We start from the raw sequence: 115,343 nt of genomic DNA on the forward strand, positions 1-115,343 counted from the left end.
GCCGCACTTCATCCTGTCGATTCTGCCGTTGCTGACCGTGTTACTGACACTCAACTTGCTGCAATGGGACGTTGTCACCGCATTAATCGCAGGAATTCTTTTAATTATGCTGTTGAACATCACCTTATTCAAAAAGTTCGTCACATCCATCAACAAAGGGGCGAGCGGATCGGTCATCGCCATCATCAATACCAGTGCCGCCGTCGGCTTCGGGACCGTCGTCCGCGAAGTGCCCGGCTTTGAGAAGCTCACGCAGATCCTCGTCGGCATCAAAGGCAACCCGCTCATCTCCGAAGCGGTCGCCGTCAACGTCCTCGCCGGTGCCACAGGTTCCGCCTCCGGCGGCCTCGGCATCGCCCTTGAAGCCCTCGGCTCCAAGTATTATCAGATCGCTCAGGACACCGGCATCAGCGCCGAAGCGTTCCACCGCGTCGCTTCCCTGTCCTCCGGCGGCCTCGACGTACTGCCGCACAACGGAGCGGTACTCACGCTGTTTGCGATCACCGGCATGACCCACAAGGACAGCTACCGCGACATCTTCGTCGTCGCGCTTCTGATCCCGGTCATCTCTGTTGCGGTCGTCATTCTGTTGAATACGATTGGCATTCTATAAAGAGAGAGAAAGATTTGTCATGGTGATGGTCACGTTCCGCTTATCGGTGGCTGCTTGCCGCGGGCACGACCTCAGCTAACTCGGGCAGAAAAACCATCTGCCCAAGTGGATCTTCGGTCCGTGCTGTTCCCGCAGGCGTCACCACCGAACGCTGCTCGTGACCTTAACTTAAAAGGGAGTAAACACTCTCTACAGCTTGAACGAACACCACAGGTATCCTGTGGTGTTTTTCTGTTCTTGGAATCGTCATGGTAAACTAGAGGAAACAGAACGTACGGGAGGAACCACCATGAAATTAACCATTGTCACGGTAGGGAAACTGAAAGAGAAATACTTGAAGCAGGGGATCGCGGAATACGTAAAGCGCCTTGGACCCTACGCCAAGGTCGAAGTCGTCGAAGTGCCCGACGAAAAAGCTCCGGAAAACCTAAGTGAAGCGCAGATGCTTGAAGTGAAACAGAAGGAAGGCGAGCGTATCCTGAGCAAGATCTCCCAGGACACCTATGTCATCACACTTGAAATTGAAGGGAAGCAGCTGACGTCTGAGAAACTGGCCAAAAAGATGAACGAGCTTGCGACTTACGGAAAGAGCAAAGTCGCATTCGTGATCGGAGGATCCCTGGGCTTGAGTGATGAGGTGCTGGAGAGAAGTGACTTCGGACTGTCATTTTCAAATATGACGTTCCCGCACCAATTGATGCGGTTGATGCTGGTGGAGCAGGTGTACCGGGCGTTTAAGATTAATCGCAATGAGCCGTATCATAAGTAATGATGCAGTAAGTTAGATCAATGCACAAATTAAAACTAATGAATTAGCAAATCAAAGACGGTCAACTCGATAAACGGGATGGCTGTCTTTTTTATTCTACGGGGAGTGTGTTTGATGTTTATCAGACAACAACGACTACACCAAATCCGAGAAAGAATTTCAGACGGACGGAAATGACAGCATATACTGTGGCCTCTTATTTCAATATTGATATCAGTGGCTACTCAATAGACCAAAGATCATTAATTTAAAGACCATGAATGCTTATTACAAGAGGTTCAGTCAGCAGCTAAAGAATTTATTACAACCATTGAAGAATCATTGGGCCAAGAAAAGGAAAGAGAGAAAATAATGAGTGTTAAAGGACAAAAACATGAAATGGAAGAAGAGAAACAAGGAGTGAAGATGTTACCTTCAGAAAAGCTTCGAGGTATGTACCGAAGCAAGGTTGAGAAGGATAACTGGCCATTTGGTATAGAGGAAAGAGCCGATGAGGAATATTCTCATGAAGGATTTAAAGATGCTTTTAAGAAGGAACTCATGAACTTTATTGAACCCACAGTCGGAAAAGAATTGGGTAAAGAAGAAAACAACGACCGCCAAGATCGCTTAAATCTGATGCGAGCTTTTCAGGAGTCTCACAGTAAGGAAGAGGTGTACCAACTTAAGAAAGAATCTCTCCAAGAGTTAAAAGAACTACCATTGACGGATCGTGGAGAGCAGCGACTGTCTCAAATAGAGAGTAAATTGGACCGAGAGTGCTGCTTGCTCTTGAACTGGATATTCCGATTATTCTATTGTCTCAGCTATCCCGTAATGTGGAGCAGCGTCAGGACAAGCGCCCGCTTTTATCTGATCTTCGTGAATCAGGAAACATCGAACAGGATGCAGATGTGATTGCTTTTCTATACAGGGAAGATTACTACAAGTGGCACCAGAACAATAATAAAATCGAGTTGATCATTGGAAAGCAGCGGAATGGTCCTGTTGGGAAAGTCGATCTTCATTTTGAGAAGGAGCATGGGAAGTTTACGGGGAAGGTGCCAGAGTTAATACAAAGCTAGTTAAAAAGGATGAGGGAGACCTCGTTCTTTTTCTTTATTCTATTGCTTATCTACTTTAATGTTATATATATCCAGGTGTGGTACATACCTAGTTTTTAAAGATAGATATAAAAGTAGATTAATAGGATGGAGGGTTATGATGGAATCCATTATTGAGCAGTTACAGAATTCCTTTCATAAGGGATTCATTGACCGTGAATTCTCAACTTCGACTCGTTTTCGGCCCGAACTGTTAGTGAATAATCAACAGCAACGTAAGGACGTTCTTACGTCATTAGTGGATGAACTTAAAAATTGTCGCTCGTTTATGTTTTCTGTAGCTTTTATTACGGAAAGTGGATTAGCGACTCTGAAATCACACTTATTGGATCTGAAATCAAAAGGTGTGAGAGGCAAAATACTAACCTCTACGTATCAAATGTTTAATAAACCTAAGGTGTTTAAAGAGTTACTAAAGCTCGACAATGTGGAAGTGCGAATTGCTGATGTGGAAGGTTTCCATTCAAAGGGATACATCTTCCAACATGACACTCATGTCTCTCTTATTGTAGGAAGCTCCAATCTCACAACCAATGCTCTTAAAGTTAATTATGAATGGAACATTAAGTTAACCTCTCATGAAAATGGGGAGATTATTCATCACTTTAATGACCAATTCCAAGTCATGTGGGATCAAGCGGATCATCTTTCAATGGCTTGGATCATGGCGTATGAAGAAAGTTATCAGCCTCCTCAGTTCTTCAAGGTTGCTGAAAAAGCAGCGCCATATGAGCAGAATAAGCTAGGCTATTCTCTATCCATTCAGCCTAACCAAATGCAGATGGCTGCATTGGAAGGCATTCAGCAGGTAAGAGCTGAGAATGAAGAAAAGGCTCTGATCGTATCTGCCACGGGTACAGGGAAGACGTATTTATCCGCTTTTGATGTCCGTAGAGCACGACCCAAACGGATGTTGTTCATTGTGCATAGAGAACAAATTCTACATAAAGCGAAAAGTGACTTTCAGAAAGTACTGGGCGGTGAGGATAAAGACTTTGGAATCCTTTCAGGTACTAAGCGCGAAACAGATGCTCGTTATTCATTTGCGACAGTCCAAACGATATCAAAATCCAATGTCATGCGATCTTTTGATCAAGAAGAATTTGATTACATACTAATTGATGAGGTTCATAAAGCGGGTGCGCAGTCTTACTTGAAACTGATCGACTACTTTAAGCCCCAATTTCTGCTTGGTATGACGGCTACTCCTGAGCGTACGGATGGTTTCAACCTTTTTGAGCTGTTTGATTATAACGTGGCTTATGAAATTCGCCTCCAGGAAGCGCTAGAAGCTGATATGCTAACACACTTTCACTATTTTGGGGTAACTGATCTTTCTATTGAGGGCCATGGGTTTACAGAAAATGAGATGTTTACCTACCTAACAGCAGATGAGCGGGTTGATCATGTTTTGGAGAAGGTAGAATACTATGGCTATTCAGGTGACCGGGTAGCTGGATTGATTTTCTGTAGTACGAAGAAAGAGGCTGAACAGCTTTCACTTCTTATGAACCAGCGTGGCTATAACACCAACTTTCTCACAGGCGATCACTCTCAAGAAACAAGGCAAGCAGCGGTTCAAAAGCTAGAAAACGGTGCCTTGGACTACATTTTAACAGTAGATATTTTCAATGAAGGGATCGACATTCCCTGCATCAATCAAGTTGTTATGTTAAGACAAACACAGTCCAGTATTGTATTCATTCAACAACTTGGACGAGGCCTTAGGAAGCATGATACAAAAGACTTTGTTACTGTCATCGATTTTATTGGGAACTACGAAAACAACTACCTGATTCCCATTGCCTTGTCTGGGGATCATTCGCAAAACAAAGATAATATCCGAAGAAGAGTCATCGATACGAGTTATATTCAAGGAAAATCCACAATCAATTTTGAAGAAGTAGCTAAAGAGAGAATTTACGAGTCCATTCGAACAGCTAACTTAACGCAAATGAAGGTGTTGCGTGATGCTTATAAAGAACTGAAGAATAGGATCGGTCGTATGCCAATGCTAGTAGACTTTCAGAAGCACCACTCTATTGATCCTCTCGTTTTAGTGAAAAAAGGGAACTATGTAGAGTTTTTGGAGGGAGTTAAAGAGGAAGTTGGCCACCTAACCCATAGGGAAAGACAAATCCTAACCATGCTCTCTCAGGAAGTGTTAAATGGAAAAAGAATCAACGAGCCCTTATTGTTGCGTTTGCTATTAGATCACTCGTCTATCTCCTATTCAGAGTACAAAGACAAAGTATTAGAGTGCGGGGGACGAGTGGATGAACAAACGCTACACTCTGTGGAGCGTTTGTTTAGTCTGGAATTCTTCAAGATTACCGATCAAAAGAAATATGGAAACAAGGCTATTGTTACCTTTGATGGGGATCAAATTATTTGGGAAGAAGAGATTTCAACATCCTTGGATGTAAAACCCATTTTCCGTGCCTTTGTTCAGGATATTGTGAATGTTGCCATGACGAAGAGTAGAGGCTATTCTCCAGCACAACCCTTTACTCTTTTTGAAAAATACTCTCGTAAGGATGCGTGTAAGCTTCTAAATTGGGAGAATGATGAAAGCTCAACGGTCTATGGATACAAGCCTAAGTATGGAACATGTCCGATCTTTGTGACTTATCATAAGCCTGAAGAAGTGGAGTCTAGTGTGAACTATGAGGATGAATTCTTAAATCCTGAAGTTCTCACGTGGTATTCCAGAAGTAAACGGACCTTACAATCCAATGAAGTCGTCCAAATCGTTGAAGCGGAGCAAAGAGAGAATGATCTTCACATTTTTGTGAAGAAGGATAACGGGGAAGGTAGTGATTTTTATTACCTTGGGCAAGCGATCCCGGACCAAAACACGGTGGAACAAACCACAATGAATAATGGGGATAAGGAAATTCCTGTAGTTCGCATGAATATGAAACTTGAACATCAAGTGAATCAAAAAATTTATGATTATCTTCATGAGTAATAAGAAATCCCCTTCATACAGAAGGGGATTTCTTATTACTTATTATTCATCAATAGTTCAACAGCCGGTATGTCGGCAGGAGCCCACTTTAACGAAGGTAAATTCTCTCTATGTAGCCATAGGAGCTTGGAGTGCTCTTGAGCTGTAGGATTGCCTTCAATCAGTTTAGCTCGTAAAGCAATCAATTGGATGATAAAGGAGTCATACTCGTGTGTGTGATCTTTAATTACATCCTGAGCTTGGATTTCACAGGATAACTCTTCTTGAATTTCACGCTCCAATGCTTCTTGTAGGTCTTCGCCTTCTTCTACTTTTCCACCAGGGAACTCCCACATGTTTGGAATCGACATTTCTGGTGAGCGAAGGGCGCAAAGTATTTCATTTTCTTCATTTTCAATAACAGCAGCCACGACTTTAACGGTTTTTTTCATTGAAGAACGTCCTTTCCAACTTGATCTACGATTATCGTAGCATAGTGACTATTCATATCCATCCAAATCTTTTACTGTTAGAATAACATACCTTAAAAAGAAGCTATTTGATGAGTAATAAATTGCGATAACTCTGATAGAGGATACACTATTAATTACTCATGAACCAGAACTATTGAGTTATAAAGAGGAGAAAATGGTCCACCTGTATGACTACTCTATTCAAAATGGATACGATAATGTGTGGCTTCCTAGTTAATCATTTTGAACTGGAGTAAAAAGAATAAATATGGCTTAACACTTTAAAATTGTTAAGCCATATTTAAATGGTAATTTTATCGACATTATGGAACAGTGGAGTTATAGATGTGTCAGATACGTGCTAATACTATTTCCTCTCTACTTACCTACTAATTAGGATAGTCTTGGTTGGCTTCATCCATAAGTATTGTTCCCTCACCAAGAACTAACCCTGATTGAACAAGCGCTTCTAAATTTTGATATTCGACCGCCTCTTTAAGCATGGTTATGCCTTGGTTATACATATCCATTGAATTAGTTAGTTGCTCGTGCGATTCACTATACTTAGTAGGAACAGATTCTATTGTAAAAAAATCATCAATCATTACTTGGACTTCTTCAGCTGTAGTAAGAATAGTTTCGTGCCATGTTGGATTAGACATTACACTACTATCTTCACCTGCCATTAATATAAGCTCATAGAGGTCATTTACAGTAGCATCAAAGTGCTCAAAAGTGGAAAGTATATCTATACTATATTTAACAACACCAAGTTCTGAATCAACTTCATCTTGAACAGCAGCCTCTTGAGCTTCTATATCTTTTTTTCGATCATTCCACTCAGCAGCTTTAGCTGCTACTTCATCTTGTCTGGATTTGAATTCTTGAGTAAGTTTGTTATCAAAATCTTTTTGAGATATAGCTACAGATGTTTCTTGTGATGAATTAGAAGAGGTATCATCCTTGTTTCTATAAGAGGAAGCTTCCTCTTCATTACTGCCACAACTGATTAATAAAGGAATAAGTAATAAAAAAAAGAAAAATGTTTTCATTAAAAATCATCTCCTTTTATTTATTGACTATATGAAGGATGAGGAACAATTTTAACTCTTTAATCTAAAAAACTTCATTTAAAACAAAGTTACCCCCTTTCTGAGAGTCCGTATTTCTATATGGAGAAATAAAATTGAAAAAAACACACAATGAAAAGTCTAAAGAGGGATTATCTTTAAATAATTCCATGAATAGTTATATAGATGGTCGTTGAGAAAAAATGTAAAGTGTAGTAGAGAAAGCAACTTTATTATTGGCAGGAGAGTGTGTAAAGCAGAGAGTGTTTTACAATATGTGAATTGAAATACCTTTTTAAGTGGGGTCTTGGAGAGAGCATTATAAATGTTTAACAAGTCTTAACTCATATAATAGATAAAAAGGTAGTGGTAGTAAATATGCAATTCCTACAAAGTCACCTTTACTAATTAACTTTATCCTGAAATTGTATGTGTCGGAATGATTTTATGTATTTTTTTAGACGCTATAATTTTCAATAAATTTAGATAAATATCCACAAACCCCTTGTAAAACGCTTACACAAAACCTATAATACAACTAAATCGTTTTACTAAACCGATTTAGTAAAACAGAAATGTGGAGATTCCAATGAAAAAGATAACCATCGCAGACGTTGCGAAACAAGCAGAAGTATCTAAAAGTACCGTTTCGCAGTATTTGAATAAACGCTATGACTACATGGGAGAAAAAACGAAGAACCGCATCCAGGAGGCCATTGAGGAGCTTGGCTATCAGCCGAACTTCGTGGCACGGAGCCTGAAGCAGAAGTCGACGAAGACGATCGGCGTGATCGTGGCGAACATCCTGCACAACTTCACGACAGAAGTGACGAGGGCGATTGAAGACGCCTGTCACGGCGCAGATTTTCATACGATCATCTGTAATGCGGATGATGATCCGGTGAAGGAGAAGCACTACATTGAAATGCTCCGGGCCAAGCAGGTGGACGGGCTCATCATTTTCCCTACCGGAGATAACCGCGACTTGTACCAGCAGATGCTGGACGCGTCCTATCCGGTCGTCTTTTTGGACAGGAAGGTGGAGGAGATGCCGGTGACCGCCGTTATGCTGGATAACGAAAGAGCGGCAGAGCTTGCGGTCGACCACTTCGCTGAGAAGGGATACGAGCGGATCAGCATGGTGACGACATCGATTTTCAATCATGTCACGCCGAGGATGGAGCGGATTGAAGGGTATAGAAGCGCCCTCCGAAAAAACGGTCTGTCCGTGGAGGAGGAATACATCGTCAGCGCCGATCAGGATGAGATGCAGGAGGCATTGGAGAAGCTCCTGCAGACGGAACAGCCGCCGAAAGCGATTCTTGCCGGAAACGATCTCGTGCTGATCGAAGTATTGAAATATGTGAAGCACAAAGGTCTACGCGTGCCGGAGGATCTCGCCATCATCGGCATCGATGACGTATCGTTCGCAAGCTTCTATACGCCGTCGATTACAACGGTCGCCCAGCCGACGTTCAAAATGGGACGCATGGGCGCAGAGCTTCTGCTGGATAAGATCGAGAAGAAGGATAAACAGATGAGTCCGTTCTACCGCTTCGAGCCGAAGCTGATGGTCCGGGATTCCGTCTAATGAGTCTACAGGGAGGAGGAATGGACATGAACGACGTGATGACGATCGGGGATGCGATGATCACCTTCGATCCAACAAAGAACGGCCCGCTGCGGCATGTGCATACATTCGAACGAAAAGCAGGAGGGGCGGAATTCAATGTTGCCATCGGCTGTGCCCGCCTTGGTTTGAAAACGGGGTGGATCAGCCGCCTCGGAAATGACGAGTTCGGCCGCTACATCCGCAACACGGCCCGTGGGGAAGGCATCGATATTTCTGCGGTCAAGCTGATGGACGGCTATCCAACGTCCTTGAACTTTAAGGAAATCAAGGAGGATGGCAGTGGGAGTACGTTTTATTACAGGCAGAACTCCCCGACGAAGACACTGACTGAGCAGACGCTCGACATTGAAGCCCTCCGCAGGACGAAGGTGTTACATATTACAGGGGTGTTTGCGGCCATTGAGCCGGAGAAAAACATACCGCTGTTGAAACGGGCGATGACCGTCGCCAAAGATCACGGTGCTCTCATTTCCTTCGATCCGAATATCCGTCTCAAACTGTGGAGCCGTGAGGAAGCGAGAAAAGCGCTGACGCAGCTGCTGCCTTACGTCGATATTATGCTGACGGGCGTAGAGGAAGCGGAACTGCTGCTTGGTGTGGAGCGTGAGGAAGAGATCGTTGCCGCGTGCCAGCGCTACGGCATTTCAACGGTTGCGATCAAGCAGGGGAGTGAAGGAGCGTTCGCTTCGATGGACGGAGAATCACTGCGGCTGGCCGCGGTCCCTCCGAAAAAGGTCGTCGATACGGTTGGTGCAGGAGACGGGTTTGATGCCGGCTTCATTTACGGCGTCCTGCACGGCTGGTCGTTGAAGCGGACGTTGCAGTTCGCCAACACGATTGGATCGATGGTCGTCAGTGTGTACGGAGATAATGAAGGCCTACCGGAACTGGAAGATGTCCTTGTTCAATTAGGGGAACGGGAATTAGTGGAAAGGTGAGGTGAGAAGATGAACCTGCAGCTGGCCCTCGACCGCCTGACTAGGGAAGAATGCTTCCACATTCTTGATGAAACCGCTTCAACTATTGACTGGATCGAAGTTGGAACAGGGGTCATCAAGGAATACGGGATGGCGGTCGTTTGTGAGATCAAAGACAGATACCCGGATAAAACGCTCGTCGCAGATATGAAAACGTGTGATGCAGGAAAACATGAAGCTGCCCAGGCGTTCCGCGCCGGTGCTGATATTACGACAGTCATGGCGTTTTCCGCCGATCAGACGATCGTCGATACGCTGAAGGTAGCGGAAGAAACAGGAGGCAGAATCATGATTGATCTGCTTGGCGTCACCGACCCGGGACGCATTAAGGAGCTGACCGGACTGGGTGTCGATTTAGTCAGCCTCCATTTCGGTAAAGACATGCAGCAGACCGATGATATGAAAAAAGAGGATCTGTTTTCGCTCGTAAAGGAACACCCGGATTTGGAAGTCGCGGTCGCCGGCGGGATTAACGCCAATTCCCTTCCCGGGATTTTGAAGGAAGGACCGGATACGATTATTGTCGGAAGTGCGATTACGAAACAAGCCAACACGAAAAAAGCGGCGGAGTCCCTGAAAGGAGCCATGAATGACTATGAAAACCACCATCAGTACAGTCAGCGGTGAAATCCAGGAAGTGCTGGCCAATGTAGATGAATCCCAGGCCGGAAATCTGGCGGATCAGCTGCAGAAAGCGAAGCGGATTTTCGTTTCCGGCGAAGGGCGGTCCGGCTTGATGGGCAAAGCCTTCGCGATGCGTCTCATGCACGCCGGCTATACCGTCTACGTTACCGGAGAGACGATTACACCGAACATCGAAGCAGATGACCTGCTTGTCGTCATTTCCGGATCTGGAACGACCGGGTCCTTGAAATCCTTTGCCGAAAAAGCGAAGGAAGCAGGGGCAGCCATTGCCGCCGTGACAACCAATCCAACGTCCCCCATCGCTGAGCTCAGTGACTCGACGCTTGTCATCCCGGCAGCTACGAAGAAACGGCTTCCGGAAGAACCGGCAACCATTCAGCCGCTCGGCAACCAGTTCGATCAATCGGTGCATCTGTTGCTGGATGCCGTGATCATTCAGGCGGTATCGGATCAGGAAGATTCCAACGAACAAATGACGGCACGCCACGCGAATTTGGAATAGGAGGGAAAGCCAATGAATACAGCAGAACGTTTGAAGCAGGCCCGGATCATCCCGGTCATCCGCCAGGCAGATGAAACGAATATCCTGAAGATTGCTGAAGCTCTCGTCAACGGCGGTATCCAGGCGATTGAAATCACCGCAGAAACGAAGGGTGCGGCGAAGCTTATCCGTAAAACGGCCGATGCTTTTGAAGGGAAGCTGCTCGTTGGAGCAGGAACGGTGCTTGATCCGGAGACAGCGAGAGAAATGATTGCAGCCGGTGCGGCCTTTGTCGTTGCTCCAACACTGAATGTGAAAACCATCGAGCTCGTCCACCGATATGGTCTGCCGTGTATTCCAGGCGTTTTGACACCAACGGAAATCCAGACCGCGCTGGAAGCAGGAGCCGGAATGGTGAAAATTTTCCCCGCGGGCACAGTCGGTCCTTCCTATATCAAAAATGTGCTCGGCCCGCTCCCGCAAGTGTCCATCATGGCGACCGGCGGCATCCATCTCGAGAATATGGAAGAGTACTTCGCCAATGGAGCCGGAATCGTCGGCATCGGAAGCCAGCTTGTGAAAGCTTCTGCACTGAAGACCGACAGCGATTATCAGGCACTCCAGGAAAAAGCGGAAATGTATGTGGATCGTGCCCAACAGTTTTACGAGCAATTGGCGCTTCATGTGTAAGCGGATTCAAATATAAAGGAGGACGTAAAAAGTGAAAAAGACCTTATCTCTATTGTTGTTCATGTTGTTCGCCGGGGTATTCGTTTTAGCGGGATGCAGTGGTGGCGAGGAGGAAGCGAGCGGAGAGACGGGTGACGGAGACAAGCTGAAAATCGTCGCCGCCCACAACCAGACGTCTCCGGAGAACCCGTATCAAGTGGGAATGGAAGCCTTTAAGGAAACGGCTGAAAGCGCGGACGCCAACATCGAAGTGGAAGTTCACGCCGGAACTCTTGGAACGAGTGAATCGGAACTTGTTGAAAAATTGAAGCTCGGTGCAGCAGATGTTGTGCTCGTATCTCCAGGCTTCATGTCCAAGACGGGCATCGAGGAAATCGATCTTTTCGCCCTTCCTTACGTCTTCGAAAACTATGACCACTGGGAAAGTGTCGTGGACGGGGAAGTCGGTGAAACGATGGCCGAGACGATCAATGAGAAATCCAACAACGACTTCAAACTGCTCGGCTACTGGTCCGCGGGTGTCCGTCACTACTACGGCAAAAAACCGCTCGAATCCATGGCTGATCTGGAAGGGATGAAATACCGCACACAGACGTCCGGTGCCGTCGCGAACTACTGGGAAGAAACCGGTGCTGTTCCGACATCTGTCGCCTGGGGTGAATTGTATCAAGGTCTCCAGCAGGGGGTTGTCGATGCAGCAGAAAACTCCTACCCATACTTCGTGCAGCAGAACCATCACAAAACAGATAACGGCAAATACATCACAGAAACCGGCCACGACTATACGACACGCTTTCTTTTGATCAACGGCAAGAAGTTCGAGAACTACAGTGACGAGCAGAAGCAGGCGATCATGGATGCTGCTGAGGCGTCTGTAGAAAAAGAACGTGCTGAGGTGAATGAGCAGGAAGAAGCATACAAACAGCAGGCGATCGATGACGGAGCAGAAGTGAACGAAATCGACCGTGAGCCGTTCATGGAGATTGCTGAACCGATCCAGGATACACGTGCCGAAGAAATCGGCGTGACCGATCTTTTAGAGAAAATCAGAGAAATAAAGTAAAGAAGGGAAGCCCGGGCACGGTCGCTGTGCCCTTTCCTTTTATCTTCTTTGAACCAAGGAGGTTCTGATATTGATTAAATGGTTAGAAAGAATTCAGCTGACCGTCGGCGTCCTGTTTCTGATCACCTTTTTCGTCACCATCATCATCCAGGTGGCCACCCGGTTCATGGGGGTTTCCGCTGTCTGGACAGAAGAAGTCGCCACGTATTCATTCATTTGGTCCGTCTTTATGGGAGCAGCTGTCATGTTGAACAGAAGAGAGCATTTCCAATTCGACTTCCTGTTGAAGAAGCTGAAAGGAAAGGGGAAAAACAGTCTTTACCTGCTTAATGATCTCATTCTTCTCGTATTCAGTATCGCCATTTTCTATTACGGCATCGAAGCGTGCCAGAATTTCTGGAACTACAACTGGGTCTCCCTGCCACAGGTGAAAATGGGCTACGTCTGGATTTCCGTTCCGATCATGGGTGGTACGATGGCCATCTACACCCTCGCCCATATCATTCGCAATGTTAAAAACTTCAACACAGAGGAGGTGGCAGAATGATTGGTCCTATCTTAGTCTTATTGTTCGTCCTGTTGATGATTATCGGCATTCCGATCGCCTTTGTCATCGGAATCGTCGCCATGACCGGGATCATCAACGTGCCTTACATTCCTGAAGTCACCGTCCCTGTCAAAATGTTGAACGGACTCGATTCCTTCGTGCTGCTGGCGGTACCATTGTTCATTCTCGCCGCGAACTTGATGAACAGCGGCCAGATCTCGCAGAAGCTCATCGACTTTTCACTGTCGATGGTCGGTCACATCCGCGGAGGGCTTGCCCACGCCAATATTCTAGTATCGATGCTGTTCGCCGGTGTATCCGGAGCGTCCCAGGCGGATACCGCGGGTGTCGGAAAAATTTTGATTCCGAATATGAAAAAGCAGGGGTATGACACAGGCACCGCAGTCGGTGTGACCGCTGCCTCCTCAACGATCGGAGTCATCATCCCGCCAAGTATTCCGATGATCATTTATGCCGGGCTGACGAACGTGTCGGTCGGAGCGTTGTTCCTTGTCGGGATCATCCCAGGCGTGCTCATCGGGATCAGCATGATGGTCATCGTCTACATACTGGCGCTGAAACGCGGGTATCCGACGTATCAGAAAGCATCGATGTCCAACTTCATGAAGCAGTTTCTCGACGCTATTCCTGCACTGATGACGCCGGTCATCTTGATTGGCGGCATCATCACAGGGGTTTTCACAGCGACCGAAGCGGCTGCATTCGCCTCCATCTATACAGTCATCGTCGGGATGTTCTATTATAAGACGTTGAAGCTGAAGGATTTCCCGAAAATCCTGGTCGATACGCTCACATTGAGTTCCTTGTCCCTGTTCGCTCTGGCGGCTGCCAACGCCCTCGGAGAATTGATGAGCTACTACCAGTTGTCCATGTGGGCCGAGCAGTTCTTTGCCAATAACATCGACAGCAAGTGGGTCTTCCTGCTGATCATCATCGCTTTCTTCCTGTTCGTCGGTACGTTCATGGATGCGATACCAGCCATGATCCTGTTCATTCCTGTTGTGCTTCCAGTGGCGCTGACGTTTGATATCAGCCCTGTCCTGCTAGGGATCATAACGATCATGACGCTCGCCGTCGGCCTGGTGACGCCACCGTATGGGCTGTGTCTGCTGTTGGCAGCGAAAATCGGAAAACTGCCGATTGAACGGTCGTTTAAGGCTGTCGTTCCGTATATTACGGTCGTCGTCATTGTCCTGCTCGTCGTCGCGTTTATTCCGAGTGTCGCGTTCTATATTCCGGAGATGATTAATCCGGGGATGTTTTGAATGAAGAGGTGGAGAATTTTCTCCACCTCTTCTTTTATGAGAATAACCATATCCATGATAAAAGGGAGAAGAGGACAGGTCCTTTTCTCCCTTTTTGAATTTTAGTAGAGTCTCACTCTCTGGCCAGCCCTCGTTCAAATGCAGCCAGGTGATTCACAGACGCATTGCGCAGCTGGGTGAAGACAAGGCGGGCATCCTGGGGGATCGTCAAACTCAGAAACCTGTCATACATCGCTATGTTGTCGATTTCCCCCTGCACTCCCGCAGCATAAGCCGCCTTCAAATTTTCCGGAGTTGTAACATAGGAGGCGGACACATCCGCCGGCACAGGCACCTGATACCGTTGGAAAAGAGGTTGGAGTGCATTGATGTGCCGCAGTTCGGCTTCTTTAATCCGAGCAAATGTCCGTACATTCCCGAAATTAGCGAGAACATCATCATACCTCGCCTGGGCGAGATACTCATCCTGAATAGCGTAGGTGAGCATTTGCGGAAAAGTTAAGGACGATGCGTTCAAGGCGCCTCTCGCTCCATAGTCCTCTAGTTGTCTATGAGCGGGGCGGGCATCTGTATGTTTTATAAAGGATAAAAACCAAACGGCATGATTTTGTTCATCAGCGGCGGCTCTCCGGAATCGGTCTTTTGTCATGGGATCCTGCGCGTTATCGGCGATGTCCAGGTAAAAATCTACGGCGCCCTGTTCATCCTTGAAGGCATAGTCGACCGCTTCCCTGTATTCATCGGGGCATTCTTCGGTCATTTGGTACGACGGCTGCTTTCCTGTCAGGCGGGCATAAATGGCTGTAAATTCCGCAAGGTGCCTCATTTCATCTCTGCGTATCTCGAGAATCCTTTTTCTCTCTTCCGGATCAGATGCCATTTTTGCCATTTTCTTATAGCAGGCTACAGCACTATATTCGGCATTGACGGCTTCCTCGATATCCTTTAATAGCTGAGAATCAGTCCCGGTTCTGTAAAAAGCATAAGGATTTGGATACATCGTTGTCTCCCTTCACTTATATAATGACTTTATCTTATGTATATGGGGGAACAGGATGTACATGACGTAAGTGCCGGTGATCGTTTATGACCTGCATGTCTTTTAGGAATTTCTCAACAATTTGAATCTATTTTGACATGGGGATCTGATTTTTTCGTAGGAAGCTGAAAAATAAAAAGCATCCGGCTCAGCGAATGCTTCCACATGTAGATATTCTTCTCATTACGCAGGAACAGCGGACTTTTTCCTACGTAAAAGGCTTGCTCCAACGACGATGAACGTCAGCATGATCAACACCCACATCGTGTCGCGGTATGTAGACAGGGTGAGGCTCTGGATGATGGAGTGATAACTCTCGAGAAGCAGCCAGCCAATCGGCAGAATAGGAGCGGCGGTGGCCATCGACTTGTTGAGGACTTTCTTTCCCTGTTCGGTTCTTCCTGCTTTTCCCCACGCAAAGGTAAACAAAATGACGAGAAAATAGACGAAAATCGGAATCAAAACTACACCTGTAATGAACATCCTTCACCCTCCTTACTACGTATACGGATAATCACCTCTTTTGTTTCAATAAATTCCCAATGTAAAAATAATGCTTATACGATGGTCCGAACCCACCTTTCTTAGTTACCCCTTCACGCCTATGAATCTTGATGATACGGTTTAAGGAGTTTTCATACATAAGAAGCAGGGAGGTAACAACGTTTGAAACACGGCCTATGTTCAGCTTTTATTTTTATTCTGCTTACGGGTTGTCAGCATCAATCTGTGGAAGACGTGATTGAAACTGGACACAGTTCGTCTATGGAAGTGACGGAAGTTGTGGATGTGACAGACTTTGGAGATGCGAAAATGGTTTTGTATCTTACTGATCAGGAAGGAGTAAATATCAAGGTCAGTGCCCTTGTTAAGAAGTGGCATGGCTGGGACTTAAGGAGCTCCACAGGTTTTTCTGCCTCGGAGAACGAATTGTACGCAAGGCACAGCAGTTGGCGCGTGCTGGATGAGGAGGATCCCTTCAATGTTCTATATGGAATGGTCAACAGCAGGGAGATCGATTCCGTTGAAGTGGAAACGGATGATGGCTTTATACAAATCCATCTGCATGACACGGGGATGGGGAGGGTTTTTTATGCCCCGAATACCACCTCACCCGTGAGGGCACTCGATCAAGAGGGAAACGTTCTATACGAGGAAGACTTATCAGGGTGACTTCACTTGTATGATGGATGAAGATTCTTTTAAACGGTTTTGGGAGAGATTTCAGCACAGAGCTTATCTGTCAGATGCGTTGAGTCATCACCAATAATAAATGACGGTAAAAGTAATGGAGGTACAAAACTTGAAGAAATTATTTTTCTATTTGTTTATCGTGACGTTTGTCATGGCTGGGTGTACAAACCAAACCATTAGGTTGTCAGGTGAATCCAGCAGCTGGGAGGGAGAATACTCGGCAGATAACGGACCTGATACAGAATATGGAGAATTTACGTTCCATTACGATAAAGAGGAAGAATTGAAAGACTTGAAAATTACGATCAATGAGGGAGAAACTGTTCAAACATGGGCAGCATTGGATAAAAGAACAGTGACGATCTCTTCTCAATGTTCAGGCTGCACGCCTGAATCAGGTGAACCTATACAAGTAGAAATTAAATGGGGCTGTCCACAGCAAACAGAAAAACTAACACTGGAGTAGATTTTAGCGAGCTCAATTTTAGAATTATGGATATTAGAATCATATGTTAAATGTTTTGCATCTTTAACTAATGAAATTGACCTTTGAACCCCCATCAGCATCGAATGCTTACAAGCCGTCGATGCTGATGGGGGTTCAATATTGGTAAGTGTCTAATGTTCTAACACCACTGGTTTTTTGCTAATCTTGAAGACTCAACTTCCTTATATTGGGTATTTTGAAACTAAATTGGAGAAGTATCGTATGAGTAATATGAGAAGTTTCAATATAGGTGAACGAGGATAACTATCGTACTTCTAAAATGGAGGTGTTGGAACGTTATGAATACTGGAAGCCGACATAAACTGTTCAATATTTCTATAGCCAACAAACAAAACATTGAAGGTTATCCTATTGAGTGGGGGAAAGAAAATGAACATTAAGGTGGTACTCTTAACGCTTCTTCTTTTCCAACTCTTATATTTATCGGTAAAAGTTAAAAATGATAAACATATCAAACATTATATACCTGCCTTTATTATAAGTGTAATTACAGCTTGGTCTATTTATAAAACCTTTACTCTGAGTGGGTTTGAAGGTATCAACTCAGCTATTTTTTCTGCTGTTGGACTATTCGTTTCATTTGTCTTTACCAAACATCCTCCGTTTTTAAAAGCCAAAATATAATGTCTTGAAACTGACCCTAAAAGAAGCGATTTTTAAATATGAGCAATCGATTCTTTAAAGGTCAGGTTATTTGAAGAGCCTGATTCCAGATATTCTTTTTAGATGTATTTCGTATAGACTTGAGTTGAAAATAATTATTTGAAATAATTGGAATTGGTTTATAAGTTGCTCATTCTCTACATATGGGGAGGTAGAAGAAGTTGCTAAAGTCTGAGTTTGCCAATAGATTTATAAGTTTACTTGTTCTTTGGGGGTTAGTGACTTTTGTGTTAGTAAATGATAACGGTATATCTGTAGATAACACGGCTTTACTAATCCTTACCATTGTTTTAGCGATTTTGGGCACAACTTATCATTTATATAAATTATTTCTGAACAAGGAATAAGTATTGAACATCTTGAAACCAAACCTTCCTGTTACGTTGGATTTACTGTAGCAAAGGAAAACGTCTCTTTTACCAAAGCCAGAATGTATAACTCAACTGTTAACGGGGGAGATCAAGTTGAAAGTACAAAGGATAAAAGCAGAACAAACTTATCATCTCCGACACAAAATACTTAGACCTCATCAACCGTTTGAGGCATGTCAATATCATACAGATCATGACGATGATGCTTTCCATATCGGGGCGTTTAATGATAAAGGTTTGATAAGTGTGGCTTCTTTTTATCTTGAATCCCATCCTGAATTTCGAAGCTCTCACCAATATAGATTAAGGGCTATGGCTACTGTGGAAGAGTTTAGAGGTATGGGAGCGGGGAGGGAGGTAGTGAATTTCGCCGAGAGGGATTTGAGAGAACGTAAAGTTGACTTTCTTTGGTGTAAAGGAAGAACTTCTGTCCAAAAATATTATGAAAGGCTGGGCTTTAAGCCTTTTGGAGGAGTTTTTGATTACCATCCAATTGGTCCCCATGTCATCATGTATAAAGTTATAAAATAGAAAGTTAAGAACTATTTATCCAATATTCACCTATAATTTAAGTCTTAAGCTGACGGGTGATCCTATGTCTGAAGAGAATGAAAAAGAAATCTTACATGAAATGAAGAAAATGAATGAAAAGCTTGATAAATTAAATGAACCTAGTCCATCCACAACGCCGGTTATAATTGTAGTCGGCATTGCCGGACTTTTACTTTTGGCACCATTGTTAGTCGATGTGCTCGTATCTATCCTATAGAATGGAGTACCGCAGCGATGGAAGTATCGCGAATTTTATTCTCCCTGTAACAAGGACGTTTGTTCAATTAAAGCCATTGTCCTATATTCTTAAAATGAATTGACTCAGTATAAACATTACAAGTAATAGACCAATGCCTAACACACTGTATCCAAGATGTTTACGTTCTGACAAGTACTCCCCTTTAACAGCTTTCCAGTCTGGATAAAAAAAGCTGATCACTCGGACAGCTATTATACCAATCATAACTAAAACAACAGCTAATACTTCCACTCATTTACCTCCTTTTACATACCAGTATCCTTTTCCTTTTTGTGTAAAACTAAGTGGGGGATGTTTGTTGTCGTTTATAAATGTATCTTGTAATGGAGTTTTATAAAAACGGGGCGATTATTCAAAATATAATCGCTTTTTTTATCTGAATATAGGCCCGGGTTGTGCAAGACTCGGTGGCGGGAAGAATAAGCATACAATTAATATGGGTTATTTTTCCATAAAACTGCATATTTGGTATGATACATTTACATCATATTGATTCATTCATCAAATCACTTTGAAAAATGAAGTGAAACCACAATAGCTGAGAGAGGGGAATGCAGATGTTTTCAAAGGGGAAAACCACAACGGGAAAATGGCTGGCTTATTTAGGGTTATGGATGTTTGCTGCGGGATTTGCATTTAGTGAAATTATAGGAATTGAAGGTACTCCAAGTTTGTTAAGGTCTGCATCCATCCCAATGATTGTAATAGGAATATTGATGTTAATCATATCAAACTTCTTCAATGAGGAACGTTATAAAAATGAAGGATAGCAAAAGGTGGGATATCTCACGACTAAGTCTTCAAGGATTGGAGGCATTAGTTGAATAACCCAAATAATAAAAGAGGAGAACCGATAAGGTTCTCCTCTTTCGTCTGATTAAGAAATCGTGAATCCTTCTTCTTCCTTTATGCCGCCTTTTTCCTCGAACTCATCCAGAAGCGCACGTACCTCATCCGTAGAATGGGTGCCCATCAGCTGATTTCTCAGCTCACCGGCTCCACGGAATCCGCGGACATAAATTTTGAAGAAGCGGCGGAGCGGTTTGAAAAGACGCGGCTCCAGCTCTTCGGAATACTTGTCGTGAAGATCCAGCTGCAAACGTAGAAGGTCCAGCAGTTCATCACTTGTGTGTTCCTTCTTCTCCACTTCGAAGCAGAATGGATTGTGGAACACACCGCGTCCGATCATGATGCCGTCGACGCCGTATTTTTCAACGAGCTCCAGTCCCTTTTGACGGTCAGGGATGTCTCCGTTGATCGTGATCAGCGTGTTCGGAGCCACTTCATCGCGAAGCGCCATAATATCAGGAATCAGCTCCCAGTGGGCATCGTAGTTACTCATTTCCTTCTTCGTACGAAGGTGGATGGACAGGTTGACGATGTCCTGTTCCAAGAGGTGCTTCAGCCATGGACGCCATTCGTCGAGGTTCGTGTAGCCAAGACGGGTCTTCACGCTGACAGGCAGTCCGCCGGCTTTCGCAGCATCAATGACTTCAGCAGCCACTTCCGGACGGCGGATCAGTCCGGAGCCTTTTCCATTTCCGGCTACGTTCTGAACCGGGCAGCCCATGTTGATATCAATCCCACGGTAGCCCATCTCCGCCATGCCGATACTCATCTCGCGGAAGTATTCAGGTTTGTCTCCCCAAATGTGGGCGACGATCGGCTGTTCATCCTCTGTGAACGTCAGGCGTCCGCGCACGCTGTCCTTCCCTTTCGGATGGCAGTAGCTTTCTGTATTTGTAAACTCAGTGAAAAACACATCAGGTCGTGCCGCTTCCGTCACCACATGACGGAACACAACATCTGTCACGGCTTCCATCGGCGCTAGAATGAAAAACGGCCGGGGCAGCTCATGCCAAAAATTATCTTTCATAATATATCTGAACCCTTTCTTTATGAGAAGTTTGATTCCCAAAGCTAAAAAGCGACGCTATCTATATCCATTACCATATTGAATGGATTTCAACCAGTATATACTTTAATAGTATCTTACGAAAAGTGCAAGGGAACGAGATGGTTTGGCTGGGTATAAATGCACATGGAGTCATATTCTGTGTAATGGGTAGAGGGGTTCTTTTTTATGGAATAGGTCTTACTCCAAATTCCTGCACATCAAATTCCTTAATATGGTAAAATTTATGCATGAGTAATCCGGAGGGGCAGGAGGAAACTTATGAATAAAGCGGGGAAATGGATTCTAATCACGATTGGTTCTATTGCAGCTTGTATCGGGCTCCTGATCGTTATCTTTATCATCGATATGACACCAAATTCATCAAAAGAAGAAAAGGTGAAGGAAAAAGCAGCCGCTTACTTGGAAGAGACGTATTCCGGTCAAATGGAAATCTTCGATACGCTGTACGATAACATGGGAAACTTCGCTGGGTTTGAGTACGCTGCCAAGGTAACGAATAATGATAACGACGTGAGCTTCTTAGTCTATGAAGATGGAAGCAGCGGCAGGATGGTCGACGACTATGCGGTCAGATATTACGAAGATCAATTGTATGACATGATCATTGACGATATAGAACAGAGGTTTAGTCCTATTGGGATGGTCACGGTTTCATACGATGAAGGGATCCAGAGAAAATTTCAGGGTGAAGTAGACCTTCCGGAGATTCGTGAACTGGAAGCTTCTCCGTCCATCATCGTCTGGCTCGATCGGGACGCGGAAGAGGGCGATCAAAGAAGAGTGGATGAGTTAATGGATATCTTGAAAAATGAGCTCGAAATCCCTCATGCCGGGCTGAAAGTGGATGATCAAAGTTTCGAAAAGGAAAATATTATAGAAGAGTATTGAGAACGTTTGAAAGCAGAACAGGAAGAGGACGCATCTGTTCTGCTTTTACTCCGAAGAATAATCTTCTTTCTGCTTTTTTCTTAAAATAATAACCTCGATCAATTTAAATACGATATAGGCACCATACAATATAAAAAATACGTCCCTCCACATGGTGTTTGTTATAAAATCGAAGTTTCGGAGCATTCCGGTCGTCAGAATGATGAGCGCACTGATCTGAAAGATGTGGATCCAGTGCGTTCTTTTGCCAAAGGGATCAAAGGCTTCGGAGCACATATAGACACCACAAAAGCCTAAAAAATAATAGTTTAAGGCTATCGTTTCCTCAGGCAGGTCGTCATAATACAAGATAAAAGGTATCTCCGCTATTCCAACACTAAGCAATCGAAGAATCACGTTACCCATGTCCTTTCTGAAACTCCTTCCATCATTAGAGTAGTACCTGTAAAGGCTTCAAAAGTATTTATAGGAAATATTTACAAATATCCTTGAAATAAATGGGTTAAACCTGTAAGCTTAAACTAACTTGCATAACAACATAGAACGTTTTTATTTTTTTGCCTGACTACCTTGCAATGCAAGAATGATGGAGAGGGGAACGTCTGGATGTCGTCGAGCCAAATGTTGAAAGGGATTCTTGAAGGCTGTCTGCTCGCCATTATCGGTAAAGGGGAGACCTACGGCTATGAAATGATCGAAAAACTGAACGGCTATGGCTTTTCCATGGTCAAGGAGGGGAGCATTTACCCGCTGCTTCTGCGAATGAAAAAAGAAGGGTTGGTCACCACGACGAAGAAAAAGCATCCGTCCGGCGGCCCGCAGCGGAAATACTACGCCATTACCGAAGAAGGCCGGCACGAACTGGAAGCCTTCAAAGTCCGGTGGAAAAGCATTTCTGGTGGCGTTGAGAACTTACTGGAAGGGGAAGAGCACACATGATTTTATCAGAGGAGAGCCGGGAATTCGTTGATCATCTAAGGCTGTATCTGCTTACGAGTGGCAGGAATGAAGCCGAGGTGGAGGAGATTACAGAAGAGCTTGAGGATCATCTCCTTGAAGCTGAACAAGAAGGAAAAAGCATGGAGCATATCACTGGAAAGTCTCCGGAAACGTATATAAAGGAACTGGCGGGGGAGATGCCTTTGGATAAGAAACAGATCGCCGGGTGGATCCAGGGGTTTATCCTCGGTATCGTCGCCTTCCTGCTGCTTGGAGATGCTCTGGAAGGGGAACTGTCGTATTCGCTTCTCGAACTGATCGGCTATCCTGTCATCGCCCTGCTTTATTTAGGAGCCATTATTTTGTCCTTCCGCTACGTATCCTCGAAGCGTCCGACGAAGAAAAAGGAGTTCACCTTCTATGCGGTCATCAGCAGCGGGTTCATGCTGTTGTTCATGGGATTGTTTTTCATGGATCAAATGCTTTCGATACCGGCTGTATGGACGGCTGGACCGACAGCGGAAGGGGTCATCCTCGTTTTATCCGCTCTGACCCTTGCGGCGCTCTCTTGGAAGTGGAAAAGCTTCTTCTTGGTTTTCGTGGCGATGGTCTACTATGTGCCGCCTTTGCTCATGGAAGCAGCAGGCGTCCAGGCTGATACGAGCCTGATGGTTGAGGCGTTCCTTCCTTTAGGGCTGATCTTGTTGTATATCGTGATTCATACCTTTATGGAAAAAAGAAAGCAGACGACATAAAGAAACCGCCCGTGCCGGAGCAGGCGCGGGCGGTTTTTATGTTTAGTGCTGATGGAAATCGATCACCATTCGGCCTTGGATTTTACCTTGTTCCATTTCCTCAAAGACGTCCTGAACTTCGTGAAGGTGGCGTGTCTGTACGACAGGAACGACTTTTCCTTCGGCTCCGAATTGGAAGGCCTCTTCTAAATCCTTACGCGTACCGACGAGAGAGCCGATCACTTCAATGCCATCAAGGACGAGTCGTGGAATGTTCAAATCCATCGTTTCAGACGGCAGTCCGACCGCTACGACTTTACCGCAGGCGCGGACGGCATCGACAGCAGAGTTGAACGCTTGTTTAGAAACCGCCGTAACGACAGTGGCGTGCGCACCGCCGAGCTGCTCCTGGATGATTTTCTCTGCATCTCCATCCGTTGTTGGATTGATCGTCATGTCGGCGCCGATCTCTTTGGCGAGGGCGAGCTTATCGTCATTGATATCGACCGCAATCACTTTGGCGTTGAAGACGTGCTTGGCATATTGGATGGCAAGGTTGCCCAAGCCGCCGCAGCCGTAGATGGCGATCCATTGACCGGCTTTCACGTTAGATACTTTGATTGCTTTATACGTCGTCACGCCGGCGCAGGTGATGCTGCTGGCCTGCGCCGGATCGAGTCCGTCGGGTACTTTTACCGCATAATCAGCTGTCACGATGCACTGCTCGGCCATACCTCCGTCGACACTGTATCCGGCGTTCTGGACATTCCGGCAGAACGTTTCCCGTCCGGTCGTGCAGTATTCACAGCGTCCGCAGGCATGGAACATCCAGGCGATGCTCACCCGGTCGCCGACCTTCAAGCTTGTGACATCATCAGCGATTTGTGAAACAACGCCGATGCCTTCATGCCCAAGAACACGACCTTCGACATCACCGAAATCACCGGCAGCGACGTGCAGGTCCGTATGGCAGACCCCGCAGTATTCCACATCGACGAGGGCTTCCCCGGATTGCAGTGGACGGACATCCTTTTCGATAACCTCAACGTTGGCTTTCGCATGTGGATTGACTACAACAGCTTTCATATGCGTTTCCCCCTTATATTCAATGAATAATGAAATGGTGTGTGGAGAAGATCTTCCTTACATATTCATCATAGCACCATAAACGGAAAAAAGTTTGTGAAATGTTGAACAAACTATGAACTTTAGTAGTCTCTAAAAAAAGACTCCCTGCAATCATGCACGGAGTAAACAAAGATGAGTTATTTACATCGCTGGATGATCTTTCTTTTTTCCGCGGAAAGAGACAAAGGGAAGCAGGATATACAAAAGAACTCCAAGAAGAAAAGAAACAACCATTCCCGTCGCTGTTGCTGTTGCATACATTTGATGTTCACTCACTTCAATGAACCAAAGATTTCCGCCCATCCATTCAGGCTCGGACAGGATATTTCGCCTCCCCGTCAGATGAAGGACGAAAGGGGACAGGAGGATGAGAACGATATAAAGAATGGCCGTTTTGAGCCCGCCTGCACCGATTCTAAGCAGCTTCATTTACGATCAACTCCTTACCATCAGGATTTGAAATAGTGATAGGTGCGTATCATCCCTATCACAAGGAGAACGACTAAAGCGATACCGTAAAAGAACGATTTAACCGTTTGGCTGAGCGAATGGATACGACTAATTGCAGCGGAACCCAGGACGAAAAAGATCAGGATGGGTATCAAGTATTTTTCTTTCATAAGTGGTCCTCCAGAGACTGAGTTCCATCATCGTTTTGGATAATCTTAGTGTATCATAGGTTGGTTGGTATGGAATTAAATTCCATTAAAACTCTTTGAATAGGAAAAAGTATAATTTCCACACGCTATCAGCTTGTGAAGCTTCCGGGTGAACCGGAAAAGCCGGGCATGATCAAGCAGTTTCACAGCGGCACTTCGGTGGAGGTGGAAATCTGGGACATGCCTCTCCGTTCGCTCGGTGCTTTCACCACTTCCATTCCTGCGCCGCTGGGTATCGGAAAGGTTGAACTGGAAGATGGATCAGAAGTGTCCGGGTTTATTTGTGAAGGCTATGCGGGGGAAATCGCAGAAGATATTTCAGAGCTTGGCGGGTGGAGGAATCTTCAGACTGTAAAGTGAATGGGTGACCGGAAGAGGGTTCTCTTCCGGTTTTTTTATGAAACGAAAAAGAATAGGCTTCGTATATAAGCCATAAGAGAAATTCACATTAGGATTGGGGTTCTATATGAGTTTATTATATAAACAGTGGATAAGAAGTTTACTATTAGTATTCGTGCTATCTTTCTTATTAATCTGGAATCAACTGCCTGTGTTTATCTTAGGGGTGCTGATATTAATTTTAATAGAGATATTCGTATACAGAGTTCACATGAAGAAAGGTCAGTCTAAATGATTTCGGCTTATTTAACTAAAGCCGCTATCGTTGAATACGTCGATTCATGATGAGGTGATCAGCTTAGGTGTATCCGTATCACTCACTTTTGCTTCGTTCCTGCTTTTTGATCTTGTGGTCGATCATGGACCACTTTAAAAGTACTCCCAGCGCAGCTATCATTGCTGATGCAAAATAAACCGTTTCTCCTGCTCCGTTAATATATAAGAATAGGGCAATGATTAATATAATAATAGATAAGACTTGTAATATTCGGGCTTTCCTCTCCATCGATGACATCATTTCCACTCCCATGTAAATTTTCTTGGCCTATGGTGATCAACCCGGCAACAGGCTGCCGGGTTCATAATTCATTCTCTCTTATATCTGTTTCTTTGGTTATTTTTTCATACTTAGATATCCTTTTTAAATACTTTTAGTGAATGTCAGTAAAGGTAGTTAGTTTAGGAATGAATAACGAACAAATCTATTGAAATCCAAGAAAAAGAGAATTAAATACATAAGCAGCGCTGTGTATATTCTTATTAATAATCAGCTTTTTGTCGCTTGAAATCACGATAAAAAATTTCAAAAAACGCGATAAAAGAACCCGCAGACCTCAAAGGCCTGCGGGCTCCATCATCTATTCCATTCTCCGGAACTTCCCAACCGCATAATAGAAGACCGGTACAAAAATCAAGGTGAGCAGCGTCGATGTCGTCAGGCCACCGATGACCGTAATCGCAAGTCCTTTGGATATCAGCCCGGAAGCCGAGTTCGAAAGGGCGAGCGGCACGAGAGCGAAGATCGTGGCCAGGGCGGTCATGAGAATCGGACGCAGACGCGTACGGGACGCTTCGACGATCGCTTCTGTGAGCTCGTAGCCTTCGCGGCGGTTGCTTTCGACGCGGTCAAGCAGCACGACGGCATTGGTGACGACGATTCCGATCAGCATCAGCATTCCGATCATTGCGCTCATTGACAGCGTCTGGCCGGATAGGAACAAGCCGGCGAGCGAGCCGATCGGGATGAAGATCAGGGAGGACAGGATGACAATCGGTGTCAGGATGCCCCCGAACGTAATGCTGAGTACAAGGAACACGAGTCCGACAGCAGCGGCCATGGCAAGCCCGAGGTCGGCGAAGCCTTCGTTAATCATTTCCAGTCCTCCGGTCAGTTCCACTTCCACGCTGTCCGGCAGGGTGAGGGAATCGACATCGGTCTCCACGTCACGGGAAACGGCAGCGGTGTCGTCTCCGATGATCGTCGCGGAGACCGTGCTTGCCGTTTCACCGTCCTGGTGCTTGATGGATTTCGGCACCTCCACTTCCTCAATCAAAGCAATTTCCTGCAGTTCTTTGGCACCGTCCTGTGTCATGATGGTATACGTTTCGATATCCGCCTTCGTTGCGAAGGTTTCATTGAAGGCAAGCTCCATCTCCCATTCCTCAGTCAGGGTAAGCGTGCCGCCATCAAGGGGCTGAAGTCGTTCGCGGATCGGCTGCATCAGCTGATACGGACTCACACCGAGCTCTCTGCCATCTTCATTAAGGGAAATATCGTATTTCGTCTGCGTATCCTCCATATCGTTGGATACATTCTTTAATTGATCGTTTTGTTCAAAAAGCTGGGCGACCTGGTTGGCGGCCTCTCTCAAATCTTCATTCTCATCACTGTACAAATTCACATCAATCGTATTGCCGGATGGCGGTCCATCCTGCTGGACTTCCGCAGCACTTACAACAGCATCCGGGTAGGCCTCCTGCGCCTGGGCAAGCAGATCTTCCTCATAGTCGTTCATTACTGCATCGGCTTGGACGTCCTCCTGAAGCTGGACGTAGAAGCGGGCGATGTTTTCAGAAACAGATGCATTCATGCCTGGAAGCTGCTGGCTGGAAAAGCCGATGGATACCTGCGTGTAGTCGATCTGATCGTCATCCAGAAGGGTGGCTTCCATTGACTGCGCAAGCGCTGTCGTTTCTTCAAACGTCGTCTCATCCGGAAGGGTCAGTTCGACTTCGAACGTTTCACTGCCTTCACTCGGCAGGAACGATACTCCGAGTGCCGGAATGAAGGAGAACGATCCGACCAACAGGACAAACGAAAGGGTGAAGACAAGTCCTTTCTTCTTCAAGGATCCTCTTAAGAATTTTTCATACCATGTGGCCAGCCGGCTCGATTTTTCCTCGTGCTTCACGTCCTTGAAGAAGAACTTGCCTAGCACAGGGATGAGCATCAGCGCGACCAGGAGGGAGATGGTGATCGAGAACACAACGGCGAGACTGAACGGTCGGAAAAACTCACCGAGAATACCGCCGACAAAGGCGAGCGGCAGGAAGACGATTAGTGTCGCAATCGTGGAAGAGGCGACAGCGCCGAGCACTTCCTTCGTCGCCTTGAAGACGACATCCCGCTGCTTCATATCCGGATACTGCTGTTTCCAGCGGTAGATGTTCTCGATGACGACGATGCTGTCATCGACAATTCGACCGACGGCGACGGCCATACCGCCGAGTGTCATAATGTTCAACGTATAATCAAATGTTTCAAGCAGGGCGATCGATCCGAGAATCGAAATCGGCAGCGACAGAATTGCGATGATCGTCGCCCGGATGTTTCTTAGGAAAAGCAGGATGACGATGACGGTGAACAAGGCCCCGAACCCGCCCTCCTTCAACAGCGCGGAGATGGATTTGTTCACTTCTTCGCCCTGGTCGAGGACGGTGTACAGCTCATAGCCGCTGTCATCCACTTCTTCATTCAAATGGGACTTCACCGCATCGGCAACGTCGGCGGTGTTGGCGTCCTGGGCTTTTGTTACTTCAATCAATACACTGTCTTCCCCGTTGAAGCGGGAGACTTCGCTGCGCTCGCTCACTTGAGTGATATCGGCGATTTCCCCGAGGGTCACTTCCTGAGGGGCTTCCGCCTCTACAGCTGCATTTGCTTGTGATTCTGCGGCAGCCTCAGCACCTGCATTTTGTGGTGGCTGCTGCTGTTGAGCACCGGCCGATGTAACCGGAATGGTGAGGTCTTCAAGAGCAGTCACATCATCAAGTGTTCCTGAGATTTCCACCGGCGTGGACAGACCGTCCTGCTGGAGGGATCCGGCGGGAAGCTTGTATTCGGACTGCTCAACAGCCTCAAGGATGGAAGACAGGGTCAGTCCGTACGTGGAAGCTTCTTCTTCATCCACTTCGATCTGCAGCTTCGATTCCACACTTCCTGTCACCTGCACACCAGCTACACCTTCAAGGTTCTCAAGCGTCGGAACAATCGTATCTTCTACATCGGCCTGCAGCGCCTGCAGGTCCTCGGAGGAAAGTGCGGCCTGGTAGATCGGTGTCGAGTTGATCGACAGGGCGGTCACCTCGGTTTCCGCATCCTCCGGTGTCGTTACATCGGCGATTGCATTGGTGATGTCTGATTGAGCTTCTTCGATATCTTCACCGAATGGATAGGTGATGGTGATAAAAGACGCGTTCTCCTGAGACGTACTCGTAATCGCGTCATAGTCTTCCATGTTCAGAAGGGCTTCCTCGAGAGGCGTGGTCACGTTTTCTTCCACTTCCTCCGTCGAGGCGTTCGGATAGACCGTCTGGACCGTCAGGACAGGAAAGCTTACGTCCGGGAAGGTTTCCACTTTGATTTTGTTCGTCGCAAAGATTCCCATGGCGATCACAAGGACCGTCAGAATCAGGACGGCGACCGTATTTTTTAAGCTGAATTTAGTTAACCAGTTCATACATCATGGCTCCTTTTTCAAGATGGTAGCCTTATCATAAAACCGTTGTATGAACTGAATATGAACAACCACAATTTTTTCAGCGGCGGGGGAGATGGACAGTGAAAGCTGCCCCCTCTCCGGGACGGCTCGTCACGTCGATGGTTCCGTCGTGAAGCTGGACGATTCTTTCGGCGATCGATAAGCCGAGGCCGCTTCCACCTTGTTTTCTCGTCCTTGATTTGTCCGCTTTGTAAAAACGCTCGAAAATCCGCTGCTGATCCTCGGGGCTCATGCCTTCACCGTCATCTATAATGGTCACTTCTGCACCATCCGTATCTGCCTTCAGACGAACGGCAATCGTTCCTTCCGGCTCTGTATGGCGGATGGCGTTGCTGAGGATGTTCACCCACACCTGCTCGAGCTGGTCGGCATCTCCGTAAAGGCTGCAATCCTCAAGATCTGCGTCGATGGTGATTTTTTTATCCGACCACTGCGGCTCCATGTGGGCGAGTACCCGCCGGAGCTGTTCATCCAGCTTGTAGGAGGATGGCTCATACGGCGGGTGGTCGCTGTCGAGAGTGGCCAGCTTCAATAAATTCTGGCTGAGGGCTGACAGACGACGGCTTTCCTTTTCGATGATGTCGTAGTAGGCCTGCCTGCTTTCCTCATCTGTGACGACGCCGTCTTTCAAGGCTCGGGCAAAGCCCTGGATGGATGTGAGCGGAGACTGGATTTCATGCGAGACGTTGGAGACGAACTGCTGGCGCATGCCGTCCAGTTCACCGAGCCCGTGGGCCATCTGATTGAAGCTGTGGGCCAGGCTGCCGAGCTCGTCCTTCCGCTTCGTCTCCACTTGGACATCGAAGTTGCCTTTGGCAAGCTCGCCGGCCGTTTCCGTCATCGCTTTGATCGGTCTGACAATCCAGCGCGTCGAAAGAATGAACACGAAGCTTCCAATCAACAGAACGGTCAGAAAAAGGATAAGGACGATCTGGCGGAAGCCTTCGAAAAAGAATTCAAAATCCGGCCGCAGAAACAACGCGTAGGAGCTGCCGTCCTTCTCAAAAGGGAGTCCGATGTTGATCCGGGGAGGGAGCAGGTACTCGTTATGGACGTCGCCGTTCAGCACGCGCTCGACGTCGGCCTGATCGATATCCCAGTCCTGTCCTTCCTCGTAATAAAGGCTTTTCTCCGCATCGTCCTTAAACAGCAGCACTTCAAAGCTGCCCGAGCTCATGGCGTCGAGATAGAGGTCGGCATCGGTGTCCGACTCTTTTTTATACAGCTCAATGAACTCCTTCCCGATATTCACCATCTGGGTTTCCAGTTTCTCCGCCACCTGCAGGGCGTGGAGCCGTCCGGAAATCGAAAACGTGATGACGAGCCCGATGACGATGGCAGCGATGAATGTCACGACGATTTGAGCATACAAGCTTTTCAAGACGTGACCTCCTCCATCCGGTAGCCGACACCGCGGATCGTCTTCACGGATATGCCGGCGCCTTTTTTCTTCAGTTTGTCGCGGATCCGTTTGATATGAACGTCAACGGTGCGGTCGTCGCCTTCGTACTCGAATCCCCAGATCCGCTCAATCAGCTGGTTGCGGGTGAAGATCTGCTCCGGATAGGAAGCGAGGGTATACAGCAGCTCGAATTCCTTCAGCGGCCACAGTTCACTTTCTCCGTTGATGGTGATCGTTTTGTTCGTTTCGTAGAGCGTGACATTTCCGGCTTCAATCGTATGAGAGGCACGGATGTGGTAGCGCCGCAGCAGCGCTTTGATGCGCATCATCAGCTCCACAGGCTCGAACGGCTTCACGATGTAATCATCGGTCCCAAGTTCGAATCCTTTCACTTTATCCTGGACCTCTCCCTTCGCTGTCACCATAAGAACCGGGATTTCATAGAAGCGGCGGATTTCTCTGCACAGCTCATAGCCGTCCATGTTCGGCATCATCACGTCGATGACAGCGAGGTCGACGGCGGTGGAGCCGAGCACGTCAAGCGCCTGCTCGCCATCATCGGCGGTCAGCGCTTCGTAGCCTTCGTTTTTTATGTACATCGTGATCAGCTGCTGAATATGTGGATCGTCGTCGACGACGAGAATATGGATCATCAGCCGCCCTCCTTGCTTTCGTTTTTTAGTTGTAGTGTACCACAGCCGCCCGATCTGCTTCCGCCTTCTCTTGGAAGGATCTTCATTTTTTTCTGCCATCGATTGGGAAAAAGGGCTTGCAAAATCTATGAATATGAAATACAATAACATGAATAAAAATTCATAGATTCACACATCAGGACAAACAGACAGCCAGACACTCAGTAGTAGGATACAAGTGAAGCGTGACTTCAATATGTATAGAGGCAATGAGTATGGTTCAGCAGCGGGTCCTCGCTGCTTTTTTGTTTGGATAGAAAAAGAGGGGGAGCACAACATGTTACAGAATGAAAAACAGACTGCCCGGGAGCCACAGCAGAAACAGGAGAAAAAAGGCATCAACATCAACGCTTTTGTACTGATCTTCTCTGTGATTGTCCTGGCTGCCATCTTGACGTACATCGTGCCGGCAGGAGAGTATGAAAGAGTCGATCAGGACGGCCGTACCGTCGTCGTACCCGATTCGTTCCAGTTCACCGAACAGTCGCCGGTCGGATTTTTTGATATTTTTACAAGTGTTCATACAGGGCTCGTCAATAGCGCGGGCATCATCTTTTTCGTATTGATCGTCGGAGGGTCTTTCGGGATCTTAAGTGCGACTGGTGCGCTTGATTCGCTGATTCGGACGCTGACGAAAAAGCTTGGCGACAAGGAGCTGCTGTTGATTCCAGCACTGACGCTGTTGTTTGCTGTAATGGGATCATTGATGGGGCTGGCCGAGGAGACGATCATTTACATTGCCATCGTCGTGCCGCTTGCGATGTCGCTCGGGTTTGATGCGATCGTCGGTTATGCGGTGGTTGCCCTGGGGGCGAACATCGGCTTTATGAGTGCTTTGACCAACCCGTTCAACGTCGGTGTGGCCCAGAGTGTCGCAGAACTGCCGATGTTTTCCGGCATGGGGCTGCGTCTCGTGCTGCTGGCCACCTTTTACGTAGCGGCTGTGCTTTACATTTACCGTTATGCAAGAAAAGTGAAGAAAAATCCGGAGCTCCGCTACATGGGCACGTTTTCTGAGAACAAGCCGAAAATGGCCGGACCGGCGAAGCTTGAAACGCGTCACAAAGTGATTTTGACTATTTTTCTATTAAACTTTGTCGTGCTGATTTACGGTGTGCTTCAGCTTGGCTGGTACATTACCGAAATCGCCGCTCTCTTCCTGTTGTTCGGCATCATCGTCGGCGCCATCGGGAAATTGAAGCCGAACGAAATGGCCGACAGCTTGATGGACGGGGCGAAAAAAGTGATGACAGGGGCGTTGATCATCGGGTTCGCCCAGGCGATCCTCGTCGTCTTCCAGGAAGGACTGCTGATGGATTCTGTCCTGTATTTTGCATCTTCCGTACTGAACCAGCTGCCTCCGGTGTTCAACGCAGCCGGCATGTTTTTCGTCCAGCTGTTCTTGAATTTCCTGATCCCATCCGGAAGTGGACAGGCCGCCCTTACGATGCCGATCATGGCGCCGCTGGCGGACCTTGTCGGAGTGACGAGGCAGACGGCTGTTCTTGCTTTCCAGCTTGGGGACGGGATTTCCAATACGATCTTTCCGACCTCCGGCGTCTTGATTGCCGGCCTTGCGATGGCAGGCATCCCTTATACGAAGTGGGCGAAATGGGTTTTCCCATTCATCCTTATTGAAGTGGGACTTGCGCTTGTATTTTTATTCATCGCCCACACCATCCAGTACGGCCCATTCTGATCAGTCTTTATAACAGGAGGAACACGTCATGACACACACAACAGCTGAATTGACCCAATGGACGGTGCAGCAGCGCCGTCATTTCCATAAACATCCGGAGCTTTCCGGACAAGAACATAATACCGCCGCCTATGTGAAGGAGCGCCTTGAGGCGTTCGGCATTCCCCTGCTTGACGGCTTCACAGCGCCGAACGTCGTAGCGTTCTTCAAAGGAACCGAAGGGAGCCGGACGGTGGCCTTGAGAGCCGACATGGACGCCCTGCCGGTGCACGAGCAGGTGGAAAAGCCGTTCTCTTCCACGGTTCCCGGCGTGATGCACGCCTGTGGGCACGATGCCCACACGGCGACACTGCTTGGAGCAGCGAAGTGGATGAGTGAGCATCCGGAGCTTGTGATAAACAACATCGTGCTCATTTTCCAAAGCTCCGAGGAGGAATCGCCAAGTGGTGCCCAGCAGCTCGTTAAAGACGGAGTGCTTGAAGGCGTGGATGCCATCTACGGCCTGCACTACATGTCCAATGTAGCTTTGGGGAAAGTCGGCTTTGCGGAAGGTTTTTCGATGGCGTCCAGTGACGATTTTGACATTGTCATCGAAGGAAACGGCGGCCACGGCGGCATTCCGCAGGATACGGTCGATCCGATTTATGTCGCGACACATTTGATCCAGAGCTTCCAGTCGATCATCAGCCGGAACCTGAATCCTTTTCACCCCGGCGTCATTTCGTTCGGCAAGATGGAAGCGGGCAATTCCTACAACGTCATTCCCGACCAGGTGACGCTGAAAGGGACGATCCGTGCACTCAGCTTTGAAGGTCAGGAGCTGATGTACAAGCGCACGGTCGAGCTGACAGAAAAAATCAGCGACAGCTTCGGCGCTGTCGGCCACTACCACTACATCGAAGGCACGCCGCCGGTGTATAATCATCCGGAAGCCTGTGCCACGGCCCGCGGCATCATCCAGTCGACGTTCGGGGACGATGTGTTCACAGAGGTCGAACCGACGATGGGAGCGGAGGACTTCGGCTATTATTTGAAGGAGAAAACCGGAGCTTTCATTAATGTCGGGATGGAAGGGGAGAAGAGTGCGTATCCCCATCACCATCCGAAGTTTGATGTCGATGAAGATACCATTCCGACGGGGCTTGAGCTGATGATTCAGCTGGCTTTGAAGGGGTAATAGATACGCTTCCTCTAATCACGCTGAAGGTGAGGAGGGAGAAAAAAGGGATGACTCTCTGTTTAAACCGAAGGTCATCCCTTTTTACTCTATCACTGCTGAGGCTTGGCTTTTTCTGCATGCTTCGCTGCCAGAACATCTTCAGCCGTACGTTTATTTTCCTCGGCTTCTTTTTTCGTAGCTTCATCTCCGCCAACGACTTGATCCACTTTGTTTTTGAGAGCTTCATACCCTTGTCTTGCGACTAATTCTTTATCGTTTTTGTTGTTCACGTCCCCGAAGTAAGTATCATCCATACCGGCGTTGTGGTGGAAGCTTGTGTTTGTGGCACCAGGAAGCATGGCGGTCACATTGACGCCGGTTTCTTTCAACTCTTCTCTTAACGCTTCGGCAAACATGAATCCGAAGGCCTTGGATGGACCGTAGACCGTTTCGTAAGGCGTAGGCAGTGTCGCCGATACCGATGAAACAATCATGATGTCGCCTGCCTGATTCGGAACCATATGCTGAACGACGCGCTTAGCCATATGGACGGTTCCGGAAACATTGATGTCGATGAGCTTCAACTCTTCTTGGAGATCATTTTCCAAGAAGGAACCTCCCATACCGATACCGACATTGAGAACAGCCGCATCCAGCTTTCTTCCCTTGTTTTTCACAAACTGCCAGAAAGCCTCCACCCCATCATACGTTGATGCATCTGCCTGGAATGGATAAGCTTCCACTCCTAATTGTTCAATCTCTTCTGCAGATTGATAGATGGTTTCACTGGACCCGGACATAGCCACATCATAGCCATCATTCGCAAATAGCTTGGCCAATTCAAAGCCGAGTCCTGATGTAGATCCTGTAATCATTACAAATTTTTTATCTGTCATCGTAACCACTCCTCAAAATATATATAGGGAACCATACTTATTCGTTATCAAGCATCTGCGCATGAGAGATGAATTCCCACAGGCTGTACATATCAAACATGAGGGGAGCCCGGGAAGGAGTGTGGTTTCAATAAAGAAGGAAGGGTAATTGTGACCAATTTCAAAAATATTTTGAAAAATTAAGGAAATTTAAGTAAAAAGATGGTAAAATACTTCTCATATCCTGAAAATCCATTCAGGAGCGAACGCTTTTTTTGAAAGCGTTTCATCATTATGAGGAAAAGGTGAAGGACACGTGAATATGCAAGTGAAAGAAGTATCTATTTTCGACCATAAGGGAAACCGGATTGTCACCGACGACCGTGAAATTTCTGTGATTGCGAAGATGGAGGATCCGAAAATCGTCATTCTGGGAAATGTGGTCAGTGATGAAGAATGCGACAGTCTCATCCAGCTGTCCAAAGACCGGATGGACCGTTCCAAAATCGGCTCCAGCCGTGATGTGAGCGAGATCCGGACGAGCAGCAGCACATTTATTCCGGAAGACGATGTGAAGGCACGAGTCGAGAAGCGGATGGCGCAGATCATGAACGTACCCGTCGAACATGGAGAAGGACTTCACATGTTGAACTATAAGCCCGGCCAGGAATATAAGGCCCATTATGATTATTTCCGTGCCAATTCAAGAGCGGCGGCCAATCCGAGGATTTCTACGCTGGTGATTTACTTGAACGATGTCGAGGAAGGCGGAGAGACGTTTTTTCCGCATATGAATCTATCGGTATCCCCGCAAAAAGGGATGGCGGTCTACTTTGAATACTTCTACAATGATAGGGAGTTGAATGAACGGACGCTTCACGGCGGATCGCCTGTCATTGAAGGGGAAAAGTGGGCAGCAACGATGTGGGTGCGACGTAAACAGTACAGATAAAGCAGACACCTTCCTAATAGAGGAGGGTGTTTTTTCACCCTTTTTGTTCATTATAATGTTTTGACTAGCCTGAATTTTCGAAGTATGATATAGAAAAATAGGCGGAAAGCACCACGAAAGGCATCGAAAAAGAGGAGCAGGGTGATGGACTATTTTGTACAGTTCCAGTTGAACGTATTTGCGCTTCTTTGTCTGGCTGTCCTGTATGTCATTATGAGAACGAAATCCAAGGTGGAAAGCTTCGGAAAGCGTCTGCTCCGGATGATTATGGCAGCCACTGCAGCGGCTGTCATCCTTGAACCGCTCACGTGGATCTTCGACCGGAAGCTTTTTTTCGGAGCGTATCTGCTGGAGTATTGGACGAACTTCGGCTTGTTTCTCATCGGCCCTGTCCTCGGTGGTCTGATGCTTTCGTATGTCGATTATCATCTCTTCAAAGCCCCTTCGCGTGTGTATAAGAAGCTGTTTTATCAGCACATGACCATCTTCACGTTCATTGTTCTCCTGATCAATGTATTCTACCCTGTTTACTTTGACGTGGACCCTGTCGTCAACGGTTTCAGCAGCGGACCGCTCAAAGAATTTCACTACCTCATCCTTGCCGGTATTTACATTTCGATGTTCCGGTTACTGATTAAGAATAAACCAAGAGTCAGCCGCTCGACGTACTGGATTTTCACCGTTTTCTTTGCACTGCCGATTGGCGGCATGATTGTCCAGCTGTTCGATTCCAAGCTGTATTTTTCGTGGACGTCGATCGTGCTTGGAATTCTCGTCGCCTATACGTTTTTGGAATCGACGACGTCAGAGCAGGATTTCCTCACAAAACTGTATAACCGGCAGAGCTATGAAATCTACCTCAATCATATGATCGAAATCCGCCGGCCTTTCGGGATCATTCTCATCGATCTCGATCATTTCAAGGAAATCAATGACCATTTCGGCCACCAGCAGGGGGATCAGGTGCTTATTGAGTTTGCGGGGGTGCTGGAGAAAACGTTCAAAAACCATGGGCTGCCGGCCCGGCTGGGCGGGGATGAGTTCGTCATCGTCTTTCATGAAGGAGAACATCTGGTCAGGGAATCCATGGAAAAAGTATCTGCCCGTCTGCAGACGTACCAGGATCCATTCATCCGAAACCTTCAGTTCAGCTATGGATGGTCCTGTTACGAAGAGGGCATGTCGATGGAAGATCTGTATACATCAGCCGATCAGAAAATGTATAAGGATAAGCGGGAAGGGCGCCTTATGTGAGCCCTCCTGCTTTTTTTATATTGCATAATCCAGAACAGTTGGTGTAACATTGATAATCATTATCAGTTTACATAAGGAGGAAGTTATATGAAATCGTGGTTGAAGTGGATTGGGATCGTTCTCATCCTTGTCGTGGCAGCTGCCTGCTCGCAGCAGGAAGAAGAATCTGCTGCATCAGAAGAAACAGAAGGAATCGAGGTTCAGCATGAGCTTGGTACGACGACTGTACCGGAAAACGCTGAAGATGTCGTCACTCTGGAGCTTGGAGTGACAGAAACGGTGGCCGCACTGGGGATAAAACCTGTCGGGGTTGCGGATGATGACCGCCCGGAACGGATTGCCGCATCAACAATGGAAGTCATTGAAGGCTACAAATCTGTAGGCGCCCGTTCTGAGCCCAGCTTGGAACTGATCCGTACGCTTCAGCCGGATGTGATTATTGCGGATGTGGACCGCCATGAGGCCATTTACGAAGAGCTGAGCGCGATTGCACCAACCGTGGCCGTCGTGAACGATGCCGCGGATTATCAGGATGTGTTAACGGCTACAGAAACGATTGGAAAAGCGCTCGATCGTGAAGATGAAACAGAAGAGCTTCTCGATGAGCACCAGACGATGCTCAATGATCTGAAGGAAAACCTCGAGGGTGTGGAAGGAACGGTCCTGCAGGCGCAGTATACGGAAAGCAATATCTTCGGAGCTCCGACATCCTCCTTCTTTATGCCGAGCTTCATGGAGGAAGCCGGACTGGATTATGCGCTCCAGAACGAAGAGGAGACTTCCGAGGATCTGACTATTGAACAGCTTCTGAAAATAGATCCGGACACGCTTCTTTTGACGAAGAACGAAGATGATCCTTCCGTAAAGGAACAGTTGAAGGATGATAAGCTGTGGAACCAGCTGACAGCCGTGAAGGAAGACCGTGTCTTTGAGCTGGACCACAATGATTGGTCCCGCCGCCGCAGTATTCCGGCAGTCAACGAGCAGATGGACCAACTGAAGGAGATATTTGCGTCCCAGAAGTGACCGCACTGAAATTTTTTAAACCGTAGGTGAGTATATGCGTGCCCGGAAACTGATGCTTGTATATGGAACATCATTTTTACTATTGCTGGCGGGGGCCTGGTTTTCCTTGAAGATCGGCGCCTTCTCCTTTACAACCGAAGAGCTTGTTCGCTTCCTGCAGGAAGGCGGCTCAACGAATGAAGCGCTCGTCTTATACGATGTGCGTCTTCCGCGACTGATCACCGCTGTTCTTGTAGGAGCCAACATGGCCGTCGCCGGGGCGCTTGTCCAGAGTCTCACCCAGAACCCGCTGGCCTCTCCGAGTGTCCTCGGGATTAATGCCGGTGCATCGTTTTTCGTGGTCGCCGGCATCCTTTTCATGCCGTCTCTGACAGGACTATCTCTTGTCGGTGCCGGCTTTTTAGGTGGAGCGCTCGCTGCCGGTGTCATTTTCCTGATGAGTGCTGTTCTTCAGGGCGGGCGGATGCTTGTGAAAATCGCCCTCGTCGGTGTCGTCATCCAGTCGCTGTTCGCCTCCGGGACACAGTCGCTGATGCTGTTCAATGAAGAGTCGATCCACCAGATACTCGTCTGGCTCACAGGGACCGTCGCGGGTTCCACTTGGGAGGATGTGCGGATTCTTCTTCCATTGACGCTCCTTGGTCTGATTACGGCAGTCATCATGTCAAAAGCCTTGTCCGTGATGTCGCTGGGAGAGGATGTCGCCCGCGGTCTTGGGCAGCAGGTACGCCTTCAGAAAACTGCTGTGATTCTCCTCGTCGTCGTGCTGGCAGGAGCGTCGGTCGCTTTTACCGGACCGATCGGATTTGTCGGACTGATCGTTCCACACATCGTCCGTTACCTTGTCGGGCCCCGGCATGCGCTGGTCCTTCCGGCAAGTGCCCTGATCGGAGCAGCTCTTCTCGTCCTGGCCGATGTAGGGTCGCGGTTTATTTCCTTCCCGTCTGAAACACCGGTCGGAATCGTCACAGCCTTGATTGGTGCTCCTTATTTCATTTATCTCGCCCGAAAGACTCAACGTTAGAAAGGAAACCCTTGTATGCTGAGACGTCATCCATCTTTCATTCTTACCGTTACGGCTGCAGCTGTCTTGATCCTGGCCATCATCAACGTCGGCATCGGTGATGTTTTTATCCCCCCTTTGGAAATCGTGCAGATGCTGGTTGGACAGGGAGACGCAGACCTCCGATATATCGTGTTCAACTACCGGGCACCGCGGATCGTTCTTGCTGTGCTGGTGGGGGGATCATTGGCTGTAGCCGGTGTGATCATGCAGACGATATTGAATAACTCACTGGCGGCCCCCGATACGCTCGGAGTTTCCGGAGGAGCAGCGGTGGCAGCGCTTGTGACAGCGAGCCTTCTTCCGTCCATGTCAATCACGTCTGTGAGTTTAGCGGCCTTCATCGGGGGAGCAGCTGCCGCATTTATCGTCTATGCCCTGGCTTATAAAGACGGAGCCAATCCAGTCCGGCTCGCCCTTGTCGGCGTCTCGGTCAGCGCCCTCTGCGGCTCCGGCGTCGAGCTTAGTCTATTGAAGCTCGACGCCAACGCTCAGACGTCCCTGCTCTGGCTGAACGGAAGCCTGTTCGGTCGCACATGGGATCAAGTGCTGACGCTCGCACCCATCACATTCGGCATCGTTATAGTCCTGCTGTTGTTTACGAAAACGCTGGACTCCTTGAAGCTCGGCGGACAGATCGCGATGGGCCTTGGCGTCTCCGTGGAAAAAATGAAGATGCTCCTGCTCGGATTGAGCACCCTGCTGACGGGTGTGAGTGTGTCGGCTGTCGGGATGATCGGCTTCGTCGGTCTCATCAGCCCCCATATTACGAGGCAGCTTGTCGGCCTGCAGCACCGCTATGTTCTGCCCGGAGCGGCCCTCGTCGGAAGCTTTCTTCTCCTGTTGGCGGATACGATCGGCCGCAGTGTGCTGCAGCCGCTGGAAATCCCAGCCGGCATCGTCATCTCCCTGATTGGAGCCCCATACTTTTTGTTTCTGCTTTATCAGGAATCTAAACAAGGGAAAAGAGGAGCCTGAAGGACTGGTCATACACAGTCCTTTTTTCTTGGGTTTTAATTCCTATTTTTCCAAATCGCCTGCCTTCTCGTTTGTGAAATTCATCCAAGAGGCGTAATGTGTCTCGATGATAGAATGTTCAGAAAGGATGGATGACGATGTGGAAAAAAGATTACGTAACCATCAATGACGTGGACCTGCACTATGTTACAGCCGGAGAGGGGAAGCTGATGCTGTTCCTGCACGGTTTTCCTTACTTCTGGTACAACTGGCACCATCAGATCGAAGAATTCTCTAAGGATTATCAAGTGGTGGCTGTCGATATGCGGGGCTACAACCTGTCGGACAAACCGGAGGATGTGGCTTCCTATGACATGTCAATTCTCGTGGATGATGTAAAAAAGCTGATTGAAGCCTTTGGGGAAAAGGAATGCATCCTCGTTGGCCATGACTGGGGCGGAGCGGTCGCATGGACACTTGCCTACTCAAGTCCGGAATACATCAGCAGACTGATCATGTTTGATGCGCCGCATCCGTACACATTCCGCCGTGAGCTGGCTGAAAATCCGGCACAGCGGGAGGCGTCGAGCTATATGGGCTATTTCCAGCGCCCGGATTCCCACGAGCGTCTGTTAGCCAACGATGGAGAGAAGCTGCGCCAGATGCTGTTTGATCCACTCGTGGCAAAAGGGGCGATGACCGAGGCGGAGGTCGAGAAGTACATAGAGGCTTGGAAGCAGCCCGGTGCTATGAAGGCGATGCTGAACTATTACCGTGCGATTTCGTTCTATCCGTTTGAAGAGCATGTGAAACAGCCGGTACAGCTGCCTTATGAGCAGTTTGATCAGCCGGTGCTGCAGTTCTGGGGCGATGCGGACGCCGCCTTTGAAAACAGCAACCTCGATGGGATGGAAGAGTACCTGTCTGATCTGACCATCCACCGCTTCCCGGGTGTCGGACATGCGCCGCACCTTGAAAAACCGGACGAAGTGAACCGGTTGATGCGTGAATTTCTAGCGGAGAAATAATAGAAAGGCCGTTCCTGCATGGGACGGCCTTTTGGCTTCAGAGGTTTCTCTACAAGCTTTTTTCTTTCTTACCGCCAGGAGCGAAAGCCCCTTCCCTTTCCGCGTACGAGCGCCCGAGCTTCCTCGCAAAACCCACGCTCGGCGATCTCGGATCACTCGTTCTTCCGCAGGAGTGGAAGGGGGCACCGCTCTTTGGGAGTTCTTTAACATCGACAAAGTCTCCTTCACCCCGCTCACCCTTGCTGGATGGAGGACAATCTTTTTCATAGTACGGGAGGCAGCTGTCATCAGCGCCTGTTCTTTTGAATCTGCATAGGGCACAATCTCTTTCCTATACACTAACGTCGGCACGAGGAGCGTTCGGTGGTGATGCCCGCGGCAAGCATCCACCGATAAGCGGAACGTGACCCTTCATACGACAAATGGCCAACTCTAACTGATTAACACAGGCTTTTTCTACAGCCAAAGGAGCTGCCTACGATAGACAGCTCCTTACACTTATACACCAACTATGCTGTGTAACTATCGATTTTCTTTGATGATCTGGTAGATGCCTAATGCGATGAACACCATTGCGATTCCAATTTCTACTTTGAAAATTAAGGGGAATCCCGGGAAAACTTCTGCTTCCAGCGGGCCTGCAGATCCTGCTATGTCTAATCTTTGTAACATGATCCATTGGGTATACATCATGACCAGGGTGTAATGAGCAAAAGCACCTATCAAAAGAAATAAGCCATACTTCATATAAACCACGTTCAAACCACTCCTCTGCTCATTATTTATGGTTGATCCCGCACATTCAACCTTACGTTTCAATCGATTGAAATTTATTTCCTTCCATAACGGTCTTCATTCAATCAATGGATTTCAATTCCGCCCGTACTTCACCCATTTTATTGTCAACGAAGAAAATAGATAGGCGGCCATGACCAGTATAGGAACCACCAGAAGGGCAATCAGGTTCGTTTTCCAGGTTAATGGCACCATTCGTTCCCAGATCTCCCCTGTGATTTTCCATAAAACAGAAAAGTAGAAGAGAAAAATAATGATCGAAGCGATTGTTTTCATGGGAGCTTCCGCCTCCTTTATGTATCCGTGTTATCTCTAGTAGAGCATACGTGTGTCGTTTTTTCCAAATAAGGGAAACCGTTAGTAACACGTGTGAGGGAGGGATGGAGTTTGAATAAAACGCAGCAGATCATTTTAGGGCTGGCGATAGGAACAGCGCTGTTTATTGGGGTGCTCGCCGGGATGTCTTTCTCGGAAAACATTTTTGTCGTGATGGGTACCGGACTGGCAGCAGGATTCATCGTCCGGTTCGTTGTCCAGCGTGCGTTTACAGAGATGAATAAAAATAAATCCTGAATGCTTCCTTCCATGGCTGGCCGCCTGTTTTTCCTGAAATAGTGTTATCATAATGAAAGATTCTAACCATGGGAAAGAAGGATGTACGTTGAATAGAGTTGTCATTGTCGTCTTGCAGATTGCCGGTCTTTACGCGCTGTATCTTGCCGGGTCGTGGATCCAGCAGGCGCTTGGATTGTTCATTCCGGGCAGTGTGATCGGCATGCTGCTGTTGTTTGTACTTTTATCTTTGAAAATTATTCCGGAGCGGCTGCTCCAACAGGGCGTGGCGTTTATGATCCGTCACCTGCCGTTCTTTTTCATACCGGCAACCGTCGGAATCATCAGCTACGCCTACGTGTTTAAAGGGAAGGGCCTGCTGCTTGTTGCCATCGGTCTCTTCAGTACAGCGCTGGTCATGGCTGTCTCCGGACGGGTGACCCAGACGCTCGTCAAAAGGAGGGAGGAGGCATGAGTACCGCTCTTTTGATGATGGTGATGACAGTTGCCATTTACCTGGTAACCCTGTTCGTCTACCGCAGACACAGGCGGCTGTACACAACACCCGTCATCGTTTCTACTGCTTTGATTGTCATCATTCTATTAGTCTTTCACCTGCCATATGAAACGTATATGACCGGCGGAAAATGGATTGACCGGCTGCTCGGGCCCGCGGTCGTTGCGCTTGCGTACCCGCTTTATCAATTCCGGGACATTTTGAAAAAGATGTTCGTTCCGATTATGACAGGAACGGTAATTGGTGCGGTGGTTGGAATCGTTTCCGGACTGCTGCTCAGCAAATGGGCCGGATTCAGTGACTTGATCATCCATTCGATTGTGCCAAAATCGGTAACGACGCCTGTTGCGATGTCGATTTCAGAATCGACGGGCGGGGTCATGCCGCTCACAGCCGTATTCGTTATGATTGCCGGCATTGGCGGCCTTTTGATTCACCCGTTCGTGTTGAAAGTGAGCGGTCTGACCCACCGGATCGGCCGTGGTGTCGGTATGGGCAGCGCCTCCCACGCCATTGGAACATCCGCTTCGATGGAGCGCGATACGCTGGAAGGATCGATCAGCACCGTGGCGATGGTGCTGAGTGCTGTCATCGTCTCCATCATCGCTCCCGGTCTTACGCTGTTGTTCATGTGAAAAGGACCCTCCCTTATGAAGAGGGCGTTGATAAGAAAGAAGAGGCAGTCCAAGTTTACTTGGCATGCCTCTTTTGTCATATTCCGCGGGTATTTATAACGTTGATAGATTTTTTCATAGGAACATTGAAAAAGACTTAAAACCCAAGATTCATTATCTAATGACATCATCATTTTTATCGTAAAGCGTCACTTCTGCCGGAAAAGTATGGTCCACATCAGCAGGCAGCTTCTCATACTTCAAAAATCTTTCATCACTGGAGACATCCGATACGAATGTGTAGTTCTCATTCATTGATACAGCTTTTACGTGTTCTATTTTTAAATCAGGATTTTTCCCTGTCAGGATAGCATAACTGCCTTGATTTGTTTTTATTTCTTCGTAGGAAACGGAGTTGGAACCATATCCGGAATGGTCGATTTTATATTTCCCATTCCACCCCTTAATCAAGTGGGCATACCCAAGATCATGCTGCTGTGTTTCAAATAAAGCTGCGTAGGATGTTGTATCGTCCAATTGAACAATCGTGATCATCTCCGGCTCCACACTCCCTGATGTTCTATTCAGCCATTCCTTTATATTCTGTTGTACATCCATTTCACCAGCCTCGATGGTGTATTGGGTATTTATATACCCTGTACAACTGATAAAACTCACCGCAAGAAGAACTATGGCATATATTAATTTCTTCAAACCATCTCACCCATACCTATCAAATGTTTTTGTCAGCCTTTCTTGAGTGGGAAATTGTAGGTCGTCAGCATCTCCCATCTCTCTCTAAACCTTATATTCTGCAGGAATACGCTCCCATTTCTATACGAATCAATAAAGATATCGTTTCACACGGACTTCATTTATGGAAAAGGCATCCATTCGTTTTGGAATAAACCGGACAGGTTATAAGAAGAATAAGAAGGAAATGAAAAATTTTCCGGGTATGCTCGTCCGAATCGTCACGGATCGAGGTGTTTTTTCTTACATTATTCGTGTGGGGAATTTTTAGATTATCGTGACTTTTCCATCTATAAAGCGTTATCATAGAGATAACGAGTATATCTTAACAGAAAAGCGGCTGCATCCGGCGGTGGTTTTTCTGCAAAATCATAGTTATAAGGATGGTAGACATGAGCAACAGAGCAATCGAAACAGACGTGATCTTGATTGGCGCTGGAATCATGAGCGCGACACTTGGGTCGCTGCTCCACGAGCTTGCCCTGGACTGGAAGGTGACCGTGTTTGAAAAGCTCGGCCGCACAGGTGAGGAAAGCTCAAACGAATGGAATAACGCAGGCACTGGACACGCAGCCCTTTGTGAATTGAATTACACAAGCGAAAAGCCGGACGGCTCGATTGATATGACGAAAGCCGTGAAAATCAATGAACAGTTTCAAGTTTCCAAGCAGTTCTGGTCTTATCTCGTGAACAACCGCCGTATAGAAAAGCCGGAGGAATTCATCCGGCCGCTTCCACACATGAGTCTCGTATACGGAATCGAGAACATCAAGTTTTTGAAAAAACGCCATGAAACGATGGCGCAGAACCCACTTTTCAAAGATATGAAGTTTTCTGATGATCCGGAAACCTTGAAAAAATGGATGCCGTTGATTATGCAGGAGCGCACGTCGGAAGAGCCTGCAGCCGCAACGAAAGTCGATGCCGGTACGGATGTGAACTTCGGCGCCCTCACACGCAAAATGTTCGACCACCTGGAGCATGAGAACGTGACGATGAACTATAACCACAGCGTCGAAAACCTCGAGCAGACGAGCGGTGGTACGTGGAGTGTGAAAGTGAAAAATGCCAACGGGGAGACCACCCGCTACTTAACGAAGTTCGTCTTCATCGGAGGAGGCGGAGGAAGTCTCCATCTGCTTCAAAAATCGGGGATTCCTGAAGGAAAAGGCATCGGAGGTTTTCCTGTCAGTGGACAATTCCTCGTCTGCAACAAACCGGAGGTCGCAGAAAAGCACCACGCCAAAGTGTACGGCAAAGCACCGGTCGGCGCACCGCCGATGAGTGTGCCGCACCTCGACACCCGCTACATCGGTGATAAGAAGACCCTTCTTTTCGGACCGTTCGCCGGTTTTTCACCGAAATTCCTGAAAACGGGCTCCAATATGGACCTGCTGACATCGGTCAATGCCAATAACGTCATGACGATGCTGGCCGCCGGTATGAAGGAAATGGCCTTGACGAAGTATTTGATCCAGCAGGTGCTCCAGTCCAAGGAGCAGCGGATGGAAGCATTGAGGGAGTTCGTTCCCGATGCGAAAAGTGAAGATTGGGAGCTTGTTGTTGCCGGTCAGCGTGTGCAGGTGATCAAGGATACCGAGGATGGAGGAAAAGGGACGCTTCAGTTCGGTACTGAAGTCGTCAGTTCCTCCGATGGAACCGTCGCCTGCCTGCTTGGAGCATCCCCGGGAGCTTCCACGGCCGTCCATGTCATGATCGACGTGCTGCAGCGCTGCTTCCCGGACCAGTTCGCCCAGTGGGAGCCGAAGCTGAAGGAAATGATTCCGAGCTACGGCACATCCCTTCAGAACGACCCGTCTCTCGTTGAGAAGATCCATGCCGAGACAGGCGAAGCTCTCGGACTGACGGAAAAAAAGCTCGTAATGAATTGAGGAGAGGTGACCGCCTCAGCAGCTGAATGAGAAATCAAAGCCCTTCATCTTTGTCGGATGAAGGGCTTTTTTGTATGTGGCTCTGTTATTGCTTGGTGTTGTTATTTAACATGTGAGCTTATATCACTCCTTTCTGTCATGGGATATGTATGAGGCGACCTTGGGAATGACTCCCTTTCCGTGGGGTACCGTGAGCCTCCTCAGGCAGCGCCTTCCGGGGTCTCACGATGTACCTTCATCCCACAGGAGTCTCGCCATTCCCAAGGCCGCCTCTTCAAAGAAGGGTGGTTAGAAAGGACATAACCGAAGTCCGTTACACCACTACGAAAGGGATGGCAGGGAAAACAGGTAGACTCCTGTGGGAAAAAGGAACAAGGGGAGACCCCGGAGAACGAAGTTCGAGGAGGCTCATCGTTCCCCGCGGAAAGCGGACGGTTTTCCCTGCCATCCCATGCTCTGAGTAAACAACGGACCGGACCCCTGATTCCAGACGGAGACAATTTAGTAATCATTTAAAATATCAACAACAGACTTTAACAAAGCTTTGTATGTAGAAAAGTCACTTTTATTGTAAAAATATCAGAATACTTTTACAATTTTAGAAAAGGAGGAGATCATGTGGAAGCGAAACAGACCGTGTATGTGAATACCTTTACGGACGGAGTGCTGGATCCCGGTAAAGCTATGGAATATAAAGTGAAGGACGGCGGACATATTATCGCCAATACGACGCCCGGGTGCTGGGGGCCGATGATTACGCCGGCGTTGAAGGGCGGTCATGAAGTGACGAAGCCTGTGTATGTTGAAGGGGCCGAGGTGGGGGACGCTGTCGTCATTCATATCCAGTCCATAGAAGTGACGTCGATGGCCACAGCCTCCGGCAATGATCAGCCGGTGGAAGGCCGGTTCACAGGCGACCCCTTCGTCGATGGCCAATGCCCGAGCTGCGGGACGAAAAATCCGGATACGTATATCGAAGGAATCGGCCAGCAGGCGGTCCGCTGTCAAGTGTGTGGAGAAGACGTCACCCCCTTTGTATTTACGAATGCGTACACGATGGCTTTCGATGAACAGAAAGAACTTGGACTCACGCTCCACCAGGAAGCCGCTGAAAAAGTGGCCCGCGATGCCAAGGCTTACATGCGGACACCGGAGGAATCAATCCAAAACCCGGTTGTCACGTTCGCTCCCCATGATATCGTCGGAGCCGTGGCTCGTCTGCGTCCGTTTTTAGGACAGCTCGGAACTACACCCTCCCGTCCGATTCCAGATTCCCACAACGCTGGTGACTTCGGACAATTTTTGATTGATGCCCCGCACGATTTCGGCTTAACGGCTGAGGAGCTTGAAGAGAGAACGGACGGACATATGGACATCAATCGTGTCCGCGAAGGGGCTGTCCTCATCTGCCCTGTCAAAGTGGAAGGCGGAGGTGTGTATGTGGGCGATATGCATGCGATGCAGGGGAACGGCGAAATCGCCGGCCACACGACAGATGTTTCGGGTATTGTCAGCTTGAAGGTCGATGTGTTGAAAGGCGTAAATCTGGAGGGCCCGGTGCTGCTTCCGGTGGAGGAAGACCTGCCGTACCTCGCCAAGCCTTTCACAGAAAAAGAAAAACAGCAGGCCTTGAAACTTGCGGAGAAATGGCAGGTGGGACAGCTGGAGGATTCCTATCCCGTTTCCTTCATCGGAACAGGGGCGGGTTTGAATGAAGCGACAGCGAATGGCATGGAAAGGGCAGCCAGGGCTTTTGGAATCGATGTTCCTGAAGTGATGAACCGTTCCACCATTACCGGATCAATCGATATCGGCCGGCACCCTGGTGTGGTTACGGTGACGTTCCTTGCACCGGCCCACTACCTGAAAAAAATAAAACTGGAGACGATTGTAAGGGATTATTACAAGCTTTAAAGCAGATCGCCAGGTGATTGGTGACAAAATCTTCCGTTTAGCTTTCCAGAAGCGGGGGAAGAAGTGTAATAATTTGTGGTATGGGGGAGGTGTATGTCCTATTTCCGGAAGTCACTGGCGCTCGAACCGATCTATGAAGAGAGGATGAGTCGATGACGAAGCAGATTTTTCAAGTCGATTTGAACAAGCGTATGGATGAACAGGATGTTGTAGGACATAATCGCTGGCACCCGGATATTCCCGCTGTCTTTTCTGTCAATCCCGGAGAATCGTTCCGTATGGAATGCCTCGACTGGACGGACGGACAGATTAAGAACAATGATGACCCTTCAGATATCAGGGACGTCCATCTCGACCGGGTGCATGTACTTAGTGGACCGGTCCACGTCAATGGCGTGGAGCCGGGAGATTTATTAGTCGTCGATATTCTCGATATCGGCACGTTTTCCTCCCATGAGTGGGGCTTTAACGGGATTTTTTCCAAGGAAAACGGCGGCAGCTTTTTGACGGATCACTATCCGGAAGCCGCTAAGTCAATCTGGGATTTTGAAGGGATTTACGCCACCTCCCGCCACGTACCGAACGTCAAATTTGCCGGCATCATCCACCCGGGCCTCATCGGTGTAGCCCCGTCCCAGGAGATGCTGGATGAATGGAACAGAAGAGAAGAAGAGCTCGTCAGCCAGGATCCGGACCGCGTTCCTCCACTGGCCAACCTGCCGACTAAGGAGAACGCCGTTGCAGGCAGTCTGAATGGAGCCGACTTTGACCGAGTCGCCAGAGAAGGGGCACGGACAGTACCCCCGCGTGAAAACGGGGGAAACTGTGACATTAAGAATCTCTCTAAAGGTTCGAAAATCTATTTTCCTGTCTTTGTGGACGGGGCCAAGCTGTCTGTCGGTGATCTGCACTTCTCCCAGGGGGACGGCGAAATCACCTTCTGCGGCGGAATAGAGATGCCGGGATGGATCGATTTGAAGGTCGAAGTCATCAAGGACGGCATGAACAAATACCAGATTAAGAGAAATCCGGCGTTCCGCCCCGGTCCCGTGATGCCACACTATAACGAATTCCTCGTCTTTGAGGGCGTGTCCGTCAACGAGTTTTCCGGCAAGCAGACGTATTTGGATGCCAATACGGCGTACCGCAATGCCTGTCTGAATGCCATTGAATTTTTGAAGACATTCGGATTCACGGGTGAACAGGCGTACATGCTGCTTGGAACGGCACCTGTGCAGGGGCATCTGGCCGGCGTCGTCGATATCCCGAATTCGTGCTGTACACTGGCTCTGCCGAAGGAAATTTTCACGAAAGATATTCTGCCGAAGTAGAGGAGCGGATACGTGTTGGCCCATTTTTCTTTTTTATGTGAAGCGTGCGGAGAATTCACAATCTGGATGACCGGCATGAAAGAAAGCAGGAGTGAGGCTTCCTGTCCGGATTGTCAGGGCGTTTCAAAGCGGGTTTTCAAGCCGCCGATGACGTCCAGGATGGACAGCCGCGTCAAACAGCGGATCGAAAACGGCATGGAGCCCCGGACCGTCAGGCGTGAGGACCTTCCAGCTTCACGCCCGCGGCGCCAGACAACAGCCCGGCCGTGGCAGGCTGGTCATTAAGTCAAAAAAAGCAGCTGGACGCTTGATGTCCGCTGCTTTTTCAGGCTTTCCTTTTTCGGAATCCTTCCCATGGGGAGGGTTCTTTCCATGCCCTTGCTTTGGTCAGAAACGGAGTCAATAGAGAGAGGGAGATGAATCCCGCGGCGGCTCCCAACCCGTAAAACGATCCGGGCAGCCCGAATGTGACTTTCAAGATCACAAGGACGATGGGAAGAAAAATGAAGAACAGGAAAACAGAATCATCCAGTCTCACATATTGTTCGAAAGCACAGTGGGGACAGGCAGCCTTTTTCTCCTGCAGCAAGAGTGGCTGCTGGCTGAACGCTGCCCGAAAGCTCCATCGCTGCTTACACTGGATACACGTCGTCACGGTGTTCTCCTCCATTTCACTATTCTTTTTCTATCTATACCTTTTTCGCCTCAAGTGGAAACCTTTGCTCCTGAAGGTTCGTTTGAAATAAGATAGGAACGGATATAGAAATATAGTCTTCTAAAGGAGGAATCTTCATTATGAAAACGTTGGAAAACGCATTAAAACATAGAGTAGGTCTTGGAACCGCACCGCTTGGCAACATGTTCCGAGATGTCCCGGAGGAAGAAGCACGGGAAACGATTCAGACTGCCTGGGATCAGGGCGTCCGTTATTTTGATACGGCTCCTTTTTACGGCGCGGGTCTGGCGGAAAGCCGTCTTGGGGATGTCTTGTCCCAATATGACCGTGATGAGTACGTGATAAGTACGAAGGTCGGCCGCTACATGACGCAGGAGGAAGAAGACAAAGATGGGTTGTTTGCGCATGGACGCAATAACAAGGTCATCACGGACTATTCCGCAGAGGCAACGAGAAAATCAATTGAACAGAGCCTGGAACGTCTGAAGACGGACCGCCTCGATATCGTCTATGTGCACGACTTATCGCCGGACTTTCACGGCGACGAATGGATTTCCAAGTTTGAGGAAGCACGGACAGGAGCTTTCCGTGTGCTGTCCGAGATGCGTGAAAAAGGCATCATCAAAGGCTGGGGCCTTGGCGTGAATACGACCGAGCCAATCGAAATCGCGATGGAGCTGGAGGAAAACCGTCCGGACATCAACCTGTCAGCCATCCAGTATACCCTGCTTCAGCACGATCGTGCGCTTGAGCGTATGATGAAGACGGCGGAGGAAAAAGGCATTGATATCGTTGTCGGCGGCCCTTACAACTCCGGTGCTTTGTTCGGCGGTGACCACTTTAACTATGAAAAAGCGGGCGCAGACATCATCGGCCGTGTGAACCAGTTGAAGGAAATCGGTGATAAGCATGGTGTCCACTTGAAAGCGGCGGCCCTGCAGTTTTCTACTGCCCATCCGGCTGTGAAATCCGTCATTCCTGGATCCACACGTCCGGAACGCATTAAAGAGGATCTTGAAATGATCCAGCGCGACATTCCAGAAGCTTTCTGGCAGGAACTTGTGGAGCGCGGCTTCATTTCCCCGCAGGCACCACTACCTAAATAAACGAAAAGGGTTCATCTTATCTTTTCGGAACTAAAATAAGCGGTCGCTATTTTTATCGACAGCCTTGGGAAACCGCATCGGCGGTTTCCTTTTTTATTGCAGTGGGCGAATATTCGCCATGTTCTCGAGATGGGTGCAGATGTCTGGAAATAATGGAATCCAAAAGTTCCTCTCTACAAAGGGGAGCTTTTTTGTGGGACAAAAAGGCTAAAGCCTATTGAAAGTCTTCGGTTTATAGATGATAATGATTATCATAATCATTATGAGGAGGATAACAATGAAGCATTTGATGAAGCATATGCTGGTGACGATGGTCCTTTTTGGACTGGCTGATCTGGCTGTACATACGAAAACACAGGCGGAAGAACTTCCGGAACATTCGTACGTCGATTTTTCCAGTGACCGTTCTACATGGTTTTTCCGTACGGATGGGGGAGATAGGAGTACGGCCTTTTTTGATTTTTTCTCACCGTTTGATCCGACCGTAAAAGTGGAAGGCTATGATCCTTTAACTTCGTACGAATTGGAACATCGCTATTATTTCGGGGAAGATGACGCTCTCATGGTTCACATCGAGGATATGAAGAAAATGTACGACCCGTATTTCGATTACACGATGGAAGAGGATATGCTCCGCATCCGGCACACCGCTTTTGACAAGCTGTTAACCTCCGGCATTGGTGAACGATCTACGACGATACAGTATACGAAAAAGGTGTGGGACCTTTCGATTGATCTGTCTGAAGTAGAGGGCACTTATGATTACCGTGAGTTTCAGCCGGTGGAAGGTGGCAGGAACAAAGGCGCTGTTACGCCGGATGAGCTGAATGAGGAGGCTGGCTTTACTGGAAAATCCTTCACACTCTCGTCCGGTTCGATTGAACAGAAGGAAGGTGGTGTATATGTTCCTCTTGCATCTTTGATGGAATGGATGGGCAAAACCTCCTTTGAGGAACAAGGTTATCTGACTGTCCAGTCTGAGGGTCTGGCAGACGTGACCACTTCTGTAGACCGCCCGGATGTCGAGGTAAGTGATATTGTCGTTCCGAAGCCGTCCAATACATGGCAGGGCGGGGATGATGAGACCTACACATGGGCGGATTATATGAAAGATGTCGATGATGGCGAGCGTCAAACCGGCTGGCTGTGGCAGTCGTTTCATGTTGCTTCCGATGCTTCCTTCAAGGATGAAGATGGAGATCCTGTCCATGTGAAAGCTGACCGTATCGTGCCATTTTCCCTCTACGTGCCCTCTACGTATGATCCGGAAAAGACACGGCTGACGTATATGCTGCATGGTGGAACGGGGAATGAGCATACCCCGACCTACCGTCTGATGAAAGAGGGCATTCCTGTAGAGACCTATGCTGAAGAGTACAATTATATCCTTCTGTCTCCGAATGGATGGACGCAGAACCCGGTGTGGAGGGAGAAGCAGGCGCTTTATTCCGTAGAGCGGTCACTGGCGGAAACCCAGCAGCAGTTCCCTGTCCCGGATGATCATCTATTCATAACCGGGAACTCCCTGGGGGGACGCGGCACGCTGGAAATTGCGGCCCGCTTCCCTGATCGTTTCCAGGCGATGGCGGCGACAGCTCCGAAGATTACGGATCGTGCTCCCGAAGGAGGGACGATGGTGAACATTGAGGGAACAGACTATGACTTGAGTGGTGTGAAGGACCTGCCCGCGCTCATTGTCCAGGGGACCGCAGATACGACCACCTCTTTCAAGGTGCAGATTGGAAGTGGAGAATCGCCTGGATCCATCGTTTCCTCCGTCATGCCGAAGCTTGAGAATGCCCGTTACATGACAGTGGAAAACGGAGATCATTCCTATTCGTATGCCGCTGTTCTTGAACCGATTTTTGATTTCTTCGAAGACCAGCTGGCAGAGGAGAATGCAGAAACTGCTGACACGGCCGTCCTTTATAAAGAAAGTGCCCGTGCCGCAGCGAATGGAGAGCAGGTAAAGCTGGATCAGAATACTGAAGTCGTAAATGGAACGACGATGGTCGCACTATCCAGCGTCAAGGAACTTTATGAGAAGAGCGCGGATGTATATCCGATTCACTTGTATGATAGTGATTCGGAGCAGCCGGCAGATTACTGGACGCTTATCGTGAACAACCAAACGATGAATCTGACCCCGGGAGAAAAAACGTACCGCATGAATATGGAGCGTTATAAAGAAGACGCTAAAGTGACCAGAAGCGGTGCCCCTGGTGATGAAGATCAGCTGGAAGCTGCCCCGGTGCTCACAGAAGCCCCTTATGAGAAAAATGGCGAGCTCTATGTACCAGCGGAAGAAGTTCTGACGACTTTAGGAGTAGACACGGCCATTCGTGAGGAAAATGCATGGCAGAAATATCGTGCTTTCTGGTTGTCAGGTGCAGCAGTCATTGTTGCCCTCATCGGCGGCTGGGTTATCTTCAGGAAACGTTCTACATCTAAGTCAGAATCGAAACAACGAAAGCAGGCATAAAAAAATCCCGCATCCTTTATTGGATGCGGGATTTTCTATAGAAAGATCAGTTGCGGATCAGATAATCGAATGCGCCAAGCGCTGCGTTGGCACCGTCTCCCATGGAGATGATGATCTGGTTATGCGGACTGTCGGTAACGTCACCGGCAGCAAACAAACCAGGTATGCTTGTAGATCCGTGTTTATCTGTAATGATTTCACCAATCTTATTCGTTTCAACATCTGTGGTGAGCCATTCCGTGTTCGGCACGAGACCGATCTGGACGAAGACGCCCTCAAGGTCCACGTGCTGTTCTTCGCCGGAAGCACGGTCGATGTACGTGATGCCGTTCACATTCTCATCGCCGGTAATTTCTGTTGTCTGGGCGCCTGTCTTCACTTCGACGTTTGGCAGACTGTGGAGACGATCTTGAAGCACATCATCAGCTTTCAACGTGTCTGCAAATTCAAGGACGGTGACGTTCTGCACGATACCGGCAAGGTCGATCGCTGCTTCCACGCCGGAGTTTCCGCCGCCGATAACCGCTACGTCTTTGCCTTCGAATAGAGGACCGTCACAGTGCGGACAGAATGCGACACCTTTGTTTTTGTACTCGTCTTCTCCCGGAACGCCGGTTTCGCGCCAGCGGGCACCCGTGGAAAGAATGACGGTTTTACTTTTCAGTACGCCGCCGTTATCAAGTTCAAGTTCAAACATGCCTTCCTCATTTTTGCGCAGATCCTTGGCACGCTGCAGGTTCATGATATCAATATCATAGTCTTTGACGTGTTCTTCAAGGCTTGCAGCAAACTTTGGTCCCTCCGTGCTTTTCACACTGATGAAGTTTTCAATCGTCATCGTATCCAGCACCTGTCCGCCGAAGCGTTCCGCTACGATACCGGTACGGATTCCCTTACGAGCGGAGTAGATTGCAGAACTCGCACCAGCTGGTCCACCACCGACGACAAGAACGTCATAAGGTTCACGCTCCGTAAATTCTTCAGCAGATGGGCCTTCACTGATTTTAGCAACGATCTCTTCAAGGCTGATGCGGCCGCCATTGAAGAATTCACCGTTAAGGAAAGCGGATGGAACCGCCATGATGTTGCGGCTTTCTGCTTCTTCTTTAAAGGCAGCACCGTCCACCATCGTATGGGTGATGCCCGGGTTCAGCACGCTCATGATGTTCAAGGCCTGTACGACGTCCGGACAGTTGTGGCAGCTCAGGCTGACAAATGTCTCGAAATGAAACTCGCCCTTGATGTTCTGGATTTTCTCAATCATCGTGTCATCCACTTTCGGAGCACGGCCGCTCACTTGAAGGAGGGCGAGGACGAGAGAGGTGAATTCATGACCGAGAGGAATGCCGGCAAACGTGATGCCCGTTTCTTCCTGAGGGCGGTTTACGCTGAAGCTTGGTGTGCGATTAAGTGTTGTGTTCTGGACAGTAATTTTCGGTGACATGGATGCAAGTTCATCGGTGAGAGCCAGCATGTCACGGGAGACTTTGTCGTCCCCCGCGCTGACTTTCAGCTCGATGTCACCTTCTAAAAGCTGCAGGTACTGCTCCAGTTGTGCTTTTATTTGTGCATCGAGAACCATGGATTAAGACACTCCTTAGATTTTACCAACTAGATCAAGGCTTGGTGTAAGTGTTTCTTCGCCTTCTTCCCATTTGGCAGGGCAAACCTCGCCTGGGTTGTTGCGAACGTATTGAGCGGCTTTGATTTTGCCGATAAGGTTATCTGCATCGCGGCCGATTCCGCCTGCGTTAACTTCTACCGTCTGGATAACGCCGTCTGGATCGATGATGAATGTTCCGCGGTCAGCAAGGCCGTCTTCTTCGTTAAGAACGTCGAACTGACGGGATAGCTGCTGGGAAGGATCCCCGATCATAGCGTATTCGATTTTACCGATTTTTTCAGAGCTGTCGTGCCAGCCTTTGTGTACGAAGTGTGTATCTGTAGAAACAGAGTATACTTCTGCACCTAGTTCTTTAAGAGCTGCATAGTTGTTCTGCAGGTCTTCAAGCTCTGTCGGGCATACGAAAGAGAAGTCTGCCGGGTAGAAACAAACAACGCTCCACTGACCTTTGAAGTTTTCGTTGGAAACGTCGATGAATTCACCTTGTTTGAATGCTTTCGCCTGGAATGATTGTACTTCTTTTCCGATTAGGGACATAGTAAAATTCCTCCTGATATAGGTAGAGATTTAACTGCAGAAAAATGGGCGCAGTTATTTATAATAATTATTATCCAGTAACTATTATTATATACATTGTTTTATTTGTCAACATTTATAAGGTTTTGTCGGAATTTCTTCTGAAGAGCTGTGTAGAGCGGTTCAGAAGAGTAGGGGATAGGTAGGGGATGGATCCCATAGAACGGGGAACATGGAGATTTTGTGACAAACGATGAGAAACTTTGACTTTGAATGATTCTATCACATAAACTTAGCTTGGTTACGGAAGTCTGTCATCACGGGATGGATGATCCGTAAAGGGATGATACCCGTTATCTCTATAGTAAAATACTCCGGCTGCAATAGCCAATCATAAGGCTTTCATTTACTTAGTCTTAATATGGAGAAAGGATGGAAAAATTATGCACAAAATTTCTACTGCGTTACTGGCACTGGTCGTCGCTCTTGGGTTGTTCACCCCGGCAGTCCATGCTCATACATCATTGGAAAACTCGACGCCCGCTGAAGGGGAGACGGTGGAAGAACCGCTGGATACGATCGAACTGAACTTCAATACAGTCATTGAAGAAGGAAGCACGCTTGAATTATCGAAAGTGGAAGGAGAGGCTCCTGCACCCTCCGAGGTGACGATCTCTGATCAGACGATGACCGCCGTGTTTGACGATGCCCTTGAAAACGGTGAGTATACCGTCAACTGGGAAATCATCGGTGCGGATGGTCATGTGATTGAGAAACAGTTCAGCTTTTCTGTAGATGGACCAGCTCCTGAAGAAAACACAGAAACGACTGAAGAAGTGGTTCCTGAAGAGGAGGACGGTACAGAAACGGACACCGATGCGGAACAAACGGAAACAGATGTGGACAGCGAACAGGAGACAGAAGAGGAAAACAGCCTCCCTGTGTTCATGATTGTTGTTGCGCTCCTGCTTCTTGTCATTGTCATCGTACTTGCCGTGAAGCTGTTCAGCAGCAAGAAGTGAGTCGGTACCAATGGGGATTCTGATTGGACTGACTGAACTGCTTTTGTACCTTTCGTTTTCCTTATTAATGGGATCTCTGATCCTGCTGCTTGTGCCGGACCATCTGAAACCTCCGGTACGCATAGATCAAAGGCTGATTCAGGCATGTGCCCTGCTGGTGACGTTCGGATCTTTCCTGCCGGTGCTGCCCATCGTCGATCTGCTTGCATCATCAAAAGGGTGGGGGAGCGCCTTCATTCAGGTGATTTTTGAGTTTGCCGTCGGACGTGCCTTTTTACTGACCGCCCTTTTCTCTATGCTCCTTCTTCTAATCTGGACGTCAGAAGGTGTGAAGGAAAAAGCGGGTCTGCTCTATCTATCTTTAGGGCTTGTCGCTGCGATGACGGCTTCTTACTCGATGGCTGCTCATGCGGCATCCATCGGAGGAGCGTCCGGGCATGTGTTTCATACCCTGCATTTTCTCGGGGCATCCGTATGGATCGGCCTGCTCCTGATGGTCAGCTGGTTTGCGGTGTCTAAGAAGAACTGGGGTTCCTTTCTACGGTGGTACACACCGACGGCTGTCTTCAGTCTGGTTGTCGTGTTTGCCGCCGGGTATTTCACGATGTCCGTGGATTTGTACAGCTACGGTGCTCCAGATATGAATGCGTTGGAAGGCTATTCTCAAGCCCTGCCATCGAACTACGGTCAGGCCCTTCTCGTCAAGCACCTGTTTGTCATCGGCATCCTTTTGTTCGCCTTGATGAACGGGGTGTTGTTCCGTAAAAAAGCCGGTGATCAGCGTTTCAATCCGCTTCCGTGGACGAAGGCGGAAAGCGGGTTTGCTCTCGGCGCTTTTGCTTTAACCGCTGCCATGGGGCGGGCAGGTACGCCAAATCAGGAAGGAACGATAGGAGACGAAGCTTCCTTTTTGTACCGGGCGTTTACAGGGGAAAGTGGCTCGGAACTCATTGAAGTGACGATGTCGTTCGGACCGGTCAGCTGGATGCTCGGTCTGATCGGCTCTTTGTTCCTGCTGCTCACTATCGCTTCCGCAGTGAAGAGGCCTTCACTTGGGATAGTGACGGCTGCAGGGAGTTTAATGATTGTATCGTTTTATTTGGCTGTCATGACGGCTGTATAAAAGGAAAACCCGTACGAGGAGGATCCTCGTACGGGTTTTTTTCGTTAAACAAAAAGGCTGAACAGAAGGACGAATCCAAGACCGGCAACGGAAATGATCGTTTCCAGAAGCGTCCATGTAGCGAACGTTTCCTTCATCGTTAAGCCGAAGTATTCCTTGAACATCCAGAAACCAGCGTCGTTGACGTGGGAAGCGATCAAGCTTCCGGCTCCTGTGGAAAGCACCATCAGTGCCAGGTTCACATCCGTCTGGCCAAGAAGCGGTGTGACAAGGCCGACCGTCGTCAAGGCAGCTACGGTAGCGGAACCGAGAGAGATTCTTAGAATCGCAGCAATGATCCAGGCAAGCAGCAATGGAGACATGGAAGAGCCCTCGAACATCTGCGCCACATAATCACCGACACCGCCGTCAATCAAGACCTGCTTGAAGGCACCGCCGCCCCCGATAATCAACAGCATCATACCGATTTGGGCGATAGCTGTGGAGCAGGAGTCCATCACGTCTTTCATCGGAATGTTACGAGCAATCCCCATCGTGTAAACTGCCACAAGCAGGGAGATGATCATCGCTGTGGATGCGTTTCCAATTAAGTTTATAACGGAGAGAAAACCGCCGGATTCTACACCCATGGTTTCCTGAATCAACGTAATAATTGTAGAAATAGCAATGAGAATAACGGGCAGCATAGCTGTGAAGACACTGATACCGAAGCCTGGTGTCTCTTCAAGCTTAAAGGATTTCTGTTCGCCTAAAGAAGCGATGTTCCCCTGCTTTTTAAAAGAGTCCGGCACGAGTTTCTTCGCCATTTTTGTGAAAATCGGACCAGCAAGAATGACCGTCGGAACAGCAATGATGATTCCGTACAGCAGTACTTCACCAAGGTCTGCCCCATACTCACCAGCGATCACTGTCGGGCCCGGGTGAGGCGGCAGGAAGCCGTGAGTGACGGACAGGGCGGCTGCCATCGGGATTCCCAGATACAAAATCGATACGCGCAGTTCTCTTGAAATCGCAAAAACGATCGGGATTAACAGCACGAGGCCGACTTCAAAGAACAACGCGATCCCGATAATGAAGGACGCGGCGACAACGGCCCATTGGATGTTCTTTTCTCCGAACTTATTGACGAAGGTCATGGCAATGCGCTGGGCACCACCGGCGTCTGTAATCAGTTTACCGAGCATAGCTCCAAGACCGAAAATCAAGGCGAGGTGCCCGAGTGTTCCGCCGAGACCGGCCTCGATGGTTGGTACAATATCCGTAAGCGGCATGCCGAGCAGGACGGCAACACCGAAGGAGACGATAATCAGGGAAACAAACGTGTTCAGTTTGAGTCCCATAATCAAGATAAGTAACGCGACAATTCCTATAGCGACCATTAATAATGGCATCGTAAACCCTCCGTTTGTTTAGTTGGTTAAGTTTCGTTGGTAATTGGCAATGGTGGCGTAGTTTTCTTCCAGAGATCTGGACAGCTGGATGAACATCGGAAGCAGCTGGCGGTATTCATGGACCGCTTCTTCCTCCGGTGTATGCTTGAAGGTGCTGCCGATCATCCCGGATACAATGTCTAGTGAATCCGCCCGGCCTGTAGCGTAGAGTCCTAGAATACAGGCTCCAAGACAGGAGCTTTCATAGCTTTCCGGCACGACAACTTCGGATTCGAAGATATCGGCCATCATCTGGCGCCACACTTCCGAGCGGGCAAACCCGCCGGTCGCCTGGATTCTTGTCACCGGTCCGTCCATACATTCCGTCAGCGCAAGGAAAACGGTGTACAGGTTGTAGATGACACCTTCCAGAGCAGCCCGGATCATGTGCTCTTTTTTATGGGATAACGTCAGTCCGAAGAAGGATCCGCGTACATCCGGGTTCCAAAGCGGGGCCCGCTCACCAGCCAGGTAAGGATGGAAGAGCAGTCCGTCAGATCCTGGTCGGACGCCTTCTGCGATTTTCGTCAGCACTTCGTACGGGTCGATGCCGAGACGTTTCGCTGTTTCTGCTTCCGATGAAGCAAATTCATCACGGATCCAGCGGAGAATCATGCCGCCATTGTTGACCGGTCCTCCGATGACCCATTGATCTTCGGTGAGCGCGTAGCAGAAAATCCGGCCCTTTTCATCGGTCTGCGGCTTATCGATCACGGTCCGGATCGCTCCGCTTGTTCCGATGGTAACGGCGATTTCTCCTTTTTTGATGGCGTTGACCCCAAGGTTGGATAGAACGCCATCACTGGCTCCGATCACAAAGGAAGTGTTGGAATCAAGACCGGTGACCTTGGCGTATTCTTCTTTCAGTCCGGTAAACTGAGAAGTCGTGGAAACAAGCTCGGACAGTTTTTCACGGCCGATGCCGGCAACCTCAAGGGCTTCTTCATCCCAGTCGAGTTTCTCCAAATTCATCATCCCTGTTGCTGAAGCGATGGAATGATCGATCACATAGGTACCGAATAGTTTATAGAAGACATATTCTTTGATTCCGATATATTTATAGGTTTTGGAATCGATTTCAGGTTGTTCCTGGACGAGCCATGTAATTTTGCTGAGCGGGCTCATCGGATGAATCGGTGTCCCCGTTCTCCGGTAAATGTTGTGCCCGTTCCACTCGGTTTTGATTTTTTCCGACCACTTCTCACTGCGGTTGTCCGCCCATGTGATGCAGGGGGTGATCGGACTGCCGTCCTTATCGACAGCAATCAGGCTGTGCATCGCACTGCTGAAGGATACAAAGGATACGGCTTTGTCCGTATGCTTCTGTTTAACAAGTGTGACCGCTTCCAAAACAGCCTGGAAAATTTCCTCCGGGTCCTGCTCAGCTGTTGAGATGTCCGGCGTATGAAGAGGGTAGCCGACATTCGCTTTCTCCACGACATCTCCCTGTTCGGTGAACAAGACGGCTTTTGTACTGGTGGTGCCGATATCGACACCCATCATATAGTTAGTCATCGCTTTCGACTCCTTTTGAATAGATCTGCTGCGACCTCCATAAATCCTCGACACTTCCTTGGACGTCATCGAAATTTTTGTGCAGCGATTTGACCATAAGATCGCGGTCTTTCTGACGGATCGCTTCGATATACAATTCATGGTTGTTGATAATCCGGTCGAAATCGTCGTACTTTTCCTTGAAGCGCATGCGCATGGAAATGAGGATCAGGCTTTCCAGTGTCGGCTTCAGGTTCTTCCAGATCATGAGAATGTGGGAATGATCAATAGCGCGGATGATCGTTTCGTGAAACAGGACATCTTCAAATGAAAAATCATCAGCATCTTTGTACTTGATCGCGATCTTCATCATTTCCAGTGTCTTGCTCAGTTCTTTCACGAGACCTGCTGTGTCCATTTTGACGAGCCGTTCGAATACGAATGTTTCGATTAAAAGACGGACATCGTAGATTTCCTGGATTTCCTTCTCGGACAGTTCAAGAACAACCGCCCCCATCCGTTCGAGACGGATCAGGTTTTCTGATGCGAGCAGCTTCAGGGCTTCACGGACAGGGGAGCGGCTGACGGAAAATTCGGAAGCCATCTGGTTTTCGGACAGCTTTGAACCGCTTTCAATCAAACCGGCAATAATCCGGATCCGAAGCTCAGAGGCGACACGTTCGCCGGCCGATGCTTTATTCAGCCATTTTTCAGGATATAAATAAGGGATGGAATCTGTCATCGATTCACCTTCTTTAATGATTTTCGTATACTTGTTTAACTTGTATACAAGTATTATGGCATAGATCATAAAAATTGAAAACGCTTTTAATAAAATTTTTTGAAACGCTTTCTTCAGGTCCTGTGCTGATGGGGCCTGAATGTGTCATAAGGAGATACATTCGTGGTAAACTGGTAGGAGATATTATGGACCGGAGGGGCTTTATGCGCATTTTTAAAATTTTGAACAACAACGCTGTTGTCGTGTATGACGGAGGACAGGAAAAGATTGTGATGGGGAAGGGGCTTGCCTTTCAAAAGAGGCGCAACGATATCGTCCCGAAAAATAAAATCGAAAAGATCTTCCTGCTTCGGGATCAGTCATCAGAGAAGTTCCAGCAGCTGCTTTCGACTCTCCCTGAAGCTCACATAGATCTCGCTGAACGGATCATCAGCTATGCAGAAGGCCATTTGGAAGCGCCTTTGAATGACCACATTCATATTGCACTCACCGATCACCTTTCGTTTGCACTTGAACGTCTGGAGCAGGGATTTCCGATTCACAATAAGCTTACACACGAAATCAAGTTTCTCTATAAGAAGGAATTTGAGGCGGGGATGTGGGCAAAAGAAGAAATCAGGAAAGTGATGGGGGTTGATATTCCACCTGATGAAGTCGCGCATATCGCGCTTCATATCCATACCGCAAAAATGGGCTCCCCGTCGATGGGGGAGTCTCTTCAGACAGCGACGGTTCTCAGGGATATTGTTGAGAAAGTGGAAGAATGTGCGGAGATTACGATTGAAGAGACAAGTATCAATTATCAGCGCCTGGTTACCCATCTGCGCTTTGCACTCAGCCGTGTGGAGGAAGGCAGTCAGTTCGAACCGATTGACGAAGATATGCTCGAATTGATAAGAATGAAATACAGCGACGCATTCCGGACGTCTGAAGAAGTGGCAGACTTCTTGAAAGCGGAGTACAATATCGATTTTCCAGAGTCTGAAATCGCCTATATCGCCCTCCATATTCAGCGTTTAATGAAGTGATTGTTTTTAATTGAAAATGGTTGACGACAGCGTTTTCATCGTATAAAATAGGAATCAATCCAAAGTTAAATAACGCAGGATTGTTACTGCAGAAGCAGGCAAGACCTAAAATGTGTAAAGAAGCATAGGTGTATTCATTTTGATACCTATCCGCATTCTTTATGCGTTTTAGGTCTTTTTTATTGGAAAAATAAAGGAGGAATCTTCATGAATCACAAAGAAGTTGCTGAACAGCTTGTCCCTCTGCTTGGTGGAAAAGAAAACATTGTCAGCGCCACTCACTGTGCCACTCGTCTCCGCCTTGTAATGGATGATGAGAGCAAAATAGATAAATCTGCCGTTGAAGAACTTGATGGGGTCAAAGGAGCGTTTTCAAGCTCCGGACAGTATCAAATCATCTTCGGAACAGGGACCGTCAACAAAGTGTTCGCCCATTTCGGCCCGCTTGTAGGTGCGTCCATGGGAGATGACGAAGAAAAGAAAGACGCCTCGGTTTCCCATAAAGATGCAGCGAAAAGTAAAATGAACCCGTTCGCCCGCTTCGCGCGGACGCTTTCCAACATCTTCGTTCCGATCATCCCGGCGATCGTAGCTGCCGGTATGCTGATGGGGCTGCTCGGCTTAATGCGTACGTACGAATGGATGGATCCAGCAAGTGGATTGTTTGTCATGCTGGATATGTTCTCCTCAGCGTCCTTTATCATTCTTCCGATCCTGATCGGTTTCAGTGCAGCCAGGGAATTCGGAGGAAACATGTACCTCGGTGCGGTTATCGGGGGAATTATGACCCATCCGGCCCTGTTAAACCCTTGGGGGCTTGCTGATGCCCAGCCGGAAACCCTTGATTTCTTCGGCTTCGGCGTTGAAATGCTCGGTTATCAGGGTACGGTTATCCCTGTTCTGTTGACGGTTTACGTCATGTCCTGGCTTGAAAAGAATTTCCGTAAGATCGTTCCGAACGCGGTCGATCTTCTGCTTACCCCGTTCCTGACTGTTATTTTCACCGGTTTCGTAGCGCTTCTTGTTGTAGGACCGCTCGGCCGTGCGCTTGGGAATGGATTGACAACCGCTCTTGATGTCGTTTATGAAACGGCCGGTCCGATTGCCGGACTGATCTTCGGGGGCTTGTACTCTACGATCGTACTGACAGGGGTGCACCACAGCTTCCACGCCATAGAGGCGGAGCTCTTGAATAATGTCGGCGGAAACTACCTGCTTCCAATCTGGGCGATGGCCAACATTGCTCAAGGGGGAGCGACACTTGCCGTCTTCTTCAAAACACGCAACAAGAAAACGAAAGAAATCGCTCTTCCAGCTGCTATTTCCGCATTCCTTGGAATTACAGAGCCGGCGATCTTCGGTGTGAACTTGAAGCACCGCCGTCCATTTATCGGGGCAGCCATTGGTGGCGCCCTCGGCGGAGCCTACGTCGTCTTCACGAAAGTTATGGCGAACGGTATCGGCCTGACTGGTATTCCGATGTTTGCGATCGCGCAGGACCCGATCAACTACGGGATCGGCTGTCTGATCGCGGTCGGCGGTGCGGTCATTGCCACTCTTCTTCTTGGATGGAAGGAAGAAGCGAAGTAAATCCTTTTTTTCAAGTCCTTACCAGCTTGTCTGGTAGGGATTTGTTTCGTATGATTCATACAAAGGTTCAAAGGAGGAATTAGTGATGAAAAATGGTGTCATCTCGCTCGGTGAAGCGTTAATCGATTTTATCCCTTTGGATAAAAACAATGTGAACTACCAGAAAAGTCCCGGAGGCGCTCCGGCCAACGTGTCGGTCGGTCTCGCAAGACTCGGGGTTCCATCTACGTTCTTAGGGAAGGTCGGCGATGATGTCCTCGGACGTTTCCTGAAGACAACCCTTGAAGATTTCGGTGTGCAGACCCACGCCATGCCGTTGACGGCTGATGTACGTACAGGTGTCGTGTTTGTAACGAACGCGGAAGACGGAGAGCGCAGCTTTGATTTTTATATCCATCCAAGTGCCGATCAGTTTTTAGAGCGTTCGGACCTTCAGGAATCCGATTTTGACACACATAAAGTGCTTCACTTCGGTTCCATCTCCATGATTGGAGATACGGTAAAAGATACGACGAAGCGGGCTGTGGAGCTGGCCAAAGAAAAACGGATGGTGATTTCCTATGACCCCAACCTGCGCATGATGCTTTGGCCATCTGAAGAACAGGCCCGCGAAACGATCATTTCCATGCTCGGGGAAGCGGATATGCTTAAGCTTTCTGAAGAAGAGCTGGCATTTATTACGGGAGAAAAAGAGATCACGCCCGGCCTGAAAGCTCTCGAGAAATATGAAATCCCTCTCGTTCTCATTACGATGGGCGGGGACGGAAGCTATGTTTCTACGAAAGAAGGCGTCGAGCACGTTCCGGCTATGAAAGTAAAAGCGGTCGATACAACAGGGGCTGGAGATGCGTTTGTCTCCGGTATGCTTTATCAGCTGAACCGCTATGAGGGGAACATGGAGGAGCTGACGCTTTCGGAAGCTGTGAAAATGGCAGAGTATGCATCCGTTTCCGGAGCACTGGCTGCATCGACAAAGGGAGCGATGACGGCCCTTCCGACTATCGAAGAAGTTCAAACACGCCTTCATCAGTCAGGAGAGTAACCGATGTCTAAAGATCAAGAACTGCGAAAGAGCGCTTATGAAGAAATCGAAAAGCATCAGTCTCTAGTAGAGAGTGATCCGTATCGTCTCCATTACCACATCATGCCTCCGGTCGGACTGTTGAACGATCCGAACGGCTTCATTCAGTTCCAGGGCACGTACCATCTGTACTATCAGTGGATGCCGTATAAAACCGACCACGGTGCTAAACTGTGGGGGCATTATTCGTCTGAGGACCTTGTCCACTGGACGCATGAAGAGATCGCTCTGACCCCGTCCGAGTGGTTTGAGAAAAACGGCTGCTATTCCGGCAGTGCCATCGAGCATGACGGAAAGCTCTATGCCTTTTACACAGGAAACGTCAAAGATGAAAATGGAAACCGGGAATCGTACCAGTGTCTCGCTGTATCCGAAGACGGCATTCAATTTGATAAAAAAGGTCCTGTCGCCCATCTGCCTGACGGCTATACCGCCCACTTCCGCGATCCGAAAGTATGGAAGCAGGATGGCCGCTGGTTTATGGTCATCGGCGCTCAGACGGAAGATGAGAAAGGGGCGGTCGCTCTATTCACCTCAGACAATCTGATGGACTGGACCCATGCCGGTATTCTTGCCGGCGCCGGTCAGGAACCTCACGGGGAGTTCGGGTATATGTTTGAGTGCCCGGATTTATTTGAACTGGATGGACGGGATGTGCTTGTCTTCTCTCCACAGGGACTGGAAGCGGACGGCATGAACTATCAAAACGTTTATCAGGCCGGCTATGTGACAGGGGCCTTCGATCCGGAAGAAGGGATATACGAGCATGGTGCATTTACAGAGCTTGATCACGGTTTTGACTTTTACGCGCCGCAGACGACCTTGGATGCGCACGGCCGCCGGCTGATGTTCGGCTGGATGAGTGTACCGGACCAGAATGAGCAGGATCACCCGACGATTGCCCACAAGTGGCTGCACAACATGACGCTTCCGCGGGAATTAACATGGCAGGACGGTCAGCTGTACCAACAGCCGGTTCAGGAATTGGAAGCACTCCGTCAGGGAGAAGCCGTTGAACATCAGGTCAGCCTCCACAACGAGAGCCGTACCTTGGACGGTGTTCATGGGAAGGTCGTTGAACTGATGATGAGTGATATCGACGTTGCAGAGGGCTGGATGAGTGTGGCCATCGGTGGAGATGCAAGGATTCTATATTCCAGCGATCAACAGGTGCTCACCCTGGAACGTCAGAGCTATGTGGATGGAACCGTCGAAAAGCGCCAGGTCGAAGTACCGCAGCTTGATAGTCTGAGGATATATGTAGATACGTCCTCTATCGAAGTTTTCGCTAATGATGGTGCCTGCGTGATGACCGCCCGGTTCTATCCATCTGTTCAGGACACGAGCATTCGTTTCAGCAGTTCAGCAGCTGCAAGCTTCTATCTTCACAAATGGAACCTTGCAAAAGTTTTCTAGGTATATAGATGTGCAAAAGACAGACGGGACCCGTCTGTCTTTTTTTATGTCTTATTTCCTATAAAGCGCTTCACATTGTAATGGTTATAAACGGCTTGAAAACACTGATATGAAAGGATTTAATCGTAATTCTACCATTCTCGGAAAAGAACAAACATTCGTTGGAATATTGGTTCTTTATATTCAATTCATAAAAATTAAGAAGGGGTATAAAGGACGTGTGAAACTGGATTTTAGAATCATTTAAATGGAAGTTTATTACAACGCACATCCCTCTTCTCCCCTAATTTTACATTTTGTGCAATCCTTTGCACAGTAGTGGGGAAATCGCTGTCATCCTTGTGAAAGGTGCCCTTTCATGACTTTTGGCATAAGCGTGAATGGCAGGATTTCCGGCGTTGACCACCCCTGTTTTACCACGTAAAGTTAAGACGTGTTCCGGAGCACACTTCATATACTTAACAATTCTGGAGGGGAAAGAAAACATGAAACGAAATCATTCGATCTTATCTAAACTGGCGCTTTCTGCTTTTATCCTGACCGGCACGTTTGCCCAGCTCCCAACAACTTCTCACGCAGCATCCACAGATGACACACCTGTGTGGTCCCGTGAAGACGCGCAGAACTTCACGTTAACAGACGAAAACACAGCCCCAAACATTGATTCCTTTACTGATGTTGCCCCGGACTATTGGATCTGGGACACATGGCCGCTTCGTAACCGTGATGGTTCTTTCGCCAAGATCAACGGGTACTATGTACAGTTCGCGCTGACAGCGAGCAAAGAATACACATGGGGCGGCCGCCACGATCATGCGGAAATCCGCTACTTCTATTCTAAGAACGGTAAAGATTGGGAAATGGGTACGGTCCCTTATGACACGGACAAGGCGCTTGGTTACCGCCAGTGGGCCGGATCAGCTATGATGGAGAAAGACGGCACGATCCACTTGTTCTACACGGCTGCAGGACGTAAGGATGAAGGTCCGACATTCGAACAGCGTCTGGCTAAGACGACATTTGAAATGGATTACGACAACAAAGAAGGTTTCCAGGTAACAAACAATGGCGACCACCAGATTCTTGCTGAAGCAGATGGCGAGTATTACGAGACACAGGAACAAAAGACCGGAAGCATTATCTATTCTTTCCGTGATCCTTGGTTCTTCCAACACCCTGAAACCGGCGAAGAATACATCATCTTCGAAGGAAATACCGGTGGCGATGAAAAGACACTCGAAGAGAAACACATTGGTGATGTAGACGAAGACGTTCCTGCCGGCGCTGAAGACTATAACGGAAATGTCGGGATTGCTAAGGCAGAAAACGAGGATCTGACAGAATTTGAATTAATGCCGCCTCTTCTTGAAGCGAATGGTGTGAACCAGCAGCTGGAACGTCCACACGTTGTCCAGAAGGGTGATGACTATTACTTGTTCACGATTACCCATGAGTTCACATTTGCTCCTGGAATTGAAGGTCCGGATGGTCTTTACGGCTTCCACGCCAACTCCCTTTTCGGTGATTACGAGCCGATGAACGATACGGGGCTTGTTATAGCCAACCCGGCTGAAGATCCATTCCAGGCATACTCCTGGGCTGTGCTTCCACACGGACAGGTGATCAGCTTTGTGAACGAATACCATGATGAAAATGGAAACTTCCAACAGGGTGGATCCTTTGCCCCAACGCTTAAACTGAAGTTGAAAGGTGATACTTCTGAAATTAAGCGTGAGATGGGTGAAGGTGAAATTCACGGGTAAGTTTTGATGAACAAAGCCGGCACGACCTGCCGGCTCCCTGTTTATAAATAAGGAGGAGAACGATGAAAACAAATACATGGATGAAACGTTCCTTTTTAGTGACGACCGCTCTTGTTTCCACGTTGGCATTTGGCAGTTCTGTTTCTGCAGAAACCAGTCAGACTTCCAACTGGACGATTGAAGATGCCTCACAGATTGAGCGCACGAAAGATACAACCGCCCCTTATATCGAGCCGGATTTTGAAAAAATGGCTCCAGAACTTCATGTTTGGGATACGTGGCCGCTTCGTAACAAAGACGGCTCGGTCGCCAAAGTGAACGGCTACTACGTGATTTTCTCCCTGACGGCTCCGTCCGACCTGCTTCCAGGTAAACGACATGATGTAGCGACGATCCGCTACTTCTATTCCAAAGACGGCAAGAGCTGGGAGCTTGGCGGAGAGGCGTTTGATCCAACAGGCGCCTACGGTTCAAGGCAGTGGGCAGGCTCTGCGATGATTGAAGACGGTGAACTGAACCTGTTCTATACAGCTACAGGTCGTAAAGGGGAGGAGGGCGTCACCTATGAACAGCGTCTTGCTCTTGCTAAAGGGGAAGTGAACGCATCTTCTGAAGGCATTTCCTTCGAAAACTTCGATCACTCCATCATCCTTGAGCCTGAAGGCGAGCACTATCAGACTGAGGAGCAGGCAGAACAGGGTGACATCGGCTACACGTTCCGTGATCCATGGTTCTTTGAAGATCCAAAAATAGGGAAAGACTATATCTTGTTTGAAGGAAACTCAGCCGGAACACCAGCGGAGCGTACGCTGGATACCGATTATATCGGAAGCGGTTCTTTCCAGGATGACTTCAGCTTCACAGACGAAGGATTTGCAAAATTATTCAACGGGGCGATCGGAATTGCTGAAGCAACGAACGATTCCTACACCGAATATGAAGCTCTACCACCAATTCTGGAAGCGAATTACGTCAACCAGGAGCTTGAGCGTCCCCATATCGTAACCAAGGGTAATCAATACTACCTGTTCACGAATACACATGAACACAAATTTGGTCCGGACCTCGATGCACCGGACGGCCTGTACGGCTTTTCATCCGATGAGCTGACGTCCGGCTATGAGCCGCTGAATGACAGTGGGTTAGTCCTGGCCAATCCGGAAGAACACGCGTACCAATCCTACTCCTGGATGGTTCTTCCAAACGGAAAAGTGATCAGCTTCTATAACTTCCATGATCTTGATGGAAAGAACATCTCAGATCTTGGAGGAACGACTCCGGAGTATCAGATGTCCCACTTCGGTGGTACACTGGCGCCGACCATCAAGCTCGCGATCCAGAATGACAAAACCAAAGTCATCAAGGACGGCCATCCGGGAAAAATTAAATAACTTCGATTGAACCACCGGCTCTTCATAAGAGCCGGTGGTTTTTTGAATTTGTTATAAAAGTACAATTGTGAAAGATCAGCTGGCAAATTTTCTCACAAGTATTCCAATTATTTTTATAAATGGTAGAGTTATAGATGATTAGGGAGACCGGAGGAGTGTAGGAAAAGACTGAGCCGTCAGGGAAGGTGCCCCGCTTCTGCTTGTGAGAAAAGATTAGATTCCCAAGGCTCCCTGAGGAAGCGGTCCGAAAGCGTACGGTCCGCGATTATATCCTTCTTGGCGGGGGGGATTGTCGTGGATGTCAAAGAACCTTGAATGAAACCTGCCAATAGAGCAGGCGATTAACCTCTGATTCCTTTTGTAAAAACTCTGCAAATCCAGTAAAAATCTCTCCTGATAGGTTCACAGTTCTGGTGGGGTCCGATAAGCTGAAGGGATACATAGGAGGAAGAGAGAAATGGAGATGGTGATGAGTGAATGATTTAAGGACCCCTGAGAAAAGATTCCGTCCGGAAATCGAAGGCGTGCGTGCGGTTGCCGCCTTCCTTGTGGCGGTGTACCATATATGGCTTGGATCGGTTTCCGGCGGTGTGGATGTATTCTTTATCGTTTCCGGTTACTTGATAACGACCTCCCTGCTTTCCAAAATGCTCAAGCAGGGAAATATCCATTTAGGAGAATACCTGCTGGGGCTCGGACGCCGGCTGTTCCCGGTGGCGTTTATCGTCGTGCTGTTCACCCTTGCCGGCTCCATCTGGATTCTTCCGCAGGCCCAGTGGAAGCAGATCATCTCTGAAGGATTCGCTTCGGTGTTTTATTTCCAGAACTGGCAGCTGGCCTTCAGTTCCGTTGATTACCTGGCTCAGAACAACCAGGCAAGCCCTTTTCAGCATTTCTGGGCATTATCTGTACAGGGACAGTTTTACATAACCTGGCCGATTGTCATCACGGCCGCGTATTTTCTTGCGCGGAAGGTTTTGAAAACGCCGGTCCGGAAAACACTGCTCGGTGTGCTGCTCACATTGTTCGTGCTATCTATTTCGTACTCTGTTTACAAAACGGCTGTAAACCAGCCGTGGGCCTACTTTGATACGTTTGCGCGTGCGTGGGAGTTCAGTCTCGGAGGCATCGTCGCATTGCTGCTGCCTTATGTGAAGCTGAACAGACATGTGTCTGTGATTCTTGGATGGACCGGCCTGGCCGTTATTTCGCTTACGGGTATTCTGCTTCCGGTATCTACTGTTTTTCCCGGGTGGGTCGCTCTTTTACCGGCCTCCGGCGTGATTTTTGTTATTATATCGGCTGAAAACAGCGGTGGCTTCGGTGTGGACCGTCTGTTAGGCTCCAAGCCTTTCCTCAAATTCGGAAGCATTTCCTACGGGTTTTATTTGTGGCACTGGCCGCTTTTGATTTTCTATTTTGCCTGGTTTGATACCGGTCAGGCATCGATATTCGCCGGGGCGGTCATTATAGCAGCTGCCCTTGTGCTTGCTTATGTAACGGTAACCTACATTGAAGCGCCTGTTCGTAACTTGAGCGTGAAAACGTCGAAGGTGAAAATCGGAAAAGCGCTCACCGCCTTGATTGTCCCTGTTCTTCTCGTCAATGGCGGATGGAATTTTTACGTGAGTCAGATGCAGGGAAAGGCTTATGAGGCGGGGGACTATCCAGGTGCTCAGGCCGTCTTCTATAACGTAGATGCGGAAGAACTGGATCCTTATCCATCGACTATTGAAGTGCAGGAGGAGCTGCCGGCCTTTTATGAGGACAGAGAATGCTTCATGTATACGAGTGAAGAAGGGATGAAAACTTGTTCAATGGGAGAAACGGAGAATCCCGACTATACGGTTGCCCTCGTCGGCGGATCCCACTCGGGACACTGGTTCCCGGCCCTCAGTGAACTGTCTGATGACCTGAATTTGAAAATCGAGCTTTACAATAAGGATGCCTGCCGGTTCTCCAACGATGATTTTGACGGATTGTTGAACGAAACATGTATGGACTGGAATGAAAAAGTGTTGCAGGATCTCCAGGAGGACCCGCCGGACCTTGTCTTTACAACATCCACCGTCAACAGTGGAACGACGGTGCCGGACGGCTATCTTGAACAGTGGAAGAAACTTGAAGGGACGACCCATATCATGGCTGTCCGTGATAATCCGCGGATGAAAGAGGATACGCCGCTCTGCATTGAGGAAAAGGGGTCAATCGAGGATTGCTCGGTTTCCAGAGATGAAGCTTTATCCGATGTCGTGCCATGGGAAAACACGGATGGGATCCCGGAGAATGTCACATTTGTGGATTTGTCGGATTACTTCTGCGGGGAAGAAGTGTGTGAGCCTGTCATTGGTAATGTGATTGTCTACCGCGACAAGCACCACTTGAGTACAGCTTACTCCAAAACCCTTGCGCCCGCATTGAAGGAGCCTTTAGAGGAAGCGCTGCAGAAACAATCCTGATAAAACGGCAGGAGAACGTCACATGTTCTCCTGCCGTTTTTATTTGTCCACCCGTTTTAAAAGTCCTCGCTGTATACTCTGCCGTTCTGGTCGATATAGACCGAGGAAATCATCGTCCGGGCGAACTTTTCTTTTTGGTAGGTTCCTTGTACTTCGATGGTCAGGCTGTACACACCTTCTCCGAGCTTCGGAAGCTGGTAGACACCGTCCGACTGCTTCTTCGCTTTCAGTTTTGTTTCTTTTTCCCGTCCGTTTTTATAGTGGGTGACGGTCATATCTGTCTTATATTTCAGGCGGGTATCTTTGTTTTTCACTTTCAGCTCGTCCACATTCATGAAGGCGCTGATTTTATCGTTCAACTCACTGTCAAAGGAGGTGTTGAGCAGATAGGATTCCCCGCCAGGGCTCCGGGCTTCCAGTTTCCATCTGCCTGCTGCGGGGTCATCGATTCTCAATGTGTGATGATAGGATCCTTCAAGCACCTCGGTTTCATCCTTCGCGGCTTTAAAGCCGCTGTAGGTTTTTTTATCAGGGGAGACAAGCTTCAAGTCAACATCCGGGCTGGAACTGATCCAGTCGAAGGTGACGGCGTCTGCTCCGGATTCTACAATAACGGTCTCCCGTGTGCGTCCTGTGTATTCGCCGCCTGAGACGTACTGGCCGGCCGCCGGCTCGGATTCTTCTGACACAGCGGCTGTTTCGAGTCCGAATGCCGCCAGCGGAGCGGTCTCATTCAAGTAAGGACGGAAAAGGGGAAACGTGGAGGAGCCTTCTTTAATGCTCGTGTGATCCCATTTTCCAACTTTCAATTCCTGGGCGTAAGGAAGGCGTGAGCTTTTCACTGTGACCGCCCCATCGTTGCTGCCGTAAGAGCTTAAGTACAAGCCTCCCCAGTACAGGGAGCTGCCGAAGCTGCCCCATTCCGTACCGCCGAACGTGTAAAACGGGACGGCATCGATTCCTGGTCTGCTGTCGGTGGTGGAGCGGAAATAGCTCATGTATCCAGTCTGCAGGGAATAGGTGGCTTCATTTTTACTGCCGATGATTCCCGCAAGCCATCCGGCCCAGCTGCTGTAAGCGAGATCGGCAAGCTGCGAGCCGTGGTGCGGGGAGGATAAGGTAATGACACGATCCACATAGGGAGACGCACTGTGATGAACAAGCGCCGCCTGTGTATCAATGCCGCCTTTGCTGTGAGCGACGATAACGACTTTTTCACCGAAATGATGATACATGTCTTCGATTTTTCCGGCCAGCAGCTCCCCGTTGTCCCACATATCTTTTGTTGGGTACAAATCGATAAAGGCTGTTTCGTAGCCGTTATCGAGAGCAGTGGTATACATATCATTACTCTCGTACCACGTCTCTGATGAACTGTTGAGGCCGTGAATGAAAAGAATGGGGCGTTTCTCTTCTGTTACAGAGGCGGGCGTGTCTCCCACGTACCATTCCCCGGGATTCCCGGAGGCTCCATCTTTAATGGAGCCGGCGTGGCTGGTGATGGGAAAAAAGAAAAGCAGGAAAGCGCAGGTAAAGAGACCTTTGGTCAGCAGATCCATGTACATTCTCCTTCACAATTGAATTGAGGAGGTCATGAGGTTTGATCCAGGGGTGTCCACCATTTCTATCGTACGCAACCTGGAAAATCTGACAAGGTGCATTGGAAACAGGCAGAAAGTCCGGGAAGGGAAGGAGCGTGTGCGTCAGAAGCGGAAGAAAACGAAAAGGTGTGATTTCTACTCCCTAAATCCCCCATGGTTTCATAGGATAGAGGAGGGGAGGAGTGGTTGAGGTGGCTGAGGCTGTTTCACGCGGGAATAATTTAATTTTCATGACGGAGCCGGGAGGTCAGACGGTTGAATCAGGGGCTACCGTGGATGTGACGAAAGATCTGCCCGGCGGCATTGATGTCCGCCCGTTCTACTCCATCCGGGTGGCCGGCGGCAACCGGGTGGTATCGGAAGGGCCTGTCACGTTCAAATTGATTGTGAAAGTGGAAGGTGTGAATTTCCTCCTGCTGGATTCTTTCCGGGTCATTCCGGGACAGCAGTTTACAAGGGTTTTTAATGTACCTGGGACGGGACTGACGATAAAAACAGAGGCTGATGGAGGAACGGGGCTGAATGCCGTGGATGTTGTGGTGTTCGGATATAAATTTTGACGGCAGGGATTTTCCCTGTTTTTATTTTTGTAAAAAGGCCCCGCTGCCGAGGCCGTTATTTTTTCTGAATGATATAGGTTGCCCGGTCCGTCGTGACAATAAAGCCCTCCGGACTGTATAGGTACTGCGTCGTATCCTGCAGAGGAATTTCGTAATAGGGTGCTGGGAGCGGCTCCATCTGCTGAGGGCCGATTTCCGCTTCGCCATCTCCATATAAAAACAAGGAATGCATAGGCAGGTATTCATCCAGACGTGCAGCATCCGTCCCGTAAGCGATGTGATCCAGATGCATCTCTGTTGTATCCTTATCGTTCAGTTCCAGTTTCGTAATGACAATATCGGCACCGCTCCATCGCTGGAAGCGTTCGTTGAAATGTTCAATCGTTAATGGTTGTCCATCCATGATGAGATCCCTCCTGACTTTATCGTCTCCAAAGGAAACCCGCTCTACGCTGTTAAATAGTGGTCGCGGGGGGAATGGAAGGGGGAGGAGGGAAATCGATGGCCGATGATTTAAAAGAAGCCCGCCAGCTGCTCAGCAGGGCGGTTGATATTCAAAGCAGACTGGGACGTTCAGATGTCCGTAACGAGCTCATCCACCGGTCGGTGCCTGTCTTATGGCTCGGGGAGAGGCGGGATCATCCGATCGTCACCATTGGGACAAACCCGACGTCCCGATATGTTTTGAACGACCAGGCTGAATGGCAGACGACGGCGCAGTCATTTGACAAGGAAAGTGCAGATCTACTCGCATCTTTTCAAGAAGATGATGACCGGCAGACAGCCGTCATCAGGAAATATGAGGATTATTTTAAGGGGGAAGAGGCGTATACCCGATGGTTTGGCAGAAAGGGTGGAGCGAAGCTTGAGGGGTTTATGAACGGGATGGGAGCTTCTTTTTATCAAAACGAGCCCCCTCTTGTTCATGTCGATGCTTTTCCTTTTCCGACGCTCCAGTTTATGGGTAAAATAAAAAAGAAAGAGAAGCTGCTGCGTCTTCCTGAAGTAACGGCAATGCTTGAAGAAACGCTGCATTATTTACAACCTTCCCTTATCCTGCTGCTTGGCAGAGAACACAGGAGAAGGTTTACAGATGTCTATGATGTGTCCTACGATTCATCCATGAACGTAGAAGGATTCCCTTCTGCCCGGTTTCATTTCGGTACATCCCCCACCCTTGATGTACCTGTCATCGGCCTCGATTTCAAGCCGTCCGAGCCGTTTCTGGGCCTAGGCAGCCGTGTGGATGATCGTGGGGCACATCACGGGCGGTATGGAAAACGGGAAAGTCAGAGGGATATCGGTGCATATATTCGAGAGTGTTTTTTGAAAAGGGGAGAAGGAGTATGAGAATGAGACTGGGAGTGCTGTTTCTGTTCAGTCTGGTTGTAATAAGCGGCTGTGTGCAAGGCGATGTGAAGCTGACCGTCAACAAAGATAAAAGCGGTGAGGCACAGGTGCAGATTGGTGTGAACGAGGAAGAGGCGGGTCTGTTCATGGAGCGGATGCAGGGTGTGATTGATGAAGCGGAACAGGACCTCGAATCCCGCGGCTATCAGGTGGAACCTTACGAAGAAGATGGCTACACCGGGTTTACCGCCGGAAAGGCTTTTGAAAACGTCGAGGAAATCCAGGTTCCGGATCAGCTGGAACAACCGGCAGCCGCTGGAATCGGGGATGTGATGGAAGGTCTACCCGTAGAATGGTCGGAGGAGCCCGGGTGGTTTACGACTACATATCAGGTGGAAGGTGAAATAAATCTTGAAAACAGCGGAATCATGGGCGGGATGCAGCAGATGGTTTCGGATCAGCTGGATCTGACGTTCACACTCGACCTTCCGATCGCACCGAAAGACCACAACGCCGACCGGACAGACGGAAATGAACTGCAGTGGGATATTCAGACTGCCGGTACAACGAATATGATGGTGGAACTCGCCGTCCCTAACATTCGGAACATCATCATTACCGCTGTCGCAGGTCTCCTGATCATTGGATCCCTCCTCTTTTATCTACGGAAAAAACGGAAAACGAGGCAGGACTGAAAAAAGCCGCCGGACATGAGGATGTCCGCGGCTTTTCTCTATTTTGTCCCTTCTTCAAAAGCGGTCTTCATCTCCCGCATCGATTCGTACAAGTCGATGATCGGAAACGGATAATTTTCTCCGAGCTGAACCCCGTACTGTTCCTGTTCAATCATTCCCATTGCCCTCGGCTTGAAAATCCAAGGTACGGGCAGTTCACGAAGCTCAGGGACCCACCAGCGCAGGTAATCGCCATCAGGATCATAATCCTCCGCCTGTTTTTCCACGTTAAAAACCCGGAAGGAAACAGCATCATTTCCGACTCCCGCGATATACAGCCAGTTGCCGTAGTTGCTGCTTACGTCATAATCGACGAGTTGTGATTCAAACCAGGCGGCCCCGATCCGCCAGTCCAGACCGAGGTTCTTTGTAAAAAAGCTCGCCACATTCTGGCGTGCCCGGTTGGACATGAAACCGGTCTGTTTTAATTCCCGCATGCCCGCATCTACGAGCGGATAGCCCGTGCGGCCGTCCATCCACGCCTGCAAATGCTCCTCGTTTGTTTTCCAGGGGATCTCCAAACCATTCAGCCCTGTCCTGTAGAAGAGACGATCGCCGTATTTGCGGTGAACGAGGTGGAAGTAGTCCCGCCAGAGCAGTTCGAAATATAGCATATAGGTCGACTTGTTTTTCGTATGGTTTTTTTCATAGTGCTGGATCTGCTCATACACGACCCGCGGGGACAAATTGCCGTTCGCCAGATATGGAGAAAATTTAGAGGAATCGTCTTCTAGAAGCATCCCGTTTCTCGTTTCCTTATAAACCCGGAGGCGGTCCTTAGTAAAGATGTAGTCCCGGAGCCGTTGTTTAGCCGCTGTCGATCCGCCATGGTAACGCGGCTCTTTCCACTCGTTCTCCAGGCCTGAGGCAGCTACGTCCGGAATCTTCCCTTCCTCTATCCTATTTGGAAGCTCCACTTTCACAGCTGCTTGAGGTGGAGCGATCGCTCTAGGCGGCGTCACCCCATTTTTTTCGATTCTTTTTCTGAACTGGGAAAACGTATCCGGCACATCCCGGGTGGAAAACGGCAGGTCTTCCGGCGGAAACAGGTTATGTCCGTGATCGACGTAAAAAGGTACGCCGGGCAGAGCCTTTCGAACTCCTCTTTCGGTCTGCTGCTCTTCCGTTGCGATTTCTTCATGAAGGTACACACCGTTAATAGTCAAATCATCGGAAAGCTCGAGGAAAGCTTCTGCTGGGTCCTTGTACCTAATCAATAGGGGGACGTTCAGTTCAGCGAGATTCGTCCGCAGATCCTCCAGACTCTCCTGGATAAATTGTGCCCGGTGACGCCCGGTTTTTTTAAAACCATAGGAAAGGTCTCTGTATTCATATGGATCGAAAATATAAAGTGCGATGACCGGATGCCCTGCTGTGACAGCTCTAGTCAAGGGTTTATGGTCGTGGACACGCAGGTCATTCCGGAACCAGACAATCGAATAGGTGCTCATCGTCATTCTCTCCCTTTTTCTCCTAGTGTACCCTGTGGAGGACGCTTGTTCACACTTTTCATCGGTTGGATGTGTCTTTATTCGACAACATCGGGTATAGTTAAAATAGACCATTCAACGAAAGAGTACATCATCTATATTTTGTTGTGTACGGCCTGGGAGGGTAGCGGACACACGATAGGGGAGAGGAAGAAATGGAGCGTTTTCGTAAAAAATGGATGCAGAAGTCTGCAGTAATATTGACGGCGTTCACTTTGTTCACAGCAGGAGCATCGGCTGCAATTCCTCATCAGGTAGAGGCGAAAAGCTGGAAACAGGAAGTTCATACAGAGGAAGGAAAATACCCGGATCTCATCGTATACGGAGTCTACAAGGATTTGAAGCAGGAGACCCGGGGCCCACTCTCGTATAAAGAAACCAAAGCTTCTATCGATAAGATGAGCAAATCGGAAGTTATGGACCATTATCTGGATCGAAATAACCGCAGGGTCACGCCTTATACATTGATGAGAGTAGTGGATGCTGTGTACGGCATAGATCTTCAGGCTATATCTGATCTGGGGGTTGGAAAGCAGACAGCCACCTATTCAGATGATGTCCTGGACCGCATCAGGAAAACGGCATCCCCTTGGGAACTGAGCGATGAGCGGATTGCGAAGCTTTCGAAAGTCCGCGTGATGCAGTTGTACTGGCTGTCATTTGAAGAAAGACTGACGGCCGAGGAACGGTATACGATGATCAATGAAATCTTTGGAGTGAATTTAGTAGGCATTGCAGGATTGGAAGGAACGGGAGTTGCCCTTTTCTCAAAAAATCAGTGGATTTCGCAGTATGATACGGACTTATTCATTGTAGAGACCGGCAGTGATGATGTGGATGTGTGGGTATATCCGACAGAGTATTTCAAGCAGCAGACGGGCCTTGAAGAAAATCCAGAGGAATTGAACAATCGTTTGACCAAGCTGGGCTTCTCCTATAGTGAAGAAAAAGGCGCCTTTTATTACGCTGATCCGAACGGTGAATCGGTTCCGGATGCTTTCAAGGGACAGACGCTTGGAACCATCATTGGATTCATCCAGGAAAAGTATAAAGATCTTTTAGAAACAGAAAACGCTGCGTGAGACCGCAGCGTTTTTTTGTATGCTTTATTCCAGGTTCCACAACTTTTGCTGCACAGGATCGTCAGGATCAATGAAGATCGTACCATGCTCGTCAGGCTTCAGGCGTGTTTCGTAGAGGCCTTTTCCGGTTAATGCCTTCAATGTTTCGCTCTGTCTTTTTTCAACAGCCCGCAGGCGTTCGATTTGCATCCACATCTCTTCTTCTGTCACATCATCGCCTCCTGTTCCTTTATGGTAACATCAGATTTCACTCTATGTTTTTCTAACCCTATGATGGTAAAAATGGAAATTCAAATGTTATCCTGATTATGGAAAAGGAGGAGGAGCTTTTGAAAAACATAATTCGATGGCTGGCAGCGCCGATAGCTGTTCTCATGATCTTTGGTATTCAGCTGACGCTTGAATATAGTTCTTATCACGTTCCGTTTGGTGTAGGGATGGAGGGGGAAACCGTTGAAAAATATAATTGGAGGGGGGAGGTTGTTGAAACAGCCCCGCTTCCATCTGAGAATGTTTCCCACAACGGCACTCTTATTGTTGAAATGGAATTGAAAGAGGCGTTTGGACTTCTCATTTCGATTATCGCAGCTTTTCCATTATTCCTGCTGATGGATGTTGTTCTTAAACGTCTTGGTATTCAGAGTACCGGGTTATTGCCGAAGAGGTGGGAGAATGTAATCAAATGGGGATCGATCGCCTTTCTATTCGTTCTGTTGATGTTTACGTTCTTTATGTTCCAGGAGGCTGTTGAAGAAGGGCGGTCCTTTTTTGATGCTTTACCATAATACATAAGACCTGTGCAGCCAGCTTTTAACCCTATATCTAAAGCCTGTCCTGTGATCAAACCTTGATCACAGGACAGGCTTTTCTTTTGAATTTACTGTTTCTTTTTCAACACGTCAACAAAGTGGGCGAGGATTCTTGCGGTCATTCCCCAGATCACCTTGTCTCCATATTGATAAAAATATTCTTCCATCTGACGCGTGCGCCAATTGTAATTTTCACCACCCGGGATGAGCTCGTAGGGGAAGTTTTCCGCCGGCTGGGCCTCGAAATGGACGTAGTGGATTTCCGGATCCTGGTCCATAAAGAAGGAAAGCGGAACGGTAAAGAGCTCCTTCACTTCATCCGGATTCTTTTCAAAGGCACTTTCGTCGGTATTCAAGTACCCTGCAAAAGCGTAGACGATCATTCCGAACGGGGAGACGAGATAGTCGAGCGGATGGACGTCGGACAGTTGTCCGCGGCGGATGCCTAATTCTTCCTCCGTTTCCCGGATGGCGGCCTGACGTGCAGAAGAATCATCTGGATCGATTTTTCCGCCTGGGAAACAGATCTCTCCGGGCTGGCGCCTTAGTGTATTGGCCCGTACCTCGAACAGAACGTGGATGTCTCCATCCTTTTCCATGAGCGGCAGAAGGACAGAGAATTTACGGAACTGTTCGTGACCGAGCACAGAAGGCTGGTGTTGTTTCATTTGATCGAGTATATGTTTCGAATTCATCGTTTCACCTCATGCCTTTACTATACCAGACCGCACCGTCCGGGAGGAAAAGAGCCGCTCGACAATTACAGCGCTTCTTTGATCACCTTTTTGTAATATAAGACAGAAAGGAGACCGAAGATGGAATATAAAGCTGTGTAGACGCCCATCACCATCAGCATCGGTGTCCAGATTTCATTACCGAAAAAGAACCATCCGGACTTCACGGCGAAGTAGCTGTGCAGCAGACCGATCAAGAGCGGCACCCCGAAGTTGAAGAGCTGTTTGCCTTGAATGCCGCGCAGAAGATCGCCCCTTGTAAAGCCGAGCTTCCGCAGTACCGTATAGCTTTCCTTTTCGTCTTCCCCTTCATCCATCTGTTTGAAGTAGAGGATGCAGCCGGAGGTGATGAGAAAGGTGAGTCCTAAAAAGGCGACGATAAACATGACGGCCCCCATGTTCTGTTTCTGGGAGGTTTCCACGTACCATTGGGACCGGTGCTCGAAACTTTCTGTTAAACCGGCTTCCTCAAACAATTGAAAAGCTGCTTCATTCCTGCTGTCATCCTCCAGATTAATCCCGGTATAAATAGAAGGTTCCAGCTGCTCTTTCATGTTCATAAACTGTTCCTCGGACACGACGCCGATCGGCAGACCGCCGGCGGTATAATAGGAGGAAATCACATAGTCTTCCCGCAGTCCTTGATAGGAAAGATCCACGGCGTCATTCTCAGACAGCCATTCCACTTTTCCATCGCCCTTTAAGGAAATATAGGACTGCATAATATCGTTGTAGCCGGTCATGATCATGCTTCCTCTTTCCAAGTCGAGCTCAGGCACGGCGGTTTCACTGATGACAGGAATGGTTGTATTTTCTGCGTTGAAATTCATATCCTCGAGGTCCACATCCAGAATATCCTCCACATTGAATTTCGCCTGCAGCACCTCCACCTGTCTGTAGGAATGGTCAAAACCTTCTTCCTCCAATGTATCGGAAAAGGCCATCGCTTTTTCTTCGTTGGTGATGGCAAAATCATCAGGAGCATTATTTTCCGCAAGGCTTTCCGCTGAGTACAGTGAAATATAGCTCAGTGCCAGCAGTCCGATAGCAAGGGCGGAAACGGTCGTAATCACGGTGAGCAGGAAGGCATTGGATTTCATCCGGAACATCATCGAAGACAGCGAAAGCACTTCGTTGATGTTCATATAGCCGGCTTTCCGTTTTCTAAGCAGGTTGCTGACAAAGCGCACAGAACCCTTGTAGAAAAAGTAGGTGCCGATGATCGTGGATGCCAGAATGAACGTCATGGCGATAAACAGCCCGTTGATCGAGGTAATATCCCCTTCAAACAGCTGTGTGGACACATAATAGCCCGAAGCAATCATTCCTATGCCGAGCACTCCCATGATGTGTTCCCACACGGAGAGTTTTTTCACTTTACCCTGCGTGCTCGAGGTAACACGGAAAAGGGAGAGGATGGACTGCTTCCGAATAAAGATGTACATCGTCGCCATAATGAGCAGGAAGATGCCCGCAAATACGATCACCGTCTGGGCAAGGGCCGCCATGGAGAAGTGCAGGTCGGCCACTTCATCAACATTGACAATCTTAAAAAAGCCCATGAGAATCAGCTTGGAAATCGCAAACCCGATAAAAATGCCGGCCGCCATCGATCCGAAGTAGATAATTAGATTCTCTACCACCAACAGCCGGAAAATCCGGTTTTTCGTCATGCCGATCAGCTGGAACAGTCCGATTTCCTGACTGCGCCTTTTCACGAATAAAGCATTGGCATAAAGGAGGAAAACGGCCACGATGGCAATCAATAGAACCGAAGCGACCATCAATCCTGCACTTCCTTTCACAGATCCGTCCTGACTCATCGCCGGGTCGTACTGAAGGGTCACGAAGGAAAAGTAAAGGGCGACGGAAAAGACGAGGGCGAAAACGTATAAGTAATAGTTCTTGATATTCTTTTTCAAATTTCGGAGGATCAGCTGATTAATGCTCATAGCTTACACCACCCAATACACCCTGGGTTTTCATGATGTCCTTCAAAAATGCCTCCCGCGTCTGTCCACCTTTATTCAACTGGGTGTAGATCTGCCCGTCGCGGATGAAGATGACGCGGCTGCTGTAGCTCGCAGCTACCGGGTCGTGCGTGACCATCGCTATGGTGGCTTCCCGTGTGTCATTCAGGCCGCTCAATTTGCCCAGCAGATCGGATGCGGACTTGGAATCCAATGCCCCTGTCGGCTCATCGGCAAAAATGATGCTCGGTTCATGGATGAAGGCCCGCGCCGCTGAAGTCCGCTGCTTCTGTCCACCTGATATTTCGTTCGGGTACTTGTTTTGGACATCCTCGATGCCAAGTTCTTCGGCAAGCGCGTTGAATTTCCGCTGCGCCTCTTTACGATCCGTTTTCGAAATGGAAAGCGGAAGCAGAATGTTTTCCTTCACCGTCAGTGTGTCCAACAGGTTGTATTCCTGAAAAATGAACCCGAGATGATGCTTTCTGAACTCTGCCAGCTGTTTGTCCTTTTGTCCGGTAATTTCCTGCCCGTTGATCACGATCGATCCGTGACTGACCCGGTCAATAGAAGAGAGGACGTTCAACAAGGTCGTTTTCCCGGAACCCGATGCGCCCATGATGGTGACAAACTCCCCTTTATCAATCGTGACATCGATGCCTTCCAGAACGTGCTGCTTCATAAATTTGTTTCCATAGCTCTTATGGATTTTTCTTGCTTCTAATAAACTCATTCATTCAACCTCCTTTTTCATCTGACTTCATTGTACGTTTACCGGGGACGTGTTTCCTTCGATTCAGCTAACAAAAGAGGGGGTGGAAGTGACACTTTTGTCACATGGCTTTCATTTAATAAGAGCTCTCGTGATAGGTTTTGAAAACGCAGACCAGGGTTCACCTTAGAAGCTTAAATAAGGTTCAAGTCACGTTCGTACGTCGACTTTGGAGGTGCAGAATAACTCAGGGTTTTACATGAATGGTCCTTTTGTTTCGTTAAAAAGTACCCCCTGGGGTTATGAACAAAGTCTATAATCCCAATGATACCTGCTGTAATGAGTAATAGAGCCAAAGTGATGAAAATCATCCGGGTGATCTTGTATGACCATTGTTCCGATTTGAAATCTCTTATCCCTTGTAAAGGGAAAAAGAGTAAACACAACCCGGACAAGAGTGTGAAAATAAACATGAACGATCCGCTCCTTATTCATGTGGCTGCTAGTCTATACGATGCGGCTCTTCTATACGTTTCACGAGGAGGAGGATCCATAAAATAGTATCCTTCTACCATCAGGTAGAAGGATAGCGGTTAGTTCTTAGGACGCCACAGCTGTTCCATGGCAATGACAAGGGCGGTGCCGACGAGCAGACCGTTGCTCATTAAGTTCTGCACAAGCGCAGGCATCGCAGAAAACACTTCCGCCGGAAGAAACATCGTCCCCATCCCGAAAAGGTAGGCAATGCCGACGATGGTGATTTTTCTGGAGTCCAGAGGCTCCAGCGTGAAGTTGTTAATCGCGATTCCCACAAGCTGGACGAATGTTGCCATGAGGGCCGCATTGGCAACCGAGGAGGGGATGCTTGAAATCACCCGTGTCACCGGCGGAAAAAAGGCTGTAAACAACAGCAGGATGGCAGCGTAGATGAACGGGTTTTTCCGCTTCTGCCCGGTAATGGCGATAAAACCTGCGGACGTAGCTCCCGGGACGTTGGCGACGGTTGCCATGCCGCCGGCAATCATCGTATTGATTCCGGAAAACATCGTTCCTCTGTCGACCTGGACGCCGTTATTTTCTTTACCTTCTCCTACTGTCTGTTTCACTGCTGTAATGGAGGCTACGATATTCGAAATCGAAATGACAGCCGTAATGAACGCCATCGGCAGCAGGCTCCACTCCAGCGTTGGTAGACCGAAAGCGAATAGCTCGGGAACTGAAAATACCGGCATCTCCGCTTCCGTCATCTGCCCGCCGAGAATCAGGCGGTGAATGACCCAGCCGATCACAATGCCGATGAAAACGGCATAGCTGCTCAGCCATCCTCTGGCAAACGTCGATAATCCGAGCACAATAAAGAACGTCAGAAAGGCAAGGACTGCGGTCGTTCCCTGGATTGTTCCACTGTCTCCCTGCAGCCCGAGCATCCCTTTCAGCAGCGTTCCACTCAGTTGTACGGTCAAGAACAGGAAGAATGCCCCTGTCACAAGAGGAGTGAAGATGGGCAGGATTTTCTGCGACACTTTAAACGCCCCAAACAGGAACAAAAAACCGCCTGTCATGATCATCGTCATCTCCAGCGCCTGAAGTGTTCCTGTATAACTGCCGCCTGCTTCTGCACCGGTCATGGCCATAACGGTAAAGATACTGACCCAGATGCCTGCGGGAATTTCCATGATCGGCAGACGGTGGCCGAAAAGCCCTTGAAGCATGGAAGCGATCCCAACGGTAAAGAAGGTCCGCTGGATCAATCCGGCGGTTTCTATGTAGTCTAATTGATAAATCGATCCGATCACAATCGGCAGCGCAACCGCATTAGCAAGCAGAAAGACGAACCATTGGATGGTTTCAAGCAGGTTGGCTGCCGGACTGGTTTGATTCAATGTTAACACTCCCTCAAAAAAACAGTGGTAAAGAATAACTATGAGTGTATCACTTTCTATCCTGTTGTGGGGGACGATCCGGGCGGTTCCTGATCTTGGTGAACGTATTCGGTTCCGGGAACCAAAGCGTGAACGTGGATCCCAGGCCGGGTTCCGATTGAACATCCAGTTCAATGTTCAACGGGCGGCGGATGCGGTCAACGAGGTAAAGGCCCATCCCCGATGCTGCTTCAGTTTGGTGAGCGGTTGTTGACGTGAACCCTTTTTCGAAAATGCGTGGACTGTCCTGTGCTGCTATGCCCCGCCCTTGATCAGCAACCGTAAGAAAAGATCGGCCACTCTTTCTGCCGCTTGTTACCGTAATGTCTGAGGAAGGGCTGTACTTAATGGCGTTCGATAGCAATTGACGGATCATAAAGGAGAGCCATTTCGCATCCGTCAGAACAGATTTCTGATCCAGCTCAAGGTCAAAGCCGATGCCTTTCTGCATGCACCACGATTTCAAGGTTTTAATTTCACTGAACAATAAAGGCTCGAGCGCGGTTTCTTCTATGTATAAGTCATTTTCAATAAAAGGGATCCGCTTCCGGTGCAGCTGCTGGTCGAGCAGAAGATGGATCCGCATCCATTCATAGGTCAGACGCGAGCGCAGCGGGTAGTCTTCAATCCCTTCGATCATCAGCTTCATCGCAGTCATCGGCGTTTTCACTTCATGGATCCATCCGAGCAGGTCATCTTTTTCCTCCTGCAGAAGATCCTGATGATGGGCAGCTTCCTTTTTCAATCGTTCCAGCTGCTCCCGGATGCTCGTTTCAATGACGGACTCCAAGGGACTCTCAGCTTCAGGAATCGTGGTCAGATCAAGGTCATTGTCCCGCTCCACCAACTGCTTGTAAAACCGGGTCTCCTTCTGGAAACGGAGGAGCAGAAACACGCTGAAAATGATCAGCGATAAAAATATGTAATACGTAACGGCACGGAATGGGAGGGACGAGTCGAGGTATCCAATAAGGAGGGCAAGCAATTGAAGGGACATGAACAGCAGAATCCAGCTCAGCTTTTCCCGCATATAGGTGAAAATCATGAGCCTGCCTCGTCTCTGGCTGTATACCCTTGCCCGACTTTTGTTTCGATGACGTGTTCCAGACCGATCTCATTCAGCCGTCTGCGCAGCCGGTTCACATTGACTGTGAGTGTATTGTCACTCACGAATCGTTCATCCTCCCACAGCTTTTGAATGATTTCCTCACGGGAGACCACTTTGTTCTTTTTTTCGAGCAGCTGCTTTAAAATGAAGCTTTCATTTTTTGTTAAATCAATGGACGTATCGTTTGCCGTCACCCGGCCCCGCTCAAAGTCCACCGTTGCGCCAAACCACGTCTGCAGTTCAGAGGCGTGGGTGTTGTAGTTGTAGACACGTCGGAGAATGGCCTGGATTTTAGCGATCAATACTTCAAAGTGGAACGGTTTCTGTACAAAATCATCGGCTCCAAGATTCATCGACATGACCATATCCGTCGGGTGATCCCTGGAGGAAAGAAAGATGATGGGGGCGTTGGAATGCTCCCGGATCATCCGGCACCAGTGGAAGCCATCGAACTTCGGGAGCTGGATATCGATGATCACAAGCTGCGGTTCAACGGACGTGAATACTTCCATCACCCGGCTGAAATCCTGCACCCCGTGAACCGCATACGACCACTGTGACAGCCTTTCCTGCATTTCCTGAAACAATGTCCGGTCATCTTCAATCAACAGTACATCAAACACATCGATCCCTCCGTTTTTCCGTTATTTACCTTTTGCTATTATAGCAGACAAGCGAGGGATTCCCTATTGTACTTTTGTAACGCGTGACCGCGGTGAATTTTTTGAACATTTCAGCATCTTCCTCTTTCATTTGTTTGAAGGAGGGCGTACAATGAGTACTAATATTTCCGCCTGTGATGGCAGGTGAAACCAATCGAAAAGGAGTCTTATCTATGTCCCTACCAATCGTCGAAGCCGCCTATAAAAAGGAGAAACCCGAAACGGAGCAGATTCCTTTTGGAAGAACGTTCACGGATCATATGTTTGTAATGGATTATGAAGAAGGGAAGGGCTGGCACGAGCCCCGCATCGTTCCTTACGAGCCGCTGACGCTTGATCCGGCCGCCATGATCTTCCATTACGGGCAGACTGTATTTGAAGGATTGAAAGCCTACCGGACAGACGACGGACGTGTCCTGCTGTTCCGTCCGGAAAAGAACTTTGAGCGCCTGAACCTATCCGGTGACCGTCTCAGCATCCCACCTGTCGATGAAGACGAGGTACTGGGCTACTTGAAGGAGCTTGTCGCTCTGGAAAAGGACTGGGTACCGGAATTTGAGGGAACTTCGCTATACATCCGTCCGTTCATCATCGCTACGGAACCGAGCCTCGCTGTTGCTCCGTCCAAATCGTATAAGCTCATGATCATCATGTCACCGGTCGGTCCGTACTTCTCCGGAGGAATCAAGCCGGTTACCATTAATGTGGAAGACCAGTTCACAAGAGCCGTCAAAGGCGGAACCGGAATGGCTAAAACCGCCGGTAACTATTCGTCCGGCTATCAGGCCCAGGCGAAGGCAGCGAAGGAAGGCAATGCTGACGTCCTTTGGCTGGATGGTGTGGAAAAGCGCTACATTGAAGAAGTCGGCAGCATGAACATCTTCTTTAAAATCGATGGGGAAATTGTGACCCCTGCTTTGAGCGGAAGCATTCTGCAGGGGATTACACGAACATCAATCATTGAAGTACTGAAAGAATGGGACATTCCAGTGACCGAACGCCGCATCTCTATTGAAGAGTTGTATGAAGCGTATGAACAGGGAAAACTGGAGGAAGCGTTCGGAACTGGAACTGCGGCCGTCATTTCTCCCGTCGGTGAGTTGAACTGGCTTGGGAAGAAAATGGTGATCAACGACCACGAAATCGGTGCGCTCTCCCAGGAGCTGTATGATACGATTACAGGCATTCAGCGTGGAAGAAAAGAAGACAGCTTCAGTTGGACCATCGAAGTATAAGAAAGCAGAAAAAGGCTGCCGGGAACATGTTCCCGGCAGCCTTTTTTCTGTCAACCGACCATATGGGCTTTTGGTGCTTCTTTAGGCTGAAGACTGTTGTAGGTCTCCATGACGCGGGCGGTCTCTTCTTCCGTTAAGGGAAGGAGCGGGAGGCGGACGCCTCCGGTATGAACGCCCATTTCATTCAACACCGCCTTGACCGGGGAGGGACTCGGCGCTGAGAAAACAGCGTGCATGACAGGGAGAAGCTTTTGATGAAGACGCGCGGCAAATGGGGCGTCTCCTTCTCTGAAACTCTGAATCATCTGCTGCATCTCATTCCCGATGATATGGGAGGAGACGGAGACGATGCCGGTTCCTCCGATGGCGACAAACGGAAGGGTGTTGGAATCTTCCCCGCTGTATACCGAAAAGTCACGGTCTGTTTCACGGATGATTTCCGCCGCGGCTTCCAGGTCACCGCTCGCTTCTTTTACGGAAACGATGTTGTCAATTTCAGAAAGGCGGATAATCGTTTCCGGTTCCATGTTGACGACACTGCGTCCCGGAATGTTGTACAGCATGACCGGAAGGGAAGTGGCTGCGGAAATTTTTGAAAAGTGCTGGTACAGTCCTTCCTGTGTCGGCTTGTTGTAATAAGGAGCCACAAGCATGATGGCATCCACGCCTGTCTGTTCGGCTTTTTTCGTCAATTCAATGGATGCGCGGGTGTTATTGGATCCTGTACCGGCGATGACCGGGACGCGGCCGTTTACAACTTCTACCACGTGTTCAAACAGCTGGAGTTTTTCATCCGTTGTCAGTGTCGGGGATTCACCGGTCGTCCCACCGACAACCAGGCCGTCACTGCCGTTCTCGATCAAGTGGTTGACTAAAGCTCCCGTTGCTTCCAGGTCCATATTCTCGTCGTTGTCAAAAGGGGTCACCATCGCTGTCAGTACTTGCCCGAAGTTCATTAACCTCACACCTTTTCTTGTATTTTGTACGTTCGAGGTCGTGAGGGCCATACGGCAGTAAAATCAAAAACGACAGCATCAAGGGCTTCGATGCTGCCGTAGAAACTTTTATACCGTTCCTGCGTAAGATAGCCCTCCATATAGTTTCCTATATGACAGTTCTGTGCCTGTTGAGCATCAGACCCAGCTTCAGGACCATGAGAGTCCGTACACTTCGGCAATTTCCCCTTTCCGCATGCCTCCATGGATCTCATTCTCCTCCACATGCGTACTCTTGTCATTGCACCTCTATCCTTACTTCAAATGAAATTTGAAATAAGAAACTATTTAGTTAATAAAAATAGTACCAAAATTAACGCCTGCTTACAACAGGGAAGTGCTAAAATCATGCTATTCGACAAAAATGGTCGCCAGGCACCGATGTCCGACTCATCTTTTTTATAAAGCTCTGTTAAAGTCTGTTGTTGATATTTTAAACGATTACTAAATCGTCTCCGTCTGGAATTAAGGGTCCGGTCCGTTGTTTACTCAGAGCATGGGATGGCAGGGAAAACCGTCCGCTTTCCGCGGGGAACGAAGTTTGAGGAGGCTCACGGTACCCCACGGTACCCCGCGGAAAGGGAGTCATTCCCAAGCCCGCCTCCTACAAATCCCATGACAGAAAGGGGTGATAGGAGCTCATATGTTAAATAACAACACCGAGCAATAACAGAGCCTTTTATAAAATCCGTCTGCAGGCGGAGGAAGAATCCATCCCGGGCACATCGAGAAGGACATGGATATTCCTTACACTTAAAGGAACTTACAAAAAAGGTGGGGATAGTCATGTCCGGTTCATCCATTACCGTTTCTAAAGATACACCGTTGGCAGAACAGCGTTCCATTTTTCGAAATAGAAATTTTCTCCTGTTATGGGGAGCGGCCTTGTTGTCCAGTTTCGGTATTTCGTTCTTTTTATTTACTCAAAGCTGGTATGTCGTCCATGAGCTTCGTTTGGAAGCTTCGCTCGGTGTGCTGTACGTGGCAGCAAGTATTCCGCGGCTGGTCTTCATGATTGTCAGTGGAACGATCGCCGACCGGTTCAGCCGGACGAAACTGATGTTCCTGTCCGATTTCACGCGGGGGGTGCTGTTAACAGGACTCGTCTGCTGGTATTTCTTCGGGGACATCAGTCTTTGGACATTCGTCGGCTTTGCGTTTGCTTTTGGTATTTTAGATGCGTTCTTCTGGGCAGCAGAGGGGGCGGTTCTACCGTCAATCATTTCCAGGGATCAATTGACCCGTGGAAATTCAGTGATTCAAATGACGAACCAGACGTCGTTCATTCTAGCGCCTATGGTGGCAGGCATTCTCGTTTCCTTTGGCAGTTATGCGCTCGTATTCACGGTCACCGCTGGGATGCTGTTTACCGGAAGTCTGTTTATTTTTCTTATGAAGGTGGAGGAAGAGAAGAAAGCCGGAGAGAAGGAGGAAGCGTTCTGGGACTCTTTCAAGGCAGGCGTGCGCTACGTCAAAAACTCGCGTGTGCTTTCCTTGATTATCGGAATGAGCATTTTATTGAATCTGTTCATGGTCGGGCCGATGACGATGGGGCTGCCTCTCTTTGTGAAGCAGCGTCTGAATGGCACGGCCCTTGACTTCAGCTTTCTTGAGGCAGGTCTGGCAGTGGGAATGCTGCTCGGATCTGTAGTCATCGGTATCCTTAATTTGAAAAGAAGAAGAGGAAAAACGAGCCTCACCGCCCTCATGGCTGCCGGAGCCTCTTTTTTCGCTTTGAGCTTCACAGAAGGGGTATGGTTAAGCCTTGGGTGCCTCGTCGTCTTCGGATGTTGTCTCTCTATCTGCAACATCCCGGTCATCTCTGTGCTTCAAAGTTTCATTGAAGAAAAAATGATGGGCAGGGTGATGGGTCTTGTCTCGCTTGCATCGATGGGTCTCGTTCCAGTGAGCTACGGGGTGACCTCTCTTATACTGGCGGCAGGAGTGCCGATCCATCAAATCATGGCCGGGGGCTCTGTACTTGTTACGCTGTATGTCCTCTTTATCTATGTGCGCTTCAGGGAGCTTCGCGAACTGGACTGAAGTTCTCTCTATTAAAAAAAGGGGAATCCTCCGGTATGCAGAAGACCACCCTCTTTTTTACATATATCTGTATACAGACACTGGTGACGCCGGTTCTCGTCGTCAGCGCTGTCCTTTGTACCAGCCTTTCTCCTTGAATATGGAAATCGCTTCAATCCGGTTGGAAACCTCCAGCTTCTCCAGAATGACAGATACATAGTTCCGGACGGTTCCGGGGGTAATGAACAAAGCTTTAGATATGTCCTTCGTATTTCGGCCGTCCGCCATCAGCTGCATCACTTCCCGCTCCCGTTCTGTGAGCGGGTTTTGATCGGCGAAGGCAAGGTCGACGAGCTCAGGGTCGAAGATGCGCTGTCCGGCTGTAATTTTACGTATGGCTGTTGCCAGGTCTTCACTTGGACTGTCTTTCAACAAATAGCCGCTGACGCCTGCTCTTCTGGCACGGTCAAAATAACCGGGACGGGCAAAAGTCGTCAGGATGATCACTTTGCAGGGCTCTTCATACAACTCTTCCGCGGCATCCAGCCCATCTTTGACCGGCATCTCAATATCCATGATGCAGATATCCGGTTTCAGACGGCGGACGAGGCTGCAGGCTTCTTCACCGTTGGAAGCCTGGCCGACGACTTCCATGTCCTCTTCTAAATCAAGCAGCGCCCCGAGTGCACCGAGCAGCATGCGCTGATCCTCGGCAATGACAATTTGAATCATAAGAGTTCCTCCTTTTTCCCTTGCTGAATGACTGTGGGAATGTGCAGGGTCAGTTTCGTTCCCTGGTCACTTTCCAAATCAAGCCGTCCATTTACAAACTCCAGTCGTTCCCGCATTCCCTGCAGGCCGTGGCCCTGGAACGGGTCCATCGTTTCCGGAAGGCCGATGCCGTCATCTTCGATGGTGACCGTCAACTCCATGGCAGAGGCTGCAATCTGGACGTGACAATGGGTGGCCCGGCTGTGTTTGACGATATTGGTGGCGGCTTCCTTCAGGCACATGCTGAGAACATTTTCCGTTAAGGCAGGGATGGAAGTATTCCCGAGGTTGCCTTCATAGGTGAACTTCATTTCCGCAGCTTCGATGATCTGCTGCACCCGGATCAGTTCATCTTTCAATTTCATTCCCCGCATGTTGGAAACCATCTCCCGGACCTCCTTGAGAGCGTTGCGGGCGGTTTGCTGGATATCCTCCACTTCTTTCTGCGCTTTGTCCGGCTTGGCCGTCATCAGCTTGGCGGCGAGGTCACTTTTCAATCCGATCATGGACAGTTTCTGCCCGAGTGTGTCGTGGAGGTCACGGGCAATTCGTTCCCGCTCTTCAATCACCATAAGCTGGGAAATCCGCTGGTTGGCGTCCTCCAGCTTATTTTCAAGATCCTGCTGCTGGTTGCGGTAACGGACAGTGAAAGGCAGCAGGATCACCCCGATGACGGTAATGATGATAAATGGAAGGTTCGGAAAAATCGAATCCAGCTGCTGCACGAAAGTGTAGGCGATCGTTGCAAGTGTAAGAGTCAGGTGAACAATATATAAAGAAAGAAACCCTCCGAAGTGACGGATGTTCCCGATGAAAAAAGCCAGGAACAAGGAAAAGTAAATGTAGCCGAACAACAAGGTCATTCCAAGACTGATCGCCATCTCAACGCTGACCCACAGATAAACGAGACGGCTGTCCGATACGAATGAAAACCGATAGGCCAGAAAGAAAATGAAGACGAGAAGAAGTCCGGTCAAAATTTCGTAAATGGAAGATGCCCGGAAGATAAAGAAAAACGGCAGGATACAAAAGATGATCCAGACGTATATGCTGAGTCCTGTGTTTTTTGGGATAATATGATACCACTTCTGCATGAACGCTACCTCCTGTGTCTAGCATATGGGAAATTCGGGCGGCTGTCATGAAGGAAAAAGCCCATTCTCAACGAATGGGCTTTGAATCAACTTTCATTCTGCACGCGGCTGGAAACCGCTGCACTTGCTTTCTTCTTCAAGAGCGGCTGGACTTCCCTGAACGTCCGGAACGTTTTGTTCTCGGTGTCATAGAGCCGGAATTTGATGGACTCAAGACTCGTTTTCAGCGTGATTGTTGTTGCATACTGGAGCGGCGGTGTTGCATCATGTGCTTTTTCCAGTGCATAGTTGGGAACCCTCGGGCTCAAGTGGTGCACATGGTGAAAGCCGATGTTGCCGGAAATCCACTGCAGGACTTTCGGAAGTTTATAATAAGAGCTTCCATCAACAGCTGCTTTTACGAAATTCCACTCGGATTCCTCTTCAAAATAGGAATCTTCAAACTGGTGCTGGACGTAAAACAACCAGATGCCCAGTGCACCGGATATATAAAGGATCGGCAGCTGTACAATCAGGAAGGCTTCCCATCCGGCCATCCAGATGATCATTCCGTATATCAATGCGGCAGCAGCCGTTGTCACGTGGGTGTTCACACGCTCTTTTCGCTTTGCGCCCTTGCGGTTGAAACGGTTGGACACGAGGAACAAATAAATCGGTCCCAGACCAAACATGATGACAGGGTTTCGGTACAGACGGTAGATGAGGCGTTCTTTGAAGGACGCTTGTACATATTCATCTACGGTCATGACCCAGATATCACCTGTTCCACGCTTATCGAGGTTGCCGCTTGTCGCGTGGTGGATGGAGTGGCTCCGCTTCCACTTATCGAAAGGGAACAGCGTCAGGATCCCTGTAATCGTCCCGATCACGCGGTTGGCCTTTTTATTTTTGAAAAAGGACTGGTGGGTACAGTCGTGAAAAATGATAAACAGACGGACGACAAAACCTCCGGCAAGCACACCGAGTCCGCCGGCGAGCCAAGGGGAGACAGCCATGCTTAGATAGGCTGCGGCCCATATGATTAGAAATGGAACGAGTGTATTGATCAGCTGGCGGATGCCGGCGTTTCGATCTGGTTCTGCAAAGCGGGCGACGCTTTTCTTCAGCTCTTTTTCTTTCTCCTTATCCATCGTAACGACTCCTTCGTAGTAATTCGTAATTCTAACAATAGGGGAAAAGGAGACGTATCAGAAGACATAAACGTCAGCACTTTTATATGACACTTGTCATGGGTGTTTCCCTGTTTCTGGATGTGTTTCACGTGGAACAGGTCGTCAGGCGTCCACGCCGGGGGTTCTCAACCTGCGGAGCCCTCTTAAATCAAGCAGCGTAAACCCAAGCTTGGAGAGGATTGGTAGCACGATGAATGCTGTAATCTCCATGACTTCTTCAAATGCCCCTACACCTGAAGGGCCGAGAACCCACGCCGTCGGATAGAGCACCCAGAAAGACGTCAAGTAGGCGGCCATCCGCCCATAATGACGTTTCAGACCATCCCCGCTCTTGGCAGCCATCTTCCGCAGGGGATACCAGATGATATACAAAACAATGAAAAGGGCGGCTATTCCAAGTCCGTACCAGACGTATTTCAGCGTATCGTTCGAAAAATCAGCGATCAGTCCGGTTAAGATCATAAACACATCGGCTGTAATCAGACCGCCGATCAGGGCCTTATCTTTTTTCGGCTCGTAAAACATCGCTGTCAATGCAAGCGCCAGCAGCAGGAGAGGGGTCGTGACCACCCAGTCCAGGTAGCGGGCAAAGTAAATGGTTTGATCCGGCTCCAGTAAAACCCCCTGACCGAGGGCGATGGATAAGTAGGCGGTTCCTGACCAAAGAGGAATGATCATCGCAATGATGTATTCTCCCTTGGAAACTCCGCGTGGCTTTTGGCTCCATATAAAAAAGGTGACAGCTCCAATAAACATGATGGCTGAATAGGAATAGTGCATAACAATATCAAAGCGGCTCATTAATTTCAGCTCCTTGTTACGTTTCTTCCATCATTTTGGTCATAACGGATAGAAAATAGACCTATCCTCTTAAGCGAGCGCTTACAACGTGGTATGATAGAAGTGTGAATACCATCTTGATCGGGAGGGTTTTTCTATGACTACAAAACGCATTCTTGTTGCCTATGATGGAAGTGAAATGAGTAAAAGAGCTGTGGCCGAGGCGAATCTTCAGGCGGTGGAAGCTCCACAGCGCGAGATTCACCTGCTTGCTGTCGTCACACCAACAGGGCCGGCTACAAACGCTGCCGTATCCAAAAGTCTTGGCCGGGAAATGGCCGACCGGTTTCAATCGGAAATGGAAGAGCTCAAACAGGAATTCAAATCTCACAACATCGATGTCATTACAGAAGTTGTAGTCAGCCCTGTGAAAGAAAACGCGGCCGTCCAGATTGTTGCCTATGCCAATAAGCACGACATGGACCTCATTATTATCGGAAGCCGCGGTCTCGGAAACATGAAAAAAATGCTGCTCGGAAGTGTGAGCAGCAAAGTCGTCCAACAGGCCTCGTGTCCGGTCCTTGTCATGAAATAACAAATGGATGAAAAAAGACTCTCCTCTGCATACACAGAGGAGAGTCTTTTTGTTTCTATGAGTTCTATTTTCCGCTTCTTCTTATAAACCGTAGGACGTCATCCCGCCGTCGATGAATATATTCTGGCCGGATACATAGCTGGAACCTGAAGAAGCGAGGTACAGAATGGAGGACTGAAGCTCTTCCAGCTGTCCGAGACGTTTCATTGGAGAACGATCTTCAATGGCAGAACGGAAGCTGTCATCGGCAAGTGCCTCTTCGTTCAAATCCGTTTTGAAGAACCATGGGCTGATGGCGTTCACCGTAATGTTGTAAGGCGCAAGCTCAAGGGCGAGCTGCTTCGTCTGGTGGATGGCTGCTGCCTTACTTGTGCCGTACACAGAGCTGAAGGACAGGCTCACTTCACCGGCAACAGACGCTGTGTTGATAATGCGTCCGTATGCCTGTTCTTTCATATAAGGGGCAGCGGCCTGAGTCATGAAGAAGATGGATTTGGCATTCGTGTTCATCACTGTGTCCCAATCCTCTTCGGTCAGATTGTTGATATCTTTGAACGCGGCTGTTCCTGCATTGTTTACAAGAATATCGATTTGTCCGAAGTCATTGTAGATGGTCTCGACCACCCGTTTGATATCGGAGGTGTCTGTGACATCGCCGGTAGTATCCGGCCTGTGTCCATGTAAACCAATCCAACTCCGGGCGGGTTGGGAGAGGGTCCTCTATAATTTGTAAGACTTTTACACTTTTTTATATGAGAAAAATGTTTATCATGGGAATTTCTGTGATATATAAAGGATGTGTACACAACAACAACCAACTTTTTGAAAGGAGTTTTTTAAGATGGCAGACCGTTTTAAGACTGGCGAAAAAGCACCTGAAAAAGGAACATATCAATTTGATGGGTTAGTTGATGGGGGTAGTGAGAACGACGTAACCGAAGATGAAAAACATATTGAACTGGAAAACGGGGATCAGTTCCCGCCGATCCGCTCCAACAAGGAAGCGGCCTATTGGAAAAAAGCGTAGCATGAAAAGTGAATAAGACCCCCGGAATGATTCATCCGGTGGGTCTTATTTATTTTATCAATATAATATATGGAGTGTAAAAAGCCATCCGTTGTGTTTAAACACTAAATTACCGTGCTTATCTTTGTGGTTGGTGCACGTTGTATAATGTAAGCGTTATTCGTTACAATTTTCTTAACAATTAAAATACGACATTCCACCTAAACGGCCCGCATGGTAATCGATAGGAGAATGATGAAAGGGTGTGGTGTTCTTGGAAGCCATCAGCAAGAATTTTTTCTTATACCTCTCCAACAACAAGCTGTTAGATCGCTTTGCAAAGCGTTTTGGCGCTAAGTTCGGGGCTGACAAGATCGTGGGGGGAGAGACGTTCTCCCACGCAATTCCAATTATACAGCAGTTAAACCATGACGGGCTCGAGGTCACTGTAGACCATTTAGGGGAATTTGTTGATTGTGAAGACGAGTCGAGAGACCGCGCCGGGGAGTGTATCCGGACCATCCAGCAGATTGCTTCCGGAGGACTCCGATCGGAAGTTTCACTGAAGCTTACTTCCCTCGGGCTTGATATCAGCCGGGACCTCGTTATCGAGAATCTGTCCCTGATCTTGAAGGAAGCGGAGAAGCACGATATTACGGTCACCATCGATATGGAGGACTCCTCCAGATGCGGGGAGACACTTGATATTTATAGAGAATTGAAGGAGAAGTATCCAAATCTCGGCACGGTCGTTCAATCTTACTTATACCGTTCTGATGAAGATCTGGATGCCCTGAATGACTGCGATCCTTATCTTCGTCTTGTAAAAGGGGCCTATAAAGAATCACCGAAAGTCGCCTTTTCCGAGAAAAAGCTGGTGGATGATAATTTGAAGCACCTGATCAAGAAAAACCTTCTGAACGGACATTACACGGCTGTGGCCAGTCATGATGACCGGATTGTGGAGTATACAAAGGCTCTCGCAGAAGAGCACAACATCCCACGTGAACAGTTTGAGTTTCAAATGCTGTACGGCATGAGAAACCAAATGCAGAAGGATCTGGTGGAAGAAGGATATAAAGTACGCGTGTATCTTCCCTATGGTGAGGACTGGTACGGATATTTCATGCGGCGCTTAGCCGAGCGTCCGGCCAACATTGCCTTTGCCGTTAAAGGGATTTTCTCTAAATAAAACCACACAATCAGAAAGGGGAATATTATTATGGTACAGCCTTACAAACACGAACCATTCACGGATTTTGAACAGCAGGAGCACAAGAAAGCCTTTGAAGATGCATTGAAGCAGGTCAAGGAGCAGCTGGGGCAGCACCATGACCTTCTGATTAACGGAGAGCGTGTCCGGACCGATGATACGATTACGTCCACCAACCCGGCGAACACGAAGCAGGTTGTGGGTACGATTTCAAAAGCGAATCAGGAGCTGGCGGAAAAAGCGGTACAGTCTGCGTCCGACGCTTTTGAAGACTGGAGAAAATGGGATCCAAGGGCACGTGCAGAAATTCTATTCCGCGCTGCTTCCAAAATCCGCCGCCGTAAGCACGAGTTCTCTTCCTATCTCGTTTATGAAGTTGGTAAGCCTTGGAAGGAAGCCGATGCAGATACAGCTGAAGCGATCGATTTTCTTGAGTATTACGGCCGTCAGATGATTGAACTGAAAGAAGGAAAAGCAATAGAAAGCCGCCCGGGAGAGGAAAACCGCTATGTCTACCAGCCGATTGGAGTAGCGGTCGTCATCCCTCCTTGGAACCTGGCTCTCGCCATCATGGCTGGTACAACCGTCGCTCCGCTCGTTGCCGGAAACACGGTGGTTATGAAACCGGCCAGTAACAGTGCCGTCATCGCTGCTAAGTTTGTAGAGGTCCTGGAGGAATCCGGTCTGCCGAAAGGCGTCCTGAACTTTGTGCCGGGAAGCGGCGGCGAAGTCGGCGACTATCTCGTCGATCATCCGAAAACCGCATTGATTTCCTTTACGGGCTCCCGCGATGTCGGTCTGCGTATCATGGAACGGGCTTCCGTACGCCAGCCAGGCCAGAATCACTTGAAACAGGTGATTGCTGAAATGGGCGGTAAGGATACGGTTGTCGTTGACAAAGAGGCAGACATTGATACAGCTGTCGATGCCATCGTCGTTTCGGCGTTCGGCTTTTCCGGACAGAAATGCTCGTCCGGCTCCCGTGCCGTCGTTCACGAAGATGTGTATGACGAAGTACTGGAGAAAGTCAAAGCAGCCACTGAAAAACTAACGGTCGGCAACGCTTCTGAAGAGAATGTCTACATGGGGCCTGTCGTCGATCAGGGAGCTTATGACAAGATCATGAGCTATATGGAAATCGGCAAGGAGGAAGGTCGCCTTGTCACCGGCGGCAAAGGAGACGATTCCAAAGGGTACTTCATCAACCCGACCATCTTTGCCGATCTTGATCCAAATTCCCGCATGCAGCAGGAGGAAATCTTCGGACCTGTCGTCTGCTTTACAAAAGCGAAAGACTTTGATGAAGCGATTGATATTGCCAACAACACCGAATATGGCCTCACAGGTGCTGTCATTTCCGATAACCGCGACCACCTTGAAAAAGCGAAATACGATTTTCACGTCGGAAATCTTTATTTCAACCGTAACTGCACAGGTGCCATTGTCGGTTACCAGCCGTTCGGCGGCTTCAAGATGTCCGGTACAGATTCTAAAGCCGGCGGGCCTGATTATATTGCCCTTCACATGCAGGCGAAAACCATTTCCGAGATGTTTTAAACCATGCTCATAAAGGCTCTCCGTTCAGGGGAGCCTTTTTTATTTGAAGGAAGTCGGCTCTTTTTCCCGCCCCTTTGACCATTTTCTTTTTCTTTCCAGTGACAACCGATATAATGGAGGGTAACGAATGAAGACATTCAGCCTACTTAGAAAGGTTAGGATTCCCATGGAAGTTAAAGATAGGATTCTGCAGGCAGAAGATATCCATAAAGCGACGGAGCTGCTGAGCTCCAGACTCGGTAAGCCTGTGATTATTGAAAACAAAAACTTTGAATTGATCGCCTACAGCTCCACTCATGATGATTTCGATCAAACTCAGCAGAAAACCATTCTATCCAAAAAATGCCCGATCTTCATTATTGACCGGTTGAAAAAAGAGGGCATCGTCCAGCGCCTGGAAATGCAGCCGGACCCGATCCGTGTCCATCCGATGGAAGAGCTTGGCTTCCAGCAGCGTGTCGTCGTGGCAGCCAGGCACCTGAATCATACGATGGGGTATGTCTGGGTGCAGGAGGCCGGTCTGCTGCTGGATGACGCGGACTTTCAGTTCCTTGAAGACATCACCAATCATATAGGCAGACTCATTTATGATCAGTTCATGAGAGACAATGCTAAGGAAGGACGGAAAGAGGAGCTATTGTGGCAGCTGCTGCAGCATGAGTACGGCAGTGAAAGCCAGTTCCGTCACGAAGCCGCCCTCGCCAAACTGAATCTGGCCGAACGTTTTTCCGTCGTCGTTTTTTCGGTCACCGCACCTCAATATAAGAGCATGCTTGATGATCTTCTACAAACGGTGCACCGCTTCCGGATCACGCGTCCGATGTATGTGCTGAAAACAGAATTCCAGCTTATTCTGCTCGTGGAGGGAAGGGCGTCCGACCGCTTTTCATCAAGAACGACAGCGAGGGATTTTATTGAGGAAGTCAAAAAAGAAACAGGGGAAGAAGCGTTTTATCATTTCCTGATTGGCGTCGGCAAGGAATATACAACACTGTCCTTGATGAGGAAAAGTTTTTTGGAGGCGCTCGAGGTCATTGAAACGGCCAACTTCATTAACCCGCGCCCGGAAACGATGCCGCGGGAATTCGCGACACTCGGCCTGTACAGATACCTGGCCGCCCTTTATGAAAAAAACAGTTCCGAGGATTATTACAGTGAAGATCTGCTGGCCTTGATGAAAAATGATATGGATAAACAGACGGAACTTCTGCTCACATTGGAAACCTATCTTGCTAACAATGGGAAAGGAAAGCAGACCGCCGGCGAGTTGTTTATCCACCCCAATACACTCAATTACCGGATTAAACAGATCCAGGAAATGACGACCATCGATTTCCAGGACTTCAACATGAAGGCGTACCTTTATACTGAACTCCTGCTCCTGAATAACGTCGAACACTACTACAAACGTTACCAGTCAGCACTAAGGTCGTGACCGATCTGCACATAAGAGTGATGGGTACGCTCCGCTTATCGGTGGATGCTTGCCGCGGGCACGGCCTCAGCTAACTGGATCAAGAAGAACACTTGATCCAGTGGATCTTCGGCTCGCGCTGTTCCCGCAGGCGTCACCAGCGAACGCTCCACGTAACACGAGGGGGGGCGGAAAGGTGTCTCTACAGTACCGGTGTGCTATTTCATTCAGGGAAGATAAAAGTGGATGCTCTTTCCAAAGTGGGAAAATTGGATGCGAATCTGGACAATGTGAGAAGGGGGGACCGCCTGTGTGGGTGGTTCACCTTTTTTATATACGTTCTTGAAGGGTTAAGAGTGATGACAGACGGGGTACACGTACATTATACCTGAAAGGACGTGACGAGCATGGCAGAACAAAGACCGGTCATTGCGCTTGCAGGCGCGAGTGGATATATAGGACAGAACTTGATGGAAAAGTTGAGAAAGCACGCCGACATCATTGCCCTTTCCAGAAGTGGTGACCAAAAAGAAGATGAGGAGCAGGTAACATGGCGTTCCTGTGACCTTTACTCCATGGTGGATGCTGAAAAAGGCCTGGAGGGGGCGGACATCGCGGTCTACCTCGTTCATTCCATGCTGCCTTCTGCGAAGCTGACCCAGGGAAAGTTTGAAGATATGGATGTCATTTTAGCTGATAACTTTGCCCAGGCTGCAAAGAAACAAGGGGTCCGCCAAATCATCTATTTGAGCGGTATCATCCCGGAGCAGGAAAAAAAGCTGTCCCGACACTTGAAGAGCCGACTGGAAGTGGAAGAAATTCTTGGAGCCTACGGAGTACCCGTGACCACGATCCGGGCCGGGCTGATTGTGGGGCCGAAAGGATCTTCCTTCCCGATTCTGAAAAAGCTGGTTAAACGGCTGCCGTTTATGATTCTGCCAAAATGGACCCGGACGAAGACCCAGCCGATCGCCCTTCCGGATGTGCTGCATGCCCTGGACAGCAGCATTGGAAATGAAGAGGTGAAAGGACGTCCGGTAGACGTGGGCGGTCCGGATGTCATGACCTACGAGACGATGATGAAACGGACGGCTGCTGTGATGGGTAGAAAGCCGCTCACCATTAACGTTCCTTTTTTAACCGTTGAACTCTCCAAATTGTGGGTGCGTCTTGTCACGGGCTCGCCGAAGGAAATGGTCTATCCCCTGATTGAAAGCTTGACCCATCCTATGGTCACACAAGAGGAAAATAAAGTGGAAGGGTTAAGTGAAGGCCGCATTTCTTTTGAAGAGGCGGCCAGGGAAGCTCTTGCAAAGGAAGAAGAGAACAAAGATGGAAAGAGAGCCCTTCCGATGTTTCAACCGATGCAGCAGGATGTCCGGTCTGTCCAGCGTATTCCGATTCCAGAAGGATATGATGCAGACTGGGTTGGACGTTACTATGTGAAATGGCTGGAAAACACACTCAATCCGTGGGTGAAAACGGAAGTGGATGAAGACAACTGCTGTAAAATCGGGGTCGTCTTTAAACAGTCTCCGCTTTTATCCTTCGATTATGCCAAAGACAGAAGTACCGGGGACCGTGCTCTTTATTACATTTCCGGAGGTATGCTCGCCGACAGCGGAAAAAATGTGCGCGGCCGCCTGGAATTCAGGAAAATCCCCGGCCGTCAGGAAGCCATTGTAGCAATTCACGACTACATGCCTTCGCTGCCCTGGTTTTTCTATAAATACACCCAGGCGAAAGCACACCTTGTGGTGATGGCCTTATTCAGGAAGCATTTGGAGAAATGGGGAAGTTCCACCGTTCTTCACCATGCATAAGCGATGCCCGCTTTTCCCAAACTAAGCGTGTAACACTTAAGCTTGCATGAGGTGATTGGGATGAGCAAGAAGGACAAGAAGCACGACCGGCAGTTCAAGGAACGCAATAGTCACGGTGAGCACCGTAACGGGCGGCTGGCTCAATTTAAGAATCACAGTACTGAATTCGGTTCCGAGCCGGATGAATATATCGACCGTGCCCGCCTTGGCTATAAAGGCGACGCATAAGTAAAGGCCTGTCCATTCATGGACAGGCCTTTTGCTGTCACCCTTCAGAAGGGGATTTCTTTTTCTGCACTCCCGTGCGCACATTTTTCATTGTGATGAAGTAAATGGCGCTGATCAACAATCCGGCCGAAGCCGTTAAAAGATAGACGACGGACAGATCGTCGGAAATACTGTCTACAAAAGAGGATAAAAACTGTCCAAGAAAAACAGCGGAAGAAAAGTAGGCGAGATTTTTCCCGCGCTTGGCGGCGCTGCTTTTTTCCACGGTCATGTGGTTGGCAAGTGGAATGGTAAAGCCAAAGCCAAAGCCAATCAAAATTCCCGCCCCTGCGGCAAGCAGGAGGGAGGTCTGGTTCAGCCCAAGCAGCAGATAGCCGCCTCCGAATAAAAAGAACCCGGTCATCAGCGTGGAGTAGTCACTGATTTTATTGACCACCTTAGGCATCTGACTGGCTGATATGACGGCCACAAGAGAGATCATCGCCAAAAAGTATCCCGTTCCTGTGGAAGTCATGTGAAAGTGCTCAGCCAGGTAAAAGGGCACAGAGACCATCGTTACAAAAAAGATGGTCATGGCGAGCATAGCGGATAACAGCACCGGCCAGATTTTTTCGGAAGAAGTTCCACCATCGGCTTCCTCTTCCCCTCCGGTTTCTTTTCTTGTAAAGGGCACGAAAGATAATAGAAAAACAAGAGCGATCCAACCGAGAAGATACAACAGGAATGGGAACTGCCATCCGAAGCTTCCGAGGATGCCTCCGATACTCAGGAAGATGATACCTCCAGCTTCAATGGACATGCCCTGCAGAGCCATCATCTTCAGTCGCTGCTCTCCTTCAAAAAATTCGGCAAGCAGCCCGGTAGCCGAAGACATCACGACAGCCGTTGCCCCGCCGAGGAGAATGCGGTCGGCGAAGACCAACACCGTCCCGTCCAGCCAGATGGCGCTTATCCCCAATGCTCCGTATAAAATCAGCCCGGTACACAAAGCCCTGTAGGGTCCGGACTTGTCGATGAATTTACCGGCGAGCGGAGCGAACAGGACAACGCCGAGCGAAGGGAGTGTCGTCAACCAGGCGGCTGAGTCCTCCATATTGTAGTGCTGGGATATATCAAGTAAGGCGGGAGTAATGGCGCTGCCGACCATGACAGTCAGACTGGCCGCGAGCATTAAGGCAAATACTCCCGCTTTGGATAATGGTTTCATCGTACATACCTCCTTTAGCCATTCGGAAATCATCATAACACATATTTAGTTAGGAAACTAATTAAATGATCATCCAATGCAGTCGGTTTGTGATAAAATAGCGGCAGAAAGGGTGAACGCGATGAATGAATCACACAATGAGGATATTGGCTATCAGATTCAGAAAATATCCCATTCAATCAAACAGCTTCAGAACGAGAGGCTCCAAAAGGAAGATTTGAGCGTTTCTCATGTGAATGTCATGTTCGTTCTTTATGAGAAGGACGGGGTGACGCAGTCCTATCTGCAAAAAGAGCTTGGAATCAAAGCTTCTTCTTTGTCCAAGCTGATTGATATACTTATCCAAAAGGATCTGGTTTATAAAGCATCGCTTGAAAAGGATGCCCGCACGAAACTGATTCATTTAACGTCTCTTGGTAAGGAGCGGAAGGAGCAGCTTCAGCATATCCGCTACGATTTAGAAAGCGAAGTGACCCATCCGCTGACACCCACAGAAATCAAGCAGATGCAGGAGATGCTGCAAAAAATCAAAAACCATCTGGAGGAGTAGTGCAGCCCTTTCCCCCTTAACTGTTGTTACTAAGACGACGATATAAGAAAAAAAGACATGCAGGGGGATTTAGAATGGGTTGGTGGAATAAGAGAAAAGAGGCCGTGCGTAAGAAGCTGGGAGAGGGAAGAACAGGGGTGATCGACGTCCCGGAAGGATCGGCTGTTCATCGTCAATGTGAAATGATTCAGCTGACGACAGATGACCTCGCTGTTTTGCAGGACCTGCAGCCGCTGGTAAGCGTGGAAATGGAAGCGGTTGTGAAGAAATTTTACGTGAATCTTGAAAGTGAGCCGGCGCTTCAAAAAATGATTGAGGAACACAGTACCGTTGAGCGCCTGCGGAAAACACTGGCTGTTCATATGGAAGAGATGTTTTCGGGCGTCATCGATGAGTCATATATTGAAAAAAGGAAGCGTATTGCCGCGGTACACTTGAAAATCGGATTGGAGCCTAAATGGTACATGTCTGCTTTTCAGGATTTACTGCTCTCCTTCCTGGAGGTATACGACAGGCATTTGGAAGAAGACGATTACCGGCAGGCGGTTGCAGCGACGACAAAAATACTGAGCATCGAACAGCAGCTCGTCCTGGAAATGTTTCAAAGAGAAGCGGATGCTTTACGGGAAAAAGAAATAGAGAAAAGAGAAGAAGCTTACCTGAAAGTGGATCAGATGTCCGCAGAAGTGGCTGCTGTTTCCCAGCAAGCCAGTGCTTCTACCGAACAGCTGACCGATCAAACGGAAAAAATGGTCACCGACTCTAAAAATGGAACAGCGGTAGCCCGCCAAGTGGAGCAGCAGTCGCTTGATGGTAAGAAGCAGTTGGAAGTACACCAGCGGCAGATGAATCAGATTCAACAGACCATCAGGGAAATCTCCGGGGATATGGAAAAATTGAGCCGGATCGCTGAAGAAATCAGTAAAATTGTGACGATCGTTTCTTCCATCGCTGAACAGACCAACCTGTTGTCCCTGAACGCTTCGATTGAAGCTGCGCGCGCAGGGGAGCATGGAGCAGGGTTTACGGTTGTAGCCGCTGAAGTACGTAAATTATCGGAGCAGACACAAACCTCTGCTGCAGAAGTTTCCCAGTTGATTCATTCTACAAGCGGACAGATCCATAACGTGTCTGGTCATGTAGGCAGTATCGATGAGATGATTGCAGAGGGTGCGGACAGTATGGAACAGATCAATCACTTCTTTACGGAAATTGTTACGGCGATGGGGCAGAACAAAGCCTACAATGCAGGTATGGAAGAGGAGCTGCAGCATTTTTCGCACGTTATTGATGAAATCAATGATGCCGTTGGTAAAGTAGCGGCTTCTTCCCAGCAGTTGACAGCGATGGCTGATTGAATGATTTGTTCGTAAAGGGAAGCTCAGCGTTTCCTAAAAAAAGTCCCTGAGACGGCTGTCTCAGGGACTTTTTCTATTAAGAGCGTGTATTGATTTCAGTGACGTTGTCCTGTGTGTTGGAAGGGGTGAAGGTTTTTCCTGCTGTTGGAGTGGTCTGCTCTTCCTCATCGCTGGAAAGCTCTTCTTTCGCTTCTCTGGCTTTGTCTCCGACTTCCTGTAGTTCTTCACCGGCGTCTTTAGCTGTGGAAACAATTTCTTCAGACTCTTCTTTAATGTCCTTCACTTTGTCGGTGATTTCTCTGCCTTGGTTGTTGAAAACCTCCTGTACTGTGGCAGCGGCTTCAGATGCGATATTGACGATATTGCGGACACGTGTAACAAGATCATCTTTTTTCTCTGATGGATTTTCTTTTACCTCGGAAGCGTATTCCGTTACAGAATCCTTCTTGGCACGGGATCCTTCTTTCAAACGGCGGCGTTGTTCAGGGTCTTTCGCCAGAACGATCGCACCTCCGATAAGAGCTCCGGTTACAATAGCGATAGGAAGCTTTTTGCTCCCGCTTTTTTTGGTCGTCTGTTGAGTTGTCATAATTGAATCACCTTTCTATCCTTATATTTTTTTGAGCTTCATTCCTCATTGTTTCTCTGGCGGTCTGAATGTCTTCATACTGAATTCTGCCTGCCTGGTAAAATTCACCCTTTTTACGCTCCACCTTCATTTTGGCAATGGATGGATCACGCGTAAGGGAGTGGATAAGTACGCCTGTCAGAGCTCCTGCCGTCAATCCTGATATCCATTCAAGAGTCTTCATGATGTCGTACGGTCCAGCTGGGCGGCTGATTTGAGCGCCTTTCTTTTCTGAGACAGGTAATAGGTCATGGCAAGCGCTCCATAAATGCCCCGCCAGCCTTCTTCATTAATTTTTTGTTCGCCTTCAAAGGTGGTATTCTTCAAGGAAGAGGTCATATCTACAAGAGAAGAAGTGAGCTTCCTGGAGGATTCCCCAATATCTCCAACGATATAGAATAACGGGCTCAATGCTTTAATCTTTTCATTCACATCGGCCAGTGTATCATTACTGTTATGCAGGACGCCGGTCGTTTCCTTCATGACGGAGTCCAACTGTTCCGGGAGCTGATCCACGGTTTCGCGGACCCCGCTTAAAACACCGGCAAGGTTATTAAGAGCTTTAATAAGAAAAATAGAGACCACAGCAAAAGCGATTCCGATGATGAGTACGCCGATTCCTAGAAAATCCATGCCAACCTCACTCCTTTATTTTCTTTCGTTTCCATTTCACATATAAATCAATGGCTGCATCGCCCCACTGCATGGCTTTAATGACATTCTCATTACGCTCGTGGGAGGCGTGGGCCACACTTTCTGAAACCCCTTGAAGGGAACTGTTCACATTTCCTACGGTCGAGCCCACATTGTTGACGGCATCCATCAAGCCGTTGATGCTCTGGGTTTTCTCTTCAAGATCAGCCGCCATTGAATTGGTTTTTTTCAACAGGCTCTCTGATTCAGATGTAATCCCCTGAATCTGGCCTTCCACTTTCTCCAATGTATTGGAAACACTGGACATCGTATGGGATGCTGTCTTTAATGTTTTCACAACAAAGATACTGATGAAGGCAAATGCAATTGCGATGATGAGTAGTCCAAGTCCTGCTAATGACATCTCGTTCCACCTCTCTTAAATTCGGTTTGTAAAAGCTATACCACTATTCTTTTTTGCTGAAACGCTTCTGGAAAAGAAAATATCTTCCAGTCCATGATAGAAGATAAAAGGAGGGGGCCCATAGACTCAGAGAATCGGTGGTTTCTAATTTTGTGAGCCGGGGAATAGAACAAAATATGTAAACGCTTACTTATAAAGGTTCTTAACGAAAAATTAACAAATGGACGGATGCCATGGTTATTCGACATTTTTCGACAAAACTTTTCAGAATATTTTTATCAATTGTAATTGTAAATCTATACAGGTGATTTTATGATGAATATAGGAGATAACAAACGTTTCCGAATTGATTGATAGGCAGCAGGTCTAGTCATAAAGTTTGATTATTGAGACGAGGAGTGATGGTGTGGTCCAGGATACATCTTTAGAACATGATATTTATTTATTCCATGAGGGGAACCTCCGGTACAGCCACAAACTGCTGGGGGCTCATCCGGATACGAGAAACGGAGAGCAGGGCATCCGTTTTGCGGTCTGGGCTCCGAACGCCGTTAAGGTCAGTGTCGTCGGTCCATTTAACAACTGGGACGGACGGGAACACCCAATGGAAAAGATCAATGACAACGGCGTGTGGATCGCCTTTCTTCCCGGTCTGGAAAAAGGAACGATTTATAAATACGAAATTTTAACTCCTCACGGACATCTCCGCTTGAAAGCTGATCCGTATGCATTTTCAAGCGAACTCCGTCCAAATACCGCTTCGGTTGTCTATCCGCTGGATGATTATGCATGGGGAGACCATGACTGGATGAACCAGCGGAAAGGACGTAATCCCTATGAATCACCCATGTCGATCTATGAACTTCATTTAGGGTCCTGGAAGTACATAGAGTCGGAGGTTTTTTACAATTTCCGTGAATATGCAGATATGGTGATTCCTTATGTGAAAGAACTCGGCTATACCCATATCGAACTTCTACCCATGACGGAGCATCCGTTTGACCGCTCCTGGGGCTATCAGGCGACCGGATACTTTTCCGTGACCTCCCGTTACGGCACCCCGGATGACTTCAAATATTTTGTCGATCAATGTCACAATTCTGGAATCGGTGTCATATTGGACTGGGTACCGGGCCACTTCTGCAAGGATGAACACGGGCTTCGCAGGTTTGACGGGGAAGCGCTTTATGAATATGCCAACCCTAGTAAAGCTGAGAAAACACAGTGGGGGACGCTTACGTTTGATTTTGCCAGAAACGAAGTACAGAGCTTTCTCATCTCCAATGCTGTGTACTGGCTGAAAGAGTATCACCTGGATGGACTGCGTGTGGACGCTGTTGCCAGTATGCTCTATCTCGATTTCGGTAAGGAAGACGGAGAGTGGGAGCTGAATGAATACGGCGGGCGTGAAAATATTGAAGCCATCGACTTCATCAGAAAAATGAATAAAGCCGTTTTTGAAGAAGTTCCGGATACGCTGATGATGGCGGAGGAATCGACGTCCTGGCCGCTTGTCAGTGCCCCGACACATATCGGCGGACTCGGGTTCAATTATAAGTGGAACATGGGCTGGATGAATGACATGCTCAAGTATATGGAAATGGACCCGATCCACCGGAAGTACCATCATAATTTAATTACCTTTTCTCTTCATTACGCCTTTTCCGAGAACTTTGTATTACCGATTTCTCATGACGAAGTCGTCCATGGAAAGAAATCGTTATTAAATAAAATGCCGGGCGACTATTGGCAGAAATTCGCCAACCTGCGTGCATTTCTCGCTTATATGTACGCCCATCCCGGTAAGAAGCTTCTATTCATGGGAGGTGAATTCGGACAATTCGACGAGTGGAAGGACTTGGAGGACCTGGACTGGGAGCTGCTGGAATACGATTCCCACTCCTCCATTTTGGAGTACACGAAACAGCTTCACCAGATGTATCAGGAGATGCCTGCATTATGGGAGCTCGATCATAAACCAGAAGGGTTCACATGGATCGATCCGAATAACTACGAGCAGAGCATTATATCTTTTGTACGGAACAGCCGGACATCAAACGATCAATTAGTCATTGTATGCAATTTCACTCCGGAGGTCTACCACGATTATAAAGTCGGAGTGCCTGAACAAGGCTCATACGAGGAAATTTTCTCGAGTGACGCGGAGCACTTTGGTGGTTCCGGGCAGAGAAATGGACTGCCCCTGGACACGATATCCTCTCCATGGCAGGGCCAGAACCAGCATGTCACCATGACGGTTCCCCCGCTCGGTGTGAGCTTCCTGAAAAGAACATCAGTAAATCAAGGAGGAGAATCATGAAAAATAAAGAATGTGTAGCGATGCTTCTAGCTGGTGGGCAGGGGACCAGATTGAAATCATTGACGAAACAGATCGCCAAACCTGCCGTATATTTCGGCGGTAAATACCGGATCATTGATTTTCCGCTGAGCAATTGTACGAATTCCGGCATTGATACAGTCGGCGTACTTACACAGTACGAGCCGCTTATTTTAAATGATTACATCGGCATTGGAGATACATGGGACCTGGACCGTAAATTCGGAGGCGTGTCGGTGCTCCCTCCATTCATGCAGTCGGAAGGCGGAGGATGGTATACAGGAACGGCGAATGCCATCTACCGCAACCTGAAATTCCTGAACCAGTATGATCCGGAGCACGTGCTGGTCCTGTCCGGAGATCATATTTACAAGATGGATTACGGTGCGATGCTTGATTACCATAAGGAAACGGATGCGGACGTGACGATTTCTGTTATTGAAGTTCCTTGGGAGGAAGCGAGCCGTTTTGGAATTATGAACGCCGACGATAACGGGAAGATTACAGAATTTGATGAGAAACCTGAATATCCGAAGAGCAACCTGGCTTCCATGGGCGTCTACATTTTCCGCTGGGATGTACTGAAGCAGTACTTGATTGATGATGCGGAAAAAGAAGATTCCTCCCATGATTTCGGGAAGGATATCATTCCATCTCTTCTTAACGATTATAAAAAGATGATGGCCTATACATTCGAAGGCTATTGGAAGGATGTCGGAACGGTCGACAGCCTTTGGGAAGCCAATATGGACCTGCTTAAGAAGAATCCTGAATTGAACCTCAGTGATTCCAGATGGCGGATCTATTCTAAAAATCCAAACCAGCCGCCGCAGTATATTGCACCGTCAGCTTCTGTGAAAAATGCGCTGATTAATGAAGGGTGCCGGATTTACGGCAAGGTGGATACATCGGTGATTTTCTATGGTGTTCACGTTTGTGAATCCTCCGTTGTGAAAGATTCTGTCATCATGCCGGATGTCAAAATCGGCAGAAATGTCACGATCAACCGTGCCATCATCTCCAAAGGAACGGTGATTGAGGATGGAGCCGTGATCGGTGATCCTTCACCAGACAGCGAAATCACGCTGGTGGCAGATGAAGGAAGTGTTCTGGCAACAAGCTATGCTACAAACTGATTTTTGAGGAGGATATTATGGATCGTATCGCTGGAATTATTAACCTGGACCATGAGCAGGATATGCTCGATGAACTCACATACTTCCGCTGCGGGGCAGCGGTTCCTTTTGCTGGACGCTACCGGATGATTGATTTCGCTATTTCCAATATGACCAACTCCCGGATTGAATCCGTAGCTGTCTTTGCAAGAAGAAAATACCGTTCGCTGATGGACCATCTCGAACAAGGAAAAGCCTGGGATCTGGACCGCAAACGGGGCGGTCTTTTCATCCTGCCCCCTGACTGGAATGATCCGACCGATATTTCCCGCGGGGATCTGCAGCATTTCCATAACAACATCGATTTCATCAACCGGACGCTGGCGGATTATATCGTCATCTCCGGTTCCCAGCACATCTGCAACATCGATTATCAGGATGTCCTGCAGGAGCATAAGGAATCAGGGGCGGACGTAACGGTCATTTATAAAAAAGTAGACGAAATGTATTCCGAGCATGAACGCGCTCACAAGCTCGATATCGATGGGAATAACCGTGTGACGAATATTCACAATGATCGAAGCAGCCATAACGTCTATATGGATATGTACATCATTGACAAGGAATTTCTATACAATCTGATTGAGAAGTGCATTGCCCATGGATGCTCCAACTTCTTCCTGGATGGGATCAAAGGAAAGCTTCCGAACATTCATATCAATGCTTATGAGTACCACGGCACTCATGCGCTGATCAATTCGGTGGAAAGTTATTACCGCAACAGCTCCAAGTTGTTGAATGCCTCTGAGCATGATGAGTTATTTAAAGAGGATGCACCGATTTTCACGAAGGTGAAAAACGAAGCACCATCGAATTATACCCAGTCATCACACGTGACAAATACAATGGTGGCCAACGGGTGTGTCATTGAAGGGGAAGTCGAGGACAGCATCCTGTTCCGCGGTGTCAAAGTAGGAGAAGGGGCGGTCATTAAAAACTCCATCATCATGCAGCGCTGCGAGATTGAAGAAGGAGCGGTCCTGGAAAATGTCATTCTTGATAAGGATTGCACCATTTCCAGTGGCAAGACGCTGATTGGAGCACCTGAAAAGCCGTACGTACTAGCGAAGCGGCGATCAATGTAATCCCCTTTGTCAGGGACTGTCTGGACCTTACCGCTCGGGCAGTCCTTTTTCTTTAACAATGGTTAAGTGATGGATTGAACAAAGATAAGGAGTGGATATACGTGAATATTTTAATGGTTGGTTCAGAATGCACCCCTTTTGTAAAAACCGGTGGTCTTGCTGATGTGCTCGGTACTCTGCCGCATGCCTTGAAGAAACAGGGCGCCGATGTCCGTGTCGTCCTGCCGAAATATGAGAACATGGATGATCACTGGAAGGAACAGCTGACCCACCTGGATGAACTGGATATCACGCTTGGGTGGCGGAGCCAGTATGCAGGAATCGAATATATCAACTATGAGGGCATTCCCGTCTATTTCATAGATAACGAATATTATTTTAAACGTTCCAATCTTTATGGGTATGGAGATGAAGCCGAGCGGTTCGTTTTCTTCAATAAAGCGGTTATGGACTTTATCTGCACGCTGGAATGGACTCCGGATATCCTGCACTGCCATGACTGGCAGACCGGTCTCATCCCTGTCTACCTACATACCCATTATAAGGATGTGGAAAAGCTTCAAGGTATGAAAACGGTCTTCACGATCCATAATTTGAAGTATCAGGGGATTTATCCGCAGTCTGTCCTGCATGATCTGATGGACTTTGATGAAAGCATGATGAGAGATGATGCGTTCGAATTTTTCGGGAACATCAACTTCATGAAGGGTGCTTTGAACTACGCCGATTTTATTACAACGGTCAGCGAAACTTATGCAAAAGAGATTCAAACGCCCTATTATGGGGAAAACCTAGACGGAGTACTTAGAAAACGGACTGACGAATTAATCGGAATCGTCAACGGCATCGACGAGCATAACTATAACCCTATGAAAGACGAAGCCCTTGCTTTTCCGTATCGCAGCTCCCTGATCAAGAAGGCTCAGAACAAGATGTGGCTGCAGGCTGAATTAGGTCTGCCTGTACGTAAGGAAGTACCGATGATTGGCATCGTTTCCAGATTGGTGGAACAAAAAGGGTTCGACTTGATCGGAAGGGTGATTGACGAGCTGCTTTATCATGATGATGTTCAAGTCGTCCTGCTTGGTACGGGTGAATATCAATATGAGCAGCTGCTTCAATGGGTACAGCACAGACACCCCGAAAAAATGTCAGCGAATATCCGTTTTTCAGAACCATTATCCCGTCAGATTTATGCGGCCAGTGATATGTTCCTCATGCCTTCCCGTTTCGAACCGTGCGGGATTGGTCAGCTGATTGCCTTAAGGTATCTGTCTGCTCCAATCGTAAGGGAAACAGGGGGACTTGTGGACACCGTCCAGCCATATAATGAAGAGACTGGGGAAGGGAACGGATTTTCATTTACAAACTATAACGCCCACGACATGCTGTACACGATCCGCCGGGCCGTCGAATTCTATCAGGAGCCTGCTTCTTGGCAGAATCTTGTAAAAAACATCTGCAAGAGTAAGTTCACTTGGAAAAACTCTGCGGAGCAGTACATGGATTTGTATCAAACGATGTTCCGGTAGAGCTGATAGGAGGAACCTTTATGGTGATGTTCAGTAGCAAAGAGGAATTCAAGGCCGCGTTTAAGGAGCAGTTGGAGGACCGGTATGGGCGGACGCTGGAGACAGCTTCGGAGTATGATACCTACCGCGCGTTAGGGGCGCTGATTCAGGAGAAAATCAATGCCAAATGGCTTCACACCCAGCAGCATTACAAGCGTAATAAAACGAAGCAGGTGTTTTATTTCTCGATGGAATTCCTTATGGGGCGTCTGCTTGGGAACAATCTATTAAACATGGATGTTCTGACACTTGTAGAAGAAGGACTGGAGGAGCTTGGTTTGTCCCTGTCCGGGTTGGAAGAGAAGGAAAGTGACGCAGGACTCGGCAACGGCGGTCTCGGCCGTTTGGCGGCTTGTTTTCTGGATTCCCTGGCCTCTTTGGAGATGGCTGGTCACGGCTATGGCCTCCGGTATAAGTACGGCATGTTTGATCAGCATATCATCGACGGGAAACAAGTGGAATTTCCTGATTACTGGCTTTCCAAAGACTTCGTCTGGGAAGTAAGGCGCCCGGATGAAGCAATCGAAGTCCGTTTTGGCGGACAGGTATCTTCCACACGTGACAAGGACGGAAAGCTGCATTTTAAGTATGAGCACTACGAACCGATCCAGGCGGTGCCTTATGATGTCCCGATTGCCGGATATAAAAACGAAACCGTGAATACGCTCCGGTTGTGGTCCGCAGAACCATCTGTCGGAGACACAATGTCCCGTGCTGAAAAAGAAGGGGAGTTCGGTCATTTTCTCGGCCATAAACGTTCGCTGG

General features: G+C 48.4%; 109 protein-coding genes, 1 pseudogene and 1 riboswitch (2 of these 111 only partly in view). Of the genes and pseudogenes, 68 read left to right on the top strand and 42 right to left on the bottom strand.

The features are described 5' to 3' along the window. The 4 genes and pseudogenes from ACXAJH_RS07745 to ACXAJH_RS07760 form a co-directional block, all read left to right on the top strand. A protein-coding gene (locus tag ACXAJH_RS07745; RefSeq protein ID WP_160837508.1) for a GntP family permease crosses the window boundary here: on the top strand, window positions 1-613 show its 3' portion. 671 nt of this gene lie to the left of the window's left edge; the window shows 613 of its 1,284 coding nt (coding positions 672-1,284); its start codon lies beyond the left edge, outside the window; the stop codon is at window positions 611-613. 289 nt (window positions 614-902) lie between these two features. Further along, a complete protein-coding gene (rlmH, locus tag ACXAJH_RS07750) occupies window positions 903-1,382 on the top strand; it encodes a 23S rRNA (pseudouridine(1915)-N(3))-methyltransferase RlmH (protein ID WP_474993531.1) in 480 nt (159 codons plus the stop codon). 764 nt (window positions 1,383-2,146) lie between these two features. Further along, window positions 2,147-2,446: pseudogene (locus ACXAJH_RS07755) on the top strand (DnaB-like helicase C-terminal domain-containing protein); the annotation flags it as partial. 139 nt (window positions 2,447-2,585) lie between these two features. Further along, entirely contained in the window at window positions 2,586-5,456 is a 2,871-nt protein-coding gene (locus tag ACXAJH_RS07760) for a DEAD/DEAH box helicase (protein ID WP_474993533.1), read from the top strand. Between the two features lie 35 nt (window positions 5,457-5,491). Here ACXAJH_RS07760 and ACXAJH_RS07765 read toward each other — a convergent pair whose 3' ends face one another. After that, entirely contained in the window at window positions 5,492-5,887 is a 396-nt protein-coding gene (locus tag ACXAJH_RS07765) for a (deoxy)nucleoside triphosphate pyrophosphohydrolase (RefSeq protein WP_474993535.1), read from the bottom strand. 410 nt (window positions 5,888-6,297) lie between these two features. After that, complete coding sequence (locus ACXAJH_RS07770; protein ID WP_474993536.1) at window positions 6,298-6,960, bottom strand: hypothetical protein; 663 nt, start codon at window positions 6,958-6,960, stop codon at window positions 6,298-6,300. A 607-nt stretch (window positions 6,961-7,567) separates the two neighbouring features. Here ACXAJH_RS07770 and ACXAJH_RS07775 point away from each other — a divergent pair. From ACXAJH_RS07775 to ACXAJH_RS07810, 8 genes are all read left to right on the top strand, one after another. Then, window positions 7,568-8,569: a LacI family DNA-binding transcriptional regulator gene (locus tag ACXAJH_RS07775; RefSeq protein WP_474993538.1), complete on the top strand. Its 1,002-nt coding sequence runs from the start codon at window positions 7,568-7,570 to the stop codon at window positions 8,567-8,569. Between the two features lie 26 nt (window positions 8,570-8,595). After that, window positions 8,596-9,549: a sugar kinase gene (locus ACXAJH_RS07780; RefSeq protein WP_474993539.1), complete on the top strand. Its 954-nt coding sequence runs from the start codon at window positions 8,596-8,598 to the stop codon at window positions 9,547-9,549. Window positions 9,550-9,558: 9 nt separating this feature from the next. Beyond that, on the top strand, window positions 9,559-10,215 hold the full coding sequence (gene hxlA / locus ACXAJH_RS07785; RefSeq protein ID WP_474993541.1) for a 3-hexulose-6-phosphate synthase: 657 nt from the start codon (window positions 9,559-9,561) through the stop codon (window positions 10,213-10,215). After that, window positions 10,178-10,735: a 6-phospho-3-hexuloisomerase gene (gene hxlB / locus ACXAJH_RS07790; RefSeq protein WP_474993542.1), complete on the top strand. Its 558-nt coding sequence runs from the start codon at window positions 10,178-10,180 to the stop codon at window positions 10,733-10,735. Before hxlA ends, hxlB begins: the two co-directional genes overlap by 38 nt. Window positions 10,736-10,747: 12 nt before the next feature. After that, window positions 10,748-11,404 (top strand): bifunctional 4-hydroxy-2-oxoglutarate aldolase/2-dehydro-3-deoxy-phosphogluconate aldolase, encoded by a 657-nt coding sequence (locus ACXAJH_RS07795; protein WP_474993543.1) that lies wholly within the window; start codon window positions 10,748-10,750, stop codon window positions 11,402-11,404. A gap of 31 nt (window positions 11,405-11,435) precedes the next feature. Further along, a complete protein-coding gene (locus ACXAJH_RS07800; RefSeq protein ID WP_474970079.1) occupies window positions 11,436-12,467 on the top strand; it encodes a TRAP transporter substrate-binding protein in 1,032 nt (343 codons plus the stop codon). A gap of 70 nt (window positions 12,468-12,537) precedes the next feature. Continuing rightward, window positions 12,538-13,014, top strand: a complete 477-nt coding sequence (locus ACXAJH_RS07805) for a TRAP transporter small permease (protein WP_474970078.1) — start codon at window positions 12,538-12,540, stop codon at window positions 13,012-13,014. Next, window positions 13,011-14,300 (top strand): TRAP transporter large permease, encoded by a 1,290-nt coding sequence (locus tag ACXAJH_RS07810; protein WP_474970686.1) that lies wholly within the window; start codon window positions 13,011-13,013, stop codon window positions 14,298-14,300. The genes ACXAJH_RS07805 and ACXAJH_RS07810 overlap by 4 nt, the downstream gene beginning before the upstream one ends. 112 nt (window positions 14,301-14,412) lie before the next feature. Here the strand turns inward: ACXAJH_RS07810 and ACXAJH_RS07815 are convergent, their stop codons facing one another. Further along, complete coding sequence (locus tag ACXAJH_RS07815; RefSeq protein ID WP_474993545.1) at window positions 14,413-15,300, bottom strand: ferritin family protein; 888 nt, start codon at window positions 15,298-15,300, stop codon at window positions 14,413-14,415. A gap of 222 nt (window positions 15,301-15,522) precedes the next feature. Further along, window positions 15,523-15,822 carry a hypothetical protein gene (locus ACXAJH_RS07820; RefSeq protein ID WP_474993547.1) on the bottom strand — a complete coding sequence of 100 codons (300 nt, stop codon included), beginning with the start codon at window positions 15,820-15,822 and terminating at the stop codon, window positions 15,523-15,525. 183 nt (window positions 15,823-16,005) lie between these two features. Between ACXAJH_RS07820 and ACXAJH_RS07825 the strand changes: the two genes are divergently transcribed. From ACXAJH_RS07825 to ACXAJH_RS07840, 4 genes are all read left to right on the top strand, one after another. Next, entirely contained in the window at window positions 16,006-16,512 is a 507-nt protein-coding gene (locus ACXAJH_RS07825; protein WP_474993549.1) for a hypothetical protein, read from the top strand. A 130-nt stretch (window positions 16,513-16,642) separates the two neighbouring features. Continuing rightward, window positions 16,643-16,999: a hypothetical protein gene (locus ACXAJH_RS07830; RefSeq protein ID WP_474993551.1), complete on the top strand. Its 357-nt coding sequence runs from the start codon at window positions 16,643-16,645 to the stop codon at window positions 16,997-16,999. Between the two features lie 411 nt (window positions 17,000-17,410). Next, entirely contained in the window at window positions 17,411-17,665 is a 255-nt protein-coding gene (locus ACXAJH_RS07835) for a hypothetical protein (protein WP_474970071.1), read from the top strand. Window positions 17,666-18,168: 503 nt separating this feature from the next. Beyond that, a complete protein-coding gene (locus ACXAJH_RS07840; protein WP_474993553.1) occupies window positions 18,169-18,606 on the top strand; it encodes a GNAT family N-acetyltransferase in 438 nt (145 codons plus the stop codon). Window positions 18,607-18,925: 319 nt separating this feature from the next. Here ACXAJH_RS07840 and ACXAJH_RS07845 read toward each other — a convergent pair whose 3' ends face one another. Continuing rightward, on the bottom strand, window positions 18,926-19,117 hold the full coding sequence (locus tag ACXAJH_RS07845; protein WP_027955965.1) for a hypothetical protein: 192 nt from the start codon (window positions 19,115-19,117) through the stop codon (window positions 18,926-18,928). Between the two features lie 326 nt (window positions 19,118-19,443). Between ACXAJH_RS07845 and ACXAJH_RS07850 the strand changes: the two genes are divergently transcribed. Then, window positions 19,444-19,656: a hypothetical protein gene (locus ACXAJH_RS07850; protein ID WP_474970067.1), complete on the top strand. Its 213-nt coding sequence runs from the start codon at window positions 19,444-19,446 to the stop codon at window positions 19,654-19,656. A 107-nt stretch (window positions 19,657-19,763) separates the two neighbouring features. Here the strand turns inward: ACXAJH_RS07850 and ACXAJH_RS07855 are convergent, their stop codons facing one another. Continuing rightward, the gene (locus ACXAJH_RS07855) at window positions 19,764-20,762 is read right to left on the bottom strand and encodes a tRNA dihydrouridine synthase (RefSeq protein WP_474970066.1); all 999 of its coding nucleotides are present in this window, start codon (window positions 20,760-20,762) and stop codon (window positions 19,764-19,766) included. A gap of 300 nt (window positions 20,763-21,062) precedes the next feature. Here ACXAJH_RS07855 and ACXAJH_RS07860 point away from each other — a divergent pair, with 300 nt between their 5' ends. The 3 genes from ACXAJH_RS07860 to ACXAJH_RS07870 all read left to right on the top strand — a co-directional run bounded on the left by ACXAJH_RS07860 (window position 21,063) and on the right by ACXAJH_RS07870 (window position 23,386). Further along, on the top strand, window positions 21,063-21,692 hold the full coding sequence (locus ACXAJH_RS07860) for a hypothetical protein (RefSeq protein ID WP_474993556.1): 630 nt from the start codon (window positions 21,063-21,065) through the stop codon (window positions 21,690-21,692). Window positions 21,693-22,298: 606 nt separating this feature from the next. After that, the gene (locus ACXAJH_RS07865) at window positions 22,299-22,631 is read left to right on the top strand and encodes a PadR family transcriptional regulator (RefSeq protein ID WP_474993558.1); all 333 of its coding nucleotides are present in this window, start codon (window positions 22,299-22,301) and stop codon (window positions 22,629-22,631) included. After that, window positions 22,628-23,386 (top strand): HAAS domain-containing protein, encoded by a 759-nt coding sequence (locus ACXAJH_RS07870; protein WP_474993560.1) that lies wholly within the window; start codon window positions 22,628-22,630, stop codon window positions 23,384-23,386. The genes ACXAJH_RS07865 and ACXAJH_RS07870 overlap by 4 nt, the downstream gene beginning before the upstream one ends. Before the next feature lie 42 nt (window positions 23,387-23,428). On the opposite strand, the gene adhP is transcribed toward ACXAJH_RS07870, so the two are convergent. Both adhP and ACXAJH_RS07880 read right to left on the bottom strand, forming a co-directional pair. Continuing rightward, a complete protein-coding gene (gene adhP, locus ACXAJH_RS07875; protein ID WP_474970694.1) occupies window positions 23,429-24,451 on the bottom strand; it encodes an alcohol dehydrogenase AdhP in 1,023 nt (340 codons plus the stop codon). A gap of 183 nt (window positions 24,452-24,634) precedes the next feature. Beyond that, a complete protein-coding gene (locus tag ACXAJH_RS07880; protein ID WP_474993562.1) occupies window positions 24,635-24,922 on the bottom strand; it encodes a hypothetical protein in 288 nt (95 codons plus the stop codon). A 305-nt stretch (window positions 24,923-25,227) separates the two neighbouring features. Between ACXAJH_RS07880 and ACXAJH_RS07885 the strand changes: the two genes are divergently transcribed. Beyond that, a complete protein-coding gene (locus ACXAJH_RS07885) occupies window positions 25,228-25,512 on the top strand; it encodes an allophanate hydrolase-related protein (RefSeq protein ID WP_474994115.1) in 285 nt (94 codons plus the stop codon). A gap of 896 nt (window positions 25,513-26,408) precedes the next feature. Here ACXAJH_RS07885 and ACXAJH_RS07890 read toward each other — a convergent pair. From ACXAJH_RS07890 to ACXAJH_RS07900, 3 genes are all read right to left on the bottom strand, one after another. Next, window positions 26,409-29,510 (bottom strand): efflux RND transporter permease subunit, encoded by a 3,102-nt coding sequence (locus tag ACXAJH_RS07890; protein WP_474993563.1) that lies wholly within the window; start codon window positions 29,508-29,510, stop codon window positions 26,409-26,411. A gap of 79 nt (window positions 29,511-29,589) precedes the next feature. Then, the gene (locus tag ACXAJH_RS07895) at window positions 29,590-30,933 is read right to left on the bottom strand and encodes a sensor histidine kinase (protein WP_474993565.1); all 1,344 of its coding nucleotides are present in this window, start codon (window positions 30,931-30,933) and stop codon (window positions 29,590-29,592) included. Then, window positions 30,930-31,607 carry a response regulator transcription factor gene (locus ACXAJH_RS07900; protein WP_474970458.1) on the bottom strand — a complete coding sequence of 226 codons (678 nt, stop codon included), beginning with the start codon at window positions 31,605-31,607 and terminating at the stop codon, window positions 30,930-30,932. Before ACXAJH_RS07900 ends, ACXAJH_RS07895 begins: the two co-directional genes overlap by 4 nt. A 316-nt stretch (window positions 31,608-31,923) precedes the next feature. Here ACXAJH_RS07900 and ACXAJH_RS07905 point away from each other — a divergent pair, with 316 nt between their 5' ends. Continuing rightward, the gene (locus ACXAJH_RS07905) at window positions 31,924-33,345 is read left to right on the top strand and encodes a YfcC family protein (protein WP_474993566.1); all 1,422 of its coding nucleotides are present in this window, start codon (window positions 31,924-31,926) and stop codon (window positions 33,343-33,345) included. A 28-nt stretch (window positions 33,346-33,373) separates the two neighbouring features. Then, a complete protein-coding gene (locus tag ACXAJH_RS07910) occupies window positions 33,374-34,522 on the top strand; it encodes a M20 metallopeptidase family protein (protein ID WP_474993567.1) in 1,149 nt (382 codons plus the stop codon). Window positions 34,523-34,614: 92 nt separating this feature from the next. On the opposite strand, the gene ACXAJH_RS07915 is transcribed toward ACXAJH_RS07910, so the two are convergent. Beyond that, window positions 34,615-35,400, bottom strand: a complete 786-nt coding sequence (locus ACXAJH_RS07915; protein WP_474993569.1) for an SDR family NAD(P)-dependent oxidoreductase — start codon at window positions 35,398-35,400, stop codon at window positions 34,615-34,617. Window positions 35,401-35,701: 301 nt separating this feature from the next. On the opposite strand from ACXAJH_RS07915, the gene ACXAJH_RS07920 reads away from it, so the two are divergent. From ACXAJH_RS07920 to ACXAJH_RS07945, 6 genes are all read left to right on the top strand, one after another. Further along, window positions 35,702-36,331 carry a 2OG-Fe(II) oxygenase gene (locus ACXAJH_RS07920; protein WP_474992343.1) on the top strand — a complete coding sequence of 210 codons (630 nt, stop codon included), beginning with the start codon at window positions 35,702-35,704 and terminating at the stop codon, window positions 36,329-36,331. A 144-nt stretch (window positions 36,332-36,475) separates the two neighbouring features. Continuing rightward, window positions 36,476-37,585, top strand: coding sequence for a GGDEF domain-containing protein (locus tag ACXAJH_RS07925; protein WP_474970705.1), 1,110 nt, complete (start codon window positions 36,476-36,478; stop codon window positions 37,583-37,585). Window positions 37,586-37,672: 87 nt separating this feature from the next. Then, window positions 37,673-38,611 (top strand): ABC transporter substrate-binding protein, encoded by a 939-nt coding sequence (locus ACXAJH_RS07930; RefSeq protein WP_474970051.1) that lies wholly within the window; start codon window positions 37,673-37,675, stop codon window positions 38,609-38,611. Between the two features lie 34 nt (window positions 38,612-38,645). Next, on the top strand, window positions 38,646-39,635 hold the full coding sequence (locus tag ACXAJH_RS07935) for a FecCD family ABC transporter permease (protein WP_474970050.1): 990 nt from the start codon (window positions 38,646-38,648) through the stop codon (window positions 39,633-39,635). 15 nt (window positions 39,636-39,650) lie between these two features. After that, window positions 39,651-40,652 carry a FecCD family ABC transporter permease gene (locus tag ACXAJH_RS07940; RefSeq protein WP_474993571.1) on the top strand — a complete coding sequence of 334 codons (1,002 nt, stop codon included), beginning with the start codon at window positions 39,651-39,653 and terminating at the stop codon, window positions 40,650-40,652. Window positions 40,653-40,789: 137 nt separating this feature from the next. Further along, entirely contained in the window at window positions 40,790-41,659 is an 870-nt protein-coding gene (locus ACXAJH_RS07945) for an alpha/beta fold hydrolase (protein WP_474970707.1), read from the top strand. Between the two features lie 522 nt (window positions 41,660-42,181). Here ACXAJH_RS07945 and ACXAJH_RS07950 read toward each other — a convergent pair. Both ACXAJH_RS07950 and ACXAJH_RS07955 read right to left on the bottom strand, forming a co-directional pair. After that, the gene (locus ACXAJH_RS07950; protein WP_474993573.1) at window positions 42,182-42,415 is read right to left on the bottom strand and encodes a hypothetical protein; all 234 of its coding nucleotides are present in this window, start codon (window positions 42,413-42,415) and stop codon (window positions 42,182-42,184) included. Window positions 42,416-42,529: 114 nt separating this feature from the next. After that, window positions 42,530-42,730, bottom strand: a complete 201-nt coding sequence (locus ACXAJH_RS07955; protein ID WP_474970046.1) for a hypothetical protein — start codon at window positions 42,728-42,730, stop codon at window positions 42,530-42,532. Window positions 42,731-42,841: 111 nt separating this feature from the next. Here ACXAJH_RS07955 and ACXAJH_RS07960 point away from each other — a divergent pair, with 111 nt between their 5' ends. From ACXAJH_RS07960 to ACXAJH_RS07970, 3 genes are all read left to right on the top strand, one after another. Next, window positions 42,842-43,027: a hypothetical protein gene (locus ACXAJH_RS07960; protein WP_474970045.1), complete on the top strand. Its 186-nt coding sequence runs from the start codon at window positions 42,842-42,844 to the stop codon at window positions 43,025-43,027. 88 nt (window positions 43,028-43,115) lie between these two features. Further along, a complete protein-coding gene (locus ACXAJH_RS07965; protein ID WP_474970044.1) occupies window positions 43,116-43,481 on the top strand; it encodes a CidA/LrgA family protein in 366 nt (121 codons plus the stop codon). Next, window positions 43,478-44,158 (top strand): LrgB family protein, encoded by a 681-nt coding sequence (locus ACXAJH_RS07970; RefSeq protein WP_474993575.1) that lies wholly within the window; start codon window positions 43,478-43,480, stop codon window positions 44,156-44,158. The genes ACXAJH_RS07965 and ACXAJH_RS07970 overlap by 4 nt, the downstream gene beginning before the upstream one ends. A 153-nt stretch (window positions 44,159-44,311) precedes the next feature. On the opposite strand, the gene ACXAJH_RS07975 is transcribed toward ACXAJH_RS07970, so the two are convergent. Continuing rightward, on the bottom strand, window positions 44,312-44,851 hold the full coding sequence (locus ACXAJH_RS07975; protein WP_474970042.1) for a hypothetical protein: 540 nt from the start codon (window positions 44,849-44,851) through the stop codon (window positions 44,312-44,314). 410 nt (window positions 44,852-45,261) lie between these two features. On the opposite strand from ACXAJH_RS07975, the gene mqo reads away from it, so the two are divergent. The 4 genes from mqo (at window position 45,262) to ACXAJH_RS07995 (ending at window position 50,312) form a co-directional block, all read left to right on the top strand. Then, on the top strand, window positions 45,262-46,782 hold the full coding sequence (gene mqo, locus ACXAJH_RS07980; RefSeq protein ID WP_474994117.1) for a malate dehydrogenase (quinone): 1,521 nt from the start codon (window positions 45,262-45,264) through the stop codon (window positions 46,780-46,782). Between the two features lie 618 nt (window positions 46,783-47,400). After that, window positions 47,401-48,696, top strand: a complete 1,296-nt coding sequence (locus tag ACXAJH_RS07985; protein WP_474970710.1) for an acetamidase/formamidase family protein — start codon at window positions 47,401-47,403, stop codon at window positions 48,694-48,696. A gap of 152 nt (window positions 48,697-48,848) precedes the next feature. Next, entirely contained in the window at window positions 48,849-50,027 is a 1,179-nt protein-coding gene (gene fmdA, locus ACXAJH_RS07990; protein ID WP_474993577.1) for a formamidase, read from the top strand. A 12-nt stretch (window positions 50,028-50,039) separates the two neighbouring features. Further along, a complete protein-coding gene (locus ACXAJH_RS07995) occupies window positions 50,040-50,312 on the top strand; it encodes an FmdB family zinc ribbon protein (RefSeq protein WP_474993578.1) in 273 nt (90 codons plus the stop codon). Between the two features lie 40 nt (window positions 50,313-50,352). Here the strand turns inward: ACXAJH_RS07995 and ACXAJH_RS08000 are convergent, their stop codons facing one another. Beyond that, complete coding sequence (locus ACXAJH_RS08000; protein WP_474993579.1) at window positions 50,353-50,682, bottom strand: hypothetical protein; 330 nt, start codon at window positions 50,680-50,682, stop codon at window positions 50,353-50,355. A gap of 140 nt (window positions 50,683-50,822) precedes the next feature. On the opposite strand from ACXAJH_RS08000, the gene ACXAJH_RS08005 reads away from it, so the two are divergent. Both ACXAJH_RS08005 and ACXAJH_RS08010 read left to right on the top strand, forming a co-directional pair. Further along, window positions 50,823-51,809: an aldo/keto reductase gene (locus ACXAJH_RS08005; RefSeq protein WP_474970037.1), complete on the top strand. Its 987-nt coding sequence runs from the start codon at window positions 50,823-50,825 to the stop codon at window positions 51,807-51,809. 277 nt (window positions 51,810-52,086) lie between these two features. Continuing rightward, window positions 52,087-54,291, top strand: coding sequence for a hypothetical protein (locus ACXAJH_RS08010; RefSeq protein ID WP_474993581.1), 2,205 nt, complete (start codon window positions 52,087-52,089; stop codon window positions 54,289-54,291). A 46-nt stretch (window positions 54,292-54,337) separates the two neighbouring features. Here ACXAJH_RS08010 and ahpF read toward each other — a convergent pair whose 3' ends face one another. After that, entirely contained in the window at window positions 54,338-55,873 is a 1,536-nt protein-coding gene (ahpF, locus tag ACXAJH_RS08015) for an alkyl hydroperoxide reductase subunit F (RefSeq protein ID WP_474970035.1), read from the bottom strand. A 15-nt stretch (window positions 55,874-55,888) separates the two neighbouring features. Continuing rightward, window positions 55,889-56,452 carry an alkyl hydroperoxide reductase subunit C gene (gene ahpC, locus ACXAJH_RS08020; RefSeq protein WP_027956005.1) on the bottom strand — a complete coding sequence of 188 codons (564 nt, stop codon included), beginning with the start codon at window positions 56,450-56,452 and terminating at the stop codon, window positions 55,889-55,891. Window positions 56,453-56,874: 422 nt separating this feature from the next. Between ahpC and ACXAJH_RS08025 the strand changes: the two genes are divergently transcribed. Both ACXAJH_RS08025 and ACXAJH_RS08030 read left to right on the top strand, forming a co-directional pair. Then, window positions 56,875-57,453: a copper resistance CopC family protein gene (locus ACXAJH_RS08025; RefSeq protein ID WP_474993583.1), complete on the top strand. Its 579-nt coding sequence runs from the start codon at window positions 56,875-56,877 to the stop codon at window positions 57,451-57,453. Between the two features lie 10 nt (window positions 57,454-57,463). Then, window positions 57,464-58,576 carry a copper resistance D family protein gene (locus ACXAJH_RS08030; protein WP_474990463.1) on the top strand — a complete coding sequence of 371 codons (1,113 nt, stop codon included), beginning with the start codon at window positions 57,464-57,466 and terminating at the stop codon, window positions 58,574-58,576. A gap of 44 nt (window positions 58,577-58,620) precedes the next feature. On the opposite strand, the gene ACXAJH_RS08035 is transcribed toward ACXAJH_RS08030, so the two are convergent. Genes ACXAJH_RS08035 through ACXAJH_RS08045 form a run of 3 tightly spaced genes read right to left on the bottom strand, consistent with a single transcriptional unit; the run spans window position 58,621 to window position 62,242 of the window. Further along, entirely contained in the window at window positions 58,621-59,967 is a 1,347-nt protein-coding gene (locus ACXAJH_RS08035) for a GntP family permease (protein WP_474990461.1), read from the bottom strand. Between the two features lie 18 nt (window positions 59,968-59,985). Further along, a complete protein-coding gene (gene gntK, locus ACXAJH_RS08040; RefSeq protein WP_474970032.1) occupies window positions 59,986-61,521 on the bottom strand; it encodes a gluconokinase in 1,536 nt (511 codons plus the stop codon). After that, entirely contained in the window at window positions 61,514-62,242 is a 729-nt protein-coding gene (locus ACXAJH_RS08045) for a GntR family transcriptional regulator (protein WP_474970031.1), read from the bottom strand. The genes gntK and ACXAJH_RS08045 overlap by 8 nt, the downstream gene beginning before the upstream one ends. 203 nt (window positions 62,243-62,445) lie before the next feature. Here ACXAJH_RS08045 and ACXAJH_RS08050 point away from each other — a divergent pair, with 203 nt between their 5' ends. From ACXAJH_RS08050 to ACXAJH_RS08080, 7 genes are all read left to right on the top strand, one after another. Further along, complete coding sequence (locus ACXAJH_RS08050) at window positions 62,446-63,270, top strand: PRD domain-containing protein (protein WP_474993585.1); 825 nt, start codon at window positions 62,446-62,448, stop codon at window positions 63,268-63,270. A gap of 207 nt (window positions 63,271-63,477) precedes the next feature. Beyond that, window positions 63,478-64,860 carry a sucrose-specific PTS transporter subunit IIBC gene (locus ACXAJH_RS08055; RefSeq protein WP_474993587.1) on the top strand — a complete coding sequence of 461 codons (1,383 nt, stop codon included), beginning with the start codon at window positions 63,478-63,480 and terminating at the stop codon, window positions 64,858-64,860. Between the two features lie 85 nt (window positions 64,861-64,945). Next, a complete protein-coding gene (locus tag ACXAJH_RS08060; protein WP_474993589.1) occupies window positions 64,946-65,902 on the top strand; it encodes an aminoimidazole riboside kinase in 957 nt (318 codons plus the stop codon). Between the two features lie 3 nt (window positions 65,903-65,905). Then, a complete protein-coding gene (locus ACXAJH_RS08065) occupies window positions 65,906-67,357 on the top strand; it encodes a glycoside hydrolase family 32 protein (protein WP_474970718.1) in 1,452 nt (483 codons plus the stop codon). Between the two features lie 485 nt (window positions 67,358-67,842). Then, on the top strand, window positions 67,843-69,120 hold the full coding sequence (locus ACXAJH_RS08070; protein WP_474970026.1) for a glycoside hydrolase family 68 protein: 1,278 nt from the start codon (window positions 67,843-67,845) through the stop codon (window positions 69,118-69,120). A gap of 62 nt (window positions 69,121-69,182) precedes the next feature. Beyond that, entirely contained in the window at window positions 69,183-70,511 is a 1,329-nt protein-coding gene (locus tag ACXAJH_RS08075) for a glycoside hydrolase family 68 protein (protein ID WP_474993591.1), read from the top strand. Between the two features lie 473 nt (window positions 70,512-70,984). After that, window positions 70,985-72,970 (top strand): acyltransferase family protein, encoded by a 1,986-nt coding sequence (locus tag ACXAJH_RS08080; RefSeq protein WP_474970024.1) that lies wholly within the window; start codon window positions 70,985-70,987, stop codon window positions 72,968-72,970. Window positions 72,971-73,026: 56 nt separating this feature from the next. Here ACXAJH_RS08080 and ACXAJH_RS08085 read toward each other — a convergent pair whose 3' ends face one another. Next, on the bottom strand, window positions 73,027-74,529 hold the full coding sequence (locus ACXAJH_RS08085; protein ID WP_474993593.1) for an esterase/lipase family protein: 1,503 nt from the start codon (window positions 74,527-74,529) through the stop codon (window positions 73,027-73,029). A gap of 224 nt (window positions 74,530-74,753) precedes the next feature. Here ACXAJH_RS08085 and ACXAJH_RS08090 point away from each other — a divergent pair, with 224 nt between their 5' ends. Continuing rightward, entirely contained in the window at window positions 74,754-75,131 is a 378-nt protein-coding gene (locus tag ACXAJH_RS08090) for a hypothetical protein (RefSeq protein ID WP_474970022.1), read from the top strand. Window positions 75,132-75,186: 55 nt separating this feature from the next. Here ACXAJH_RS08090 and ymzB read toward each other — a convergent pair whose 3' ends face one another. Beyond that, window positions 75,187-75,534 carry a protein YmzB gene (gene ymzB, locus ACXAJH_RS08095; protein WP_474970021.1) on the bottom strand — a complete coding sequence of 116 codons (348 nt, stop codon included), beginning with the start codon at window positions 75,532-75,534 and terminating at the stop codon, window positions 75,187-75,189. Window positions 75,535-75,632: 98 nt separating this feature from the next. On the opposite strand from ymzB, the gene ACXAJH_RS08100 reads away from it, so the two are divergent. Beyond that, window positions 75,633-76,481, top strand: a complete 849-nt coding sequence (locus ACXAJH_RS08100; protein WP_474970721.1) for a hypothetical protein — start codon at window positions 75,633-75,635, stop codon at window positions 76,479-76,481. Beyond that, complete coding sequence (locus tag ACXAJH_RS08105; protein ID WP_474970019.1) at window positions 76,478-77,176, top strand: LPXTG cell wall anchor domain-containing protein; 699 nt, start codon at window positions 76,478-76,480, stop codon at window positions 77,174-77,176. The genes ACXAJH_RS08100 and ACXAJH_RS08105 overlap by 4 nt, the downstream gene beginning before the upstream one ends. A 38-nt stretch (window positions 77,177-77,214) precedes the next feature. Here ACXAJH_RS08105 and ACXAJH_RS08110 read toward each other — a convergent pair whose 3' ends face one another. Beyond that, complete coding sequence (locus tag ACXAJH_RS08110) at window positions 77,215-78,666, bottom strand: DASH family cryptochrome (protein WP_474970722.1); 1,452 nt, start codon at window positions 78,664-78,666, stop codon at window positions 77,215-77,217. A gap of 194 nt (window positions 78,667-78,860) precedes the next feature. On the opposite strand from ACXAJH_RS08110, the gene ACXAJH_RS08115 reads away from it, so the two are divergent. Beyond that, window positions 78,861-79,787, top strand: coding sequence for a hypothetical protein (locus ACXAJH_RS08115; protein ID WP_474970723.1), 927 nt, complete (start codon window positions 78,861-78,863; stop codon window positions 79,785-79,787). A 24-nt stretch (window positions 79,788-79,811) separates the two neighbouring features. On the opposite strand, the gene ACXAJH_RS08120 is transcribed toward ACXAJH_RS08115, so the two are convergent. After that, the gene (locus ACXAJH_RS08120; RefSeq protein WP_474970016.1) at window positions 79,812-79,997 is read right to left on the bottom strand and encodes a hypothetical protein; all 186 of its coding nucleotides are present in this window, start codon (window positions 79,995-79,997) and stop codon (window positions 79,812-79,814) included. 119 nt (window positions 79,998-80,116) lie between these two features. Here ACXAJH_RS08120 and ACXAJH_RS08125 point away from each other — a divergent pair, with 119 nt between their 5' ends. Then, window positions 80,117-80,572, top strand: a complete 456-nt coding sequence (locus tag ACXAJH_RS08125) for a hypothetical protein (protein ID WP_474970015.1) — start codon at window positions 80,117-80,119, stop codon at window positions 80,570-80,572. Between the two features lie 92 nt (window positions 80,573-80,664). Here the strand turns inward: ACXAJH_RS08125 and ACXAJH_RS08130 are convergent, their stop codons facing one another. From ACXAJH_RS08130 to ACXAJH_RS08155, 6 genes are all read right to left on the bottom strand, one after another. Continuing rightward, the gene (locus ACXAJH_RS08130) at window positions 80,665-81,291 is read right to left on the bottom strand and encodes an NUDIX hydrolase (protein ID WP_474970014.1); all 627 of its coding nucleotides are present in this window, start codon (window positions 81,289-81,291) and stop codon (window positions 80,665-80,667) included. Between the two features lie 65 nt (window positions 81,292-81,356). After that, on the bottom strand, window positions 81,357-83,282 hold the full coding sequence (locus tag ACXAJH_RS08135; RefSeq protein WP_474970013.1) for an ABC transporter permease: 1,926 nt from the start codon (window positions 83,280-83,282) through the stop codon (window positions 81,357-81,359). Then, window positions 83,272-84,033, bottom strand: coding sequence for an ABC transporter ATP-binding protein (locus ACXAJH_RS08140; RefSeq protein WP_474970724.1), 762 nt, complete (start codon window positions 84,031-84,033; stop codon window positions 83,272-83,274). Before ACXAJH_RS08140 ends, ACXAJH_RS08135 begins: the two co-directional genes overlap by 11 nt. 572 nt (window positions 84,034-84,605) lie before the next feature. Then, the gene (locus tag ACXAJH_RS08145; protein WP_474970725.1) at window positions 84,606-85,904 is read right to left on the bottom strand and encodes a purine/pyrimidine permease; all 1,299 of its coding nucleotides are present in this window, start codon (window positions 85,902-85,904) and stop codon (window positions 84,606-84,608) included. Window positions 85,905-85,944: 40 nt separating this feature from the next. Beyond that, window positions 85,945-86,979: a sensor histidine kinase gene (locus tag ACXAJH_RS08150; RefSeq protein WP_474993595.1), complete on the bottom strand. Its 1,035-nt coding sequence runs from the start codon at window positions 86,977-86,979 to the stop codon at window positions 85,945-85,947. Continuing rightward, a complete protein-coding gene (locus tag ACXAJH_RS08155; protein WP_474993597.1) occupies window positions 86,976-87,665 on the bottom strand; it encodes a response regulator in 690 nt (229 codons plus the stop codon). Before ACXAJH_RS08155 ends, ACXAJH_RS08150 begins: the two co-directional genes overlap by 4 nt. Window positions 87,666-87,877: 212 nt before the next feature. On the opposite strand from ACXAJH_RS08155, the gene ACXAJH_RS08160 reads away from it, so the two are divergent. Continuing rightward, window positions 87,878-88,939, top strand: coding sequence for a branched-chain amino acid aminotransferase (locus ACXAJH_RS08160; RefSeq protein WP_474993598.1), 1,062 nt, complete (start codon window positions 87,878-87,880; stop codon window positions 88,937-88,939). Between the two features lie 50 nt (window positions 88,940-88,989). Here the strand turns inward: ACXAJH_RS08160 and dapA are convergent, their stop codons facing one another. After that, window positions 88,990-89,895, bottom strand: a complete 906-nt coding sequence (dapA, locus tag ACXAJH_RS08165; RefSeq protein WP_474993600.1) for a 4-hydroxy-tetrahydrodipicolinate synthase — start codon at window positions 89,893-89,895, stop codon at window positions 88,990-88,992. A 121-nt stretch (window positions 89,896-90,016) separates the two neighbouring features. Next, a riboswitch (Lysine riboswitch) is annotated at window positions 90,017-90,194 on the bottom strand. Window positions 90,195-90,720: 526 nt separating this feature from the next. Here dapA and ACXAJH_RS08170 point away from each other — a divergent pair. Then, window positions 90,721-91,977, top strand: coding sequence for an MFS transporter (locus ACXAJH_RS08170; protein WP_474993601.1), 1,257 nt, complete (start codon window positions 90,721-90,723; stop codon window positions 91,975-91,977). Between the two features lie 102 nt (window positions 91,978-92,079). On the opposite strand, the gene ACXAJH_RS08175 is transcribed toward ACXAJH_RS08170, so the two are convergent. From ACXAJH_RS08175 to ACXAJH_RS08190, 4 genes are all read right to left on the bottom strand, one after another. Further along, window positions 92,080-92,688 (bottom strand): response regulator transcription factor, encoded by a 609-nt coding sequence (locus tag ACXAJH_RS08175; RefSeq protein WP_474970005.1) that lies wholly within the window; start codon window positions 92,686-92,688, stop codon window positions 92,080-92,082. Continuing rightward, window positions 92,685-93,821 carry an ATP-binding protein gene (locus tag ACXAJH_RS08180; RefSeq protein ID WP_474970731.1) on the bottom strand — a complete coding sequence of 379 codons (1,137 nt, stop codon included), beginning with the start codon at window positions 93,819-93,821 and terminating at the stop codon, window positions 92,685-92,687. Before ACXAJH_RS08180 ends, ACXAJH_RS08175 begins: the two co-directional genes overlap by 4 nt. Before the next feature lie 86 nt (window positions 93,822-93,907). Further along, entirely contained in the window at window positions 93,908-94,951 is a 1,044-nt protein-coding gene (desA, locus tag ACXAJH_RS08185) for a Delta(5) desaturase DesA (protein ID WP_474970732.1), read from the bottom strand. 144 nt (window positions 94,952-95,095) lie between these two features. Beyond that, on the bottom strand, window positions 95,096-95,794 hold the full coding sequence (locus ACXAJH_RS08190) for a bacteriorhodopsin (protein WP_474970733.1): 699 nt from the start codon (window positions 95,792-95,794) through the stop codon (window positions 95,096-95,098). Between the two features lie 136 nt (window positions 95,795-95,930). Here ACXAJH_RS08190 and ACXAJH_RS08195 point away from each other — a divergent pair, with 136 nt between their 5' ends. Then, on the top strand, window positions 95,931-96,368 hold the full coding sequence (locus ACXAJH_RS08195) for a universal stress protein (protein ID WP_474970001.1): 438 nt from the start codon (window positions 95,931-95,933) through the stop codon (window positions 96,366-96,368). Window positions 96,369-96,449: 81 nt separating this feature from the next. On the opposite strand, the gene ACXAJH_RS08200 is transcribed toward ACXAJH_RS08195, so the two are convergent. Beyond that, entirely contained in the window at window positions 96,450-97,058 is a 609-nt protein-coding gene (locus tag ACXAJH_RS08200; protein WP_474972285.1) for an SDR family NAD(P)-dependent oxidoreductase, read from the bottom strand. Between the two features lie 151 nt (window positions 97,059-97,209). Here ACXAJH_RS08200 and ACXAJH_RS08205 point away from each other — a divergent pair, with 151 nt between their 5' ends. From ACXAJH_RS08205 to ACXAJH_RS08230, 6 genes are all read left to right on the top strand, one after another. Continuing rightward, window positions 97,210-97,395 carry a YjzC family protein gene (locus ACXAJH_RS08205; protein ID WP_027956040.1) on the top strand — a complete coding sequence of 62 codons (186 nt, stop codon included), beginning with the start codon at window positions 97,210-97,212 and terminating at the stop codon, window positions 97,393-97,395. Window positions 97,396-97,648: 253 nt separating this feature from the next. Continuing rightward, complete coding sequence (locus tag ACXAJH_RS08210; RefSeq protein ID WP_474970734.1) at window positions 97,649-98,566, top strand: proline dehydrogenase family protein; 918 nt, start codon at window positions 97,649-97,651, stop codon at window positions 98,564-98,566. 30 nt (window positions 98,567-98,596) lie between these two features. Then, a complete protein-coding gene (gene pruA, locus ACXAJH_RS08215; RefSeq protein WP_474970735.1) occupies window positions 98,597-100,144 on the top strand; it encodes an L-glutamate gamma-semialdehyde dehydrogenase in 1,548 nt (515 codons plus the stop codon). Window positions 100,145-100,271: 127 nt separating this feature from the next. Next, the gene (locus ACXAJH_RS08220) at window positions 100,272-101,579 is read left to right on the top strand and encodes a PucR family transcriptional regulator (RefSeq protein WP_474970736.1); all 1,308 of its coding nucleotides are present in this window, start codon (window positions 100,272-100,274) and stop codon (window positions 101,577-101,579) included. Window positions 101,580-101,965: 386 nt separating this feature from the next. Continuing rightward, window positions 101,966-103,381 carry an NAD(P)H-binding protein gene (locus tag ACXAJH_RS08225; protein ID WP_474970737.1) on the top strand — a complete coding sequence of 472 codons (1,416 nt, stop codon included), beginning with the start codon at window positions 101,966-101,968 and terminating at the stop codon, window positions 103,379-103,381. A 60-nt stretch (window positions 103,382-103,441) separates the two neighbouring features. After that, the gene (locus ACXAJH_RS08230) at window positions 103,442-103,609 is read left to right on the top strand and encodes a hypothetical protein (protein WP_474969996.1); all 168 of its coding nucleotides are present in this window, start codon (window positions 103,442-103,444) and stop codon (window positions 103,607-103,609) included. Window positions 103,610-103,646: 37 nt separating this feature from the next. Here the strand turns inward: ACXAJH_RS08230 and ACXAJH_RS08235 are convergent, their stop codons facing one another. Then, window positions 103,647-104,816 (bottom strand): MFS transporter, encoded by a 1,170-nt coding sequence (locus tag ACXAJH_RS08235; RefSeq protein WP_474969995.1) that lies wholly within the window; start codon window positions 104,814-104,816, stop codon window positions 103,647-103,649. A 121-nt stretch (window positions 104,817-104,937) separates the two neighbouring features. Between ACXAJH_RS08235 and ACXAJH_RS08240 the strand changes: the two genes are divergently transcribed. Continuing rightward, window positions 104,938-105,366, top strand: coding sequence for a MarR family winged helix-turn-helix transcriptional regulator (locus ACXAJH_RS08240; RefSeq protein ID WP_474969994.1), 429 nt, complete (start codon window positions 104,938-104,940; stop codon window positions 105,364-105,366). Window positions 105,367-105,440: 74 nt separating this feature from the next. After that, window positions 105,441-106,724 (top strand): protoglobin domain-containing protein, encoded by a 1,284-nt coding sequence (locus ACXAJH_RS08245; protein ID WP_474970738.1) that lies wholly within the window; start codon window positions 105,441-105,443, stop codon window positions 106,722-106,724. Between the two features lie 76 nt (window positions 106,725-106,800). Here the strand turns inward: ACXAJH_RS08245 and ACXAJH_RS08250 are convergent, their stop codons facing one another. From ACXAJH_RS08250 to ACXAJH_RS08265, 4 genes are read right to left on the bottom strand one after another with little or no spacing between them, the layout of a single operon-like run. Next, window positions 106,801-107,313, bottom strand: a complete 513-nt coding sequence (locus ACXAJH_RS08250; RefSeq protein WP_474969992.1) for a hypothetical protein — start codon at window positions 107,311-107,313, stop codon at window positions 106,801-106,803. Window positions 107,314-107,320: 7 nt separating this feature from the next. Then, window positions 107,321-107,536, bottom strand: a complete 216-nt coding sequence (locus ACXAJH_RS08255; protein WP_474969991.1) for a hypothetical protein — start codon at window positions 107,534-107,536, stop codon at window positions 107,321-107,323. Then, on the bottom strand, window positions 107,533-107,985 hold the full coding sequence (locus ACXAJH_RS08260; RefSeq protein ID WP_027956774.1) for a DUF948 domain-containing protein: 453 nt from the start codon (window positions 107,983-107,985) through the stop codon (window positions 107,533-107,535). Before ACXAJH_RS08260 ends, ACXAJH_RS08255 begins: the two co-directional genes overlap by 4 nt. A gap of 7 nt (window positions 107,986-107,992) precedes the next feature. Then, complete coding sequence (locus ACXAJH_RS08265) at window positions 107,993-108,409, bottom strand: DUF948 domain-containing protein (RefSeq protein ID WP_474969990.1); 417 nt, start codon at window positions 108,407-108,409, stop codon at window positions 107,993-107,995. A gap of 406 nt (window positions 108,410-108,815) precedes the next feature. Between ACXAJH_RS08265 and glgB the strand changes: the two genes are divergently transcribed. The 5 genes from glgB to ACXAJH_RS08290 all read left to right on the top strand — a co-directional run. Continuing rightward, a complete protein-coding gene (gene glgB / locus ACXAJH_RS08270) occupies window positions 108,816-110,729 on the top strand; it encodes a 1,4-alpha-glucan branching protein GlgB (protein ID WP_474970739.1) in 1,914 nt (637 codons plus the stop codon). Next, window positions 110,726-111,883, top strand: coding sequence for a glucose-1-phosphate adenylyltransferase (locus tag ACXAJH_RS08275; RefSeq protein WP_474969988.1), 1,158 nt, complete (start codon window positions 110,726-110,728; stop codon window positions 111,881-111,883). Before glgB ends, ACXAJH_RS08275 begins: the two co-directional genes overlap by 4 nt. A gap of 17 nt (window positions 111,884-111,900) precedes the next feature. Next, window positions 111,901-113,007 carry a glucose-1-phosphate adenylyltransferase subunit GlgD gene (gene glgD / locus ACXAJH_RS08280; RefSeq protein ID WP_474969987.1) on the top strand — a complete coding sequence of 369 codons (1,107 nt, stop codon included), beginning with the start codon at window positions 111,901-111,903 and terminating at the stop codon, window positions 113,005-113,007. A 101-nt stretch (window positions 113,008-113,108) separates the two neighbouring features. Further along, on the top strand, window positions 113,109-114,539 hold the full coding sequence (glgA, locus tag ACXAJH_RS08285) for a glycogen synthase GlgA (protein WP_474969986.1): 1,431 nt from the start codon (window positions 113,109-113,111) through the stop codon (window positions 114,537-114,539). A 26-nt stretch (window positions 114,540-114,565) separates the two neighbouring features. Further along, window positions 114,566-115,343, top strand: the start of a protein-coding gene (locus tag ACXAJH_RS08290) for a glycogen/starch/alpha-glucan phosphorylase (RefSeq protein ID WP_474994119.1). 1,661 nt of this gene lie beyond the right edge of the window; only the first 778 of its 2,439 coding nucleotides appear in the window; the start codon lies at window positions 114,566-114,568; the stop codon falls past the right edge of the window.

The organism is Halobacillus sp. ABD4_316 (assembly GCF_056161385.1).

Coding starts and splice junctions, on each gene's coding strand:
- rlmH (WP_474993531.1), top strand. CDS start 903: ATGAAATTAACCATTGTCACGGTAGGGAAACTGAAAGAGAAATACTTG.
- ACXAJH_RS07760 (WP_474993533.1), top strand. CDS start 2,586: ATGGAATCCATTATTGAGCAGTTACAGAATTCCTTTCATAAGGGATTC.
- ACXAJH_RS07765 (WP_474993535.1), bottom strand. CDS start 5,887: ATGAAAAAAACCGTTAAAGTCGTGGCTGCTGTTATTGAAAATGAAGAA.
- ACXAJH_RS07770 (WP_474993536.1), bottom strand. CDS start 6,960: ATGAAAACATTTTTCTTTTTTTTATTACTTATTCCTTTATTAATCAGT.
- ACXAJH_RS07775 (WP_474993538.1), top strand. CDS start 7,568: ATGAAAAAGATAACCATCGCAGACGTTGCGAAACAAGCAGAAGTATCT.
- ACXAJH_RS07780 (WP_474993539.1), top strand. CDS start 8,596: ATGAACGACGTGATGACGATCGGGGATGCGATGATCACCTTCGATCCA.
- hxlA (WP_474993541.1), top strand. CDS start 9,559: ATGAACCTGCAGCTGGCCCTCGACCGCCTGACTAGGGAAGAATGCTTC.
- hxlB (WP_474993542.1), top strand. CDS start 10,178: ATGACTATGAAAACCACCATCAGTACAGTCAGCGGTGAAATCCAGGAA.
- ACXAJH_RS07795 (WP_474993543.1), top strand. CDS start 10,748: ATGAATACAGCAGAACGTTTGAAGCAGGCCCGGATCATCCCGGTCATC.
- ACXAJH_RS07810 (WP_474970686.1), top strand. CDS start 13,011: ATGATTGGTCCTATCTTAGTCTTATTGTTCGTCCTGTTGATGATTATC.
- ACXAJH_RS07815 (WP_474993545.1), bottom strand. CDS start 15,300: ATGTATCCAAATCCTTATGCTTTTTACAGAACCGGGACTGATTCTCAG.
- ACXAJH_RS07820 (WP_474993547.1), bottom strand. CDS start 15,822: ATGTTCATTACAGGTGTAGTTTTGATTCCGATTTTCGTCTATTTTCTC.
- ACXAJH_RS07835 (WP_474970071.1), top strand. CDS start 17,411: ATGAACATTAAGGTGGTACTCTTAACGCTTCTTCTTTTCCAACTCTTA.
- ACXAJH_RS07850 (WP_474970067.1), top strand. CDS start 19,444: ATGTTTTCAAAGGGGAAAACCACAACGGGAAAATGGCTGGCTTATTTA.
- ACXAJH_RS07855 (WP_474970066.1), bottom strand. CDS start 20,762: ATGAAAGATAATTTTTGGCATGAGCTGCCCCGGCCGTTTTTCATTCTA.
- ACXAJH_RS07860 (WP_474993556.1), top strand. CDS start 21,063: ATGAATAAAGCGGGGAAATGGATTCTAATCACGATTGGTTCTATTGCA.
- ACXAJH_RS07865 (WP_474993558.1), top strand. CDS start 22,299: ATGTCGTCGAGCCAAATGTTGAAAGGGATTCTTGAAGGCTGTCTGCTC.
- ACXAJH_RS07870 (WP_474993560.1), top strand. CDS start 22,628: ATGATTTTATCAGAGGAGAGCCGGGAATTCGTTGATCATCTAAGGCTG.
- adhP (WP_474970694.1), bottom strand. CDS start 24,451: ATGAAAGCTGTTGTAGTCAATCCACATGCGAAAGCCAACGTTGAGGTT.
- ACXAJH_RS07880 (WP_474993562.1), bottom strand. CDS start 24,922: ATGAAGCTGCTTAGAATCGGTGCAGGCGGGCTCAAAACGGCCATTCTT.
- ACXAJH_RS07890 (WP_474993563.1), bottom strand. CDS start 29,510: ATGAACTGGTTAACTAAATTCAGCTTAAAAAATACGGTCGCCGTCCTG.
- ACXAJH_RS07900 (WP_474970458.1), bottom strand. CDS start 31,607: ATGATCCATATTCTCGTCGTCGACGACGATCCACATATTCAGCAGCTG.
- ACXAJH_RS07905 (WP_474993566.1), top strand. CDS start 31,924: ATGTTACAGAATGAAAAACAGACTGCCCGGGAGCCACAGCAGAAACAG.
- ACXAJH_RS07910 (WP_474993567.1), top strand. CDS start 33,374: ATGACACACACAACAGCTGAATTGACCCAATGGACGGTGCAGCAGCGC.
- ACXAJH_RS07915 (WP_474993569.1), bottom strand. CDS start 35,400: ATGACAGATAAAAAATTTGTAATGATTACAGGATCTACATCAGGACTC.
- ACXAJH_RS07920 (WP_474992343.1), top strand. CDS start 35,702: ATGCAAGTGAAAGAAGTATCTATTTTCGACCATAAGGGAAACCGGATT.
- ACXAJH_RS07925 (WP_474970705.1), top strand. CDS start 36,476: ATGGACTATTTTGTACAGTTCCAGTTGAACGTATTTGCGCTTCTTTGT.
- ACXAJH_RS07930 (WP_474970051.1), top strand. CDS start 37,673: ATGAAATCGTGGTTGAAGTGGATTGGGATCGTTCTCATCCTTGTCGTG.
- ACXAJH_RS07935 (WP_474970050.1), top strand. CDS start 38,646: ATGCGTGCCCGGAAACTGATGCTTGTATATGGAACATCATTTTTACTA.
- ACXAJH_RS07940 (WP_474993571.1), top strand. CDS start 39,651: ATGCTGAGACGTCATCCATCTTTCATTCTTACCGTTACGGCTGCAGCT.
- ACXAJH_RS07945 (WP_474970707.1), top strand. CDS start 40,790: ATGTGGAAAAAAGATTACGTAACCATCAATGACGTGGACCTGCACTAT.
- ACXAJH_RS07955 (WP_474970046.1), bottom strand. CDS start 42,730: ATGAAAACAATCGCTTCGATCATTATTTTTCTCTTCTACTTTTCTGTT.
- ACXAJH_RS07970 (WP_474993575.1), top strand. CDS start 43,478: ATGAGTACCGCTCTTTTGATGATGGTGATGACAGTTGCCATTTACCTG.
- fmdA (WP_474993577.1), top strand. CDS start 48,849: ATGACGAAGCAGATTTTTCAAGTCGATTTGAACAAGCGTATGGATGAA.
- ACXAJH_RS08005 (WP_474970037.1), top strand. CDS start 50,823: ATGAAAACGTTGGAAAACGCATTAAAACATAGAGTAGGTCTTGGAACC.
- ACXAJH_RS08010 (WP_474993581.1), top strand. CDS start 52,087: ATGAAGCATTTGATGAAGCATATGCTGGTGACGATGGTCCTTTTTGGA.
- ahpF (WP_474970035.1), bottom strand. CDS start 55,873: ATGGTTCTCGATGCACAAATAAAAGCACAACTGGAGCAGTACCTGCAG.
- ahpC (WP_027956005.1), bottom strand. CDS start 56,452: ATGTCCCTAATCGGAAAAGAAGTACAATCATTCCAGGCGAAAGCATTC.
- ACXAJH_RS08025 (WP_474993583.1), top strand. CDS start 56,875: ATGCACAAAATTTCTACTGCGTTACTGGCACTGGTCGTCGCTCTTGGG.
- ACXAJH_RS08030 (WP_474990463.1), top strand. CDS start 57,464: ATGGGGATTCTGATTGGACTGACTGAACTGCTTTTGTACCTTTCGTTT.
- ACXAJH_RS08035 (WP_474990461.1), bottom strand. CDS start 59,967: ATGCCATTATTAATGGTCGCTATAGGAATTGTCGCGTTACTTATCTTG.
- gntK (WP_474970032.1), bottom strand. CDS start 61,521: ATGACTAACTATATGATGGGTGTCGATATCGGCACCACCAGTACAAAA.
- ACXAJH_RS08045 (WP_474970031.1), bottom strand. CDS start 62,242: ATGACAGATTCCATCCCTTATTTATATCCTGAAAAATGGCTGAATAAA.
- ACXAJH_RS08050 (WP_474993585.1), top strand. CDS start 62,446: ATGCGCATTTTTAAAATTTTGAACAACAACGCTGTTGTCGTGTATGAC.
- ACXAJH_RS08055 (WP_474993587.1), top strand. CDS start 63,478: ATGAATCACAAAGAAGTTGCTGAACAGCTTGTCCCTCTGCTTGGTGGA.
- ACXAJH_RS08060 (WP_474993589.1), top strand. CDS start 64,946: ATGAAAAATGGTGTCATCTCGCTCGGTGAAGCGTTAATCGATTTTATC.
- ACXAJH_RS08065 (WP_474970718.1), top strand. CDS start 65,906: ATGTCTAAAGATCAAGAACTGCGAAAGAGCGCTTATGAAGAAATCGAA.
- ACXAJH_RS08070 (WP_474970026.1), top strand. CDS start 67,843: ATGAAACGAAATCATTCGATCTTATCTAAACTGGCGCTTTCTGCTTTT.
- ACXAJH_RS08075 (WP_474993591.1), top strand. CDS start 69,183: ATGAAAACAAATACATGGATGAAACGTTCCTTTTTAGTGACGACCGCT.
- ACXAJH_RS08085 (WP_474993593.1), bottom strand. CDS start 74,529: ATGGATCTGCTGACCAAAGGTCTCTTTACCTGCGCTTTCCTGCTTTTC.
- ymzB (WP_474970021.1), bottom strand. CDS start 75,534: ATGGATGGACAACCATTAACGATTGAACATTTCAACGAACGCTTCCAG.
- ACXAJH_RS08100 (WP_474970721.1), top strand. CDS start 75,633: ATGGCCGATGATTTAAAAGAAGCCCGCCAGCTGCTCAGCAGGGCGGTT.
- ACXAJH_RS08105 (WP_474970019.1), top strand. CDS start 76,478: ATGAGAATGAGACTGGGAGTGCTGTTTCTGTTCAGTCTGGTTGTAATA.
- ACXAJH_RS08110 (WP_474970722.1), bottom strand. CDS start 78,666: ATGAGCACCTATTCGATTGTCTGGTTCCGGAATGACCTGCGTGTCCAC.
- ACXAJH_RS08115 (WP_474970723.1), top strand. CDS start 78,861: ATGGAGCGTTTTCGTAAAAAATGGATGCAGAAGTCTGCAGTAATATTG.
- ACXAJH_RS08130 (WP_474970014.1), bottom strand. CDS start 81,291: ATGAATTCGAAACATATACTCGATCAAATGAAACAACACCAGCCTTCT.
- ACXAJH_RS08135 (WP_474970013.1), bottom strand. CDS start 83,282: ATGAGCATTAATCAGCTGATCCTCCGAAATTTGAAAAAGAATATCAAG.
- ACXAJH_RS08140 (WP_474970724.1), bottom strand. CDS start 84,033: ATGAGTTTATTAGAAGCAAGAAAAATCCATAAGAGCTATGGAAACAAA.
- ACXAJH_RS08150 (WP_474993595.1), bottom strand. CDS start 86,979: ATGATTTTCACCTATATGCGGGAAAAGCTGAGCTGGATTCTGCTGTTC.
- ACXAJH_RS08160 (WP_474993598.1), top strand. CDS start 87,878: ATGTCCCTACCAATCGTCGAAGCCGCCTATAAAAAGGAGAAACCCGAA.
- dapA (WP_474993600.1), bottom strand. CDS start 89,895: ATGAACTTCGGGCAAGTACTGACAGCGATGGTGACCCCTTTTGACAAC.
- ACXAJH_RS08170 (WP_474993601.1), top strand. CDS start 90,721: ATGTCCGGTTCATCCATTACCGTTTCTAAAGATACACCGTTGGCAGAA.
- ACXAJH_RS08175 (WP_474970005.1), bottom strand. CDS start 92,688: ATGATTCAAATTGTCATTGCCGAGGATCAGCGCATGCTGCTCGGTGCA.
- ACXAJH_RS08180 (WP_474970731.1), bottom strand. CDS start 93,821: ATGCAGAAGTGGTATCATATTATCCCAAAAAACACAGGACTCAGCATA.
- desA (WP_474970732.1), bottom strand. CDS start 94,951: ATGGATAAGGAGAAAGAAAAAGAGCTGAAGAAAAGCGTCGCCCGCTTT.
- ACXAJH_RS08190 (WP_474970733.1), bottom strand. CDS start 95,794: ATGAGCCGCTTTGATATTGTTATGCACTATTCCTATTCAGCCATCATG.
- ACXAJH_RS08195 (WP_474970001.1), top strand. CDS start 95,931: ATGACTACAAAACGCATTCTTGTTGCCTATGATGGAAGTGAAATGAGT.
- ACXAJH_RS08205 (WP_027956040.1), top strand. CDS start 97,210: ATGGCAGACCGTTTTAAGACTGGCGAAAAAGCACCTGAAAAAGGAACA.
- pruA (WP_474970735.1), top strand. CDS start 98,597: ATGGTACAGCCTTACAAACACGAACCATTCACGGATTTTGAACAGCAG.
- ACXAJH_RS08220 (WP_474970736.1), top strand. CDS start 100,272: ATGAAGACATTCAGCCTACTTAGAAAGGTTAGGATTCCCATGGAAGTT.
- ACXAJH_RS08225 (WP_474970737.1), top strand. CDS start 101,966: ATGGCAGAACAAAGACCGGTCATTGCGCTTGCAGGCGCGAGTGGATAT.
- ACXAJH_RS08230 (WP_474969996.1), top strand. CDS start 103,442: ATGAGCAAGAAGGACAAGAAGCACGACCGGCAGTTCAAGGAACGCAAT.
- ACXAJH_RS08235 (WP_474969995.1), bottom strand. CDS start 104,816: ATGAAACCATTATCCAAAGCGGGAGTATTTGCCTTAATGCTCGCGGCC.
- ACXAJH_RS08240 (WP_474969994.1), top strand. CDS start 104,938: ATGAATGAATCACACAATGAGGATATTGGCTATCAGATTCAGAAAATA.
- ACXAJH_RS08245 (WP_474970738.1), top strand. CDS start 105,441: ATGGGTTGGTGGAATAAGAGAAAAGAGGCCGTGCGTAAGAAGCTGGGA.
- ACXAJH_RS08250 (WP_474969992.1), bottom strand. CDS start 107,313: ATGACAACTCAACAGACGACCAAAAAAAGCGGGAGCAAAAAGCTTCCT.
- ACXAJH_RS08255 (WP_474969991.1), bottom strand. CDS start 107,536: ATGAAGACTCTTGAATGGATATCAGGATTGACGGCAGGAGCTCTGACA.
- ACXAJH_RS08260 (WP_027956774.1), bottom strand. CDS start 107,985: ATGGATTTTCTAGGAATCGGCGTACTCATCATCGGAATCGCTTTTGCT.
- ACXAJH_RS08265 (WP_474969990.1), bottom strand. CDS start 108,409: ATGTCATTAGCAGGACTTGGACTACTCATCATCGCAATTGCATTTGCC.
- ACXAJH_RS08275 (WP_474969988.1), top strand. CDS start 110,726: ATGAAAAATAAAGAATGTGTAGCGATGCTTCTAGCTGGTGGGCAGGGG.
- glgD (WP_474969987.1), top strand. CDS start 111,901: ATGGATCGTATCGCTGGAATTATTAACCTGGACCATGAGCAGGATATG.